We start from the raw sequence: 111315 nt of genomic DNA on the forward strand, positions 1-111315 counted from the left end.
ACCTTCGCGCCCGGAACCGGCCAGCCCGCGCAGCGTCGATCCCGCCGTCGCCAACATCCTGCGCGAGGAAGCCGCGCACGAGGCCGAACTGCGCGCGCGCGAAGCGGACAAGCTGGAAGTTCAGCAGGATCTCGGGCTGGAGGCCCATGCCGGGAAGAAGCCGGGCGCGGATGCGCCTCCGGCGGCAAAAACCGTGCCGGAGGAGTCCCGCCGCGCGGCGCTGCCCGACATCGAAGAGATCAACTCGACCCTGCGCGGCGACGCGGCTTCCGACAAGGGCGAACAGGCCGAACAACAGGGGCGGAAGTCGAGCGGTTTCCTGCGCGGCTTTGCGCTGGTCGTCATTCTGGGCGTCGTCCTGATGATGGTCTACAGCAACGCGCAGCAGATCGGCGAAGCGGTGCCGCAGGCGGACCCGGTGCTGGACTCCTACGTGTCGATGGTCGATCAGGCGCGGCTGTGGCTGGAAGCGCAGGCGGATGCGGTCATGAACCCGGCCGAGTGAGCGGACGCCCGCGATCCCTGCCGGTCAGAACCGTTCCAGCAGACGCTTGAGGTAATCCAGTTCGATCTTGGGCCGGTCGGAATCGCCGGTGCGGCGGCGGATCTCGTCCAGCAATTCGCGCGCGCGGCGATAGACGTCCTCGCCCTGCAGCAGCCCTTCGTCGGTCGAGATCGAGCCGACGGCCCCCTGGTTCCGACCCAGCGGATCGAGGTTGCGGGCCTGCATGTCGCCATCCTGCGCCCCCTGGCCCGGCTGTGACTGGTTTTCCTGCGCCATCGCCTCGCCCAGCGAGCGCATGCCTTCGCGCAGCGCCTCCATCGCTTCGGACTGTTGGTCGATGGCCTCGGCCAGATCGTCGCCGCGCAGCGCCTCTTCGGCGCCTTCCATCGCGCGCCCGGCCCGGCCCAGCGCGTCGCGGGCGGCGTCGCCCTCGGGCGTGCCGGCACCCGGCAGGGACTGTTCCTGACGGCGCAGTTCCTCGCGCAGAGCCTGTTGACGGTCGGCCAGCGAGCCTTCGCCCTGCTCGCCCGCGCCGGACTGGTCCGAACCCTGCCCGCGGCCGCCCTGGCCGTCGTGGCTTTCTCCGCGTCCCATGCCGCCCGAGCGGCCTTCGTTGCCTTCGCGGTCGCCGGATTGCGCGCCCGGGTTGAACTGTTCCTGCAGATCGCGGAACGCCTGATCGCTGAGGCCTTGCTGGTTGCGCAGCGTCTCGGCCAGGTCCTCCATAGCGCGGCGTCCCTCGGATTGGCCGCCCTGCCCCTGGCCCTGCGTCACGCGCATGTTTTCCATCATCTGCTGGAATTCCTGCAGCGCCTGCTGCGCCTCGGCCATGCGGCCCTGTTCCATCAGTTCCTGGATGCGGTCCATCATGCGCTGCAGGTCGTCCTGCGTCATGCGCATGGACTGGCTGTTCGGATCCTGCGGGCCTTGCTCGCCTTCCATCCCGTCCTGTTGCGCCTGCCGCTGCAACTGCCGCAGGTAGTCGTCGGTCGCTTCGCGCAACTCCTGCATCAGCTCGGCGATCTCCTGGTCCGAAGCGCCGTTCTTCATCGCCTCGCTCAGGCGTTCCTGCGCCCGGCGCAGCCGCTCGAGCGCGTCGCTGAGCGTGCCCTCTTCCAGCAGGATCGCCAGATCCCACAGCGCCTCGGCGATCTCGGCCTGCTGCTCGGGGCGAAGGCCGAACTGGGCATAGGTCTCGAGCCGGCGGAGGATGACGCGCAGGCGCAGATAGGCGGTCTCGGAGCGGAAGATGTCCTCGGGCCGGTGCGAGATCGCCCGCAGCAGTTGCGCCACGCGCGGCGCGTTGGCCCTGGCCCAGAGCAGATCCCGGCGCTGTTCGATGACGGCGGCGGCCAGCGGGTCGAAGAACCGCCGCGCGGGCAGCTTCGTCGCGTAGGGTTCGGAAAACGCGTTCTGGTCGCGGGCGTCGAGCGCCGACAGGGTGATCGTCACCGGAAGGTGCGCCCAGGGGTGTTGCGAAAAATCCTCGATCAGATCCTCGGCAAAGTCGCTCCGGTCGCCGGCAATGGGCATCGGCAGTTCGACGGTGATCCCGTCGCGGGGATCCGGGTCGGCCAACAGCCCGTGGCGGCGGTCGAGACCCGCCAGATCAAGTTCGATGCGCGCCTCGCCCGAGACCACGCCGTAATCGTCGCTGGCCGTGAACGGCAGGGTCATCTGGCCGCCGGCCTCGGCCTCGGCGATGCCGGCGATTTCGACCGATGGCGGGTTGTCCGGGACGATCTCGAGCCCCCACATGCGCCCGCCCGGGCCGTCGATCCGCAGGACGCCGGACTGCACGGCGGTGAAACTCTGTTCGGGTTCCGTCGCTACCTGCGTGCCGCTGGCAGAGGTGGTTTCGCTCAGCGACAGCTGGCCGACCTCGCCGTAGAAGCGCAGCGTGACGTCGCTGCCTTCGGGAATCTGCACGGACTCGTTCGACAGATCCGCCAGGTAAAGCGTCGGCCGCCCCGTGTAGCGCGGCGGTTCGATCCAGCCTTCCCAGGTCGGACCCTGCCCGGCCATGGCGCTGCCGGGCGCGAGTTCGGCCACCGAGGCGACGCGCCACAGCGACCCGAACAAAAGCGCCACCACCAGCGCCAGCAGGGCGGAATAGCGCAGCGCGAAGGGATCGCGGGCCGCCAGCCGCAGATCGGGCCTGACCGGAACCGCCCTGGCGGCCTTGTCCGCCATGCGCGCCTGATGCGCCCGCCACAGAATGACCGAAGCGCCGTCCATCGCGCCGATCGCCTGGTCGTCGAGCAGCGCCTGAATTGGCCGTTCCGGCATGGTTTCGTCGAGCCGCGCCAGCGCATCCGCCCGCGTCGGCCAATGGAACCGCCGCGCGCCGTGGACCAGCGCCACAAGCGCCCCCAGCCCGGCAAGCGCGCCCACGGCCCAGACCAGTTCCACTTCGACCAGATCCTGCAGACCCAGCATCAGCGCAGCCAGAACCGCCATGACGATCGAGGCCAGGGGCCAGAACGCCCGCAGCACCTGCTCGGCCAGCATCCCTGCGCGGGTGAGCCACAGCGACAGCCTGGGAATCGGTAGCGGTTTCTTGGCGGTCAAAACGGGCCTCCAGACGGGCCCGCGCGAAATCCGCGTCAAAGCCACTCGGGTATGGTATCGCGGTTTATGATTTCGTCAAATGTCGGTCTTGCGCGAATAACCGCGAATTGATCGCCGCGAACCAGCACTTCGGGGATCAGGGGGCGGGTGTTGTATTCGCTCGCCATGACGGCGCCATAGGCCCCGGCGCTGCGGAAGGCGATCAGGTCGTCCGCGGCAAGGGGCGGCATGTGGCGCTGCTTGGCGAAGGTGTCGCCGGTTTCGCAGACCGGTCCGACGATGTCGTAGGGCTGCATCTCGGTGCCCGGCGCGGGTTCCAGGACCGGCACGATGTCGTGATGCGCCTCGTACATCGCGGGCCGGATCAGGTCGTTCATCGCCCCGTCGAGGATCAGGAAATCGCGCCCCTCGCCCGATTTCACGTAGATCACCCGGGACACCATGAGCCCGGCATTGCCGGCGATCAGGCGCCCCGGCTCGATCTCGATTTCGCAGCCCAGATGGCCGAGCGTGTCCTTGATCAGCTGCCCGTATTCCAGCGGCAGCGGCGGCGCCTCGTTCGAGCGGGTATAGGGGATGCCAAGGCCACCGCCCAGATCGAGGCGGCGGATGTCGTGCCCCTCGGACCGCAGCCGTTCGGTCAGCTCCGCGACCTTGCGGTAGGCCTGTTCAAAGGGCTCCAGCACGGTCAACTGCGAGCCGATGTGAACGTCGATCCCCACCACTTCGAGCCCCGGCAGGCTGGCCGCGCGGGCATAGACCTGAGAGGCGCGGGCGATCGGGATGCCGAACTTGTTCTCGGATTTCCCCGTCGCGATCTTGGCGTGGGTGCGGGCGTCCACGTCCGGGTTCACCCGGACGGTGATCGGAGCGGTCACGCCAAGCTCGGTCGCGACGGCGCTGATCACCTCCATCTCGGGTTCGGATTCCACGTTGAACTGGCGGACGCCGCCCATCAGCGCCATGCGGATCTCGTCGGCGGTCTTGCCGACGCCGGAAAACACGATCCGGTCGCCGGGAACGCCCGCCGCCCTGGCCCGCAGGTATTCGCCGCCCGAGACCACGTCCATGCCCGCGCCCGCCTGCGCCAGCGTCTTGAGGATCGCCTGGTTGCTGGCCGCCTTCATCGCGTAGCAGATCAGGTGGTCGGTCCCGTCCAGCGCCTCGTCGAACAGCCGGTAGTGCCGCAGCAGCGTCGCGGTCGAGTAGACGTAGAACGGGGTGCCCACCGCCGCGGCGATCTCGGCGATGGGAACGTCCTCGGCGTAGAGCGCGCCGTCGCGGTAGAGAAAGTGATCCATGGCCTCGCGCTTAGACCGAAAGAACGCTTCGGATCAATGGCGTTTGGAGCGCAGGAACAGGTAAAGTGGCAGCCCGCAGCTGACCCCGATGCAGAATGTGGCGGGAATGGCGACCAGGTGCGCCCAGGTCCGGCGACGGACGACTTCGGCCAGGACCCAGACGGTGAGCGTCACCGCCGAAATGGTGAGGTCCCAGACCAGCCCGGAACTGGCGGCGTTGGCGTGCCAGGCGTCGACCATGCCGGGCAGATCCAGGCCGTTCTCGGCGAACCAGCGCAGGAACCAGCTCATCGGGTGGATGGCTCCCCAGGCGGCGAGCAGGAGGTAGGCGATACGCAGCGGGGTCATGGCATTCTCCTTGTCCGCCGGTCAGTTAGGCCGGCGGGAACGGAGTGCAACGGTTTCGATGGGTTTTGTTGCGCCGCCGGCGACCCCGGCCGCACGAGTTTCAGCCCGGGATCCCGTGTCCGGACGTCGCGGCGCCCGCGTTCCTCGTCGGTTGCTCGGGTTCGCCATCTGCGCCGCATCCGGCCAGCGCGAGGCCGGCCAGAACCAGAAGGGATGCGCGGATCGTATTCATGCGATGTTGGCCTTCCATCTTTCGATCTGGGCGCGCACCTGCGCGGGTGCGGTGCCGCCGTAGGACTGGCGCGAGTTTACCGAGTTTTCGACGCCAAGAACATTGTAGACATCCGCGGTGATCGCCGCGTGGGCGGATTGCATCTCGGGCAGGGTCAGGTCGGGCAGGTCGCAGCCCTTTTTCTCGGCCAGCGCCACCAGCGCGCCGGTGACGTGATGCGCCTCGCGGAACGGCAGGCCGAGCACCCGCACCAGCCAGTCGGCCAGGTCGGTCGCGGTGGAGAAGCCGGATCCGGCGGCGGCGGCGAGGCTTTGGCGGTTGGCGGTCATGTCCCTGACCATGCCTTCCATCGCGGCCAGCGCCAGCATCCAGTTGTCGGCAGCGTCGAAGACCTGTTCCTTGTCCTCCTGCATGTCCTTGGAATAGGCCAGCGGCAGTCCCTTCATCACCATCATCAGCGCGGTGTTGGCGCCGAAGATGCGGCCCACCTTGGCGCGGATCAGTTCGGCGGCGTCGGGGTTCTTCTTCTGCGGCATGATCGACGAGCCGGTCGAGAACCGGTCGCTGAGCGTGACGAAGCGGAACTGGGCCGAGGACCAGATCACCAGCTCTTCGGCGAAGCGCGACAGGTGCATGGCGCAGATCGAGGCGACCGACAGGAATTCCAGCGCGAAATCGCGGTCGCTGACCGCGTCCAGCGAGTTGGCGGCGGGACGGTCGAAGCCCAGCGCCTCGGCCGTCATGTGGCGGTCGATCGGGAAAGAGGTTCCGGCCAGCGCCGCCGCGCCGAGGGGCGATTCGTTCATCCGGGCGCGGGCGTCGCGGACGCGGCCGAGGTCACGGCCGAACATCTCGACATAGGCCATCATGTGATGGCCCCAGGTCACCGGCTGGGCGGTCTGAAGATGGGTGAAACCGGGCATGACCCAATCCGCCCCCGCCTCGGCCTGCGCCAGCAGCGCGCGGATCAGGGCCAGCAGCCCGGATTCGGCGGCGTCGAACTGGTCGCGCACCCAAAGCTTGAAATCGGTCGCCACCTGGTCGTTGCGGCTGCGGCCGGTATGCAGCCGGCCCGCGGGTTCGCCGATGATCTCCTTCAGGCGTGCCTCGACGTTCATGTGGATGTCTTCCAGCGCGGTCGAGAACCGGAAATCGCCCCGCTCGATCTCTGACAAAACGGTGAGCAGCCCTTCCCGAATGGCCGCGGCATCACTATCAGTTATCACGCCTGTCGCGGCCAGCATGGCCGCATGGGCCCGAGAGCCCGCGATGTCCTGGGCCGCCATGCGCTTGTCGAACCCGATCGAGGCGTTTATCGCCTCCATGATCGCGTCAGGACCGGCGGCAAAGCGGCCGCCCCACATCTGGTTCGAGGATTGATCGGTCATGTTGGAAAACCCGGAGTTGCTATGCGCCTTGTTCGTCTGATCCCCCTTTATATGGCCCTCGCCTTGGGTGCAAATGCCGCGATGGCCGCCGATGTCGCGACGCTCGAGGCGCTGCGGGACGGCAGCATGAAGAAGCTGATCCTGCATTCCGAGCCCAAGCCGGTCGAGGCGGTCGAGTTTCAATTGGAGGATGACAAGGGCACGGCGTCGCTTGCGGATTACCGCGGCAAATACGTCCTGCTGAACTTCTGGGCCACGTGGTGCGCACCCTGCCGCAAGGAGATGCCGCAGCTTGCCGAGTTGCAGGACGAATTCGGCGGCGACAAGTTCGAGGTGCTGACGCTGGCCACGGGGCGGAACTCGCCCGCGGGCATCGTGAAGTTCTTCGAGGAGAACGGCATCGACAACCTGCCCCGGCACCAGGACCCGAAACAGGCCGTGGCGCGGGAAATGGGTGTCGTCGGCCTGCCGATCACCGTGATCATCGACCCGGACGGCAACGAAATCGCGCGGCTGATCGGGGATGCCGAATGGAACTCGGACAGCGCCAAGGCGATCATCTCGGCGCTGGTCGGCCCGGCCGGCTGAACCCGCAACGGACGCAGGTCCGGACCTGCGCCGCCGCGCGGATTGGTTGGATATGCCGGCCCGGATCGCGTAACCTGCTGTCCGGCCGTTCCGGCCATCGCGACCTGTACTTGCATCAAAGGGGGGACAGCGGCGGTGGATATTCTTGACGAAAGGCAGTTTCGGGAAACCGTCGTTGGCCGCAAACTGGCCATGGGCGGGACGTGGATCGTCGTTTCGGATGACGGCAAGATATCGGGAACCGGCGAAAACGGCGACGAAATCGCAGGAACCTGGTCCTGGGACGGCGCGTATTTCCGCAGGATCGTGTCCTACGGCCGGGACACGCAGCCTGAAGATCTGCAGAAAGTTGTCGCGAACGGGGACCAGATCACTTTCGTCAGGCAGAAGGGCGACGGCGTGGCGTTCACCTTCACCTTCGCCGATTGAGGCGCACCCGATCGTAGCGGTCTTATAAGCGCATTCTGCTTCGGGTCGCGGACATGGGACCCGACAGGTCGGCGGAAGGGATGCGCCCCCCAATGTTCCGGATTTTTCGATTTCGTGTTAAATTGTTGCCACGCCCGAACAAATTCCGGGCGAATTACCATTATTGTCAATTGAATTTAGGGGGGACTGCCATGAAACCCAAATTGCTTGTTCTGCTGTCACTGACGGCTGCGGTCGCCGGGTCCGCCGCTTTGGCCGAGTTCAAACAGGTCAAGAAGGAATCCCAGTTCCAGCAGCAGATCGTCGATCGCAAGCTGGTCGGCGCCAATGGGGACTGGACCATCATCAAGGCCGACGGCTCGCAGAGCGGCGAATTCAACGGCAACAAATACGTAGGCTCGTGGAAATGGAGCGGCAAGTATTGGTGCAGGAACGGCGTGATCGGCGGCAGGGAGCTTGGCACCAACTGCCAGCTTGTCGAGGTTGACGGGAACTCCGTTCGGTTCATCCGCGACAAGGGCAAGGGCAAGGTGAGCGTCGCCCTTACCATCGAGTAACCACGCGCTTGGCGAACAATGTGCTATGATTGTCCCGACCTGAGTTGTCAGGTCGGGATCAGGATCCTGAGTCGGAAAGGAGCAAGCCATGAAACCTGTGGTTCTGCTGATCGGTCGGCTGCCCAACGTGATCGGCGACGTCGCACGGCAGTTGGACCATCTGCCCATCGAATGGCTGGGCGCGCACAACCAGGCCGAGGTGGAGCGCCAGCTGGAAGCCGAGCCCCGCATCGCCTGTGCGGTCATGGGGGCGGGGCTGGACGACAACGTGCGGGGCGCGCTGGTCCGCGTGATCGCCGCGCGACGTCCGGACATCTGCATTCACCTCAAGGACCGGGAGTCGGGGCCCGAAGGCCTGGTTCCCTTTGTCGAGCGTGTGGTGCAGCACCTGGTGCCGGACGAGGCGAAGACGGGCTGACGCGACGCGACCTTTGACAGCCGGGCGAAGCCTTTGCAGGCTGTCGCGAGGAGGAGCCCATGCCACTCGAAGTCATGCTGGCGCTGGTCATCGGCGGCATCGCCGGGATCGCGCTGTTGTTGCATCTGTCCGGCCGGTCCAACCAGCGCGTGCTCACGCCCGAAATCGCGCGCGAGGAGTGGCGGCGCCATTTCCCGGACGACATGATCGTCGACGTGACGCTTGCGCATGACGGCCACGCGGCGCTGATGCGGACCGAGACCGGGCCGGGCCTGCTGTGGGCCCTTGGCGCCGACACGGTGGCGCGGCACCTGATGGATTTCGACTGGCTCGATCATCCGAAGGGGCTGGAGATCTTTTTCCATGACTTCGGCGCTCCGCGCGTGCTCGTCCGCCTCGACGAGACCGAGCGCCGGCACTGGCGGCACCTGATGGAGCCCGCATGAGCGACCAGATCACCTATCCCGACGTCGTCCAATGGGCGATCCCCTTTTTCATTGCCGCGATCCTGGCCGAATTCGCATGGATCGCGATCAAGGGCCGCGGCGGGCGGTACGAGACCCGCGACGCGGTGACCTCGCTGATCATGGGGGCGGGCAACGTCGCCTCGGGGATCCTGCTGGGCTTCGTCGCCTGGGCGTTCTTCATGTGGCTATGGGCGCTGACGCCGCTGGACCTTGGCACGTCGGTCTGGGTGGTGGCGCTGTGCTTCGTGCTGGACGACCTGCGCTATTACTGGGTGCACCGGTTCGGCCACCGCATCCGCTGGGTCTGGGCCAGCCACGTCAACCACCACAGTTCGCAGCATTACAACCTGACAACGGCGCTGCGCCAGACCTGGACCTATACCTTCACCTTCATGATGGTGGTGCGGGCGCCGCTGATCCTGCTGGGCTTCCATCCGGCGATGGTGCTGTTCTGCGGCGGGCTGAACCTGATCTACCAGTTCTGGATCCACACCGAGGCGATCGGCCGGATGCCGCGCTGGTTCGAGGCGGTGATGAACACGCCCAGCCACCACCGGGTGCATCACGGTCGCAACGCCCGTTACCTGGACTGCAACTATGCCGGGGTTTTCATCGTCTGGGACAAGCTGTTCGGCACCTTCGTCCCTGAGCAGGAGGACGAGCCCGTCGATTACGGGCTGGTGCACAATATCGGCACCTTCAACCCGCTGCGGGTCGCATTCCACGAATGGGTGGCGATCTTCCGCGATGTCCTGCGGCCGGGGCTGACGCTGCGCCAGCGGCTGGGCTACGCCTTCGGCCCTCCCGGCTACAGCCATGACGGCAGCCGCGACACCTCGGGGCAGATCAAGGCCAGGCACCTTGCCCGCCACCCCGAACTGCGCGGGACCGCCGGTTTCGGGCAGCCGGACCGCCCATCCGCACGGCCGGCGGAAGAGCAGACCCTGTGACGCCTTCGTGACCCGGCCGCCCGGGTCCCGCCTTGAAAATCCGCGCTTTCGGCACATATGGGACGGATACCTTTTGCAGCGTCCGCGCCGGAGCCCGACATGAGCCGCATCACGACCGTCAGCCTAGCAACCGGCCTTCTGGGCCTGGTCATGTCCATGACGGTCGCCCTGGTCGCGGCGTTTCCGACCGCATTGATCGCCGTCGGCTACGCGATGATGTTCCTGGGGGCCATCGGCTCGGTCGTCGGATCGGTGCTGGCCCGCAGCCTCGCCGGATAGGCGCGCGCGGTCTTTCGCCCGTTTCCTCAAGTTCGACGTTTAACCCGCGGTTTACCCGCGCCCGCCACAGTGTCGCCAAGAGGCATTCGCAGGCGACTCGGGGCGCGACATGAACAGACGGACAAGAAAGCTGGCCGACGCGCCGGAAGGGTCGGACAGCCCCCTGACCGCGGCGGTATCCTCGCGCGACCGCTCGGCCGTGCAGATGGCGACCGAGGCGGTCAGGCACAGGCAGTGCCTGCTGGCCTATCAACCGGTCTTGCAGGCGCGCGCTCCGCATGACGTAGCGTTCTACGAAGGCTTCATCCGCGTTCTCGACGAAACTGGACGGGTGATCCCGGCCCGCGATTTCATGCCACGGGTCGAGGAGACCGAGATCGGAAGAGAGCTTGATTGCATCGCCCTCGACATCGGATTGCGGGCCCTGACCCGCGCCCCCGGCATTCGCCTGTCGATCAACATGTCCGCCCGTTCGATCGGTTATCCGCGCTGGCTGCAGGTGCTCGAGCGGTATCTGAAGCAGGATCCGAAGCTGGGCGAGCGGCTGATCCTGGAAATCACCGAACGGTCCGCCATGCTGGTTCCGGAACTCGTCATCGAGTTCATGGACCGCCTGCAGCCGCGCGGGATCGCCTTTGCGCTGGACGATTACGGCTCCAGCAGTTTCAGCTTTCGCCATTTCCGGGATTTCCTGTTCGATGCCGCCAAGATCGATGGCCAGTTCGTGCAGGGCGTCAGCGGCGATCCCGACAACCAGTCCCTGATCCGCGCCCTGGTGGCGGTGGCGCGCGAGTTCGACATCCTGGTCACCGCCGAATCGGTGGAGGACCCGCAGGATGCGGAGTTTCTTGCCGCCAGCGGAGTCGACTGCCTGCAGGGCTATCTGTTCGGCGCGCCGTCGATCCATGCCCCGTGGATCCAAAATAAACAGGAGTCCGCCAGTGCTTAGCCGGACATCCATGAGCGGAAAACGCCGCCAATCCCCCTGATGAGACAAGCTGTCCGTTGCTGCAAGTGCAGCATTAGTTTATGGCAGTGGGTATAGGAGCGGGGGATGGCGAGACGCTCTGCAGGTCGGGAAGAAACTCCTCGATCTGCGCCGTCGATTTCCCGAAGGACTATGACGGTAAAGGAATGACCATATGACCAACGTAGTAATCGCATCCGCCGCGCGGACCGGTGTCGGAAGTTTCGGCGGCTCTTTTGCGAACACCCCCGCGCATGACCTGGGCGCCGCCGTTCTCGAGGCTGTCGTGGAACGCGCCGGCGTCGAAAAGGGCGAAGTCAGCGAAACCATCATGGGCCAGGTCCTGACCGCGGCCCAGGGGCAGAACCCCGCCCGCCAGGCGCATATCAACGCCGGTCTGCCGCAGGAAAGCGCCGCCTGGGGCATCAACCAGGTCTGCGGCTCGGGGCTGCGCGCCGTGGCGCTGGGCGCCCAGCACATCCAGCTGGGCGACGCCGCGATCGTCTGCGCCGGCGGCCAGGAGAACATGACCCTTTCGCCCCATGCCGCCGCCCTGCGCGCCGGTCACAAGATGGGCGACATGAAATATATCGACACCATGATCCGCGACGGCCTGTGGGACGCCTTCAACGGCTACCACATGGGCCAGACCGCCGAGAACGTGGCCGAGAAGTGGCAGATCAGCCGCGACATGCAGGATGAATTCGCGGTCGCGTCGCAGAACAAGGCCGAAGCCGCGCAAAAGGCCGGCAAGTTCAAGGACGAGATCGTCCCCTTCACCATCAAGACCCGCAAGGGCGACATCGTGATGGACAGCGACGAATACATCCGACACGGCGCGACCATGGAAGCCATGGCGAAACTGCGCCCCGCCTTCACCAAGGACGGCTCGGTGACCGCCGCCAACGCCTCGGGCCTCAACGACGGCGCCGCGGCGACCCTGCTGATGTCGGCCGAGAACGCCGAGAAGCGCGGGATCGAGCCGCTGGCCCGCATCGCCTCTTACGCGACCGCCGGGCTTGACCCGTCGATCATGGGCGTCGGCCCGATCTACGCGTCGCGCAAGGCGCTGGAAAAGGCCGGCTGGTCGGTCGATGACCTGGATCTGATCGAAGCCAACGAAGCCTTCGCGGCGCAGGCCTGCGCGGTGAACAAGGACATGGGCTGGGATCCGTCGATCGTGAACGTCAACGGCGGCGCCATCGCCATCGGTCACCCGATCGGCGCTTCGGGCTGCCGCGTCCTGAACACGCTTCTGTTCGAAATGAAGCGCCGCGACGCCAAGAAGGGCCTCGCGACGCTCTGCATCGGCGGCGGCATGGGCGTCGCCCTGTGCGTGGAACGCGACTGACCTGATGCCGGCCGTTCGGCGCCAGTTCACGGTGGCCCTTGCAATCTGTGTTGCAGGGGCCGCGCAGGCGCAAAACCGGCAGCCGATCTCTACCAGCCTGACCGAATGCAGCGTGATCTTCACCGAACTGGCCGATCTGGGCGCACGTCGTGGAAAGGACGAGGACACGGTCAACGCGGCCCTGGTCAGCGCCTCGCTGTTCCTTGTCGAAGCCCGCGAACAAGCCGGGCGCGAGGGCACATCGGAACCCTACGGCCACATCCAGTCCGAACAGGACCGACTGGCCGAGAAATGGGAAGGGCGCTTCAGCAGCCTCATCCTGCTGAACGAGAACAAGGACTGGATCGACTACTGCCGTGCGTTGGGGAAGAACCGTGGTCTTGCTCTGCCCTGACGACATTGCCTTCTCAGCCCGCCGCGCTGCGGCGATTTTCCTGCGCAACAATATTGCGCAATCACTCGCAAAACAGTAACAGCATTACTAAGCCCATTCAAAATCGGAGGATTCCTTAATGGCACGTACAGCACTCGTCACCGGCGGTTCCCGCGGCATCGGCGCAGCAATTTCCAAGGCGCTCAAGGCCGAAGGGTACAATGTCGCCGCCACCTATGCTGGCAACGACGAAGCTGCGGCGAAATTCACCGAAGAGACCGGTATCAAGACCTATAAATGGAACGTCGCCGACTACGACGAATCGAAGGCGGGGATCGAAAAGGTCGAAGCCGAGGTCGGCCCGATCGACGTCGTCGTCGCCAACGCGGGCATCACCCGCGACGCGCCGTTCCACAAGATGACGCCCGAGATGTGGCACCAGGTGATCGACACCAACCTGACCGGCGTGTTCAACACCGTGCATCCGGTCTGGCCCGGCATGCGCGAGCGCAAGTTCGGCCGGGTGATCGTCATCAGCTCGATCAACGGTCAGAAGGGTCAGTTCGCGCAGGTGAACTATGCCGCGACCAAGGCGGGCGATCTGGGCATCGTCAAGTCGCTGGCGCAGGAAGGCGCGCGCGCGGGCATCACTGCCAACGCCATCTGCCCCGGCTACATCGCCACCGAAATGGTGATGGCGGTTCCGGAGAAGGTGCGCGAGGCCATCATCGGCCAGATTCCGGCCGGGCGCCTGGGCGAACCGGAAGAGATCGCGCGCTGCGTCGTGTTCCTGGCGTCGGACGACTCGCAGTTCATCAACGGCTCGACGATTTCGGCCAACGGCGCGCAGTTCTTCGCCTGATCGGGCAGCCGCCTGAAAAACATCGGGCCGGCCCCTCGGGACCGGCCCTTCTTGAATCCCGTAAGAACGCGCGCGCTGCGTTCAGCGGGAACCGAACAGCCAGCTCAGAGCCAGCTTGATCGCTCTGCCCCGTTCCTCATGGGCGCGCCGAAAGGCGCGGCGGGCTGCGGGATTGGTCGTCATCTCGATCATTCCAGTCATCCTTTTCACATCAGGTGGGCTTGACTTGCTTCCAACATGGCATTTGATTCAACACGAGACAAACGAGAGTTTTCCAAGGTTCAGTTCAGAATTTCTTACCCAAAATGAGTGACCGCCTGCCCCCTCTGACCGCCCTGCGCGCCTTTGACGCCGCCGCCCGCCACATGTCCTTCGCCCGGGCCGCCGAAGAATTGAACGTCACGCCCGCGGCGCTGTCCTTTCAGATCAAGTCGCTGGAAGAACATCTGGGCCAGCCCCTGTTCCGCCGCCTCAACCGGGCCGTCGAACTGACCGAGGCGGGGCGGACGCTGGCGCCGGGCGCGTCCGAAGGGTTCGCCACCCTGCAATCCGCCTGGGCCGCGACGCGCCGGCTGCAAGACACGACGACCCTTACGGTGACCGCGGGCCCGGCGCTGACCGCGAAATGGCTTGCGCCGCGCCTTTACGATTTCGCCCGGGCCCATCCCGAGATCGACCTGAGATTCTCGGCCACGCTGCGCATGATGGACCTGGAGCGTGACGACGTGGATGTAGCCATACGCTTCGGTTATGGGCCGGATGACGGCCTGTATTCGGTGCCCGTCCGCAAGGAATGGATGACGCCGGTCATGACTCCGGACCTCGCCAGGGAGTTTCCGACGCCGGAAAGCTTGAAGGACGCGCCGCTCGTCCATGACGATTCCCTTGGCTTCCTGCGCCCGGCCTGTGACTGGCCCGCGTGGTTCCGGGCGGTGGGGATCGACTTTGTCCCGACCCACGGGGCGCATTTCTCGCATGCGGATCATGCGGTGGACGCCGCCGTTGCAGGCGTGGGCGTCACGCTGGGCCGGCGGCCGATGATCATCAAGGACCTGCTGGAGGGCCGGCTGGTCGCGCCTTTCAAGATCGCCATCGAAACCAGCGCCCGGTTCCGCTTTCTCTGCCTGCCGGGCGCCGAGACGCGGCCGCAGATCGCCGCCTTCCGCGACTGGTTCCTTGCCGAGATCGAAAAAACCGCGCATATCTCGGACGAGTTCACCATCATCCCCGTCGAGGATATTCCCCCCGCATGACCCGAACCCGCGCCACCGCCGTCGGCTTTGTCGCCGTTCTGCTTTGGGCCTTGCTGGCCTTGTTCACGGTCGGCTCCGCGCCGACACCGCCGCTGTTGCTCAATGCGATCTGCTTCAGCATCGGCGGCGCGCTAGGGCTGATCTGGACCGCCCGCTCCGGCGGGTTGGGGCAGTTGCGGCACGTGCGCTGGACGGTCTACCTGTTCGGCACGCTGGGGCTGTTCGGCTATCACGCGCTCTATTTCTCGGCGCTGCGCATGGCCCCGGCCGCCGAGGCTGGGCTGATCGCGTATCTTTGGCCGCTGCTGATCGTCCTGTTCTCGGGCCTGCTGCCCGGCGAAGCCCTGCGCGCCGGGCACCTGTTCGGGGCGTGCCTGGGCTTCGCCGGTGCCGCGCTGATCATCACCGGCGGCGGCAGCGCCGGCTTTCAGGCGCAGTACCTTCCCGGCTATGCGCTGGCGCTGCTCTGCGCCCTGACCTGGTCAAGCTATTCGGTTCTTTCGCGCAGGCTGGGCAACACCCCCACCAGTTCCGTCGCCGTTTTCTGCGTCGCGACGGCCGTCGCGTCATGGGGGCTGCATTTCGCGGTGGAAGAGACCGTCTGGCCCGCTGGCGCCATCGGCTGGCTTTCAACCATTGCGCTGGGCCTGGGGCCGGTGGGCCTGGCGTTCTACGTTTGGGATGTGGGGGTCAAGCGGGGCGACATTCAGATCCTCGGCACAAGCTCCTACGCGGCGCCGTTGCTGTCTACCCTGGTGCTTGTGCTGGCCGGGATCGCCGCTCCGTCCTGGACGCTGGCGATTGCGGCCCTGCTGATCACCGGCGGTGCCGCGATCGCGGCACGCGCCAGCTTCAAGCCTTAGTTGGAAAGCCGTTCGATCTCTTCCTTCAGCCGCAGTTTCTGCTTTTTCAGCTGAGCTATGTGGAGATCGTCGATGCCTGGCGAGCGCTGGGCTTCTTCTACTTCGAGACTGAGGTTTGCGTGCTTCTTCTTCAGTTCGGTCAGATGTGCGCTCACGCTCATGGCGATCCTCCTTCTCTTGGAACGTTACACCCGGATTTGAGCATATCGCCCTGCGCCTGTCACGCCGCATCGCGCAGATTCCGACACAAATTCTTCATTTTCGGCTGATCGCTGCCGATCCGGTTCCGGGCCAGGGCAGAGCCTCCGCATCGCGGTGAACGGCGGCAATCTCGGGTCGGTAGTGGTCCTCGTCCCGCAGATGCCGGTCGCCCGTGTGCAGAATCAGGGGAAAATGAAGGCGAAAACCGGCGCGTCCGCCCTTGCGGGCCCGCAGGATCAGCAGGTCCGGCGCGCGGCCGGTGCGCGCCGCCAGAGGCAGAACCTCGACCGAGCCGAGCCGCCCTGAACAGGCCGCCAGCATGTCCGGCAGGCGTTCGATGCGCTGGATCATGTGCAGGTACCCCTTCGGCGCAAGGCGCCGGGCCGCAACCTCGATCCAGACAGGCAGGGGCGTCCGTTCGCCCAGCGCGATGCTGCGCCCCGTGTCGGTGGCCGGGCTGTGCGCGCCGGCGCGGTAATAGGGCGGATTGGCGATGACGTGATCGAACTGGCGCTGCTTCATGCCGGACGGCAGCGCCGATATGTCGCCCTCGATCACCTCGAGGTCCTGGCCGTTTCCGGCGGCGTTGCGGCGGGCCAGATCGGCATAGGCGGGCTGCAATTCGATCCCGGTGAGGGCCAGCCCCGGCACGCGCGCGGCCAGGCACAGGATCGCCGCCCCCGCGCCGCATCCCAGTTCCAGCACGGACTGACCCGAAGCGGCAGGCACCGAAGCGGCCAGGAACACCGGGTCAACGCCCGCGCGATAGCCGTTCCGGGGCTGCCACAGCCGGATGCGTCCGCCCAGAAAGTCGTTGCGGGTCAGGTCGCTGTCGGCGAACCCGCTCATCGGCCCAGCGGAATCTCGTTGTCGCGCATCACACGCATGGCGCGATCGAAATCATCCGCGCGCACCATCAGCCGGCGGGGAAAGATCCCGATGCCGCCTTCGAGGATGCTCATATTTACGTCCATCTCAAAGCAGTCTATATCCTCGCCTTCAAGAAGAGCGGATGCAAAGGCCATGACGGTCGGATCGGTGCTGCGCAGAAGTTCTTTCATGGGGATGGATCTAAGGGCAAGGCGGGGCGCAAGTCGAGCCTTGTAGCAGGAGTGTGATGAACATCAACGCGATTTCGAAACCGCATGAACGCCTTGCTGCAATCCTCAGCGGTGAAATGGAAGCCGTGAACGAGGTGATCCGCGTGCGCATGGCTTCGAAACATGCGCCCCGCATTCCCGAGGTGACCGCGCATCTGGTCGAGGCGGGCGGCAAGCGTTTGCGCCCGATGCTGACGCTGGCGGCGGCGCGGCTGTTCGGCTATTCCGGCGACCATCACATCCGCCTGGCCGCGACGGTCGAATTCATCCACACCGCCACCCTGCTGCATGACGATGTGGTGGACGAAAGCGGACAAAGGCGCGGGCGCCCCACCGCCAACCTGCTGTGGGACAACAAATCGAGCGTGCTGGTGGGCGACTACCTGTTTTCGCGCAGCTTCCAGCTGATGGTCGAGACCGGCTCACTGCGGGTTCTCGACATTCTTGCCAACGCCTCGGCCACGATTGCCGAGGGCGAAGTGCTGCAGATGACCGCGGCGACCGACTTGCGCACGGATGAAGCGGTCTATCTGCAGGTCGTGCGCGGCAAGACCGCGGCCCTGTTTTCCGCGGCGACCGAAGTTGGCGGCGTGATCGCCGGCGCCTCGGACGAGCAGGTCAGGGCGTTGTTCGACTATGGCGATGCGCTGGGGATCGCCTTTCAGATCGCGGACGATCTTCTGGACTATCAGGGCGACAGCAAGGCCACCGGCAAGAACGTGGGCGACGATTTCCGCGAGCGCAAGCTGACCCTGCCGGTGATCAAAGCGGTGGCGCAGGCGACGGCCGATGAGCGCACTTTCTGGGAGCGCACCATCGAGAAAGGCCGCCAGCAGGACGGCGACCTGGATCACGCGCTGGCGCTGATGCAGAAATACGGCACGCTGGATGCGACCCGCGCCGACGCCAATCGCTGGGCGGCCAAGGCCAAGGGCGCGCTGGACGTGCTGCCGGATCACGAGATCCGAACGCTGCTGCGCGATCTGGCCGATTATGTGGTGTCGCGGCTCAATTGAGCTGCGTCGCGCGGCACCACCAGTCCGGATACGCCGCGGCGATTTCGTAAGCGGCCAAATGTGCGGCCTTCATCGACGGATACAGCGCGAAACAGGTTGACCCCGAACCTGACATGCGTGCCAGCAGGGCGCGCGTGGTCCGTCCCAATTCACCGAGGACATGCTCGATCTCGCGCGAAACGCCGATCGCGGAGGGCTCCAGATCGTTGCGCTGGTCACGCAGCCACTCGGCGCAATCCGCGGGCGTTTCGAGTTCGGGAATTTCGCCGGGCATCGGGGGGTTTTCGCGCGATGCCAGCGCCTTGAAGACCGGGCCGGTTGGCACCGGCACGCGGGGATTGACCAGCAGCGCGGGCAAGGACGGCAACGCGACCGGTGCGATCTTTTCTCCGATCCCCCGCATCCTGGCCGCCCGCGCCTGCAGGCACACAGGGACGTCGGCCCCCAGGGACAGGGGAAGCGTCGCGGGGATGGCGATGCCCTGCGCGGACAGCGCCCGCAGCGTCGCGGCGGCGTCCGAAGAGCCGCCACCGATACCGGCGCCATGTGGCAGAACCTTGTTCAGTCGGATTTGACCTGTCCAGCCGAGCGCCTTCGCCGCCTTCCAGACCAGGTTGCGACTGTCCGCCGGAACGCCCTCGGCGTGTTCTCCGGTGACGGCCAGCGACAATTCCGGCCCGGGAGCGAATTCCAGGCGGTCCCCGACATCGGCAAAGACGACCAGGGAATCGAGCAGGTGATAGCCGTCCTCGCGCTGGCCGGTCACATGCAGGGTGAGGTTGATCTTGGCGGGGGCGAAGCCCTCAACCATCGTTGGCGACCTTCAGGGGGTCCGCCCCTTCGTCCGCCAGAACCGCGTCGAGCCCGATCTCGAGCTTGCGGCGGATCCGCTCGGGATCGGCTTCGCCGTCCGTGTCTTCGGGGTCGATGAAGGAAAGCGCCCGCTTCCACTGGAACTCGGCCTCGCGGGCGCGGCCCACGGCCCAGTAGACGTCGCCCAGGTGATCGTTGACCACCGGATCGACCGGCATCAGTTCGACGGCGCGCTCCATGTGCCCGACGGCTTCGTCATAGCGGCCCAGCCGGAACAGGACCCAGCCGAGACTGTCAACGATATAACCGCTGTCGGGCTGCGCCTTGACCGCGCGCTGGATCATGTCCAGCGCCTCGTCCAGCTTTTCCCGCCTTTCGACCAGCGAATAGCCGAGATAGTTCAGCACCTGCGGCTGGTCCGGGTTCAGCTTCAGCGCGGCGCGGAAATCCGCCTCGGCCTTGTCCCATTGCTTCAGCCGTTCGTGGCAGATGCCGCGCGCGTAATGCAGGAACCACTGACCTCCGGACCCTTCCTCGGTATGTTCCAGCGCAAGGTCATAGGCGCGCACGGCTTCGGCATATTTTTCCTGCTGCCGCAGAAGGTCGCCCAGCGAACTGTGCACGACGGGCAGGGTGGGATGGTCCTGCGCCAGCTTTTCCAGCACCTCGATCGCGGCGTCGGGCTTGGCCGCGCGGCGCAGCGCCTCGGCGCGCCCCAGTTCGGCGGCGTGGTAATCCGGGCTGGTCGCCGGCACCATCCTGTAGGTCGCGACCGACAGTTCGTACTGGCCAAGCTCGTCCAGCAACTCCGCGCTGAGCAGCAGGGAATCGATGTGGTCGGGGCGCAGGAAGCTTGCCGTGCGCGCGTAGATCAGGACATAGTCGTTCGCGGCCTCTTCGTTCAGCGCCGCGCCGACCGTGAAGAATACTTCGGCCATTCCGTCGGCGGCCGACCGGACATGGGTGAAGGGCAGCTTCTCACCGGATTCGAGCCTGTCGGCCACGCTTTTCACAGCCGGGTCCGAGCGCGTGCCGAACACCTGCGTCAGCGTTTCCAGCGCCTGCCCGTTGCGGTCGAGTTGCGACAGCACTTCGGCCCGGGCTAGCACCGCCCGGCGCGAGATCCGCGCGACCCGGCCGTCATCAGCGGCGAAGATCGCCTCGGCGCCCTCATAATCGCCGACCGACGCCAGCGCCATCGCCTTGTGATAGCGAGCAAAGTCCCGCAGGCCGTTTTCCTTGGCCACCTTGTCGAACTGGTCCAGCGCCTTCGAGACCGCGCCGCTGCCCATATGCGCCCAGGCGATGATCAGCCCGTCCACCAGCGGGCCGATACCCTGCGTTTCCGGATCGCGCGCCAGCAGTTCCTCGAACTTGCCTTCGGAAATCAGATTCGCCGCGATCACCATATGGGCGACCTGGCTGCGCAGGCCCTTGGCCTCCATCTCCTGCGCGACGGGATAGGCCCGCTGCAGCTCGCCCAGCGACAATTGCGCCAGCACCACGTTCTCCAGCAGCGTCGCGTTGCCCGGGTCCTGCGCCAGAGCCTTGGAAAAGTAGTGCGCAGCCGAGGCATAGTCGCTTTCGGACGCGGCCCGCCGCGCGGCGAGATAGGCGCCGGAACCGGATTCCGCCGCAAGCGGCGCCGGCAGCGCGAGAACGGCTGCTATGGCGGCAATCGCCGCGTGACGAACCAAGGGAAACACCGAAATCCTGCCTTCTTCATTCTTACCCGGAGGACAAGCTAGGCCGTCGGTGACCAAGAGGCAATGGCAGAGCGGTAACAGCTCTGCCATTGCCCGGTTTTCTGCTCACATGTTCGGGTAGTTCGGCCCGTCTCCGCCTTGCGGCGTGGTCCAGGTGATGTTCTGGCTGGGGTCCTTGATGTCGCAGGTCTTGCAGTGGACGCAGTTCTGGAAGTTGATGACGAACCGCTGCTCGCCCTCGTCCTCGACGATCTCGTAGACGCCCGCCGGGCAGTACCGCTGCGCCGGTTCCGCGAATTTCGGCAGGTTGACCTTGACCGGGATGTCGGGATCGGTCAGCCGCAGATGGCAAGGCTGGCTTTCCTCGTGGTTGGTCATCGCGAAGGACACGTTGGTCAGGCGGTCGAAAGACAGGGTTCCGTCCGGTTTCGGATAGTCGATCGGCTGGTGCTTGCCGGCCTCTTCGGTCGACAGGGCATCGTTCTTGCCGTGTCCGAGGGTGCCGAACAGCGAGAAGCCCATCGTGTTGGTCCACATGTCGAGCCCGCCGAGCATCAGGGACGGGATCATGCCCCACTTGGACCACATCGGCTTGACGTTGCGCACCTTCTTGAGGTCCTTGCCGATCGGGCCTTCGCGCACCTCGGTCTCGTAGGCGGTCAGTTCGTCGCCCGACCGCTCGGCCTTGATGGCATCGTAGGCGGCTTCGGCCGCCGCCTTGCCGGACAGCATCGCGTTGTGGTTGCCCTTGATGCGCGGCACGTTGACCATGCCTGCCGAGCAACCCAGCAGCGCCACGCCCGGCGCCACCAGCTTGGGCAGCGACTGCCAGCCGCCTTCGGTGATCGCCCGCGCGCCGTAGGCCACGCGCTTGCCGCCCTTGAGCAGATCGGCGACCATCGGGTGATGCTTGAACCGCTGGAATTCCATGTAGGGGTAGAGATACGGGTTCTTGTAGTTCAGGTGCACCACGAAACCGACGTAAACCTGATTGTTCTCAAGGTGATAGATGAAAGAGCCGCCGCCGGCGTTGCCGCCCAGGGGCCAGCCCATCGTGTGGGTGACGGTGCCCTGCTTGTGCTTGGCCGGGTCGATCTCCCAGATTTCCTTCATGCCGATGCCGTATTTCTGCGGCTCCTTGCCGTCGGACAGGTCGTATTTGGCGATGATCTCTTTCGCCAGCGAGCCGCGCACGCCTTCCGAGATGAAGACGTACTTGCCGTGCAGTTCCATGCCCGGCTCGTAGCCCGGGCCCGGCGTGCCGTCGGGGTTCTTGCCGAACTCGCCGGCCACCACGCCCTTGACCTCGCCGTTTTCGCCGTAGACCAGTTCGGAACAGGCCATGCCCGGGAATATCTCGACGCCCAAGCCCTCGGCCTGCTCGGCCATCCAGCGGCAGACATTGCCCATCGACACGATGTAGTTGCCGTGGTTGTTCATCAGCGGCGGCATCGGGAAGTTGGGGATGCGGATCTTGCCCGCCTCGCCCAGCATGTAGAAGTTGTCCTCGGTCACCGGGGTGTTCAGCGGCGCGCCCTTTTCCTTCCAGTCGGGGATCAGCGCGTCGAGGCCGCAGGGATCCAGAACCGCGCCCGACAGGATGTGCGCGCCGACCTCGGAGCCTTTTTCCAGAACCACGACGTTCAGATCGGCGTCGAGCTGTTTCAGACGGATGGCCGCCGACAGGCCCGCGGGTCCTGCGCCCACGATCACCACGTCATATTCCATCGCTTCGCGTTCAATTTCGGCCATCGCGGGCTCCCTAGCTAACTTTCCGAATTGGCGCTCTCAACGCATGGTGGGCGCAATTTTGTTTCGAGGCTGATTAACCGGTGTGAAAGTGCCGGGTCAATCAAAACACGGCGTAAAACCGCCGCAATGCGGCATATCAGTCGTCGGGCGCGTCACCCATCAGGTATCGCGGCCCGCTTCCCTTGGATTTGGCGCGGTCGTCGGGGTTGTAAAGCGCGCATTTCGGCAGGCTGAGGCACCCGCAACCGATGCAGCCGTCCAGATTGTCGCGCAGCCGCGTCAGGGTGTCGATTCGCTGGTCCAGATGTGCGCGCAATCCCTTGCTGATCCGCTTCCAGTCCTGCGGCGTCGGCGTCCGGTTGCCGGGCAGACCTGCCAGAACGTCGCGGATTTCCGGCAGCGACAATCCGAATTGCTGGGCGATCATCACGAAGCTCAGCCTGCGGATGTCGGCACGCAGATAGCGACGCTGCCCTCCGGGATTGCGCCAGGGCGAGATCAGGCCCTGCGCCTCGTAGTAGCGGATCGCGGATACCGCCAACCCGGTACGCTTGGCCAGCGCGCCTATGGAAAGCCCCTCGGATATCGCCATCGTCGCCTCGAGATTGATCCTTGACCTAAAGTTAGGTTTAGAAATTAGTGTGAGTCGGGACAAGCCTGAAAGACGGAAGGAGATCCCATGACCGCAACGCTCGAACACACCAACTTCACCGTCCGCGACCCGAAGGCGACCGCAGCCTGGATGCGCGACGTTTTCGGCTGGAAGACCCGCTGGGAAGGGGCGGCAATTGCCGGCGGCTATACCGTGCATGTCGGCAGCACCCATACCTACCTTGCGCTCTACGCGCCGGAAAACCCGAGGCCGGCCGGGGAAAGCAGCTATGACACCGTGGGCGGCCTGAATCACGTGGGCGTGCTGGTCGATGACCTGGACGCGACCGAGGCGAAGGTGCGCGCCGCCGGGTTCAAGCCCCACAACCACGCCGATTACGAGCCCGGGCGCCGGTTCTATTTCGACGACGACAACGGCATCGAATTCGAGGTCGTGGCCTACGACTAGGCCGTAATCCGCAACCGCGGCCTTTCTCGCCCTTGCATTTTGCCCCTCATTTGGTTCAGTTGGTCCTTGAACCAATTTGTCGCCCCGACGCATCGCGCGGCGGGGCGACGCAATTTATGCGTGGACAAAGACACATGGAAAAAATTCCTATGACGCCTTCGGGCTTCGCCGCGCTTGAGGCCGAGTTGAAGAAACTCAAGACCGAAGAGCGGCCCGCCATCATCAGCGCCATTTCCGAAGCGCGCGAGCATGGCGATCTGTCGGAGAATGCCGAATACCACTCGGCCCGTGAAAAGCAGTCCTTCATCGAGGGCCGCATCAAGGAGCTGGAGGGCGTGCTGTCGCTGGCCGACGTGATCGACCCCCGCAAGCTGTCCGGCGCGATCAAGTTCGGCGCGCGGGTGACGCTGGTGGACGAGGACACGGACGAGGAAAAGACCTGGCAGATCGTGGGCGAGCACGAGGCCAATATCGAGGCCGGTCTTCTCAACATCAAATCGCCGATCGCGCGCGCGCTGATCGGCAAGGACGAAGGCGACAGCGTCGAGGTTCGCACGCCCGGCGGCCTGCGGTCCTATGAAATCCTGAGTATCCAGTACTCCTGACGGGGCGTCCTTCATGTCGGGGCAAAAGCCAGATCGCAAGTCGGACCGTCCGACATCTCTGGGCATCTTCGACCGCCCGGAATGGGCGGCGATCACGGGAATAGAAATCGTCGCAATCGTCCTGAGCCTTGTCTGGCTGGTCTTTTCCGTCGTGTTCCTGGTGCTGCCGCAGGACGGCGGGTCAAGCGGGCTCATCGTGACCATGCTGGCGGTGTTCATGCCGGTGGCGATGATCTGGGTGGCCGCCACCGCAATGCGCACCAGCCGCATCATGCGCGAGGAAAGCCGCCGTCTGCAGACCGCGATCGACGCGATCCGCAACGCCTATGTCAAGCAGCAGCGAAGCGGGGGTTCGCAGGAACCCTCGGTCGCGAAGAAGCTGGATCAGATCGTGGAAGCCGCGAAAAAGACGGAATCCGCCCTGGCCACGTTTTCGACCTCGCGTCAGGACATCGCGCGCCCGATGAAGTTCTCGCATGGCAAGAACCAGACCAGCGCAGGCCAGGCCTCGCTGGCGCTGGGCACCCCGGCCGAGGCCCTGTCGCCGCCGCTGACGAACGGCGATTTCATCCGCGCCCTGAATTTCCCCGAAACCGCCGAGGATGCCGAAGGCTTTGCCGCGCTGCGCCGGGCGCTCAAGGACCGCAAGGCGGCGCAGGTCATCCAGGCCGCGCAGGACGTTCTGACGCTGCTGAGCCAGGACGGCATCTACATGGACGATCTGAAGCCCGACATGGCGCGGCCCGAAGTCTGGCGGCAATTCGCGCAGGGCGCGCGGGGCCGGGCCGTGGCCGCACTGGGCGGCGTTCGCGACCGCTCGTCGCTGGCGCTGACCTCGGGGCGGATGAAACAGGATCATATCTTCCGGGACGCGGCGCATCATTTCCTGCGGCGTTTCGATCAGATGATCGTCGAGTTCGAACGCGAAGCCAGCGACGCCGAACTGTCCGCGCTGGGCGAGACGCGCACCGCGCGGGCCTTCATGCTGCTGGGCCGGGTCGCGGGCACCTTCGACTGAGGGCGGGTTCAGCCGGCGGGTTCGACGGGCCAACTCATCCGTGTGGCCGAGGAAAAGCCGAAAACGCGGCGGAACGGGCCGGTGTCCGTCTGCCCGACCGGACTGAACCCCTGCCTTTCATAAAGGGCGCGGGCCCGCGGGTTCGTGTCGATCACGTCCAGTTGCACCTCGCGCATTCCGGTTGCCGTCGCCTCGGCCTTTACCGCATCCAGAAGCGCCGTGCCGACGCCGCGCCCCCGCGCCTCGGCGGCGACGAATATCCCATCCATCTGGAACACGCCCGCCTGAACCTGCCGTTCCAGCACCGACAGGGCCAGCCCGCGCCACAAGCCGCCGACCCAGCCATAGACCCTTGCAAGATCCGCCATGCCGCCGCCGGTCAACCCGCCCTGTGCGGTCTTGAAACCGGCCATTCCCAGCATCCTCCCGGCTTCGTTGCGCGCCACAAGCGCGAAGTCGGGGTCCAGCACCGCGTCCAGGAAGGCAAGCGCACGCTCTTCGGGGCCCATGACCTTGCCCAGCTTGGCCGAGAAGGCCTGCCAGAACAGGAGCGCCGCCTGACTGCGCTCGGCCTCGGTGAACCCGCGCGACACGGAAACACTCAAAGGCCGAAACTCGCATAAGGGATGAAGCGCACCGGGTCGCCGGGACGGATGTGGCGGGCATCGTCGCCGATCTCGACAAGGCCCTCGGCCCAGCTCAGGCCGCTGATCCGACCCGAACCTTCCGAGCGGAACACCTCGACCCTGCCGTCGCGCACGCGTCCGCGCAAGAATTCGCGCCGGCCCGGTTTCTTGCGTTTCTCGAAGGCGGCGGGCAGGTCGAAGCCCTGCGGATCGCTCCACCCTTCCCCGGCCAGCAGGCCCATGGCCGGGCGCGCGAAGACCAGGGTGCAGACCATCGCCGCCACGGGATTTCCCGGCAGGCCGAATACCGGCGTCCCGTTCCAGACGCCCAGCGCCAGAGGACGCCCCGGCTTCAGCGCGATGCGCCACTCCTGCATGGCGCCGGCCTCGCGCAGCAGGGCCGAGACGTGATCCTCGTCCCCCGCCGACGCGCCGCCGCTGGTCAGGATCACGTCCGCCCTGTCCGCGGCCTCGTCCAGCCGCGCCTTAAGCGCGCCGCGGTCGTCGGCGACCCGCCCCATGTCCACGGCTTGGAAACCGAACCGCTCCGCCATCGCCAGGAGCATCGGACGGTTGGCATCGTAGATCTGTCCCGGCCCGGCCTCCTGCCCCGGCTCGACCAGTTCGTCGCCGGTTGACAGGACGGCAACGCGCAGGGGCGAGCGCACCTGCAGTTCGGCCAGCCCCACGGCGGACAGCAGCGCCAGGTCCGCGGGGGTCAGCCTGCGCCCGGCGGGCAGAACCGTATCGCCCGCCACCACGTCCTCGCCCGCCTTGCGGGTGTTCGCCCCGCGTTTCAGGGGGCCGCGAAAGGCGATATGCCCGCCGCTCAGGGTCACGTCCTCTTCCAGGATGACCGTATCGACCCCGTCGGGCAGGGCCGCGCCGGTCAGAACCCGCAGCGCCTGCCCTGCGGGAACCACGCCTTCGTAAGGTATCCCCGCCGCCGCGCGCCCGTCCGCCAGGGGCAGGACATGGGCGCCTTCGGGGAACCCGCCGGCGAATCCGTAGCCATCCACCGCAGTATTGGGCAGCGGCGGGTTTGAACGCCTGGCCGTCGCGTCCTGCGCCAGCACCCTCCCAAGCCCCTGCGACAGAGGCAGGGTTTCGATCCCGGTGACCGGGCGCAAACGCTGGCGCAGCAGCGACAGCGCCTCGTCGACCGGGGTCCAGTACACCCCGGCAGGCAGGGCGAAACAGTCGTTCTTGAGAGGCGGCGGCGCGATGTCCGGCCTGTTCTGGTTCACACCCAATATCCAACCCTCCTGTGTGGCGACGTGCGCCGTCTTGCCACTTCCTCGGACGTCAGAAGGTCCAGAGTCAATACGACCCGTTGCGCCTGCCTGCCGTCACAGGCCAACCTCCGCGAGGATGAAGTCGGCGATGCGCCGGGTGTCGTCCAGGTCGAAGACCGGCCGGTCCAGCTGCAGCGGCGTGTCGCTCGCCACCGCGCGGATGGTGTCGTCTCGCGGCGCGATCAACTCGTTGCCGGGTTCCGCGCGGAACGCTTCGACCTTGGGATGGCGCTCGCGCTTGTAGCCCTCAACCAGCACCAGGTCGACCGGCGTCAGCCGGCCGAGCAATTCCGACAGCGGCGGTTCGGGCGCGCCGCGCAACTCCTGCATCAGCGCGACACGGTGATGCGAGGCCAGCAGCACCTCATGCGCGCCCGCCGCGCGGTGCCGGTAGCTGTCGCGGCCCTTGTGGTCCACGTCGAAGGAATGGTGCGCGTGCTTGACGGTGGAGACCGTGAACCCGCGGCCGCTGATCTCGGCCACGAGCCGCTCCATCAGCCCGGTCTTGCCTGCGTTCTTCCAGCCGGTGACGCCGTAGATCCTCATGCGCCCTCCAGCATCGCCTGGGCCTGGGCCAGATCCTCGGGCGTATTGACGTTGAAGAACGGATCGAACCCTTCGACCGGGAACAGCGCCTCGCGCCCGCCGTGCCGGTCGGTCCACATAACCACCTTGCGCAAACCGTCGTTCAGCGCCGCGCGCAGATCGTCGCGCAGGGCCACCGGCCAGAGACCGAAGGTCGGGTGCCGGTTCACGCGCTTGCCGCCGCCGGATTTCAGCGCCTCGCCCTCGGTCCGGGGCGTGGTCGCCAGAACCAGGGGATGCGCCTGCCCCTCGGCCGCGTGGGTCAGTCGCGCGACCAGATCGCGCGGGAAGAAAGGCGTGTCGGCGGCCACGGTCACGATCGAACTGCCCCCCTGCCCGGCGGCCCAGTCGAGCCCGGCCAGGACACCGGCGAGCGGTCCGGCGAAGTCCTGGATGGAATCGGCGATCACCGGCAGGCCCAGGTCGTCGAACCGGGCCGGGTCACCGTTGGCATTGAGCGCGATTGCCCCTGCCTGCGGTCGCAGCCGGTCGATCACGCGGGCCAGCAAGGTCTGCCCGCCAAGCGTCAGCAACCCCTTGTCGCCGCCGCCCATGCGGGTGGCCTGCCCGCCTGCCAAGATAACTCCCAATGGACGTGTCATTCCGTACCTTCATGTTCGGACCAGCGTCGGGTCCAAGTCCCTGGACAACCTATAACCGATTTCACTGCAACTGGAATGCCGTCGGGTAGAGGTGATGCAGAAGAACCAGCCACAGGATCAGCGTGCCGAACGACAGGATGGATGTCGCGGAGATCGTGTGGGCCGCAAGCTGCGGTTCCTGATCGTAGTGCTGCGCAAGCAGGAAGACGTTCTTGGCGGTCGGAACCGCCGCCGAGACGGTCGCGGCGATGGTCCACAACGGGTCCAGCCCGACAAGATGCGCGGCCAGCAGGACGAGGCCGGGCGCCACCACCAGTTTGGCGATGGACAAGCCAAGGATCAGCGGCCCGGTCTTCAGGATCGTCCGTATGCTGGTCGTGAATCCGATGGCGAACAGCGCGACGGCGGCCAACGCCTGGCTGAGAAGTTCCAGATAACCCGAAACCGCCTGTGGAAAGCCCAGCCCCGTGAACGAATAGAGCAGGCCCAGAAGGGTCGAGAGGATGATCGGGGTCTTGAGGACGTTCAGGACGATCCTGCCGATGGGCGTCTTCTTCTTGCTCGACTTCCCGGCCAGGCCTTCCAGGCTCACCGTGAAGGCCAGCAGCACGATCGCGACGACAAGGTTTGCCAGCACCGCGGGCAGCGCGCCGCTTGGCCCGAAGATCGTGTGCAGGACCGGCAGGGCCACGAGCGCCGTGTTGGAAGCGATCGCGGCGAAGGCGGCGATCGTGGCCGCCGCGGGCTGCATCCCCAAAATGTGGCGGCAGCCCAGCAACAGCGCCACGAGCAGCACCGCCATCGTACCGCCATAGGCAAGGTAGAAGCCGACATTCAGAAGGTTCTCGAACTTTTCCTGACCGATGAGATAGAACATCACCGCGGGGAGCAGGACGTAGACGGCAAACTTGACCAACGCCTCGGACGTGGATTCACCCAGCACATTCGCCCAGGAAAAGACATAGCCCGTTGCGATAACGGCAAAAACCGGCGCGATAAGGTTGATCAGTTCCAAATGACACCTCTTGTTTGCCTGGTTTGCGAGCTGCCCGCGCACCACTGTTCCGGCGGGCCACGCATCCTTTGCCCGATGTCACAGCAAGCCTATCCGAAACAAAAGTTCTTCTGAACACTTGGTTTTCTCGTGGGCCACGCAGAACTTTGGCGCCTGATCCACCCCGCGTCAGTCCGAGCCGCTTTTGCGCCGGTGCTTCTTGTCCTCGACCGGCACCGACGCAGGGTCCGCGTCGCGCACCAGCCGGTCTGCGCCGGACAGGCACACGAACCTGTGCCCGCGCATCCGGCCGATCAGCGTCAGCCCGACCTCGCGCGCGATCTCGACGCCCCAGGCGGTGAAACCCGAGCGCGAAGCCAGAACGGGTATGCCCATCATCGCCGTCTTGATCACCATTTCCGAGGTCAGCCGCCCAGTGGTGTAGAGAATCTTGTCCCCGGCCGTTTCGCCCTCGGACAGCATCCAGCCAGCGATCTTGTCCACCGCGTTGTGCCGGCCGACGTCCTCCATGTAGACCAGCGGGCGGTTCTCGCGGCAGAGCACGGTTCCGTGGATCGCCCCGGCCTCGAGATAGAGCGACGGGGTGCGGTTGATCCTGGCCGCCAGGTCATAGAGCCAGGAGGTGCGCACCTGAACCTGCGGCAGGCGCACATTCTCGAGCCCCTCCATCATGTCGCCAAAGACCGTGCCCACCGCGCAGCCGCTGGTGCGGGTCTTTTTCTTCAGCTTGTCCTCGTAGGACGTCTTGCGCGCCGTCCGCACCACGACGATTTCCAGATCCTCGTCATAGTCCACGCGCACGATCCTGTCGTCGTCGCGCAGCATCCCCTGATTGCGCAGAAACCCCAGCGCCAGGTATTCGGGGTAGTCCCCGATCGTCATCGCGGTCACGATCTCTTGCGCGTTCAGGAAGATGGTCAGCGGGCGCTCTTCGACCACCGAAATCCGGCTCGGCTCGCCGTTCTGGTCCACCCCTTCGACCGCGCGGGTCAGGCGCGCGGAGCCGGGATCGGGGGCGATGATGTAATCCGAAAGATCGTTCTCGGTGGCCAATTGCAACCCTTTCCCAAGCCCGTTAGTGGTGGCGCCGTCACCATAGGATCTAGCCATGGCATTCACCACATCCAATTCATACTTCTGGAAGGGTTTTCGCGATGGCGCCCCGTTCGTTTTCGTGGCGATTCCCTTCGGCCTGCTGTTTGGCGTCTTCGCCACCGAAACCGGATTGAACATCGTCCAGACCATGGCCTTTACCGCGACCGTCTTCGCGGGCGCCGCGCAGTTCGCCGCGCTGCAATTGCTGCAGGACGAGGCGCCGACCCTGATCGTGCTGGCCTCGGCGCTGGCCGTGAACCTGAGAATGGCGATGTACTCGGCCTCGCTGACGCCCTTTCTCGGCAGCGCGCCTCTGTGGCAGCGCGCCATTGCCGCCTATCTGACCGTCGATCAGTCCTATGCCTGCTCGATCGTCCGCTTCGAGACCGAACCGCAGATGACCGTGCCGCAGCGGATGGCGTATTTCTTCGGCTCGGTGACGCCGATCACGCCGCTGTGGATCCTGTGCACCTATCTGGGTGCGGTCCTGGGCGCGCGGATACCTGAAAGCTGGGCTTTGGATTTCGCCCTGCCGATCACCTTTCTGGCGATGATCGGGCCGATGATGCGGACGCCCGCGCATGTGGTGGCGGCGCTGGTCGCCGTTGCGGTTTCGCTCGTGACGGTGGTGATACCGTTCAACCTCGGACTGCTGATCGCGGGCTGCGCCGGCATGATCGCCGGAGCGCAGGCCGAGGTCGTTCTGGAACGCAGAAAGGCAAAGGCATGAACTCGGTCGATCCGGTCACAATGTGGATCATCATCGTCGGGCTGGCGATCGGCAGCTATCTGCTGCGCTTCGTCTTCATCGGTTTCGTCGGCGACCGCCCGATGCCCCCCTGGCTGTTGCGCCACCTGCGCTATACGGCGGTTGCCATCCTGCCCGCGCTGATCGCGCCCCTGGTCGCCTGGCCCACGGCCACGGGCGGCGAGCCCGACGTGCCGCGGATGAGCGCCGCCACCGTCGCGGTGACGGTGGGTCTGCTGACCAAGAACGTGATCGCCGGGATATTCTCGGGCGCGGCGACGCTCTATGGTCTGCTTTACCTATTGGGTTGAGGTCCGCTCCAGCATGTTGAGCTTGGCGTTGTTCTCGGCCAGTCCCTTTTGCAGATCGGCGTCGTCGTTTTCGTAGTAGCGCTCTGTCACGACGCCCAGAATCTGGTCGAACTGTTCCGACAGCTTCAGCGGCTGGTAAACCACCTTGATCTGCTCGAACCCCGGCACCTGCTGCAAGAGCCGCGCGGTACGGTTTGCGCAGAGCGATCCGGGAACCGGCCCCATCTGCTTGGCCAGACGATAGGCGACCTCGGCCTGTTCGGGCGTCACCTGGACTTCCTGAATGACGGCGTGGTGGGTCGACCGGGCGTGAGAGCCGCGATAGGCCTGTTCCACCGCCGGCGTGATGCCGTAGAGGACATCGTTCCGGACCGGCACGATATCCGCCTCGAACGATCCCGCCGGATCGAAGATCACGCGTTCGCGGGCATTGATCATCAGCGACGTATGAGCACCGGCGCCGGTCCGGTTGTTCACCATCGTATAAAGCGTCAGGGTCGCCGGGCCCGGCTCGCGATAGGAGCGGGCCGCGATTTCCGCAGGATCAGCCTGCGGGCTGCGGGAGTTGGTGGCGCAACCCGCGACGCTCAGAACCGCCAGGCACGCAATCAGGAAACGGAACACGGACGCCCTCGACCGGATCAGGAGGCGAAAACCGCCAGGAACAGCAGGACTACAAGGATGACCGCCACGGTCCAGACGACGAATTTGACAAAGCCGTTGAAGGTTTCGGTCTGGACCTTGATATCCATTTCGCCGTGTTTGTATTCAGCCATGTTTAACATTCCTATTCGCGTGTTTTCCGCTGAATAATGGATTCTCGCACCCCTGTCACCACGTCATTCGCGCGCAGGCGCGAGTGCGTCGAATGGGGTACAGCCGGGATAGCCGAAGCCCCAGCGCCAGGGCAGCCCGGTGCAGGGGCCGCCGCCAAAGCGGACGGCCAGGTACATTGCGCCCGCGATCGTCGCGTAGGCCTTGCGCACCTGATCGGGCGTCGTGTCGTAGCGTTTGGCGAACTCGTCCGCGCGCTGGTCGCCGTTGCGGATCACGCAGGCCTGCAACTCTTCGTCGGCGGCCAGGCGCGCCTCGTAGCTGGCCTCGGCCTCGGTCGCGCCGCCCGCATCGTGATAGGCGCGGTCGTGAATGACGCAGCAGGCTTCCCAGGGCGGAGAGTTCTCGTGCGCCTCGGCAAAACCGGGGAAGGTGTCGGCCACCAACTCCCAGCTCGACGACAGCCCGCCAGAGCATCCGTCCGTCTCGAAAGGGGAAAGATCGGCGGTGTCCATGACGGTCACCAGCGCCCTGTGGCCCGGCATTTCGACGCGCTTGACCAGGTCCTGCGCGGCTGCCGGTGCCGCGGCGCAGATCGCGAGGACGGCGAGGTCAAGGGCTTTCATCGCGCATTTCACCGGTATCGATCTCCATTCCGAATTCTGAGGCCAGCCACAGCAGCAGCCGTTCCGCGGGGCCAAGCTCGGCGCGGATCTCCAGCACCCGCCGGGCCAGGGCGGGCTCGTCCGTGATCAGGCCGTCCACCCCCATCGAGGCCATCGACGACATCTGCAGCGGGTCGTTCACCGTCCAGACATAAAAATCCTTGCCCGCGTCATGCACTGCCCGGATCAGGCCCGGAGAGGCCATGCCGGCGCTGACCGCGATGAAATCGCTGTCCAGCCCCGCCAGATCCCCGACCGCGGTGGCGGCCAGAACGCCGGTGCGCCAATCCGGGCGCAGGGCGCGCATCTTTTGCACCGCCGGATATTTCAGCGACATGATGGCCACCTGGTCCTGCATCCCGAGGTCTTCGACGATTTCCGCGACACGGTTTTCCAGATCGACGTCGTGGCCGTAATACTTGAGCTCGATGATCACCTTGGCGTGGCCGCGCGCTGCCGCCAGAACGTCGCGCAGGGTCGGCGCGCGTTCATCGGCATATTCAGGGTCGAACCAGCTGCCGATGTCGATCCCGTCCAGATCCGCCATCGTCGCGTCCCAGACCTTGAGATCCACCCCGGCGAGCTTCATGAAGTCGCTGTCATGGGCGACGACCACCTCGCCATCCGCCGTTTCCTGAACATCGATCTCGACCCAGTCGGCCCCATCGTCGATGGCCTTGAGAACCGAGGCCATCGTGTTCTCGGGCCGCGAGGCGGCGGCTCCGCGGTGGCCGATCACCTCGACCTCATCCTGCGTCTGTACCCGTTCGAGCATGTTCGCACTCAGCCAGGTTCCGGCCAGAACGGCCAGCCCCGACAGCGCCGCCAGCCCGATCAGGCGGGAACGCAGGTTTCCGGTCTCGGAGACCGGCACCGGTTGCACATCTCCCTCGAAGAAGCCGTCCAGCAGCACGGCCAGCGCGCCCAGCGCGGTTGCCGCCAGCACGAGGCCCGCCAGCGTCCACAGAATCACGACCACAAGGCTGATGGTCAGCGCAAGCCGCAGGTTGGCATCCGCCCTGAGGGGAACCATCTGCAGAACCAGCCCCGCGACGAGGCCGATCGCGGTTGCGATGGCGACGCGCACGACCAGCCAAAGAACGATCTGTATCTTGAGACGTCCGCGGCGCCCCTCCATCAATTTGGCGCTTTCACCGAAGGCCGCGCCGGGCGCCGTGCGTTCGAACAGTACCAGATGCAGCGACAGCGCCCAGGACGACAGGCGGCGGATCAGAACCCACGCCATGACCAGCAACACGATGCCGATCAGGATCGCCGCCACCCAGAACGCGGGCGGATGGAACGTGAGGTAATAGTTGATGTCGTATTCGGTGAGGGTCCACCAGGCGATCAGCGCCGCCACGGCGGCGAAGGGAAGAACCAGAAGCAGGACGCGCAGCACGAAGCGCAAGGCGAAACCCAGAAGCCCGGGCAGACGGGCCAGAACCAGCGCCAAGGCGGCGCGGCCCGCGCGCCAGAGATCGGTTTCGCCCATGCGCAGGCAGGCCGCCATGACGGCAAAGCCAAGCACCTCGGCCACCAGCAGCAGGCTGAGCAGCACCAGCGCCGCAAGGAACCCGACCGGCGACAGGATGAACATGGCGATGTCCTGATCGGTCAGTGCCGACTGGTCCGAAAGCGAGACGGCCAGGTTGACGGCAATCGCAAGGCCGGGCGCGATCACGGCCAGGGCCAAAAGGCGCAACACCAGGTAGAGGGGCACGAATACCCACCTGCGGGCCCAGGACCCGGCATAGGCGCTTGTAACGATTGGAAATTGTGTCACGCGTCGAACTCCTGAACCATGCGGTCATTCAACGGCGCGAAGGCTTGAAAAGCAAGCGGCAGAGTTCAGTCCCGCTCCAGATCCGCGGCCAGGCGGAAGCCGATGCGGTTGGCGGGCTCGTCCTCGGCGGGTTTGGGCAGCGCGCGCAGCATGACGTTCAGCTGGCTGACATGCTGGACCAGCTGGTTCCGGGCGCCGTTCGAATCCCTGCCGTAGAAGGTGACGATGTCGGGGTCGAAATAACCCAGCCCTTCGATGCGCAGCACGCCGGCATCCCCGCCGGCGAAGCCCATCGCAACCTCGTGGCTGCTGTCGAGCTGTTCCTCGAAGTTCTGGATATAGAGGATCAGCCGCTCATAGGCCCATTGCGCCGGGCTTTTGGCCGCGGTGGGCGTCTGCATGGATTTCGGCAATTCCTGGGGCCCCGAGATGCAGTCGGGATCGGCATGAACTTCGTGGCACCTGGGCAGCACCGCCGCCTCGACGGCTTCGGCGGAAGTTTCGATCTTGTCGCCCATGGCTCACCCGTTGCGCTGATACATCCACGCCCCGTCCGCGCGCCGCGTCCGGGTCACGGCTCCAATGTGGTAGAGATGGTTTACATGTGCAACCGCCTCGACCAGCGCCAGCCCGTATTCGCCCTCGCCTATGTTGCGCTTGAATAGGGGCAGAAAGCATTCGGAGGCGGGTTTGGGCGTGTCGAGATGGTCCAGCAGACGCTCGAGCGCGCCGTGATGGTTGTCGATCAGTTGCCGCATGCGGACCGGCAGGCCGGTGAAAGGCAGCTTGTGTCCGCCCAGCGCCAGATGCTCAGCCCGCGCCAGCGGCTTGAGCCGCTCGCAGGTTTCCAGCCATTCGGCAAGCGGATCAGCCAGCGGTTCGGTCGCGTAGACGCCGATGTTGGGGCTGATCGAGCTGAGGATCTGGTCGCCGGTGATCACCAGGTTGTCATCCCGGCTCCAGAAGGTCGCGTGCTCCGGCGCGTGGCCGTTGCCCATGTGGACATCCCAGTCGCGCCCGCCCATGCGGAACACGTCGCCCTGGCGGATCCGGGTGAACCCCAGCGGCATGGGATAGACCATGTCGGCAAAGTTGAAGGGCCGTTCCGACATGCGTTTTTCGAGGATCTCGGGCGCCATGCCGGCGCTGCGGTAGTAGTCGAGCGTTTCGACCGGCCAGGTCTCCTGCACGTCGAGCGTCAGCATCCGCGCGAACAGCCATGCGGTGCGGGTCGTCACCAGTTCCGCGCCGTGCTCGGACTGGAACCAGCCGGCATTGCCGATGTGGTCTGGATGGTGATGCGTCGCAACCACCCGCCGCACCGGCTTGCCGCGCAGCGGTCCACTCAGCAGGCCATCCCAGATCGCGCGGGTCTTCTTCGACGAGAACCCGGTGTCGATCACCGTCCAGGCGTCGCCGTCATCCAGCGCGTAGACATTGACGTGATCCAGCTTCATCGGCAGCGGCAGGCGCATCCACAGGACGCCCGGGGCCACCTCGATGGCCTCTCCTGGAGCAGGTGGCTCTTCCCACGGGTACCGCATGGCGAGAGGCCGCGCGCCGTCCATCACGCCGCCAGTTCGTCGGCGCTGAGCGCGAACAGGTCCCCGGACCCGTTCTGCGCCTGCGCCAGCAGCCCGGAATGTTCCGGCAGCAGCGCATTGATGTAGAACCGGGCCAGCCTGGCGCGCGGACCTTGCGGATCGGCCAGCGCGGCGGCCAGGTGATAGTGGCCGCCCAGCACCCGCGCGAAGGCGCGCAGATAGGGCAGAGCACCCGCAAACCGTTCGTTCATGTCCTCCTGCGCGGTCAGCCATTCGGTTGCCTCGCGCAGCGACTCGGTCGCTTCCCAGACCGGGCCCGCCAGTTCGGGCAGCGACGCCCGGGCGCTCTCGGCCTGCGCCTCGATCTCGTCCAGCAGGCGCGCGGCAGCTTCGCCACCGTCCATCATCTTGCGCCCGACAAGGTCCATGGCCTGAATGCCGTTGGTGCCCTCGTAGATCGCGGTCACGCGCACGTCGCGGTAATATTGCGCCGCGCCGGTTTCCTCGATGAACCCCATGCCGCCATGCACCTGCACACCGGTATCCGACACCCGGATGCCGGTCTCGGTGCCAAAGACCTTGGCGATGGGCGTCAGCAGGGCGGCCCGCGCCGTCCAGTCCGCATCGCCCGTGGCCTGCGCCATGTCGATGGCGACCGCGTTGGCCAGTAGGATCGCGCGGGACGCAAAGACATCCGCCTTCATCTCCATCAGCATCCGGCGCACATCGGCGTGGTCGATGATGGTGCCCGACGGGGTCCGGCCCTGCTTGCGTTCGAGCGCATAGGCCAGCGCGTGCTGATAGGCGCCTTCGGCCACACCGACGCCCTGCCCGCCCACACCGAGGCGCGCGTTGTTCATCATCGTGAACATGGCCGCCATGCCGCCATGCTCGGCTCCGACCAGCCAGCCTTTTGCCCCGTCATACTGCATCACGCAGGTGGGCGAGCCGTGCAGGCCCATCTTGTGCTCGAGCGACACCACCCTCAGATCGTTGGCCGTGCCCGGATTGCCGTTCTCGTCGGGGATGTATTTCGGCACCAGGAAAAGCGAGATGCCCTTGGTTCCCGGCACCCCGTCCGGCAGCCGCGCCAGGACCAGGTGGCAGATGTTCTCGCAGAAGTCGTTGTCGCCCCAGGAGATGAAGATCTTCTGCCCCGAGACCGCATAGGTGCCGTCACCGTTGGGCTCGGCCTTGGAACTCAGCGCGCCCACGTCCGACCCGGCCTGCGGTTCGGTCAGGTTCATGGTGCCCGCCCATTCACCCGAGATGAGCTTGGGCAGGTACAGGTCCCTGAGCGCATCGCTTGCGTGATGTTCCAGCGCCTCGATCTGGCCCTGGCTCATCAGCGGCGCAAGTTGCAGCGACAGGCAGGCCGCGCTCATCATCTCGTTGACGACGGTGGTCACCGTCATCGGCAGCCCCATGCCGCCGTATTCGGGATTGCCGCTCATGCCGATCCAGCCGCCTTCGGCGATCGCCTTCCAGCCGTCGGCATATCCCGGCGACGTGCGCAGCACGCCGTTCTCCAGCCGCGCGGGCTCAAGGTCGCCGGGGCGCTGCAGCGGGGCCATGACCTGTTCGCACATCTTGCCGGCTTCGGTCAGGATGGCGCTGACCACGTCCGGGCTGGCTTCGGCGAAACGGTCCGAGGCGGCAACCTGATCGAAACCGACGACGTTCTTGAACAGGAACTCGTAATCTGAGATTGGGGCGCGATACGGCATGGTCTCCCTCTGGGGCTGTCTCACCGGCCACAATTGCGGGCTTGGAATCCGCCGCCCGCGCCGGTATTCATCGGGGCTTGGACGATTACCTATCGATCCCGGTCTTTCAAGCAACCAAAACGCCGCGTCACCGCTCATGAGCCCGCTGACAACTGAATACCTGGCCGCCGACCGCGCGGGACTGGCCCGCGCCGCCGAATTGCTGCGGCAAGGCCAGCTGGTCGCCTTTCCGACCGAGACGGTCTATGGGCTGGGCGCGGATGCCCGCAACGGCGAGGCGGTGGCGGCGATCTATGCAGCCAAGGGGCGGCCCAGCTTCAACCCGCTGATCGCGCATGTGGCGTCCGCCGAGGCGGCCCGGCGCCATGTCGAATGGACCGCGCAGGCCGAACGCCTCGCGGCCGCGTTCTGGCCCGGCCCCCTGACGCTGGTCCTGCCGCTGAGAGAGGGGCACGGGATTTCGTCGCTGGTGACCGCGGGGCTCGACACGCTGGCGGTGCGGGTTCCGGCCCTGCCGACGGCGCAGAAGCTGCTGACCGCCTTCGACGGTCCGGTGGCGGCCCCGTCGGCCAACCCCTCGGGCCGGATCAGCCCGACGACCGCGGACCATGTGCGCAATGGCCTGGACGGGCTGATCGCGGCTATCCTCGATGATGGCCCGTGCGGCGTCGGCGTGGAATCCACCATCGTCGGCCTGGCCGGGGAACCTTTGCTGCTGCGGCCGGGCGGAGTTGCGCTGGATGAGATCGAGGCGGTTCTCGGCACCACGCTGCGGCACCACGAGGACGGCGATCCGTTGACCGCCCCGGGACAGCTTCTGTCGCACTATGCCCCGGACGCGCCGGTCCGTCTGAACGCCGAAACGCGCGAAGGCGACGAGATTCTGCTGGGATTCGGGCGGGTCGAGTGCGATCTGAATCTGTCGGCCGAAGGGAACCTGGCCGAGGCCGCCGCCAATCTGTTCGCGGCGCTGCACGCGCTGAACGAGACGGGCCGCCCCATCGCGGTCAGCCCGATTCCCGAACGCGGTCTGGGCGCGGCGATCAACGACCGCCTGCGCCGCGCCGCGGCGCCGCGCGCCACCTGATCAGGCGTGTCCCGCGCTGGCCGATAGGGTCAGCGGATCGACCCCCAGCGTCGCCAATGCGGATTCCCACTTGTCTTCGTCCGCGATGCCAAAGACCAGTTCCGGGGTTGCCTCGGCCGTCAGCCAGCCGTTCATGGAGATCTCGTCCTCGAGCTGGCCCGGCCCCCAGCCGGAATACCCCAGCATCAGAAGCGCCTGTTCCGGTCCGCGACCGGCCGCGATGTCCTCTAGGATGTCCAGCGTTGCGGTCATGCTGAAACCCGCCTTGACCGGCATCGAATGCAGGTTCGCCTCGTAATCCGAGCTGTGCAGCACGAACCCGCGCGAGGTCTCGACGGGACCGCCGAAATGCACCAGGCGTTCGCCGACGACCGGCACCTCGCAAGGGATGTTGAGTTGCGTCAGCAGGACCTTGACCCGCAGGTCCGCGGGCTTGTTCACGATCAGACCCATCGCCCCGTCATCCCCGTGGCTGCACAGGTAGATCACGGAGTGATCAAACCGTGGATCCCCCATGCCAGGCATTGCGATCAGAAGTTTTCCGGTCAGATCCATTTTCAACCAACTTTATCCGGTTCTCTTTCGAGAATGGCCCCGCAGGCCGGGGGTTTGCAAGGGACGACCGGAGAATTCCCGCAGATTTCACCGTCTTGAACGGAACGTGACTTGGCATTTCAGGAAATAAGGCGCATCTATTCATTATGTTGAACGCGTTGAAGAAGGCTTCGGCCGCGCTGATTGCATGCGCGGCCCTTGGCGGGCCGGCCTCGGCAGGCGGCATTGAAAACGTCGTGCGGCTGGACATCCTTGACGGCGGGCTGACCAGCAGGGGGACGTATCTGGGCGCCATCAGGCTGACGCTGGCCGATGGTTGGAAAACCTACTGGCGGGCACCGGGCGAAGCCGGGATCCCGCCGCAGTTCAACTGGACGGGCTCGCGGAATGTGGGCGAGATTTCCATTACCTGGCCCTCGCCGCACGTCTTCGATCAAAATGGCCTGCGCTCCATCGGGTATCAGGGCCAGATGATTCTGCCGGTCGAAATCACCCCTGCGAATCCGGGCGCTCCGGTGCGGTTGAAGGGCGAAATGGATTTCGGCGTCTGCAAGGATGTGTGCGTTCCCGGCAATCTCGACTTCGATCACCTGCTCGATTCGGGTGCGGGGAAAAACCCGGCCATCGCGGCGGCCATGGCGCAGCGCCCGTATTCGGCCCGCGAAGCCGGCGTCGTCTCGGCAAGCTGCATGCTGAAGCCGACGCGCGACGGATTGCAGGTCGAGGCGCATATCACCATGCCTTCCGCAGGTGGAGAGGAAGTGGCGGTGATCGAGCCGGGCGGGCCGAACCTGTGGGCGTCCGAAACCCTTACCCACCGTCAGGGCAACACGTTGATCGCCAGATCGGAACTGATCAACGAGTCCGGATCCGCCTTTGCGGTGGACCGTTCCGAGATCCGGATCACCGTGCTGGGGTCGAAACACGCGGTCGACATCCGGGGCTGCGCCGCGGGTTGACCCGTGTCCCGCCTTCCCCGGATCGGTGCGCTGGGTGTGGTCATCCATGAAGGTCAGGTTCTGTTGGCCAGGCGCGGCAAGCAGCCCGATGCCGGTCTGTGGGGATTTCCCGGCGGACATGTGGAATGGGGCGAGACGGTTCTCGAGGCCGCGGCCCGCGAGTTGCGGGAAGAGACCGGGATCGAGGCCGATCCACGGACCTACATCGACAATCTGGATCTGCTGCGCCGTGACGGAGCGGGCGCGGTGATCAGCCACTACCTTCTGGTCGCCGTCGGGTGTTCCTATGTCAGCGGTGTACCAAAAGCAGGCGACGACGCACTGGATGCGCGCTGGTTTCCGCTCGACCTGATCCGCCAGGGCGGATTGCCGATGAGCGAACGGGTGCCTGCGGTGCTGGACAGCGCCCTGCGGCTGGCCTGAGACCCTACGCCCTGCCCCGCCCGGAATAGCGGGTGTAGAGCAGCGCCGATACGGCCATGCCAAGCGCAAGGATCGCCAGCGCGCCCACCACGAACAGCCCGAGACCGACCTGCATCGGGTTTGCATCCTCTGGCACGGAAGCGAGCCGAGACAGCGGTTCCGGCAACGCGCCATTGACCAGCGGCCAGACCATGGTCGCCCCCAGCCAGGCCAGCATGAGAACGCCGGTTGCGACCACCGAGCCCCGCATCAGCCAATCCGCCCCGCGCAGCGCACGCCGCAACGCCGTCAGTGGCCGCGACACGTCGCGCTGAACCGCCAGCAGCGCCGGCACCAGCAACAGCACCAGCAGCATCCCGAAGCCCAGCCCGTAGACCAGCGTAATCACGGTGGGCTTCAGGAACTGCGCCTGCTGCGAACTTTCGTAGAGCAGCGGCACCAGACCCAGCACGGTGGTCAGTGTCGTCAGCATCACCGGCCGCAGCCGGTCGGCCGCGCCCTCGACGATGGAGGGGATCAGTCCCCGGTCGCGATGGTAGTCGTCGATCGTGGTCACCAGAACGATGGAATCGTTGATGATGATACCGGTCATCCCCAGCAGGCCGACCACCGAGAACATGCTCAGCGGCACATCCCAGATGTAGTGGCCCCAGATCGCTCCGACGAGGCCGAACGGGATGATCGCCATCACCACCAGCGGCCGTGTCCAACTGGCGAAGATCCAGGCCAGCACGAGGTAGATGCCGGTCAGGCACAGGATCAGGCCCGTCCGGGCTTCGGCCAGAAACTCGTCCTCCTGCTCGCTCAGGCCGGCCATGCGCCATTCCACCTGATGCTCGCTGGCGATCCTGGGCAGGATTTCCTTCTCTATCGCCCGGGCGATTTCGGCGGCGCGGGCGGGATCGTCGTTGGCGATGTCCCCGTATACGGACACGACCCGCAATCCGTTTTCCCGGCTTACCGACAGGAAACCGGACTTTTTCTCGACCGAAACGATATCGGCCAAAGGCACGTAGACCCCTTGAGGCGTCCGCATCAAGGTCCGTTCGAGAAAGTCCGCCGTCAGTTCGTTTTCCGGCAGTTCGACCCTGATCTCGGCGCTGCGTGGCCCATCAGGGAAGGTTGCCGCCTCAATCCCGTTCAGGCGATGACGCAGCGCCTGGCCCAGCGTTTCTACGGTGAACCCAAGCGCCTGTCCCTGCGGCGTCAGGTCAAGAATGAACTCTTCCTTGTCGTAGACGAGGGAGTCGCCCAGAGCGGACACCTCGGGGTATTTCGAAACGGCCGCCTGCAGGTCGTTGGCCGCCGCCTTCATCACGTCCACGTCCGCGCTGAAGAACCAGACGTCCAGCGCATCGCCGCCGGGACCGGACCGCCAGCCGCGGAAACTGAGGGTTTCCACCAGCGGATGCTGGTTCACCGAGTCCTGCAGGTCTTCGACGAAGGCAAAGCTGGAGTAGGGGCGCAGGTCGGCGTCGATCAGCTCGATCGAGATCCCGCCCAGCAGGTCGGCATCCTTGTCATCGGAACCAAGCAGCCCGGCGCCCGCGTGCCCGCCAACCTCGGCCAGGACGTAGTCGATCGGGTTGCGGCCGTAGCGGTCTTCGTAGATCCGGCCCAATTCTTCGGTCGCGCGCTGCAGTTCGCGCATCATTGCCATCGAGTCGGCCCGGGTGGCGCCCTCGGCCATGATGAAATTGCCGGTGACCGAACCTCGCTCGGGCGCGTTGAAGAACCGCCAGTTCACGTCGCCCCGGATGAAAAGCGAAAGCTGACCGGCGAGGAGCACGACCGCCCCTGCCAGCACCACGTAACGCGCCCAGATGACCCAACCCATCAGCGGCCGGAAGGCATGATCGCGCACCCAACGGAAACCGCGGTTCACCAGGCGGTTGGGCATGTCATACCAGTGTTCCTTGGCGGAATGCGCGATGGCGTGGGACAGATGGTTGGGCAGGATCAGGAAGCATTCGACCAGCGACGCCATCAGCACGGCGATCACGGTCAACGGAATGTCGCGGATCAGCTCGCCAAACCGGCCGCCGATCGCGGTGAGGCCAAAGAAGGCGATCACCGTCGTGATGGTTGCCGCGAAGACCGGCATCGCCATGCGCATCGCCGCCCGTTCCGAGGCGACGGCCGGGCGCTCTCCCAATCGTCGGGCTCGGAAATCGGCATGTTCGCCCACCACGATGGCGTCGTCCACGACGATGCCCAAAGTGATGATCAGGCCGAAGAGCGAGACCATGTTGAGCGACAGCCCCGCCACGTACATCACCGCGATGGCCGCGAACATCGACGCCGGGATCCCGGCGGCAACCCAGAAGGCGATCCGGGCGTTGAGGAAAAGAAACAGCAGGCAGACGACCAGGGCCAGCCCCAACAGGCCGTTGTCCACGAGGATGTCGAGCCGGTCGGTGATGGCCTGCGCCCGGGTGCGCATCATCTCGACCGTCACCTTGTCCGGCAGGCTGGCCTGCATCTCGGCGACGACCTCTTCGACGGTCCGCTGAATTTCGATGGAATCGCCCTGGTTGGACCGGTCCACCCGGATCGACATTGCCGGGTTGTCCCCGACGAAATAGCTGCGTACGCGCGTGACGCCCTCGACCCTGATCCGCGCCACGTCACCGATGGTCAGGGTCGAACCATCCGAATGGGTTCGCAGAACGATGCCTTGGATTTCGTCGGGGGTCCGTTTCTCGGCGCCGGTCCGGATGCGCGCGTTGGCCCCCGTCACGTCGCCCGCAGGGTTCGCGTTGACCTCGGCCGCGATCGCCGCTGCTATTTCGGCCATGCTGATATCGTTGGCGATCAGCTGCGCGCTGGGAACCTCGACCATGATGCGGGGCGCGGCGATGCCCCGGATCATCGTGCGCGTCACACCGGCCCTGAACAGGCGCGTGACCAGTTCGTCCACGAAAAGCGCCAACTGATCCGGGGCTACCGGACCGGTCACGATCACGTCCGTCACACGGTCGCGCCACGCGCCGCGCCTGATGCTCGGCTCCTCGGCCTCTTCCGGCAGGCTGGTCACCGAATCCACGGCGGCGCGCACGTCATCCGTGGCGCGCGCCATGTCCCAGTTCGGTTCGAATTCCAGCCGGATTCGGGCCTGCCCTTCGCGCGAAATGGCTTCGGTGCTCTCGACACCGTCCACGCCCAGCAAGACCGGATCCAGAATGTGCACGATGGCGCTGTCCACGTCTTCCGGGCCCGCGCCTTCCCATTCGACGGTGACGTCTATCCGCTCGAGGATCACGTCGGGAAAGAACTGCGCCCGCATGTTGGGGATCGCCGCTGCGCCCAGAACCAGGAAGATCACCAGCAGCAGGTTGGCGGCGGTCCGGTGGCGCGTGAAGTAGCTGAGCAACCCGCTCGCGGCGCCGGGGATCTCGCGGATCATCGCCCTCAGCCTCCGGTGCGGCTTTCAAGGCGCCGGACCAGATGCGCCGGCACCCGGGATTCGGCAAGCTGGCCAAGAACCCGCGCCTTGGCCTCGTCCGAAAGGCGGTCGCTGGCCTCGACGGCGTCGATCAGCATGGCGCGGCGTTCTTCGGTCAGTTCGACCATCTCGGAGCTCAGGTCCGCCTGCGCCTCGGTCCGCAGGGGACGCACGCGCACGCCCGAGCCGAGCAGCGGCGTCCGCCCGATCACCACCTCGCGCCCTTCCAGCCCGTCGCCGCGCAGCAGGACGTCGTCGCCCTGACGCCGGACCAGTTGCACGGGAAGGACCTCCAGCCGTTCGTCCTGACCCAGAACCAGGACCGTGCCCGAGGAATCCAGCACCGAAGAAGGCAGCCGCACCACGTTGTCGAGCGGCTGTTCCCGGACCGTAACGGTGACGAAATCGCCGGGCTTGAACCCCGGCGCATCGTCGAGACTGGCAAAGATCAGGCGTCCGGACTGCCCTTCGCCGGCGGATCCGCTGTCGCGGCTGATCATGCCCTCGGCGCTAAGATCGGTTCCCGTGACCTCGAGCGAAACGGTGACCGGGGCGGGGATCAGGCGTCCGTTCTCATCCAGCAACCGGACATATTGCGCGGTCGAGACGCGGAACGCCACTTCCAGCGCCCGCGGGTCCACCAGTTCGGCCAGTTTCTCGTTGGCCGCGACCAGCCGCCCCTCGACAAGGGTCACACCGCTGAGCGTTCCGTCGAACCGCGCGTGGATGGTCATGTCCTCCAGGTCGCGCTCGGCCTCTTCCAGCGCAAGCCGGGCGCGCGCCAGATGCGTGTTGGTCCGGTCGACGCGCGCTTCGGCCTGGGCCACCGAAATCCGCCGCGCCAGCACCGCCTGCCGCGCCGAGGCCGCCGCCAGTTCCGCGGTTTCGACGTTCGTGGCGGACCCTACGCCGCGCTCTTCCAGATCCTGCTGCCGTTTCAGCGCGCGCTCGCGCAACTCGGCCTGATCCTCGGCGGCCTTCAATTCGTCCTGCGCCAGAAGCAGCGACCGTTCGGCGTCGCGCTCTTCGACCTGGGCATCCAGAAGATCGGACTTGGCGCGGTCAAGCGCGGCTTGCGCGTCCGCGGGGTCAAGTTGGACCAGCGTTTCACCGGCCGTGACCCTGCCGCCTTCTTCGAAATCATCCGAAAGTGCCACGACCCGACCGCCGACCGGCGCCCTAAGCTCCAGCCTGCGGCGGCTTTGCACCTCGCCGAAAGCGTCCAGATAGGGCGTGACCGTCTCGGATTCGGCCATGCGGACATTGACCGCGAACACCCTCTCGCGGCCCTGCGCAGGCCGGTTTTCTTTGGCCATGTAGTCCTGAACCGCCCCGGTGATCGACTGCGCGGCATAGATCAGCAGCGCCAGCGTCAAAGACGCCAGGAAAACACCCACAAGGCTCTGCCGCAAAAATCGCATCGGTCACTTCACTCCGGTCGCATCATGCTACCATCAGCAGAAAGTAGCCGGACAACAAAAAATGCCAAGCCACAAGGTGGTTACACGCAATGATACGCAGTACCAGTCTACTTCCGTCGCTGGTGTTCGTCCAATCTTGGCATTATCTCGACGAAGTTGCAGGGAAGGTGGCGGTAATCGAGCTGTTTTTGCAGAATCCCGTCCCAGGCGTCCTTGCAGGCCCCGGGGCTGCCCGGCAGCGCGAAGAGATAGGTTCCGCCGGCGACGCCGCCGGTGGCGCGCGACTGAACAGCTGAGGTGCCGATCTTTTCCATGGAAATGATGGTGAACACGGTTCCGAAGGCCTCGATTTCCTTCTCATAGACGTCCCGATGCGCCTCGACCGTGACATCGCGACCGGTCAGACCGGTGCCGCCGGTCGAAATCACCACGTCGATCCCGGGATCTGCCACCCATGCGCGCAGCTGCGCGGCGATCTCCGCGCGTTCGTCGCGCAGGATCTTGCGGTCGGCGACCAGGTGGCCCGCGCGCTCGATCCGATCCACCAGGGTCTGGCCCGAGCGGTCCTCGTCCAGCGACCGCGTGTCCGACACCGTCAGAACCGCGATACGAACCGGAATGAAGTCCTTGCTTTCGTCGATGCGCGACATGGAGTGTGTGGCCCTTTCCAAATGAGTAAGACGAACGCCGGGAGGCGTGGCCGTGCCGATCAGGCGCGGATATCAAACCAGTTCACGGTCGGACCGAGATTGGCCACCTGCGTCTGGCCAATGGTGCCGCGAAAGCCCCAGCTGTCGTGGATGTGGCCGCAGAGCGCCAGCCTGGGCTGGATCCGTTCGATCGCGTTGCGCACGGCGACCGATCCTACCGACACCCCTTGCGAGGTCACGTCCCCGGTGCCCTTAGGCGGCGAATGGGCGATCAGGATATCGGCCCGGCTGCAGCGGGACAGCATCTCGGCGGCTTCGGATTCGGTCATGTCGCAGGACCAGTCTCCGAACGGCGTCACCGGCACCCCGTAGCCCAGACCAAAGAGGCGCACGCCGTCCACTGTCATCCCGCTGCCGTGCAGGACATGCACACCCTCGGGCACCGCCGCCGAAAGTTCCTCGGTGCTTTCCGCGTTGCCGGGCACCAGGACCAGCGGCGCGGAAATCCCGGACAGCATCGCCATCGCCTCGGGAAGGCCCTCGCGCATGTTGCAGTAGTCTCCGGCGCCGATCACGAGATCGGCCTCCTTGCTGGCCTCGACCAGATCGGCGGCGCGGGCGCGCGCCATGTGAAGATCGGAAAAGGCCAGCAGTTTCATTGTGTTTCTCCCAATCGGGCCCTGAGTTCCAGCAGATCCGCCCAGGCCTGACGTTTCATCTGCGGCTGACGCAGCAGATAGGCCGGGTGGAACATCGGGATGACCGGCAGGTTCATCGACTGGTCCCATTGCCCGTGCAGGCGGGTTATCCCGCGTTTGCCCAGCACCGCCTGACAGCTGATATTGCCCATGAGCACCAGCACCTCGGGCTTGGCCAGGTCCACATGGCGTTCGAGAAACGGCTTCATCATGCCGATTTCTTCGGGCCTCGGATCGCGGTTCTGCGGTGGCCGCCACGGCAGGACATTGGTGATGTAGACGTTTTCGCTTCGGCGGAGGTCAATGGCTTCCAGCATCCGGTCCAGCAACTGGCCCGCCCGCCCGACAAAAGGACGTCCTTCGCGGTCCTCGTCGCGCCCGGGGGCTTCGCCGATGATCATGACCCGCGCGCCCGGCGTGCCGTCGGCAAAGACCAGTTGACGCGCGCCGAGCTTGAGTTCGCAATGCTGGAACGACTCCATCGCGGCGCGCAGCTCGGGCAGCGAACCGGCGGCCCGCGCCGCCTTGCGCGCCACTTCGACCGGATCGACGTCCTTGGGCTTGGCCGGGGCGGTCTGCGCACCTTGGGGCTGTTGCGCCTTGGGCGCGGTGTCGGGCAATGCGTACCGGTCCACCGGGGCATCCCCGATGGCATCCGTCGCGCCCAGTTCGATCTGCCATTCCAGCAGGGCCCGGGCGGTGTAGTGGTCCAATGCCGATTCCATGTCCCCAATCTAACTGCCCTGTCGGCAAGGAAAAGAGAAATGCCCTTGCCTGCGCCTTCGCCGCAACCGACGATGGCAAGGCCCATGCTGTTCAAGGTTCGATTCTTCCTGATTTTCGCCCTGCTCGTCTTGACGGGCGGGTCGCCCGCGGCCGCGAATTTCCACAACCAGTGCGCGCCGGGGCTGATTCAGTGCGGCCAGACGAGTTGCTGTTCGCCCGCAGAGCGATGCAGTTTCGACGGGTTCTGCATCCCGCTGGGCGGCACCTATTGCGGCGGCGGGCGCACTTGCGGGCCGTTCGAGCAATGCGTCGCGGGCGGCACCCGCTGCGCGCCAGCGGGCCCCGCCAAATGCACCTCGGGCCTCACCTGCCCGCCCGGCACGACCTGCACGGCGACCGGCGAATGCGTACCACAGGACGACCCGGGTCCCATCACGATATCCCCGACCGAGTGCCTTGACGGCAGCATCTGCCCGTCCGGATCGACCTGCCTGCCGGACGGGGGCTGCACGCGGCCCGGATGGTTCCCGTGCCCCGACACCGACTCGCAATGCCGCCCCGGCTTCAAGTGCTCGCAGCATCAGGGCTGCGTGCCGATCAAGGCGGTGGATTGCGGCTATGGGCGGTGGTGCAAGCCCGGCGAGATTTGCCTCGAGGAAGGGACCTGCGGTAAGGCGCCCGAACCGGAAAGCGCAGGGGACCGCTAGATCATGTTGCCCCGCTGCCGCGACCTTCCTATAAGCGGCGCGACCGTCAGACCGGAGCCCGGCCCATGAGTTTTGCCCATCGACACCTTCTCGGCATCGAGCACCTGTCCCAAGGCGACATCACCGCCATTCTCGATCTGGCCGAGAAATACGTCGAACTGAACCGGCAGTCGGCGAAACATGCCGATGTGCTGGCGGGGCTGACGCAGATCAACATGTTCTTCGAAAGCTCGACCCGCACACAGGCGAGCTTTGAGCTTGCGGGCAAGCGGCTGGGCGCGGATGTGATGAACATGGCGATGCAGGCCAGCTCGATCAAAAAGGGCGAAACGCTGATCGACACGGCGATGACGCTGAACGCGATGCATCCCGACCTGCTGGTGGTGCGCCACCCCCATTCGGGCGCGGTGGACCTGCTGGCGCAGAAGGTGAACTGCGCCGTGCTGAATGCCGGCGACGGGCGGCACGAGCATCCGACGCAGGCTTTGCTGGACGCCCTGACCATCCGCCGCGCCAAGGGGCGGCTGCACCGGCTCAACGTGGCGATCTGCGGCGACATCGCCCATTCCCGGGTGGCGCGGTCGAACCTGATCCTTCTGGGCAAGATGGAGAACCGCATCCGCCTGATCGGGCCGCCGACGCTGGTGCCGGCGCATTTCGCCGAGTTCGGCGCCGAGGTCTTCGACGACATGCGCAAGGGGCTCAAGGACGTCGACGTGGTGATGATGCTGCGGCTCCAGAAAGAGAGGATGGATGGCGGCTTCATCCCGTCGGAACGGGAATATTACCACCGCTACGGGCTTGATGCCGAGAAACTGGCGCTGGCCAAGCCCGACGCTATCGTGATGCATCCCGGCCCGATGAATCGCGGCGTCGAGATCGATGGCACATTGGCTGACGACATCAACCGTTCGGTCATCCAGGAACAGGTCGAGATGGGCGTCGCCGTGCGGATGGCGGCGATGGAGCTGCTGGCCCGGAACCTGCGCGGGGCGGCATGAGCGATCTGACCGTCGCCCCAAACGAACATGGCGTTCTGCGCCTTTTCACGCTGGACATGCGCCCGGAAGAGGCGAAGTTCCTGCAGGAACCCGGCGCGGCAGAGCAGGTGCTTGGGGTGACGGGTCTGGATGACGAGCAGATCGAAGTCTTTCCCGTCTCCGATCTGGAGGATGTCGGGCTGTACGGATACCTGACCGAGGGTTGCGGCATCCCGGAAGACCAGTTGGACCGGGCCGCGCTGGCAACCATCGAAGGCTGGGTCATGATCCTGCGCAGCAAGGCCTTTCGGGGCCGCGGAATGGACCTGAACCCGGATCCCAGAGTGGCCCTTGCGGGGCTGTTTACCGAAGAAGCCACCAGCTGGACCGGCCGCCCCATCGAAACCGAAAGCGCCAGGCCCTTTTCCGGCCCACCCGTCGGCGATGTGCAGGGCGGCGACCGGGCGCGGCGCGTCGGGTCGATACTGGTGGTCCTGATGCTGGCATTGATCGTGGGAGGTGTCCTGTGGCTGATCCTGTGACCCGCTTCACCCCGGACAGGCAGGCCTATGTCCGCACCAACGCCTGGCTTGCCGCATTCGCAATGGCCGGTGCCATGGCGGTTCTCTGGCTGATCGGAAGCCCTTACGTCTGGACCGGCGCGGTTGCCGGCCTCGCCGCCATCGCCGTGCGCAGCTGGTATCTGGCATCCGAGGAACTGGCCGCGGTGTGGGAGATGGACCGCGCCGCCCTGACCGGCCCCGGCCCGCGCCGCGTGCCGCTGGACCAGATCGCGGCCGTCAAAACCATGGGCAGCTTCGTGCAGATCGTCACCAAGGGCGGCGACAAGCATCTCATCAAGTATCAGGCCGAGCCCGCCGCAACCAAGACCGCCATCGAAAGGGCGCTGCCATGAGCAAGATCCTCTTCACCAACGCCCGCCTGATTGATCCCGAAGCCGGAACCGACTCCGCCGGCTGGCTGCAGGTGGTGGACGGGCGCATCGCGGCCAGCGGAAGTGGCGCGCCGGAGCGCACCGAGGCGGAAGTTGTCGACTGCGGCGGCAAGTGTTTGGGCCCGGGCATCGTCGATATCGGCGTCAAGGTTTGCGAACCGGGCGAACGGCACAAGGAAAGCTACAAATCGGCGGGTCTGGCCGCCGCCGCCGGCGGCGTCACGACCATCGTCACCCGCCCCGATACCAGCCCGGTCATCGACACGCCGGAAACGCTGGAATTCGTCACCCGCCGCGCGCAGGCAGACACCCCCGTCAACGTCCTGCCGATGGCGGCGCTGACCAAGGGGCGCGAAGGGCGCGAGATGACCGAGATCGGGTTCCTGCTGGATGCCGGGGCGGTCGCCTTTACCGATTGCGACCACGTGGTCGCCAACACCAAGGTCTTCTCCCGAGCTCTGACCTATGCCCGCTCGTGCGGCGCGCTGGTCATCGGCCACCCGCAGGAGCCGGGGCTGAGCAGCGGCGCAGCCGCGACCAGCGGCAAGTTCGCCACGCTGCGCGGTCTGCCGACGGTCTCGCCCATGGCCGAACGGATGGGGCTGGACCGCGATATCGCCCTGCTGGAGATGACCGGCGCGCGATACCACGCGGACCAGATCACCACCGCCCGCGCCCTGCCCGCGCTGGAACGAGCCAAGCGCAACGGGCTGGACATCACCGCCGGAACCTCGATCCATCACCTGACCCTGAACGAGCTGGACGTGGCCGACTATCGGACCTTCTTCAAGGTCAAGCCGCCCCTGCGGTCCGAAGATGACCGGCTGGCCGTGGTCGACGCGGTGCGGACCGGGCAGATCGACATCATCAGCTCCATGCACACGCCGCAGGACGAGGAAAGCAAGCGCCTGCCCTTCGAAGAGGCGGCCTCGGGCGCGGTGGCGCTCGAGACGCTGCTGCCGGCGTCGCTGCGCCTCTATCACGCGGAACAGCTGGACTTGCCCACGCTGTTCCGCGCCATGGCGCTGAACCCGGCGAACCGGCTGGGGCTGGACTGCGGCCGCCTGTCCATTGGCGCGCCCGCGGATCTGGTGCTGTTCGATCCGGATGTGCCCTTCGTGCTGGACCGGTTCACGCTGAAATCGAAATCGCAGAATACTCCGTTTGACGGCCAGCGGATGCAAGGTAGGGTCTTGGCGACCTATGTCGCCGGACGGAACGTTTTTCGGAGAAGCTGATGCCGCCCATTGAATCCTCGACCGCCCAACTGCTGCTTTGGGCCCTGATCGGTTATGGCCTGGGCTCGGTTCCCTACGGCATGATCGTCGCCAAGGTGATGGGCCTGGGCAACCTGCGCCAGATCGGCTCGGGCAATATCGGCGCGACCAACGTTCTGCGCACCGGCAACAAGGGGGCCGCTGCGCTGACGCTGTTGCTCGACGGGGCCAAAGGCGCCGTGGCGGTGCTGTTGGCCCGCGCCTTCGCGGGCGAGGATGCCGTGCAAGTCGCGGCGCTGGCGGCTTTCGTGGGCCACTGTTTCCCGGTCTGGCTGGGGTTCAAGGGCGGCAAGGGCGTGGCGACGTTTCTGGGGCTGTGGCTGGCGCTGGCCTGGCCCGTGGGCCTCGCCTGCTGCCTGACCTGGCTTGTGGCGGCGGCGATATCGCGCATGTCCTCGGTGGGCGCGCTGATGGCGGCCGCGTCCTCGACGATCTGGGCGGTCCTGCTGGGATTTGGCACGACCTTCATCCTGGGTGCCATCCTGACGCTGCTGGTCTATTGGCGGCACAGCGCCAACATTGCCAGGATCAAGGCCGGGACAGAGCCGCGGATTGGCCGGTCCTGACCGCCCTGCCGGGGTCGCCGGGCACCAGAGCGGCGTAGGCCGGTTCGCCTGATACCGCACAGGCCGCATTCATCGGCGCACATACACGATAGGTTGTTTTGAACGTTACCGCGGCGGGTCCCACCTGCTGTGGCGTGACGGTCCTTTTCGGCCGCACGGAACGGACAAACTCCCCGCCCTGCCGCGGTCGCGGACATCCGGCGGCAAACACGAAAGGTATCCCATGAACAAGTTCAAGTCACTTTTGGGCGGCGTCGCGCTGTCCGTCGCAATTGCAACCTCCAGCCTGGCGGCGGGCGTCGAACTGAACGCATCCTCGACCGGCCTTGCGCTGCAGGGCTATGATCCGGTGGCCTATTTCACCGAAGGCGAGGCCACAAAGGGCAACTGGAAGATCACGGCCACACACAACGACGCGACCTACCGCTTCGCCTCCGAGGAGAACAAGGCGGCATTCGAGGCGAATCCGGATGCCTACCTGCCCGCCTATGGCGGCTACTGCGCCTTCGGCGCGGCCATGGGCTTCAAGTTCGACGGCGATCCGAACTACTGGCGGATCGTCGACGACCGCCTGTACCTGAACCTGTCGGAAGACATCCAGGAGCGTTGGGAGGGCGACATCCCGGGCTTCATCGAAAAAGCCAGCGCCAACTGGAATGAGATCGCCGACAAGGACCCGGCGGAACTGCAGCAGCAGTAAGGCGCACGGATTGACCCGCGGCGTACGGCGGCGGTGCGGACCGCCGCCGTATGTGAATTGAGAATCCTTCGTCAAAGTTGTATGCTGCCATTCAATTGCAAGACCGAGTTCCATCGGCATTGCTTCTGCCGATGTTGCGGCAGCGGCAGGGACGAGGTGACATTCTACCAGTTGTTTGTTGGTGATCCGGTATCTGGACGGACCCGTCGTTGTTTGATGCGGTTTTCAAGGCGTTCCGTATGGTGCGCCCATATTTGAATGAAAGGATAAGAGATGACACGAAATCTGGCGATATTCTCTGCCCTTTCTGTGCTGGCGGCCGGGCATGCCATGGCGCAGTCGACCACTGAAAGTACCGAAAGCTATGTGGCGCAATATCAGTCAACTTTGGTTCCGTCGAATTACGAGTGGACCGGTTTCTTTGTCGGCGGGCAGTTGGGGTATGTCGGTGTCGACACCAGCCTGTCCGGCATCGACGGCGACGACTGGATCGGCGGTCTGAACCTTGGTTACGACTACGATTTCGGCACCTGGGTGCTTGGCGGCGGCTTCGACTATGACTGGACCGACGTATCCCTGGGCAGCGGGGTATCGGTCGACGATGTCTGGCGTCTGCGCGTCCGGGCCGGTTACAAGATTCAGGACGGGCTGCTCTATGGTGTGGGCGGCTATGCCGAGGCCAGCACCAACACCCTGGGCAGCGACGACGGGTGGTTCATCGGCGGCGGCTACGAGCATGTGGTCTACGACGACTTCACCGTTTCCGGCGAAATCCTGTATCACGAATTCAACAACTTCAACGGAACCGGCGTCGACGTGGACGCCACGACCGTGCAGGTCCGGGCCGCTTTCCGGTTCTGAAAACGCGCTTCGGCAGAAGCTGCAGAGGCCCCGCCGCATCGAAACGGCGGGGTCCTTTCGTTACAGCGGGCGTTCACTCAATAGCTGTACTCGGCATAGATCCGGCTCAGGTCTCCGCCCCAATCGCCGTGGTAGTGTTCCAGCAGTTCGTCCGCCGGCACTTTTCCCGATTCCAGGCTGTCCTTCAGCGCGTTCAGGAAATGCGTCTCGTCCGGCACCAGCCCTCCGGCGCCGGGACGGGCGCGCGCCTTGAGTCCGGCGTCGGCGATGGCGACTGCTTCGCGCGCCAGTTCGTGCATGCTGATGCCCCCGACCCGCGCCTGCAGGCCGCTTTCGCTCGCGGCGACGCGCAGCGCCTCGCGGGTTTCGGCATCCCAGCCCTTGACCAGATCCCAGGCCGCGTCCAGCGCCCCCTGATCGTAGGTCAGGCCGACCCAGAAAGCCGGCAGCGCGCAAAGCCTGCGCCACGGGCCGCCGTCGGCGCCGCGCATTTCGATGAATTTCTTGACCCGGGCTTCGGGAAAGATCGTGGTCAGGTGATCGGCCCAGTCGCTCAGCGTCGGCGTCTCGCCCGGCAGGGCCGGCAGTTCGCCCTTGAGGAAGTCGCGGAAGCTCTGCCCCAGCGCATCGATGTATTTCCCGTCGCGATAGACGAAATACATCGGCACATCGAGCGCGTATTCGACCCAGGCCTCGAAGCCGAAACCCTCCTCGAACACGAAAGGCAGCGAGCCCGTGCGGTCGGCGTCCAGATCACGCCAGACGCGCGACCGCCAGGATTTGTGGCCGTTGGGCCTGCCCTCGAGGAAGGGCGAATTGGCGAACAGGGCCGTCGCCACCGGCTGCAGTGCCAGCGCCACGCGCATCTTCTGCACCATGTCCGCCTCGGAGGTGAAATCCAGGTTCACCTGCACGGTGCAGGTCCGGTACATCATGGTCTTGCCCATGGTCCCGACCCTGTCCATGTATTCGGTCATCAGCTTGTAGCGGCCCTTGGGCATCATGGGCATCTGTTCGTGAGTCCAGATCGGCGCGGCGCCGAGACCGATGAAGCCGACGCCGATCTTGTCGGCGATGTCCTTGACGTCCTTGAGATGCGCGTTCACCTCGTCGCAGGTCTCGTGGATCGTCTCCAGCGGCGCGCCCGACAGCTCCAGTTGCCCTCCGGGTTCGAGCGACACGTTGGCACCGTCCTTCTCCAGCCCGATCAGCTTGCCACCCTCTTCCAGCGGCGCCCAGCCGTGCAGGTCGCGCAGCCCTTCGAGCACGGCCAGAATCGACCGCTCACCCTCATAGGGCAGCGGCTTGAGCGTGTCCTTGCAATAGCCGAATTTCTCGTGCTCGGTGCCGATGCGCCAGTCCTGCTTGGGTTTGCAGCCCGATGCCAGGTATTCGGCCAGTTGTTCGTGGCGTTCGATCGGTCCGCCGCCGGACTGAGGAATGGACATGACCGTGCTCCGATCCTGGTTTGTCGATACTTGGAGGCAAACACGTGGCCGGAAACGGCCCAAGTGTCAATGCAGCCGCGCCTCGGGAGGGCGCGACGGGCGGCGTTCCCAGATCACGACCGGGTGAGCGGCACCGCCGTTCAGTTCGGACAGCATCTGCTCGGTCCTGAGCCCGGGAAGCGTGGCAAAGACATCGAACAGCGCCTCGGCGCCCTCGGCGTTCACGGGGATGTGCAGGGTGGGCTGGCCCGGCTGTTCTAGGATCCAATGGGCGGGGCGTGCCGTCGGGTCCAGGGCCAGCCGCTCCATCTCGCGTGCGGCCACCATGCCGCCGGTGAGCGGCCCCATGTAGGCGATCTGCCCTTCGTCCACCGTGACCACCCCCGGGCCGCCAGCGCCCGTGCGGAACCGGGCCCGCTGCACCCCGACGACGGCCAGCGCCGCGGCGACGACGACAAGCACCCAGCCGATCCAGCCGAGAAGCCCGCCCGGTCCGCCGATCCAACTGACGCCCAACAGCGCGACCACGACGGCCGCCAGCACCTCGCGCCAGCGCCACAAGGCGGCCTTGGCTTCGGGACGAACAAAGCTCATTGGTCCGGCCTTTCCTGGATGCCCTGATAGGGGGCGTCGACGGCTTCGAATGTCATGTCTGAGAAATCGTGCAGCAGGGCGCGATCTTCAAGCCCCCCGCCGCGTCCAGGGCGCGCCTGCCAAAGCGCCCCTTTTTCCGCCCATTGCAGGACATCGCCGCGAAGATCTGCCCATTCCCAACCCGGCATGTCGATGACCTGCGCCCCGTCTGCAGCGCAAAGGGCGTAGCGGGTCGAGATCAGCGCGCGATCGCTTTCCCCCACCGAAAAGCGCATCTGCAGCGTCCACCCGTCGGTCACGGGCCGCTGCAGTTCGATGTCATACCCTTCGCCGGCGACGTGCGACCAGCCCCGCCGCCGCATCATCGTGGCGAACAATCCGCCCATGTGGAACCCGTCCGTGGAATGCGGGAAGGCATCCGTTGCCGCAGAGCGCAGACCATCCGGCAGGTTTGCCGGGGGTTCCGCCCCGTTCAGCCACAATGCCCCCCTGTCGGTGAAGGCGCCTCCGCCATGCCAACTGCTTGGTTGCGGCCAATAGGCGATGGCCCGCAGCCACGGCGCCCGCGATACGACAGTCCAGCACCTTCCCGCGCGGCAGGCGAAATAGACCAGATGTTTGCCGTCCGGAGACAGATCCGTCCGGTATTCGTGGATGCGGCCGTGCAGCCACTGGCCCAGTTCGATCTTGTTGCTGGCACGGTCCCACAGGATGCTGGCCACCTGGGTGCTGGGCCCTCGCCGCAGAACCACTGCGGTCGCGCAATCGGTGGCGGTGACGACATGCAGGCGGGGCGGTGGTGTCACGCCCAGTCTCCCAATGCCTGCTGCCAAAGGGTCATCGCCGCAACAGCCGCGGTGTCGGCGCGCAGGATGCGCGGCCCGAGGCTGACCACGTGCGCGAAGGGCAGCGCCGAGAGGCGGGCGCGTTCCCGGTCGGAAAACCCGCCCTCGGGGCCGATGAGGATGGCCCAGGGCAGGCCCCTGCCGCCATCCGCGAGACGCAGGGCCGACCCGGCCTCGGCTTCGTCGCAGAACATCAACTGCCGGTCCTGGGGCCAATCCGCAAGCATCCGGTCCAGCTTGTGCAGATCGCCAACCTCGGGCACGAAGGTTCCGCCGCACTGTTCCGCGGCCTCGATGGCATGGGCCTGCAGACGGTCCTGCCGGATGCGTTCGGAATTGGTGAACTCGGTCTGCACTGGAATGATCCGCGCGGCGCCCATCTCGGCCGCCTTTTCGACGATGAAGTCGGTGCGCGATTTCTTGATCGGTGCAAAAAGCAGCCAGAGATCCGGGGGCATCCGCAGCGGCCTGGTCTGACTGGAACAGGTCAGAACACCGCCCTTCTTGCCCGCCTCGGACACCTCGGCCAGCCATTCCCCGTCACGCCCGTTGAACAGCGCCACCGGCGCGCCCGGGCCAAGCCGCATCACCCCGAACAGGTAATGCGCCTGTTCGCGCGTCAAAGGAACCGATTGCTCCTCCCCCAGAGGGTGCTCTACATAAAGCCTGATTTTCGCACTCATGAGAGCCTACATATGCAAGGCAACGCCCCAACACCAGATGGTCAGGTCGCAGACGCGGTCACCGGCAACTGGGTCGACACCCGCGCCCCGGCCTTTGCCCGGCCCTACCTGCGTCTTTCGCGTGCGGACCGGCCCATCGGCACCTGGCTGTTGCTGATTCCCTGCTGGTGGGGCCTGACGCTGGCCATGCTCGACGGAGGCGACCCGCGGTGGGAGGATCTGTGGATCGCGGCGGGATGCGCCCTTGGCGCGTTCCTGATGCGCGGCGCCGGGTGCACGTGGAACGACATCACCGACCGCGACATCGACGGCCGGGTCGAGCGGACCCGGTCGCGCCCGATCCCGTCCGGTCAGGTCACGGTCAGACAGGCGGCGTTGTGGATGATCCTGCAATCCCTGCTGGCGCTGGCGATTCTGCTGACCTTCAACCGGGCGGCCATCGCAATGGGCGTGCTGTCACTGCTGCCGGTGGCCGTCTATCCCTTTGCCAAGCGGTTCACCTGGTGGCCGCAGGTGTTCCTGGGCCTTGCATTCAACTGGGGCGCGCTGCTGGCCTGGACCGCGCATAGCGGCTCGCTGGGGTGGCCGGCACTGTTCCTCTATGGGGCCGGCATCGCCTGGACGCTGTTTTACGACACCATCTATGCCCATCAGGACACCGAGGACGACGCGCTGATCGGGGTGAAGTCCACGGCTCGCCTGTTCGGCACCGACACCGCGCGCTGGCTGAAGTATTTCCTGGTTGCCACCGTCAGCCTGATGGGCGTCGCGGTGCTCGAGGCGGCCCTGCCCGACGCATCGATCCTTGCCCTGGTTCTGGTCATCGCGGGTCCCTGGGCGATGGGCTGGCACATGGCCTGGCAGCTTCGCGGGCTGGACATCGAGAACAACGCCAAACTCCTGCAGCTGTTCCGCGCCAACCGCGACACCGGCCTTATTCCGCTGATCTTCTTCTGCGCCGCCCTGCTGGCCTGATTGCACCTCGGGCCGGGGGTCTGTAAGACTGCCGGCCAAACGCCGAGGAGAGACACGCCAGCTTATGCGCCTACCCTATTCCATCGCGGTCGCCCTGACCTTTGTCGTGGCCGCCGGACTGTGCCTGATCGGCGCAAGTTTCGCGGTCAAGACCGTCGAGGACAGCTCGGAACGGGCCGTGCGGCAGGCCTTGACTCTGGCGGGACACGAATGGGCCGAGGTCCAGTCGGACGGGCTGCAGGTCATTCTGACGGGCATGGCGCCGGACGAGGCGACCCGTTTCAACGCGCTGACGGTCGCGGGCACCGAGGTCGACACGTCGCGCGTCATCGACGAGATGGAAGTCGCCCCGACCGCGGACCTGGCGCCGCCCCGGTTCTCCGCCGAGATCCTCCGCAACGACAGCGGCATCTCCATCATCGGCCTGATCCCGGCCAGCGTAGACCGCGACGCGTTGATCGCGTCGCTGCAGAGCCTGGACCGCCAGGCACATGTCGCCGACCTGATGGAAAGCGCCGACTACCCGGAGCCCCAGGGGTGGGACGATGCCATCGCCTATGCCGTGCTGGCCCTGTCGAAACTGCCGAGAGCCAAGGTTTCGGCCAGCGCCGGCCTGGTCAAGATCACCGCAATCGCTGACAGTCCGGCGGAAAAGACGCGGCTGGAGCAGGAACTGACCCGCGCCGCGCCGCCCAGCCTGCGGCTGGGGCTGACGATCTCGGCGCCGCGCCCGGTCATCACCCCGTTCACGCTGCGGTTCCTGATCGACGAAACCGGCAGCCGCTTTGACGCCTGCTCGGCCCAGGACGAAGCCGCCCGCGACCGCATCGTCGCCGCCGCGCAGCGCGCAGGGCTGGAAGGCAAGGCCAAATGCACCATCGGGTTGGGCGTACCTTCGCCAAGATGGGCCCGCGCCGCGGAGCTGAGCATCGGCGCGCTGCAGCAACTGGGTCAGGGTTCGGTCACCATTTCGGATGCCGACATCACCCTGATCGCCCGGCAAGGCACCGATCAGCCGCTTTTCGACCGCGTGGTTGGCGAGTTGGAGAACAGCCTTCCCGATGTCTTCGCGTTGCACGCGGTGCTGCCCGAGCCCGAGGTCGCGGCGACCGCCGGTCCGCCGGAATTCACGGCGACCCGAAGCCCAGAGGGGCTTGTACAATTGCGCGGCCGTGTGGGCGACGAAACCCTGCGGGACATGACCGACAGCTTCGCCCGCGCGGCCTTCGGCTCGGACGCCGTCCATACGGCGACGCGTATCGCGCCGGACCTTCCGGCGGATTGGCCCGTGCGCGTGCTCGCCGGGCTTGAGGCGCTGTCGCATCTGCACAACGGCGCGGTCACCGTGACACCGGAGACGGTGGTTCTGAACGGCGTCACCCACGATGAAGACGCCCGGGCCGAGATCGCGCGGCTCTTGTCGGACAAGTTGGGCGAAGCGCAGGATTTCACCCTGTCCATCACCTACGAGCCGCCGCCGGAGCCGGAGGACACCCAACCCGATCCGGAAGTCTGCGAGGCGCAGATCGTCGAGGTGCAGAAAGGCAGCAAGATCGCCTTTGAACCGGGTTCCGCCACGGTCGCGTCGGACTCGCTGGATACGCTCAACCAGATCGCCGACATTCTGCGCGAATGCGGCCCGATCCGCCTGGAAATCCAGGGGCACACGGACAGCCAGGGGCGCGAGGAGATGAACCAGCAACTCAGCCAGGCGCGGGCGCAGTCGATCCTGAACGAGCTGCGGGCGCGACGGGTCCCGACATCGAGCTTTGCCGCGGTTGGATACGGTGAAAGCCAGCCGATCGCCGACAACGACACGGAAGAGGGCCGCGAAGAGAACCGCCGCATCGAATTCCGCCTGCTGAGGCCGGACAACTCCGGCAGAGAGGAAACCGGGTTGGAGGCGCTGGAAAACGTCGACGCGACGGCCTCGGAGGATGACGCGGCGCAACAGGAAGACAATGCGCCGAAGCCGGGCGCAGAGGATCAGTGACATGAACAGAACCGAATTCATCATCGCAACCGCCGTCATCCTGTTTGTCGCCTTCTGCATGGGCTGGTTCGCGAACTGGCTGGCGCATCGACTGTCGCGGGTGCGCCAAAGCGACGTGGCGGACCTGGACCGGATGAGCCAGGAATTGCACGAGGCCGAGGAAAGCCGCGATCAGGCGATCACCTACCTGCAGCAGCGCGAAGCGGAACTGACCAACCAGCTGACCCAGTCCGAGGCCGAACTGGCCGCCGCCATGGACGGGCTGCGCGCCGCGCGCGAAGAGGCGGAAGAGTTGCGGGCCAAGGCCCACCGGGCGGAATAGCCGGTACCAGGGAAACTGACCCGAAACGAATCCATTTTTGCGGAGCTTTCCGGCGGCGCATCCTGTCGCAGGGCGTCGTGTCGGCGCACAATGGCCGGTTTCGTCCCGGCATCCCGGCACAACTTTGACAGCTGTAATGAAAACAACATACTGCGCGGTTACGGTCTGCATTCGCAGTCCGTGAAACACCATCCGAGATTAATGGAGAGTGCAATGATTTTCAGACATGCCTTGATTACAGCGACCCTTGCCACCGCGTTCGCCGCCTCAGCCGCCCTGGCATCGGACGACGTACTGCCTTCGGCGGACGACGCTTTCACCAAATGGGGAGAGGAATCCGGCTGGACCATCTATGTCGACGGCACCCGAGGCTCCTGCCTGATCGAACGCATGGACGACAATGCCAACGTCGTTCAGATGGGCCTGACCCCCAATGCCGAGTTCGGGTATCTGGGCGTATTCACCAAGGCCGACATCGGGCTGAAGGGCGAAAAGGAAGAAATCGTGCTCTCGCTTGACGGCAATCTCTATTCCGCCGAAGCGCACAAGAAAAGCAAGCATCTGGCCGAAGGCTATACCGGCGGCTACATCTTGGCGAACAACCCCAATTTCGTGAATGACGTCATGAAGAAGCACGAAATGATCGTCTTCCCGGAAAAGGAATTCGCCTTCATCGTCAACCTGGAAGGCACCAACAACGCGATCGAAGCGGCGCGCAAGTGCAACACGGAACAGGGCAGCTGATCCGCCATTGAGGAAACGCCGGCATCCCTGACCGGGTGCCGGCCATCGTCACCACCGCTTCAGAGCGTCCTCGTCCTCGTCCCTTGACGCGACCCACTCCGCCCCGTCCGCGGTGCGTTCCTTTTTCCAGAACGGCGCCCGGGATTTCAGGTAGTCCATGAGGTATTCCGCGGCCTCGAAGGCGTCCTTCCGATGGCGAGCGGCCGTCGCGACCATCATGATCCTGTCGCCCGGCGCCAGGCGCCCGTAGCGGTGAATCACCAGCACGTCGCCCAGGGACCAACGCGCCTTGGCCTCATTTGCGATTTTCGCAAGCGCCTTCTCGGTCATGCCGGGATAGTGTTCGATCTCCATCACGTCCAGATCGCCCTGCGCCAGATCGCGCACGACCCCGGTGAATGTGACGATCGCGCCGCTGCCGGTGTCGCCGGCGGCAAAGGCATTCGCTTCGGCGCCCAGGTCGAACGGCTCCTGCTGCACCGCGATCCGCATGGGCTCAGCCCCCGGTCATCGGCGGGAAAAAGGCAACCTCCCGCACGCCGGTCAGGGACGCGTCGAAATCCGAAAGCTCCTGGTCCAGAGCCACCCGCAGCGCCGACAGGTCGGCAAAGGCGGCCTCGTAGCGCGGCTCTCGGGCGCGCAGTTCCGCGACCAGATCCGAGACGGTGGCGGCGCTCGTCTCGACTTGCTCCTTCGGAAGGCCGATCCGCTCGCGGACCCAGGCAAAATAGAGCACATCCATCCCTACGACTCCTTCAGGTGGGGCATGGCTTTACGTAGGTAGTCGAAGCCGGTGATCAATGTCAGCCCCGCCGCGATCCACAAGAGCCACAGCCCCAAACGGCCGGACCAGACCACGCTCCAGGATGACGAGCCGATGTAGTGCTCGAATATCCCCTGCGAAAAAAGCACCGCGATGGCGATCATCTGGGTGGTGGTCTTCCACTTGGCAAGTTTCGTGACCTTCAGCGTCCCGGCCGTGTCGCCCAGGTATTCGCGCAGGCCCGAGACGAAAACCTCGCGGAACAGGATCATCGTGGCAGGCAGCACCAGCCACGGGGTCCAATGCTCGGTCGAGTAGCCGACGATGATCATCAGCGCGATCACGACCATGGCCTTGTCGGCGATCGGATCCATCATCGCGCCCATCTTGGTTTCCTGCTTCCACGTTCGTGCCAGATAGCCGTCGAACCAGTCCGTCACCGCGGCCGAAATGAACAGCAGCAGGGCGAACCAGTCGGCATAGGGGCGGTGAAAGTAGAGAAACATCACCGCCAGCCCGGGGGCCGCCAGAAGTCGCAGCAAGGTCAGGATATTGGGCAGGTTCCACTTCATGACACGGACCCTACATCGGCGGCAGGAGACAGGGAAGATGGCCCGGCCAATTTCTGCCTTGCCGTCAGAGCCTTCGCTGGCCGGGCCTTGCCTGGGAAGGGCGTGAGGCGAGCCACGTCACCCCTTCTCGTGGAAGAAATCATAGACCTTCTGCGCAAGCCCGGCCGATATCCCGTCGACCGCCTTCAGATCCGACAGATTGGCGCGACTCACGGCCTTGGCGCTGCCGAAATGAGCCAGAAGCGCGCGTTTGCGCGCCGCCCCGACCCCGGGAATGTCGTCGAGCGGCGTCGCGCTCACGGCCTTGGCCCGCTTGGCGCGATGTGTGCCGATGGCGAAGCGGTGCGCCTCGTCTCGCAGACGCTGAATGAAATAGAGCACCGGATCGTTCCGCTTCAGCGCGAAGGGGCGCTGGCCGACGCGGTGGAACTCTTCCTTGCCGTGGTCGCGGTCTATGCCCTTTGCGACGCCGACCATCGGGATGTCCTCGACCCCGTGCTCGACCATGATCTCGTGCACCGCGCTGACCTGACCCGCGCCGCCGTCGATCAGCAGAAGTTCCGGCCAGAGACCCTTGTCGCGATCCGGGTCTTCCTTGAGCAGGCGGGCGAAGCGACGGCTCAGAACCTCTTTCATCATCCCGAAATCGTCGCCGGAGGTCAGGTCTTCGCCCCGGATGTTGTACTTGCGATAAGCGTTCTTGATGAAGCCTTCGGGACCGGCCACGATCATGCCGCCGACCGCGTTGGCACCCTGGATGTGCGAGTTGTCATAGACCTCGATCCGCTGCGGCGGCCCGTCCAGATCGAAGGCTTCGGCCACGCCGCGCAGCAGCCTGGCCTGGGTCGCGCTTTCCGACATGCGTCGCGCCAGCGATTCGCGCGCGTTGCGCAGCGCGCCCGAGACAAGCTCGGCCTTTTCCCCCCGCTGCGGCACCAAAAGCTCGACCCGGCGGCCGGCCTTTTCAGACAGCGCCTCGCCCATCAGGTCGGCATTTTCGATGGCATCCGAGAGGATCAGTTGGCGCGGCGGTTCCTTGTTGTCGTAGAACTGGCCCAGGAACGCTTCCATCGCTTCGGCCTCTGACACGTCCGGCCCCACGCGCGGGTAGAAGTCGCGGTTGCCCCAGTTCTGGTTGGCCCGGATGAAAAAGACCTGAACGCAGGCATGTCCACTTTCCATGTGCAACGCGATCACGTCCGCTTCGGTGACGCTACGGGGATTGATACCCTGGGAGGTCTGCACCTGGGTCAGCGCCCGGATCCGGTCGCGCAGGCCGGCGGCGCGTTCGAACTCCATCGCCTCCGAGGCCGCCTGCATCTGCTGCGCCAATTCCTCCTGCACCCTGGTCGAACGTCCCGAAAGGAAGCGTTCGGCATCCTTGACGCTTTCGGCATAGTCCGCCTCGGATATCAGCCCGACGCAAGGCCCGGAACAGCGTCTGATCTGGTAAAGCAGGCAAGGCCGGGTGCGGCTGTCGAACATGGAGTCCGAACAGTTGCGCAACAGGAACGCCTTTTGCAGCTGGTTCAGCGTCCGGTTCACTGCGCCCGCGCTGGCGAAGGGACCGAAATTGGTGCCCTTTTCTTTCTTGGCGCCGCGATGCTTCTTGATCTGCGGAAAGGGATGATCCTTGGCGACAAGGATATTGGGAAAGCTCTTGTCGTCGCGCAGCAGCACATTGTACTTCGGCTTGAGCTGCTTGATCAGGTTCTGTTCCAGCAGCAGCGCCTCGGTCTCGGTGCGCGTCGTCAGGAACATCATCGACGCGGTCGCCGCGATCATCCGTTCGATCCGCCCGGAATGGCCCGGGCGGGCATAGCTGGACACCCGCGCCCTGAGGTTCCGCGCCTTGCCCACGTAAAGCACCCGGCTGTCGGCGTCGAGCATCCGGTAGACTCCGGGCGAGCTGTCCAGTGTCTTCAGGTAACGCTGGATGCAGGCATAGCCTGTTTCGGATGGAACCGATGTGGAGCTGTCGTCGTGCTTCATCGCATTCAAATATGATTCCCTGCCGTTGGCTGCAATCTTGGGACGCCGAAATCAAGAGGAAACAAATCCACGGTTTCTGTGGATAACTGTGACGATAACTTTTCGACCGCCCGGATTTTCCCTTGTTTCATGGCCCGTTCTCCGACTTGCACAAAAAATGGGCGCTCCAATAACCTTATGCTTTTTAAGGAAACTTTTTCGAAAACCTGACAAACCCATGAAAAATAAGACAATTTTGTAACGCTTCCGTAACAGGAATGAGAGCGGTGCAAAACTTGCAGCGAATTCTCTCATTCAAGCCCCAGAACATCCGGGGTACGCCACCCAAGATGCTGGCCGCCGTCGACGCACAGCAACTGCCCGGTGACGGCAGGAGCGTCGAGAAAATAGCCCAGCGCCGCAGTCACATCCGATGGGTTTGCGCCCCGTTCGAGGATCGTGCTTGACCGCTGCGCCGCGAAATGCGCCTCGCTCTGGCGGTATCCCTGCAAGGTGGGGCCGGGCCCGATCGCGTTGACGCGGATCGTGGGGGAAAGGGCCTGTGCGGCAGTCCGGGTCAGCGCCCACAGCCCCATCTTGGCGATCGTGTAGGACATGAACTCGGGCGTGAGCTTGCGCACGCGCATATCCACCATGTTGATGATCAGGCCGGTGGCGACAGGCTCTCCGTTCTCATCCATGGCCGGCTGCAACCCCTGTCCCGCCATGGCCTGCGTCAGAACGAAGGGCGCGCGCAGGTTGCTTTCCATGTGCCTGTCCCAGCTTTCCCGCGTCGCCGTCTGAATGTTGTCGTGCTCGAAGATGGACGCGTTGTTCACCAGGCACGTGATGGGCCCGCCCAGCGCCTCTGCCGCGCGCGGCAGAAGGTCTTGCGCCTGGGCCTCGTCCAGAAGGTCTGCGTGCAGGGCCACTCCCTTGCGGCCCCAGGCGTGAATGCAGTCGACGGTTTCTGCTGCCGCGCTTTCCGACCGCGCGTAGTGCACCGCCACATCGAACCCGTGGTCGGCAAGATAGAGGGCCATCGCGCGGCCCAAACGGATTCCGGCGCCGGTCACGAGAGCTCGGGTCATTCAGTCCTCCTCGGGCTGAGGCGTCAGGTCAGTACGGCAATCACATAGATGACGTAGAGAGTGGTCAAGGCAACCCCCCACAGGCGGTTGATATCCTGCCGGAAAAACACGAACGGGATCAGCAGCAGCGACGCGCCGAGCATGACCCACAGATCGAATTCGAGGAATTCCGGATCCACGTCGATATTCCCGAAGAACGTCGCGATGCCGATGATGGCCAGCAGGTTGAACATGTTCGATCCGATGACATTGCCCAGCGCCACGTCGGCCTGACGCCGCAGCGCGGCCATGACAGTGGTGGCAAGTTCCGGCAGCGAGGTTCCCAGCGCGACCAGAGTCAGGCCGATCACCGTTTCGCTGACACCGTAGGTCCGCGCGATGATCGCGGCGTTCTCGACCAGCAGGTTCGCCCCCATCGGCAGGCCGATCAAACCCAACGCCAGATAGACCGAGACCCGCCAATAGGGCATGTCCGGGTCGGCCTCTTCGAGCACCTCCAACGCCTCGAGATCCTCATCCGCATCGACCGAGCAGTTGTTGGCTTTGCGATGAGCGTGCGCCTGGCGGAACGCGTTCAGAAGCACCAGCGTCAAAGCCGTCAGCAGGATCAATCCGCTGACCAGCGTGAATGTGCCGCAAAAGGCGAGACCGATGAACAGCACCGAAGCGATCAGCATAAACACGTAGTTTCGGCGCGTGTTGCATTCGCTGGTGTGCAAGGTCGCCAGCATCGCCGGAACACCCAGAACCAGCAGAATGTTCGCCGTGTTGGATCCCACGACATTGCCCAGCGCGATGCCCGGCGCGTTTTCCTGTACCGCCTTGATCGAGATCAGCAGTTCCGGCGCCGAGGTGCCGAAGGCCACGATGGTCAGGCTGACGATCAGAGCGGGCACGCCGATGCGCAGGCTTAGATTGACCGCCCCGCGGACCAGCGCGTCACCCGCCAGCAGCAGGATCACGAGCCCCAGCCCCGAAAGCAGCCATGCCGTCATTTACGGCCTCCCTTTTCGCAGGGGCACGGACCCTTGCCGATCCTGAAGCGGCCGCAGCGTGGGCACTTCGCCGACGACAGGCGGCGCTGGCCAGGGAAGCGCAGCTTGCCGAACATCGCCAGGACGGCAATGGCGATCAGGAAAAGGGTGACGGCCTTGACGATCACGTCAGAGCCCGAAACGCGCGTAGGCCGCCCGCTCCTCGATGCCGGCGATTGCGTCCTGCGCCAGTTCCGATCCGAGCCGCGTCCAGAATGGCCGGCGCACACCGTAGCGGCGGAACTTGACCTTTTCGCCGAACCGCTCCTGCATCTTGGGCTTCAGATGCCCGATCCCGTCGATCAGCCCCAGTTCCTGCGCGCGCCTGCCGAGCCAGATTTCCCCGGTGAACAGATCGCTTGCCTCGCTCAGCTTGCCGTTCCGGCGCTGCCTGACGTGGGCAATGAAATTCTCGTGGATGTCGTCCAAAATGACCTTGAGCCTCTCGACATCTTCCTCTTTCTCGGGCGCGAAGGGATCCAGCATGGACTTGGACTTGCCCGCCGTATGCACGCGCCGCTCGAGCCCCTGACGCGCCAGAAAGACATGCGCCCCGAAACCGGCGGAAATCACGCCGATCGATCCGAGAACCGAACTTTCGTCCGACCAGATCTCGTCCGCGGCGAGCGCCAGCCAGTAGCCGCCCGACGCGGCAACATCCTCGACAAACGCGTAGACGGGCACGTCGAATTCTTCTGCCAGCCGCCGGACGCGCGCCGCGATGAGCGAGCTTTGCACCGGCGAACCGCCTGGGGAATTGATCTCGAGGGCGACCGCGGCGGGCTTGCCCTTGCGGAACGCCTTTTCCAGTACCGGCGCCAAAGTGGTGTCATTCAGTGACGCGCGACCCATCATGCCGATGGTGCCGGACAAGCGGACAACGGCCACGACTGGTGACTTTTTCAGGAACGGCAGGCGAAGTGTCATGGGTGCCGATGTAGAGTGCCCCCTTCCGGTAAACAAGACGCCCGAAGTGACAGAAACGCGATGTATACAAAATTCACACGCCCGACGGCAAAAATGCAACGCCCGTCGGCACACCCCTAGCTGCGGATGCGCCAGCCGGTCTTGAAGATCCACCAGATGACGCCCAGGCAAATGCCGGTGAATGCCGCGATCGCCAGCAGGCTCCACCCGATCGGGACGTCGGCCAGACCATAGAAAGACCAGCGGAACCCGGAAATCAGGTAGACCACCGGGTTAAACAGGGTGATCGTCTGCCAGAGGGGCGGCAGCATCGACACGGAATAGAACGTGCCGCCGAGAAAGATCAGCGGCGTCACAACGAGCTGCGGAATAAGCGACATCTGTTCAAAGTTGCTGGCCCAGATCCCAACGATGAAACCCAGCAGCGAAAAGCTGAGGCAGGACAGGATCAGAAAGGCCGCCATGGCGAATGGATGCTCGATGCGGATGTCGACGAAGAAGGTCGCCGTGCCAAGTATGACCAGCCCCACGAACAGCGCCTTGGTCGCGGCCGCGCCGACATAGCCGGTCACGATCTCGAGGAAATTCACCGGCGCCGACAGCAGTTCATAGATGGTGCCCAGGAATTTCGGGAAATAGATGCCGAAGGATGCGCTCGAGATCGACAGCATCACCACCGACAGCATGATCAGGCCGGGCACGATGAAGGCGCCGTAGGAGACGCCCTCGATTTCCTGGATCCGGCTGCCGATGGCGGTTCCGAAGACGATGAAATAAAGCGAGGTGGACAGCACCGGCGACAGGAAGCTTTGCGCGAGCGTACGAAAGAACCGGGCCATCTCGAAACGGTAGATGGCGGCGATTGCGGCCCAGTTCATGCGGCGTCTCCCGATACAAGGGTGACGAAGATCTCTTCGAGACTCGACTGGCGCGTCTGGACATCGCGCAGCACCAGCCCCGCCTGTGCCACGTCGTTGAGCAGCTTGGTGATCCCGGTGCGTTCGGCGTTCGTGTCGTAGGTGTAGACCAGCGTCAGGCCGTTCCCGTTCAGGGTCAGGCCGTGCTGCGCCAGGCTGGCGGGGATTTCGGATATGGGTTCGGTCAGCGTGACCTCGATCTGCTTCTGGCCCATCTGGGCCATCAGCTTGTCCTTGTCCTGCACCAGCAGCAACTCGCCCCTGTTGATGACGCCCACCCGGTCTGCGATGGCCTCGGCCTCTTCGATGTAATGGGTGGTCAGGATGATGGTCACGCCGCTTTGCTTCAACTCGGCCACTATGTCCCACATGTCCTTACGCAGTTCGACATCGACCCCGGCCGTGGGTTCGTCGAGGAACAGGATCTTGGGCTCATGCGCCAGCGCCTTGGCGATCAGCACCCGGCGTTTCATGCCTCCGGAAAGCTCCTTGATCGCATTCTTGCGCTTGTCCCACAAGGACAGCTTGCGCAGGATCTGCTCGATCCTTGCGTTGTCCGGACGATACCCGAACAGGCCGCGCGAAAACCGGACGGTGTTCAAGACCTTTTCGAAAGGCTCGAGCACGATCTCCTGCGGCACCAGCCCGATCATCGAGCGCGCTGCACGATACTCGGTCTGCGTATCGTGGCCGCCGACGGTCACCGAGCCCGAGGTCGGCGTGGTGATGCCGCAGACCGTTGAAATCAGCGTCGTCTTTCCCGCGCCGTTCGGGCCGAGCAGCGCGAGAATCTCGCCCTCCCGGATGTCGAGCGAGACGCCCTTGAGCGCCTCGAATCCGTCCGCGTAGGATTTGCGCAGGTCTTTGATGGACAGAATGGCCGTCATGCAGGTTCCCCGTTCTGGCGGGGACCCTATAACGCGACGCCGCTCCGGAACAGGCCATTTGCGCACATGACCTTGCGCAATTGCGCGATATTCAGCTGCGCCCGGTCAACCGGCCCAGCCATCCCTTTTTCTTCTCGGCCGGTTCGCCGACGGCTTCGGGCTCTTCCTCGGCTTCCGGTTCGGCCGGGCCTTCCAGGTGTTCCTGCAGGCTGGCGAAGAACTGGTCCGCCATCTTCTTGGCGAAGCCGTCGATCAGGCGGCTGCCCAACTGCGCCAGCTTGCCGCCCACCTTTGCATCGACATCGTAGGCCAGCACCGTGCCGCCATTTTCGCCGGCGCTCAGCGTGACGACCGCCCCGCCCTTGGCGAAACCGGCAGCGCCCCCCTTGCCTTCGCCCGAAATCGTCAAACGCTCGTTCTCGACCATGTCGGACATGTTGACGGTACCCTTGAAGGTCGCCTTTACCGGCCCGACCTTCTGCACCACCGTTGCCTCGTAGCCTTCGCTCGGGTTGCCGGTCACCTCCTGCGCCCCGGAGACGCAGGCCTTGAGCACTTCGGGGTCCAGAAGCGCCGCGTAAACGGCGGCCGGTTCGGCCTTGATCTCTCGCGTGTCGCTCATGTGCATGGGCGCGTCTCCTTCCCCTTTTGTGCAACGCTCCTGAAAAGACCTAGCGCCTGAGCCCAAGCTTTGGCAACCGGAACCAAAGCACTAGAAGGCATGGACATCCCCGGACCTTGTGATAGCGGTTGTAGACGGCATCGGGTGACGATCCGCCCGCACGCCCACGGAGCACCACATGACAGACGCCCTGCAGAACCGGTCCGCCGCCGGGATCGCATTCATCGTGGCCGGCATGGTCGCGATTTCGATCAACGACATGCTGATCAAGCAGTTGTCGGGCGACTATCCCTTGCATCAGATGGTGTTCATGCGGTCCTCCATCGGCATCGTCCTGTCGCTGTTTCTGGTGCAGGTCGAGGGTGGAGTGTCGTTGCTGCGAACGCGCCATCCGGTGCTGCACACGGTCCGCTGTCTGTTGGTGGTGATCTCGAACATGACCTTTTTCGTCGCGCTGGCAGCCGCGCCCCTGGCGGATGTCACGGCCCTGTTCTTTGCCGCACCCCTGTTCATCACCGTCCTCTCGATTCCCATCCTCGGAGAAAAGGTGGGGCCGATGCGGATCGGCGCGGTCGTCGTGGGTTTCGCCGGCGTGATCATCATGCAAAGCCCGTGGGAAGGGGGCACGTCCATCGCGGCCGACCGCATCGTCCTGATGTTGCCGGTCCTGTCGGCGCTGACCTATGCGCTGAACCAGCTCATGACCCGAAAACTGGGCGCGACAACCAAGGCATCGGCGCTGGCGGTCTACATCCAGGGCATGTTCATCCTCGTCTCGATCGGGTTCTACCTTGTGGCCGGGGACGGGCGATTTGCGGAAGGCACCGATAACCCGAGCCTCAATTTCCTGCTGCGCGCCTGGACCTGGCCCGCCGAAGGAGATTGGCCTTATTTCATCTGGCTGGGGCTGAATTCGGGCATCGTCGGCTATTGCCTGGCCCAAGCCTACCGGGTCGCAGACGCCGCCACGGTGGCGCCGTTCGAATATGTGGGTCTGCCCTTGGCCGTGTTCTGGGGCTGGCTGGTCTGGGGCGAACTGCCCGCTCCCGTGGTCTGGCTTGGCATATCGATGATCATGGGCGCGGGCCTGTTCGTCTTCCTGCGCGAACAGCAGAAGGCGCGCAAGATCGCCCGAACCGAGGTCAAGGGCAGATACTAGACTTGGGCAAACCGGCTACCGGTTGCGCTTCGGCAATTCCTCGTTGGCGGTCCAGTCCCAGGTGCCCTCGTCGCGCTCGGACACGGCCTGTTTCCACCCGACCTCCTCGGCCCGGGTTTTGAAATTGATCCCTTCTGGCGAATGTCGGGTGATGCCGTCAAAGATCGTGGCCAGCCGCTGCGTCTGCATCAGGCCCGTCTGCTCGATCGCCTGGTTGATGACCAGCTTCTGCATTGCAAGCTGGTTGATCGGCACCGTCGCCATGCGCGCGGCCAGTTCCTCGACCGCGCCGTCCAGCTGATCCGCGGGCGCGGCTTTCAGGACCAGCCCCATCTCGGCCGCCTCGCGCCCAGTGATCTTGTCGCCGGTGAACAGCATCCGCTTGGCCCGTTCGGGCCCCAGCCGATAGACCCACATCGCCGTGGTCGGACACCCCCAGACCCGCGCCGGCATGTAGCCGATCTGCGCATCCTCAGCCATGATGGTAAGGTCCGCACACAGCGCGATGTCGGACCCGCCGGCGACCGCAAAGCCGTGGACCTTGCAGATCACCGGCTTCATCGCGCGCCACAGCGACATGAAGGCCTGCGTGTTGCGCCACATGAAACCGTAATCCTTGATCGGATCCCACGGCATCGGCTGGGTGACCTCTCCGGCCCCGTTGCCTTCGGCGTAGAAGGTCAGATCGTAGCCGGCGCAGAAAGCCGGGCCGTTTCCCGACAGAATCATGACGTGCACGCCCGGATCGGCGTCCGCCCGCGCGACCGCTTTGGCCAGTTCGACGGGCATCTCGTCGTTGATCGCGTTCATCACTTGGGGCCGGTCCAGCGTGATCCGCGCGATCCGGCCGTCTATCTCGTAGGCAACTACAGGCATCTCACCCTCCCTCTTGGCCAACAGCAAAGCACGGGTTCGCGATCCGGCATAGCACCCGGAGGCGGGACGTCACGTCGCGCACCGGTCCTCTTGCAATCCCGCGCGCCAACCTGAACCTTGCCGCCAGAGGGAGGACCCGACATGCTGAACGGCATCCGCATCATCGAGATCGAGGGGCTTGGCCCGGGGCCCTTCGCCGCCATGCTGCTGGCGGATCTGGGCGCCGACGTGATCACCGTTCACCGCAAAGGCGGCGCGGTGACGCCGGGGATGCCGGAACGCTCCCTGTTAGACCGCGGCAAGCGTTCGATCGCCCTCGACCTCAAGGACGGTGGCGATCTGGACACGGTGAAGCGGCTGATCGCGACGGCGGACGGGCTGATCGAAGGGTTCCGTCCCGGCGTGATGGAGAAACTGGGCCTCGGTCCGGATGCCTGTCACGCGCTGAACCCGAAACTGGTCTATGGCCGCATGACCGGCTGGGGTCAGACCGGGCCGCTGGCCCATGCGGCGGGGCACGACCTGAACTACATCTCGCTCTCCGGCGCGCTCTGGTATGGTTCCGCGCCAAGCGACGCCCCGCAGACCCCCGCAACGCTGGTCGGGGACATCGGCGGCGGGGCGATGTACCTAGTCGCCGGCATCCTCGCGGGTCTCATCAGCGCAAGCGCGACCGGACGAGGCACGGTGGTCGACGCCGCCATCTACGACGGCTCGGCGCACATGATGAACCTGCTGATGAGCCTGCGCCAGACCGGCAACCTGTCCGAGGCGCGCGGCCACAGCCTGCTCGACGGCCCCCATTGGAGCCGCACCTATGCCTGCGCCGACTCCGGCCACATCACGGTTCAGTGCCTCGAGCCCAAGTTCTACGCGGTCTTCCTCGACCGGCTGGGACTTTCGGACGATCCGGCGTTCCAGCGGCAATACGACCCGAAACTCTGGCCGGACCTGACGCGGCGGCTCGCAAAAATCTTTTCCGAACATCCGCGCGACCACTGGACCGCGCTGTTTCTGGGCACTGATGCCTGCGTCGCTCCGGTCCTCAGCCCCGAGGAAGCCCGGGCGCACGAGATGAATGCCGCCCGCCGGACATGGCGCGAGATCGACGGCACGCTGCAGGCCGCCGCCGCACCGCGGTTTTCGAACGCCGAATGGCAGCCAAAACCCAGCCCCGCGCGCGGGGAACATACCGAGGAAATTCTTGCCGAACTCCGTGACGGGAAGCAGGGCTGATCCGTCCCTTCATCTGGCCGGAAATACCCCGGCGGTGAGTTGGCCGAAGGCCAAGTGGGGGGCTGGCCCCTTCGGCTTGACCTACCGCCCGCGCACCGTGTCGATCATCAACTGCACGTTCTCGGGGTCCGCTTCCGGCGTGATCCCGTGCCCGAGGTTGAAGATGTGCGGCCCCTTCGAGAAGGCCCGGACGATCCGCCGGGTTTCATCGACCAGCGCCTGCCCGCCTGTCACCATGTGAGAGGAGGCGAGGTTGCCCTGCACGCAGCCATCGACCTGCACATGCTCGGCCGCCCATTCGGGCGAGACCGAGTTGTCCAGCGCGACGCAATCCACTCCGGTCGCCTTGGCGAAACCGACATAGCCGTCACCCGCTTCGCGCGGGAAGCCGATAACCGGTATGCCAGGATGGCGCTGCTTCAGCCCCTGAGTGATCTCGCGGCAGGGCTCGACGGCGTATTTCACGAAGGCATCGCCTTTCAGCGACCCGGCCCAGCTGTCGAAAATCTTGACGACCTCGGCCCCGGCCTCGATCTGGGCCGACAGGTACTCGATGGTTGCGGCGGTGATCCGGCCGAGCAGCGCCTCGAACAGCGCGACGTTTTCCTGCCGCAGCGCGTGGGCCGGACCCTGATCGGGCGTTCCGCGCCCGGCGATCATATAGGTGGCGACGGTCCAGGGCGCGCCGGCAAAACCGATCAGCGTGGTTTCGGCCGGCAATTCGCGCGACAGGATGCGGACGGTTTCGTAGACCGGGGACAGCGTGTCGTGAATGTCCGAGACCGGTTTCAGCGCCTCGAACTCGGCCTGTCGCGTGATGGTCGACAAACGCGGCCCCTCGCCGGTCACGAACCACAGATCCGCGCCCAGCGCCTGCGGCACCAGCAGGATGTCGGCGAACAGGATGGCCGCATCGAATCCGTAGCGGCGGATCGGCTGCAGCGTCACCTCGGCCGCCAGATCGGGTGTGTAGCAGAGCGACAGGAAATCCCCCGCCTGTTCACGGGTGGCGCGGTATTCGGGCAGATACCGCCCTGCCTGCCGCATCATCCAGATCGGCGGAACCTCCTGCACCTCGCCCGCAAGTGCCCGCAGCAATTTTTTCGTTCCGGCCATGCTCGCCCCCAAAAACTCCTGTTTCGGCCACCGCTCGGCCTTCGGCGGCAATTTGTCAAGCTTTGCCCCCATTGTCAGGGCAATGTGACGCGACTAAAGCTTGGGCCATGACCGCACCGCTTCCCTCCCCCGCATCGCCGCTCAGGATCGGCACCCGTGGTTCGCCGCTGGCGCTGGCACAAGCCCACGAGACCCGCGACCGCCTGAGCGCCGCCTTCGACCTGCCCATCGAGGCTTTCGAAATCGTCGTGATCAAGACCACCGGAGACAATCGCGCCCTGATCGACGCGGACCGCCCTCTGAAGGAGTTGGGCGGCAAGGGCCTGTTCACCAAGGAGATCGAGGAAGACCTTCTGTCGGGCCGCATAGACATCGCGGTGCATTCGATGAAGGACATGCCGGTTCTGCAGCCCGATGGCCTGTTGCTGGACACCTACCTGCCACGCGAGGATGTCCGGGACGCTTTCGTTTCGCCCACGAAATCCTCTCTGGCAGATCTGAAGCAGGGCGCGGTGGTCGGCACCTCGTCGCTGCGCCGGCGCGCGCAGTTGCTCAACCGCCGGCCCGACCTGAAGGTTGTCGAATTCCGGGGCAACGTGCAAACCAGGCTGAAGAAGCTGGGCGAAGGTGTTGCCGAATGCACGTTCCTTGCCTTGGCGGGCCTCAACCGCCTGGCCATGGGCGATGTGCCTGCGACGCCGATTCCCACCGACGACATGCTGCCCGCGGTGGCGCAGGGCGCCATCGGCATCGAGCGCCGATCGGACGACAGCCGCGCCGCCGAGATGCTGTCCGCGATCCATCACGCCGAAACCGGGCAGCGACTGGCGGCAGAGCGCGCCTTTCTGACGGCCTTGGACGGATCCTGTGAAACCCCCATCGCAGGGCTGGCCGAACTGGACGGCTCGATCCTCCGGCTGCGCGGCGAAGTGCTGCGCCCGGACGGGTCCGAGGTCATCGCCGACGACGTGACGGGACCGATCGAGGACGGCGCCGAGATGGGCCGCGCCATGGCGGCCAGGTTGCTGGCCCAAGCCGGCGAGAATTTCTTCGAATGGCGCTGACTTGTGCGGTTTTTCCGCCCAAGTGTGAACTGGTTCACAGATTCCGCTGAAAGTTTGCTATGATGGTGGGACCATCCCTGTGGTGGAGCGAGGATCGGCCCACGTGTGTCAGATCGACCGGCGCGACAAACTGCGGTCGCTGATGCTCGAGGGGGCGGGCTGATCCTCGCAACCCAGGGTGGTTCACACCAAATCGCCAGAACCAATCACCGGCGCGAATATGCATGTCGCGAGCAGCCGCCCGGAGCGCCGGCGAAATCGCGCGGAATCACGCCCCGGCGGATCGGGAAAACTGGAAATGCCTGAAAGCAATCTGCTCTGCCTCGGATCCGGGCCGGAAATCCGCGCTTCTTTCGGGCAGAATGGAATAAAACCGGACCAACCCCGGCTCGATCGCACGCGCCAGTTCGGCGCATAGCCCTGCCATCGCCTCGATATCCGGCGGAGGCTTGCCGTCGCGTAGCATTGAAATCAGCCTGTCGTGGGATTCCGAAAGTTCCGCGAATCCCGCGGACCGCGCGATATCCTCGTCACCCACGACAAGATAAATCGACTCGGCCCGGCTCTTGCCCTTCAGCGGCACGACACCCGCCTCCAGCATCGCCAGCGTGTCCTTCCCGGCGTCGAACACGGCCTCGGATACCAGAATGTCGTATTCCACATGGCGGCAAATCTGTTCGATGCGCGCAGCCACGTTCACCACGTCGCCGACCACGGTGTAGTTGAAGCGTTTGCTCGAGCCGATATTGCCGACGCAGGCACGACCCGAGGCGCAGCCCGTGGCCAGAACGATCGGCGCACGCCCCCGCATCTTGGGCGCGTCGTTGAAGCCGGCCACGGCGGCGCGCATCCGCAGGGCCGCCCGGGCTGCCCGCAGCGCGTGGTCCTGCAACGGCATCGGGGCGTTCCAGAACGCCATGACGGCATCGCCAATGAACTTGTCGATCGTCCCCTTCTCGGCAAGGATCTGGTCCCCGACGCTCGAGAACAGTTCGTTCAGCAGCTTCACCAGATCGGTGGCCGACATCGTTTCGGTGAGCGGGGTGAACCCGCGGATGTCAGAGAACATCACGGTGATGTCCTGCGTCTCGCCGCCCAGTTCCAGGGCGTGACCGCTGGTCTCCATCTCGTCCAGAATCTCGGGCGCGACGTAATGCGCGAAGGTGCGGCGGATCGCGCGTTTCTCCCGTTCGGTCGAGACGAACAGATACCCGGCCAGCACCCCGAAATTCACCATTCCCCCGACCAGCGGGAAGGTCACGTCGAACAGTACGGAGTTGTACTGAAACGCCGCCCAACTGATGCCGACGACCGAGGCCGCCGCGACCCCGCCGGCAACGAAGGACGGGACCGCGCCGGCTCCCGACATGACGCCTGTCACGATCAGCCCCAGCAGCACGAAACAGATCAGTTCGAGCGCCGCCGTGACGTCGGACCGCTGCAGGACCTCTCCGATCACGATCTGCTCGATGATCTGGGCGTGGATCGATACCCCCGGAACGGATTCGCCCAAGGATGTTTCGCGAATGTCGAGAAGCCCGGCGGCAGAGGTTCCCACAAGGACGATCCTGCCTTCGATCTGGTCCCGAAGCGCCGGATCGAATTCCTCGGCAAGCACATCCGCCGCCGAGAGGTAGAGCCGCGGGTCGTCCGGGCGATATCTGACCCAAATCTCGCCATGCTCGGTCGTGGGGATCTGGAATCCGCCAATCCCCAGCGACAGCATGATCCCGGCTTCGTCCAGCGCACCCTCGGCGAAGATGTTGGGTTCACCCATGGCGACTCTGAGCGCCTCGATGCTGAGGCTGGGCAATATGCCTTCGGGACTTGCCCATAACAGCGGCACCGTCCGCACAACCCCCAACCCGCCCAGCGGCGACACGTTCACCCCGCCGATCCCTGCGGCCATTACCCCGAGCGGCGGCGCCAGCGGAGTCCAGTTCGGCACTTTCACCAATCCGGAACCCGGGTTTTCACCGATCTCGATGATACCGGCGCGCGGCGTTACCTCGTCCTGGTCGCCACCCAGGCGGGCCGCCACGCCCAGGACCACCGGCCATCCGGCGATCGTCGTTCCGAACCGGACGTCATTGTCCAGATTGCCGAGGTCGCTGTCGTCTCGCAATACCGCGGCAAACAGCGGATCGTTTGCAAGACGCGACGGCGAATAGCGGTCCGGTTCGGCGAACAGCATGTCGAAGGCGATTGCCGCGGCGCCATATTCTCCCAGCCGGTCGACCATCCGCGCGAGGATCGTGCGCGGCCAGGGCCATTGGCCATATTCGGACAACGAGACTTCGTCGATGTCGACCACGCGAACCGGCAGGTCCGGATCGAAGGGGCGCGGCGACAGACGCTGCAGGTAGTCGAAATAGATGAGCCGAGTCGCCTGAACCGGATAGGGATCCAGCACGCGCACGAAACACCCGATCAGGACAAGGATCAGCCCCGCAGCGAAGAATACCCACTTGCGGTGCCATTTTCTGGATGACGGGAACATATCACCCACTTCCGGAACCGGACAGCGTCACCCGCCCGCGCCGCCGGATCCGCCCGAACCGGATCCGCCAGAACCGCCGCTGGCACCGCTGGCGCCGCCCCTGCTGCCGCCACCTGCACCGCTGGAGCCGCCGCTTTGTCCACTGCTGGTCGTACCACCGCCGCCAGAACTGCCGCCCTGGCTGCCGCCGCCACCGCCCAGCACGCCACCGCCGGTACTGCCCTGGTCACCGCCGGCGCCGGACGGTCCGCCGCCGCCGCTGCCCAGACCAGTGCCGCCCTGGCCGCCGCTTGCGCCAGGGCCACCGCCGTCACCGCCGGAGGTTCCCACACTCGGTGCCGGTGCCGGTGCCGGTGCGGGCGGGGCCGGCGCGGGCGCCGGCGGCGCAGGAGCTGGTGCCGGCGCCACCGTGGGGGCCGGAGGCGGCGTTACTTCGGGAATTGGTTGCTTGATCTGTTCTTCAAACTGCGTCGGCGGTTCCATCAGGCTGGCGCACCCGCCCACATCGGCCCGGAAGGGCTCGGAAAGAACCGTCTGTGACATGATGAATGGGAAACCGGCGCGCAAGGCTCTGGCTGCTTGCGTGTTGTCCACCGGCCTGCCGATCTGACCGCGCGGCGAGGTCGCGACCAACGCGCATTGCCCCCGTACCAGCGAGCAGGCGCCTCGCTGGCCGCACATCCGGACGGTACCTTCGAGGATGACCAACGAGCTTTGCCGCTGACCCAGGACCCAGAAATCGAAGATCGTTCCGCGCACGCCCATCGTCGCGGTCGGCGTCTCGATCGAATAGGCGGATTTCTTGCTTTTCCCCGATATGAAGCGAAAGCTCCCGCCCAAGGCCTTGACCGCGAAGTTCTTCGCGGCCTGGTTGCCGCGCATCATGGTGACATCCAGAACCATGCGCGCGTTCGGGCCCACGGCGATCTTGGTCTCGTCAGAAAAGATGATCTGCACCACCCCGCTGCCATCCGTGGTGATCGCGTCGCCGGAGTTCACCGCCATCCCCTGACGTATGACCTGCGTCGCACCACCCGAGGTAAGCCGCGCACCCTGCTTGACGCCGACAACCTTGCCGATTTCGGCCCGGGCTTCGCCCGAAAGTTGGACGCACAGCACCAGAAACAGCAGCAACCACAACACCTTGAACCAAGACACACCAATTCTCCCACCTGGGGTTCCAAATGGCTCACCGAGGTTTCCCCCAACCCGATGACCCCGGAAACGTCCCGGTCCAGCGGTGCCTGTACTACGCGCTTATTGATCAGCAATTGCTGCAAATATTCCTATATTTCAGTCTCTTTTGCAAGCAAACCGGGGCTGAGGGCATCCAGTCGTGCAGCCGACAAAACCGTCGGGCCGACCGTGCCAACAGGAGCATTCCCGAATCCGCCACGCAGGCATCTGCCTCGGCGCGCAACTCGTGACCGCATGTCCGATTGCCGACTGGCCGGCGCAATTGGCGGAAGGTCCGGCCTTTCCGCCGGTTTTCAACGGCTTGTCACATTGGCCCAAAAAAGACCCCGCCCCACCAAAATCGCCCTTGTACTTCCGTCGCTTGCACGGCTATACCCGGCGGCGGAGACGTGGCCGAGTGGTCGAAGGCGCTCCCCTGCTAAGGGAGTAGACGGGAAACCGTCTCGAGGGTTCGAATCCCTTCGTCTCCGCCACCTGACCTAACAAACTAGTTTTCTGCCCACAGGCCCCACCGGAATTTCTCTTTGTTTTAGATGGTTATAGCGGTTGGGCTCTCACCTCGGTCGGCTGAAAAGGGCCGGATACCATTCTCTCAGGCCCAAATTCTCTGAACCTGATGACTGCACCAATTAAGTGCCAAGCTTGTATTTCTCTAAGGTTCCATATCTTTTCGGATTGCCGAGCCGGACACTCCGACCTCAGTGGCACTCGCCGGATGGAGCAGAAATCGAACCTTCGCTGGCGCTCGAACTTCCACTGCAGCCGGTATGTCGCTCCCGCAAAACCGTCCCCATTGCAGTTGTTCGCTGCGGCCCGCCTCAATGACCGGGTTGCAGACCAATATAGACCTTCGCTACCCTTGCAGCCCAAATCGTCCCTAACGGCAGCGATGCGCAGAAAGCGGACTTTGCAAAGATTCGAGACCAGCCCTTTCCTGCCATTCGACCTTGATCAATGTCGCTGCACCGCGACCCGTCGAACCTGCCGTTCGCTGCAAGCGCAAAAACGAAGGCCCGTCGAACGCGTGGTCTGCGGGACACAACTCCCTTTCGCGGCGAGTGCAGCCTAGGCATCAATCTGCGTCCACTTTTGTGCAGAAAGAGGGCTTTGCGAAGTTTGGTGAGCTTGTCCCAAAGTGACTACTTTGCTGTAGGTTATCCGATTGCTTACATTGCCGCCTGATCTTGTGCTTGTATCAACAAGCAATCTATCCAAGTGTTACTAGCATTGCGACGAAGGAAACTTCCTTGACTCCTTGCTGACTAAGAACCACAAGTGTGTATTGGTGAAATTTACTCGTCGTCGCGATGCTGCCGGCTTCGATGATCCAATGGCCCTCAGAATAACTGTAGCATGTGCCCCAGCAAAGGAACGGGTTTCGCTGGGGTGTTCGGAACGAACTCGTTGCTCGCAAATGTTCGCTATTGTCACCGAAAATTTCCAGACGATGCGCGACACATGAAAGAAGGCGATACATGAACAATACATGGCTCATAACATGCGTGCCGGATGCCCGATAGATCCGGCTCCAGACACGGTTTTATCCTGTCTGCAATCAAGTGTACGCACGATGTTTCGTGGTTGATCCTGACAAACTTCGTGTTGCTTTTGGGAACGCAACTTTCAGCTCAGGTAGCGCCTGCAAACTCCCAAATGGCCGGAAACGCTGACGGATATGTTTGTGACAAAGGTTACGAACACAGGGGCGGATCGTGCCAGAAAGAAAATGTACCTGAAAACGCATATTCGACAGGCAGTTCCTATGGTCGAAGCTGGGAGTGCAACCATGGATTCCAACGTACTGGGGATGTCTGTGAGGAAATAAGAATTCCTGGAAACGCCTACCTCGATTCGACAGGGGATCGGTGGCACTGCAATCGATTGTTCCAGCGTATTGGAGAAGAATGTGAAGAATTGATCGCGCCTGAAAACGGGTTCGTCGAAACCCGATTTGGCGTACAGGAAACACATTGCAACTGGGGATTTCGCAAAGAAGGCCGTGATTGTGTTGCAATAGAAGTCCCCCGAAACGGTCGCCTTACCGACAAGAACAGCACAGACGGCTGGGTGTGCCTCAGAGGATTCAGGTCAGTAGAGAGCCGTTGCGAGCCTGTTGCTATTCCTGATCACGCATATCTTGCGTCTGACACACATTCTGGATGGAAATGCGAGCGTGGTTTCCGCGTAAGTCAAAACAAGTGCAAAGCGATCATCGTCCCATCAAAAGCTCATTTGAACCGAAGAGGTGATGGATGGGATTGCAATCAACCCTTCAAACGTCAGAACGATACATGTGTCGAATACGTGCCGCGACAATAGGCTAGCAGAATTCGCCATCGCCCTGACATAGCCAGAAAGATCAAACCGTGAACCTCAAGTCGATTGATGAAAATCCGGGCAAAGGGCTCAAAGCCGAAAGGGCTCGTCGCCTAACTTACGGAATCAAATTGTTTATTGTGTCAGTTATTTTCGTAGCAGCGATAATTGGTGTGGTGTTTCTCTGATGCGCAAAAAAGCCCCTCAAGTAAGCCTTCAGGCCTCAAAGACATCAGTTCGTGGTATGGAAGAAAGAGCATTTCAGGACCGCAGTGTTCGAAAATCGCGGAATGCTGACGTATCCGGAGTTATTGAAGAAGAGTTCGGAAAGTACCTGATAAAAGCTGGCATTCTGAGCGGTAACAGCGTGGCACGGGCGTTCCCCAAGCCACCGGCTAAAACACAAGGCTTGATTGCCGAGTCAGTTGGCGAAACACCGGCAATCGCTATCGAAGCGTTAAAAGAAACTCTCGAAGAACGCGACAGGAAGCGCAGCGGCCAACGCCGTATGGAAGGAAATTCCGGAACCTTTGTTCCCGGCGAAAGAGAATACATAGAAGCTTTGCAGCAAGTCAGGTTTACACCGGCGCAGGTTGCTATGCTCAGAGCATTTTCAATCGCAGGGAAGGAAGGTCTGACCATTGGTCAACTATCTCAGGCAGCCGGTTACAAGTCGCGCGAGGCATCCATCAAGGTCTTCAAAAAAGTAGGGCTAATGATCGCGGAATATCTGGAACTCGATCTTCCCGAAACCGGATCAGCACAGAACGATGGCGCTGCTCAGATCCTGGCCTTCTCTCATATCGAAAGTGACGATGAACCGGCGACTTGGATCATGCATCAGGAACTGCGCGGCGCTGTTCGTTTGGTACTTTGATGTATGTACCAGCGCTGCTTTCGAAAGGAAACCGAACCGAATGCACGAAAGGCTGCAAAGGTAGCTTATGCTGGAGAAAAAACCATACCCGCTCGAATTGATCTATGTGCCTATAAAACGTGCAAAAACACTTGATCAGCAAAAAGTTCTGACGCTGGCTGAAGATATTTTGAAAAACGGCCAGACGACTCCGATCCAAATACGTGCCGACAATAAGAGGTTCGTGCTGATCGAAGGCCTCCACAGATTGGAGGCCATACGCGCCCTGGGCGGCGATACCATCGAAGCCTATCTGGTACGCCCCAGGTTACACTGACAAATCCTTGGAATTGGCAATCGACAAAGCTTCAGAGAATGTTAACAGGCGTCTACCATTTTCGTCCCAGAGATGCAGCCGTGCACAGTGAAGGCTCTCATAGAGGGTGATACGTTGGCATCCCGCTAATTCAGTGTGATCACGCAAAACTTGGTCAAGTCGATAAAATGGTATCCGGCTGGCAAGGTGGTGGACATGGTGCACCCCAATATTGGCGGAGAACCAGCGCAGGATGCCGGGTAAAGCATAGTGAGAACTGCCAAAAAATGCCGCGTGTTGCAGCTTCCACCCCGCTTCCCGTTCCCAGGTCGTGTGTTCAAACTGATGTTGAATGTAGAATAGCCAAAAACCAATCGACGCGGCGACAATCATGGTCGGAAGGAATACATACAACAGCACATCCAAGCCTCCGGACCAAAAAACTATAGCTAAAAGTCCCGCAATCGCGGCGTTTGTTCCCATCGCACTTACCCAATACAGCCAGCCTGACCACATGAAGCCAATAGGTAAGCGATTTTGAAGAAAGAACGTATAGATGGGCACTACACAGAACAGGAAGATGGGATTCCGGATCAGCCGGTAAGCGGCACGCCCGGCCCACTTCCGATTCAGGTATTCTTCAACAGTCAATGTAGGGATGTCGCCCATTCCCCGCCGATCAAGGTTGCCAGTTGAAGAGTGGTGGATCGCGTGGCTTTGCCGCCAGACATCATATGGTGTGAGGGCAAGAACTCCCAGAACTCGACCCGTCCAATTGCAAACGGTGCGGTTTCTAAAGAAAGAACCGTGACCACAATCATGCATGATTATGAAGATACGAACCAGAAATGCGGCATTCAGGATGGCCAGCAGGATAGCGGCCCAGACACTGATGGGCAATGCAAGCCAAGCTGCGGCCCATAGTGCCAAAAAGGGGATAACAGTGATCGCCAGTTCAAAAACACTGCGCTTCGTATCGGGCACTCGGTATTGCGCGAGCGCCCGGGTCCATTCCTGCGGTTGCAACTTGATTGTTCTCCAACGGCTCTTTGGGAGCCCATTGAGAAAACGGGCACCCGCAAGGGTGCCCGTATGAGGTCAGGCGAGTGCCAGATTGGCGGCGCTTTCGCGTCCGTCACGACCAGCCTCCACGTCGAATGTGACCTTCTGGCCATCTTTCAGTTCGTTAATGCCGGAACGCTCAAGTGCCGAGATGTGCACGAACACGTCGCGCTTGCCATCTTCAGGCTCGATAAATCCAAAACCTTTGGTCGAGTTGAACCACTTTACTGTGCCATTTGCCATTATTGAAGTCTCCTAAATTTCTGCCGCCCGCTTCATTGCGGCGACTCGGCGCGGTCGGTCTGAATCGAAAGACTGAACGCCGAATTTGGGAGACAGCAGGTCGAAAAAGAAAAACGTTTGCCTGACGTATATGGACTTCGAGCACGTACGATACAAGCCTTGAAGCCATGAAGAGCAACAGAGATTTTGAGTCTGTCTAATACAGAACAGGACAATGAGAGGCGGAGAAGTTGCTATGCGATCCAAAATCGGAGGTCAACTTCACCGACCAAACCAGCCGAGAGCGGTTGCCGCTCTCAGATTTCTCAGGATTTGCGGGTTGGGCTCGGTGCCGCCCTGCGGCGATGCAGAGCAAACCTCAAACTTGGTCCGCTCTGAATGTCGGTTTCCATCTTTATTGGGTGATCAGATTGGCACCGCGACGAAGGTCCGTAATCCGCCCGACGTGCTGAAACGTCTTGCCCACTTTGGGCTGCGACCTGCCGACTGCACCCGCAGCATCCCAGCGGAAGCGCAACGGTCGATAAGGGCTCTGATTGGTCGATCAACGTGATCTTAAAGAACGTCAGCCTAGCGGACAGCGCGGCCGCTGATCTTTCAACAATGAATGACTGCTCCCGCGAAGTTGCTCCAATACCGACACTGGAATTGCCGGTTCTGATCTAGACAGACGAAGTGGTCGCTCGGATAATTATCCTGAACGAGGGACGGAACATGCTATGAGTGGTCGCCAGCTCATATCTAACGGCAACCCAATGGAAGAAATCGTCGGCTTTAGTAGAGCCGTTCGTGTGGGGCCATTCATAGCTGTCGGAGGAACCGCTCCTGTCGACGCAAGTGGCAAGACTGTTGGCGTCGGTGACGTCTACGCACAAACGAAACAGTGTTTTGAAATCATTAAGGCCGCATTGGAAGATGCTGGTTCAGGCCTGAACGACATCGTGCGCACTCGCGTCATTCTGACAGACATCGACAATTGGAAAGAGGCCATTGAGGCGCGAAAACACTATTGCAAAGACTCGCGGCCAGTGGACACGATCATGGCTATCAACCGTTTCGTAAATCCTGAGTGGCTGGTCGAAATCGAGGTTGATGCCGTGATTTCGTCAAACAAGGAAGGCATTGCAGGATGATAAAGTCCACTGCGACCATCAGACTGGTCGTCGGGCATGCCTAGCGTCAACGTTCATCTGAACAATATCGCCGGAACCGAGGCGGCGATAGGTTGGGCTGGAAGCCATACAATCGTTGCAGATCGTCCTGCGGGAAAAGCCGGAGGATTAGGATTGGGTTTCAACGGGGCAGAAATGCTGGCATTGGCGATTGGCGGATGCTTTTGCAACGACCTCCGCTACGTTGCTCATTCCCATGCGGTCGAGATCGCCGAAATTGATGTTCAGGTCACGCTCTTTCTCGAAGGCGATCCGATTATCGCCACTTCTGCCGAGATGGTTGTCACATGCTTCACGAAGGATGGAATTGATGCCGTCAACATCATCGAAGAAGCCAAGTTGAGTTGCATGGTCAGCAACTCAATTGCCAAAGGTGTGCCTGTATCAATACTGTTGTCTGACCTTCGGCCCCGTGACAAACCTCTTCCTCGGTAGTTCGTAAGGCGAGAGAAACTCCGAATCCGACATTCGCGCACAGCGCAGCAATTGCGAGGTATGGGCTCAAAGGGTGAGTTCGCCGCGGTCCTAGCGAACCGCCGGACTAGGATGATCCGCCCTTCGCTGCGCTGGACATGAACTGACACAGCGCGCAACGCCACTGCCATTTGCGGCCTCTGCTCCAGTGTCCGCATTGACATACAGGCGAGATCAAATCTGACGTTCGGTCTTTTTTATCGGAATCGGCCAGTTGATGCGTTAGTGAGCAGGCTGATTATGCATCTACATCCAATGCCGTCATGAGACTGAAGACTTGGCTCCGCATCCAGGCGGCCATAGGGGCGTTATCGGATCGCTTGTGCCAGATGCCAATGATCAATGCCGGATCAATCTTCATCGGCGGCTCGAACACGCAAAGCCCGAATGTCTCGGCCACTTTCGACGCAAGTTGCGCAGGCACAAGCGCAATTAGGTCGCTTTCGCCAACCGCTCGGCAGACCCCGCTAAAGACAGGGACGGTCATCGCAACTTGTCGGCTTTTCCCGACCCGGTGAAGGGCTGCATCACCCATAGCAGCGAGGTTTCCTTCGGGGGAGAACAGGACGTGATGAAGCGCACAGAAGATCTCCATCGGCATCTGCATCCCATCCTTCAGTCCGGCGATACCGGGATTGTTCGCGCGCGCGATCACGTGGAACGGGGAATGGAAGAGCGGCGCCCGGTTGACCCACTCTGGCAGCGCCAAGTCCGGGATCAGCGCGATGTCAGCTTTACGCCGTTCAAGGCTTGCCACGTAATCGTTGGGAACAAGGTCGACGAGTTGCGCCGTGAGGTGGGGCGCTGACTTATGCAGGAGATCACCCAAGGGCGGCATCAAGAGCTCGGCGAAGAAGTCGCTTGCCGCAATTCTGAAAGTGCCTTTGGCGGTTTTTGGGTCAAAGACAGCCGGTGGGGTAAGCAAAGCCTCCAAGTGCTCCAGTTCTTCTCGCAATCCGGCTTTGAGTCCGGCGGCATAATCAGTCGCGACCAACCGGTTCCCCTGCCTGACAAAAAGTTGATCGTCCAATGCATGGCGCAGACGAGAGAGCGCTCCGGAGACAGCAGATTGCGACATGGCCAGCCGGTTGGCCGCCTTGACGGTTGATCCCTCGCTAAAGAGGGCATCCAGCACGCGCAGAAGGTTCAGGTCGAGCGTTGCGAAATTCACTTGGCCGATACCCATTATCATACAATGCAGTTTGCCTGATAGGTTGGCCCTGATGTAGGTTTATGTCAACGAAAGCGCTTTCGTTTCAATCCATCGCCAAGGGAGAGAAACGATGAAAGACCTGAACCAAATTGACGAAGCCATCGAATGGCTCGGCGTTCAGTACAAGACAATCTTGACCCCTGAACAGACGGGCGGAGCGATGTCCATTGTGGACAGTTTGTCCCCGGTAGGGAGCGGCCCCCCGCGACATGTGCATATGAACGAGGACGAGACCTTTGTGATCCTCACTGGGACCTGCAAGTTCTGGCTGAACGGCGATGAGTTTACGGCAGGTGTGGGCAAGAGCGTCTTCATCCCACGGGGTAAGGAGCATACTTTCAAGGTAGTCGGTGATGAGCCGTGCCGCCACCTTGTGATCCTCACCCCCGGCGGCTTTGAGGGGTTTTTTGCGGACATGGCGGCTGGTCAGTACCGTGTTCCAGAAGACATGCCCAACATCGAAGAATCCGCCAAGCGGCACAACATGACCTTCACCGGCCCACCTCTGGACTGACGAAATGACAAAGAAGCACGCCGTCTACCACATTCCCGTCTGTCCCTTTTCACAGCGCTTGGAAATCCTATTGACCCTCCGGGGGAAGACGGATGCAGTCGAGTTTAAGGTTGTGGACATCACCAAACCGCGCGATCCCGAACTTTTGGCAAAGACTCGCGGAACGACTGCCTTGCCGGTGCTGGAGACCACTGACGGTCGCATTCTGAAAGAGAGCCTTGTGATCCTGCGCTTTCTTGACGAAGCCCTCGAAGGCCCCCCACTGCGCCGAAGCGATCCGGTCGAACACGCCATTGAATCGATGCTGATCGCCCGCGAGGGTCCTTTCACGATGGCAGGGTATCTTTTCGTCATGAACCAGGACCATGCGCGTCGGGATGAGCATCTGGACAAGCTCTTGGCGCTTTACAGGGACATCAATGGTTTTCTTGTCGAACAAAACCCACGGGATCCATACCTGTTTGAAGACTTCGGTCTAGCGGAGGCTGTCTTCACACCGATGTTCAAACGATTCTGGTTCCTTGAATACTACGAAGATTTCGAACTGCCCGTGGGCAAAGACTATGACCGCGTTCGCGCGTGGCGCGAGGCATGCATGGCCCATTCTGCCACAAAGCAGGTCGCCAAAGAGGAAATCATCAAGCTCTACTACGATTACGCGCTTGGTCAAGGAAATGGCGTTTTGCCTGAAGGACGTTCTGTCTCCAGCTTCGTTTTCGAACCCGGCTGGCAATCTAGACCAATGCCCCCCCGGGACAAGTATTCGGGAACGGCCACTGATAGCGAGCTCGGCCTCGTAGCCTGAGCCGCCGTATCGAAGGTGTCTTACAAACCGGACGTTCGTGTAGATTGCAGCATCAGATATAGTGGGCGCGATCCGGCCGTTTTCTGCGCGGTGGACGAAGGTCGGGTTTGGAGATCCGGAGTGTCCGCTCGCAAGAGAAGTATTGGCGGCTAAGCGTAGAAGCGGACATCGCAATTGCACAAACTAACGGTCTCTCACCAGTGAACAGCTTGGTCCAAAATAGATCACCGATTTCCACATCTCTTCCGTCACTTTGCAGTTGTCGGTTCCTCTTCCTTGGTCATCTGTTCGGCCAATTTTTCCTGACGCGAGTCTTTTCGGAACGATCGGCTTTTCAGGGTCAAAAAACAAACTCCAAACTGCGTTCATCTCGTTGATACCTCCATCAGGCTATGTGCCCTTGAAGACTGCGCGACATTTTTCGTTGGGTGTGAGTGGCGGAACAGCTAAAAAGGGGCCAAATTCACCACTTTGGGAATTCTGCCGATGCCATTTTCGGTTCAGATCGTTGCCACCCCAGAAACCAGCGCCTCCAGCGTGTTTGGCCTATATGACACTTTGGTGGCCGCAGGGCGAGATTGGGAACATCTGGTGAGCGGCGAGGAGCCTGTGCCGGTGTTTGACGTCAGCCTCGTTGGCCCGGACATTGAGGGGTTTCGTTGCGGAAGTGGTGTGTGGATGGCGCCAGACCAGGCCTTTAAGAACGCAGCCGACGCTGACATTGTTGTCGTACCTGGACTGACACTTTCACCGCACGACCGACTCGACCCCAAACAACATCCTTGTTTGGGGTGGCTTGCCAAGCGCGACTTGGCCAAGACGCGTATCGTGTCAGCCTGTACAGGAGCGGTCTATTTGGCGGAAATAGGTATTTTGGATGGGGTTGAAGCGACCACACATTGGGCTTGGGAAGGCCTTTTTCGAAGGTTTTACCCAAACGTGCGGCTTCGCATCGACCGCGGACTTTGCTTTGCGGATGCGTCCCGCGGGCCCGTTACGTCGGGTGGGACAACCGGGTGGCAGGAACTCGCTACGTTCCTGATCGCGCATTACGGCGGCACGCAAAGGGCAGTACGGGCAGCAAAAGTCTGGCTTATGGCTAACCGCGGAGAACTTCAGTCACCATTCAGTTCAATGATTACTACGGCGCCTCATGCTGACGCCATTATCTCACGGGCTCAGTTATGGATTTCCGACAATTACGCCATCGATAACCCAGTCGCAGAAATGGCTAAACGTTCCGGTTTGCCGCCAACTACGTTTGCACGACGCTTTCGCAAAGCAACGAGTAAGTCGCCGCAGGATTACGTTTTGGCGCTGCGAATTGAAGAGGCACGGCAGTTGCTTGAAACTACCGACGGCTCCGTCGCGGAGGTTGGAGAAGCAGTCGGCTATACCGATACGCCGTCGTTTAGGAGGTTGTTCAAGCGAAAGACTGGACTGACCCCTGCAGAACATCGCAAAATGTTCGGCCAGTCTCGGTTTTCTAGCTACTCCTGATGGACGGTGTTCAAGATTGGCAATCCTATTGACCGCTTAGGGCTCAATCCGGTCATCAATCTCCAATGCGACCGCCACCTGACAGCCATTTTCGGCCAAGCGGGACAGAGCAACCGTTCATCGGATCGCTTGCAGGCTCTTGGCTGCCCCTGGCACCACGCACCACGAGGGCCTGTTCCAACCCTAAATCAAAAACATCAACCAACCAGCGTCCCACGAAGAAGGGCGGGAAATCCCTGTCCTCTGGCGGAGATTTGACGACGCGCGCGATACTGGAAGCCGTAGCCTCGGCCATGTGAATTGCGCCGCAGCCGTCCCGCCCAATTCACCCGCCGCTAGGGCGTAAGTCGAGTGAGGTAGGCGATAATGGCGACCCGCGCTGCGCGATCATGCTGGCCACCACGGGTCATGTCGGTCCCGGGAACGATGTTGAACGGATCGGCAAGGAAAACGTTGAGCTCATCGGGTGTCCAGTGTCCTTTCTGCGCCCGCATCTCCTTGGAGTACGGGAAACCTTCGACTGATGCCTTGGCCCGGCCGACGACGCCGACCAGGTTCGGGCCGGGATGCTGCCCCGTGTTGATCTCACCCGGCGTCAGACCATGGCATCCGCCGCACTCGTAGGCCAGCAAGCGTCCTTCCTCGGGATCGACCGCTTCGAGTTCTCCCGGCTTCAGAGAATCTACAGGCACCGGACCGGCTCCCATTTCCCGCAGGAACGCGACCATTTCGGTTCGGTCCTTCGACCCGGCATACTGAATCGCGGGCCACCCAAAGCGAACCGCGACTGCATTCACGTCGGCGCCATGTTCAAGTAACATTCGGGCGGTCTCGATTGCGCCGCGCTCGGCGGCCTGATGGAGCGGCCTCATCAAGTCTTCACCGCCGGGCAGGTTCGGATCAGCACCGGCAGCAAGCAGGGCGGCGACGATCTCTGTGTGGTTGTTTCGGGCCGCAATCCCGAGCGCCGTGCCGAAATCTGTAGCGGAGTCCGGTTTGGCTCCCAAAGACAACAGGTAGCGCACGACCTCAGCCCGCCCACGCTGGGAGGCGAAGTACAGTGGCCGGACCAACGTTTCCGGATCGGGCTGGGAGCCTTCAGGCAGGGCCGATTTCAAGGCTGGCATGTCGCCCGAGGTAGCCAGGGAAACCAAATCCTGCGCCGCAGCTACGCCGGGTAGGAAAACGACCAAGCAAAACAAGCGAAGTTGTGAGAAGAAGCGCAATTGCAACTTTGCGTCCTCCCTTCAGAGATTCTGATGAGCGGAGTGTATCACGGCGAGCAGTGTGCACCAAAAATGGTCAGTTCGTCGCCTGACCGTGTCTGTTTTGGGCTCGCTTCAGCCGATTTTCCCGAAGTGCTCCGGCTGGGTTTCCCACTCCGCTGGGAACGGCTGCAGCACCTGCGCCAGTGTCGTTTCCGGCCCCTGCTTCCCGTCCAAGATCGCCTCGATGAGGTCTGGCGCGAGTAGTGTCAGGCGCAGGACGCGAGTCATATACGACGGCGCGATTTCCTCGCGCCCGGCCAATTCGGCGATGGTTGAGAACTCGCCTGAATCCAGCATCCGCTTCCAGCGGAAAGCGCGTGCCAGCGCCTTGACCAGCGTGTTGTCGGTCCGCCGCGGTTGCGCGGCGCCCTCAGGTAACTGAATCTCCTTTCGCCCGCCGCGTTTCACTACACGAAACGGGACGTGGAGCGTCACCGTCTCGGGGATCGGTGCCCCGCGGGTCATGCTGCGACCTCGACACCACCGGCCAGCATCTCGCGGGCCAAACCGCCGAGCCCGTCGACGCGAAGTCGGACGTTCAAGTTCTCCGTGCCGATGTCGACGCGTTCGACCAGCAGAGCTACGATCCGCGCCTGTTCAGCCGGAAAGAGCTCGTCCCAGAGCGGCTCGAACTGCTGCAGGGCAGCTCGCGCGTCGGCCTCGGTGATATCGTCAGCGTGGGTGCGCGCCGCCTTCCATGTCCCCGCCACGATCTCGGGCTGGCGGAACACTGCGCGAAGCTGGTCAATGACGGCGGCTTCGATTTCACCAGCCGGGACACGCCCCACGGGACACGAACCGGCGCCATGCTTCAACACCGTCTGGCTGACATAGTAGCGGTAGAGTTTTCCGCCCTTGCGCGTGTGGGTTGGCGAGAAGGCCGCGCCGTCGGGACCGAACAGCAGCCCCTTCAGCAGCGCTGGCGTCTTTGCGCGGGTGCGGGCAGCGCGTTTGCGGGGGCTCTCTTTCAAGATGGTGTGGACACGGTCCCAAGTCCCGCGGTCGATGATGGCGTCGTGTTCGCCGGGGTAGCTGTCGCCTTTGTGGACCGCCTCGCCGATGTAGGCGCGGTTGTTCAGCATCCGGTACAGGTATTTCTTGTCGATCCGGTTGCCGCGCGGTGTCTGGATGCCGCGTTTCGCGACCTCGCGGGCCAGTTCGGTGCCCGAGCCGATCTCGAGGAACCGGGCAAAGATCAATCGGACATGCTCGGCGCGTTCCTCGTCGATGACCAGCTTGCGGTTCTCGACGCGATAACCATAGGGCGGGACGCCGCCCATCCACATACCCTTCTTCCGGCTCGCGGCAAACTTGTCGCGGATGCGCTCGGCCGTCACCTCGCGCTCGAACTGGGCGAAGCTGAGCAGGATGTTCAGCGTCAGCCGTCCCATGGACGTAGTCGTGTTGAAGGACTGGGTCACCGAGACGAAGGTCACGGTATTCCGGTCGAACACCTCGACCAGCTTGGCGAAGTCAGCGAGTGAACGGCTGAGGCGGTCGATCTTGTAGACCACGACCACGTCGACGAGCCCGTCCTCGATGTCGTCGGTGAGCCGCTGCAAGCCGGGGCGATCCAGCGTGCCGCCGGAAATGCCGCCGTCGTCATACTGATCGCGGACCAGCACCCAACCCTCTGAGCGCTGACTGGCGATATAGGCCTCGCAAGCCTCACGCTGCGCGTGCAGCGAGTTGAACTCCTGGTCGAGCCCTTCCTCGGAGGATTTCCGGGTGTAGATGGCGCAGCGCTGCTTCCGGACGATCGGCTTCGTCATGTCCGCGCCCTCCTGTTTTTCAGGCCGAAGAAGACCCACCCGTTCCACCGCGTACCGGTGATGGCCCGAGCGATGGCCGATAGCGACTTGTACGGCCGGCCCTGCCATTCAAAGCCGTCGGTGGTAACGGTGACGACGTGCTCGGCGCCTTGCCATTCGCGGATTAGCCGTGTGCCCACGATGGGCATCAGGTCAGCGCGGACGCGGCTCCTCTTGCGGTCGCCGCCATCGAATTCCTCACCAAGCCGTTCCAGCCGCTTCACCGTTTCCGGCTTCATCCCGCCATAAGCGAGTTCCTGGATGCGGTAAGCGAGCCGGCTTTCGAGATAGCGACGGTTGAAGGGTGGCGGTTCGGTATCGAACAACTCGCGCCACTGCTTTTTCAGTTCAGGCGTCGGAGTGGTCTTCAGCGCCACAACACGTGCAGGGATCGGATCAGGGTTTTTCATGCAAACCTCCTGTTTTCCGACTTGCAGTACCGCTCCGGTTGCCCGGGATGTGTAGCAGATGTTTTTCTCTCTTTTCCTTGTGTCTCCCGATTGTCGCGGTTGCGCATTCGAAGCCGGATCATCCCAATCGCAAGAACCGCACACAGTTCGCGACGACGCTCCTCCGGTGTCAAAGCCGAAGCCGGTACTGGATTGGATCCGCGTGTCATGTCGAAGCCCACCAATAACCAGGTGTTGCGAGCTTTTTTTCTTCAGCTCGCGCAGTGCACCGACCCTTCCTGCAGTTGCAGATGTGCGGAGGTGGAAACCTGCCTTGGGCAAGTGGAAACCTCGGCGAAAAATGTGGAAACCCAAAATTTTCCATTGCAACTGGAGGACTTAAGCGCCTCCGCCCCCCGCATGATGAAACTGCCCGGAAGGACCCGACGCAGGGGGCATAGGGTGTGGACTGGTGGCCAAGAACATGCTCGCACGGCAAGTTGTTCATCACTCGTCCTCCCAGTTCGGCTTTATCAGGCAGCTTTTCGAAGCATGTTTCAGAATGCCATCGATGTTGCGCTTGAGCTCTTTCTGTGCCTCGGAAGGATTGCCCTTGGTAGTGACGCAATCTTGTGATGGAGTAGAAGTCATCTCGTCCTGGCTCTTCTTCTTCGCCGCCTGGTTCTTGGCCAATACGTCTGCCCGACGCTGCATCGGTTCAAGGAAGTAAGCCCAGCTCTTCAGCGTTGGGACTTTCTGGCGGCTCGTTGATTTCTCCCGCAAGACTGGCAAGATGACTGCCTCAAGCGAAAAACCCATTGCGGTCAGGTCCAGAAAGCCCGAAAGATCCCGGCCAAGATGCTCCCTGTTCTCGTCGGTACACCAGGGACCCAGAGCCTGCCGACAAAGATTCATGGTCTTCTCTATCTCGACCAGCGGATCTTTCTCAGCTGTATAGTAAGGATCTTTTTCAATGTTATTTGTTCTCTCGGTAACTTCTGCCGAGCCCTTAGGCGAATTTTTCTTCTGCCAGGACCGAACCAGGCGGTCGTATTTGTCCTCGTTTACCGAGCGCCCGAGTTTGGGATGCCCCGAGACAGGCATTAAGGTACGCTCAGGCCAACCGGTCAAAACATAGGCGTTGCTGGTCTTGCCTTTTTCTTTGCTGAGGCGACCGACAATACGGATCAGCCCTTTTTCTTTCAAACTCGCGAGATGGGTTCGGGCGGTCCGTTCGCTGCACTGCGCATGAAATGCTATGCTTCTGTGGCTGTGCCAAACAACGCCGAACTCGTCGCAGAACTGTGCCAACACCCAAAGAATGGACCGGGCATTGGCGCCAATACCGGGAACCGTCGATGCCCAGCGCGACGCCTTCAGGTTATATGGTCGTCGTAGGTGCGTGGTTATTTCTAAGTCCTGGTCGATTGCATTGTACGACACTTGGCTATGAGGTGTTCTGCTCGGATTTTTCATCTGAATCTTCTCCCGCGCCTTGAATGGCCATGCGGAAAGAACTGCCAGAGGTGACTGGATGGAAAAACGAGCAGATATTCACCACGAATTAATATTCAGCCATCATGCTCGTCATGCGGGCCGGGCCTGAAAAGTCCCTTTTGTATGTAGGCCCTTAGCGTCGAGGCGGCGGGAGGTTCGACGTCCGGGTGATTATTTTTTGCCCACGTTTGAAGCAGTTTAACCTGACTTCTCTGACTTAAGCCGCGGAATCTCTTTGAGTCGCTCCGCCAATATTCAGCCATTATTTCTTTTGCGAGAGCATGCCTGCGTCTCCCCGGTCCCTTTTGAAGTGCTTCGGCCTTGTTACTGGTGGCGTGCGCCAGCAGAATTTTCTGCTTTTTGAAGCGATCACCCGTTACCGTACCGGTTCGAAGTTGCAGCTTGAGCCCGCGCTCCCACATTTTTGGATTGATCTTGTGGTAATCTGATCCAAGATCAGCAGGGACAGTGTAAGCAACGAGGTCGCCGGACTTCAGTTGATCGCAGATCGCAGAAGTCAATTTTTCCAGAGCTTCCCTTACTGATGCTTCCAGCTGCTTCCGTCGTTCTCGAGGGGACTGTGCGAGACCGTATCCTACTTCGTCACTTCGACGTTGGGACTGACCTCCAAAATACCCAGCGTAACCGTTATCAAACCATGAACCGCGGCGCGGACCCGGATTTCTCTTCTTGAAATCCACCAACTCTTTCTCGGCAGTTTTGAATTTTCTCCACAGCCGTTTCTGGGCCCTTGCTGCCATTTCGAGCGGAGGCCTTGAGCCGGAAGGTGGGAGCGGAACTTCGTTATGCATGGTCATACCGACGGACGGCAGGAAGGTATGGGTTCCCGATTTTCGCCAACAAAACACGCGTGCTCATCATATCTCCGGAGGTAACAACAAAGGTTTCTCTTCTTCATCGTCCGGTCGCTCCAAACGCGCGCCCGTTTGTTCCTAAGTGCGAACTTTCCACGGCTCCAGAACGCAGACAAGAACATTTCTGAAAACAGCGAGTGACCTCCCCCCGTGAAATCCCTCACCATGATGTAGAGTCCGCCCAACCTTGAAGGAGCAAACGAACGCGAAAGAGCCGCTTCACCGAGGCGTGGATTATCGGGATGGTTAAGGAACACAGGCAGACATGCCGACGGCAGAGGTGTGCCGCCGGCACGTGCTGAACCCGTCCGCGTTTTACAAGCTGAAGTCCAAGTATAGCGGTATGGAGGTGTCCGAAGCCGACACGGCAACAAGCAGTTGCTCATACACATGCGCTCAGACCAGTAAAATCTTAGTCCAACACCGTCTCGCTTCCAGCTTCAAGGCACCTTGGATTACCTGGCTGCCTGATCGCCTGTCCCAACCTCTCCCCTGAGGGCACACAGTTACTCCGTGATGGCCCCAAAGTGCTGCGGATAGTCACGTTGGGCTTCCTCGCCCCGACGCAGAATATCGATCAGTGCGCCGAAATCGTGATCCGCCTGCGTTCCCTTCCAGCGATTGGCGAACCAGCAGGTCAGCTGGATATTGTCCGGCGAGTAGTGGCCTGCACTGTCCTTCCTGTCGATGGACGCCACCAGTTCCGTGACAGGGCGCCTTTTCTGCGGCAGCAGCATCGGTAGACCTGTCAGCGCACATCGTCCGTCCTGCTCCTCCCACGCGCGGCACAGGAAGTCATAAAACGCTTCCGTGGATGAGAACCCGAAGAGCTCCTTGTTCTTCACCACCCGCTCGAGTAACTGCCCGTTGGCATTGCCGACGCGGTTAATCACGCCTTGAGCGAGACCGATCATGGCCGTTTTGAGATCACCCGGCCGCTGCAAGCCCTGCTGCCGCATCTGCGCGATCTTCTGCGGCAGGCGCACCAACAGCCAGAGATAGGAATGCGCGTCGATCAGGCGGACATCCTTGACCCCGACCCATTTGGTCAGCCCTGCTTGGACACAGTGCACCGCCGCGATGAACTCCTGGTAGTTCGACCACGAGCATCGCCCGGTGGTCCGAACGTCAAATCCGAGTTGCTCGAATGCCTTGTCGAAAGTGGTGGTGCCGATCGGCAAGAACCGGCTGTCATCGAGGACGTAGTACAGGTACGCAATCAGGCTGTAACGACGACCGATTAGATCAACGAGCTCGTCGAGGATGTCGGCGGGCTCTCGCCGCTCCCGGAAGAGGTCGAATACGTGACGCTCGAAGCGCTGGCGTGCGGGGCCATTCCCGAGTTCGTCGCGGAGCCGGCCCGTTTCGCTCGGCTGATTGTGTCGAGGTTCCCACGGAACGAGATTGTTCCTGACGTCCTGACTTTCCTTGATCTCGATCGCGCGGATTACAGCCGCAAGGATCCTTCCGCTGCCGATGTCGTTGGTGGTCCATTTGTCTGCCCCAAGGCGTTCGAGCGCGATGCTCCGGATGATGGGCTTGTAGCTCTCCCATGTCGCTGGAACGCCTGTAGTGAAGGATACGAACTGGCTGCCATTGTAGGCTCGCAAGTCATCGTTGAACTTGTCGAAGATCCTGATGAACCGGCTCTTATCCAGCGATTCCATATTCAGCCATTTTCCCGGCTAAGCGATTGGTCGGCGAATAACCTCGAGGCATGCCCGCCCGTCGTCGTCGAGAATAGTCGTGAGTTCCAGGCACGGGCGGCCTATTCGCGCAAATCGGATTGTAACCGGACTTCCCCTTTCCTCGGACAGACCTATCCTACGGGCACCGTGAAGGGAATGCCAAGAGCGGTGTAGATGTTGAGAACGGCGACGCCGACCTGGATTTCCGCGACCTGCCGGTCGAACTCTCTTGCCATCTGTGATTGGCCGAGGAGTTTAATGCAGTTCATCTTGCTCTCGACGCGGCTTCGGCGGTGGTATCCGCTCCACCATCGCCAGATAGCGCGGCCCAGGTTTCGCGAGGCGTTGACCGCTTCGTTCCGGGCGATGTCGCCGGCGCTCGTGGCCTTCCACGGCTTCGCGTTCTTGCGTGGGCGTAAAACGGCATTTGCATTGCGGGCGGCAACCTTGCAACGGGAAAGACATCCATAGATGTAGAACAATTTTCTTTTGGTTGGCCGGGAATTGGTACCTCAATCAGGACTTGGATTTGGTGTCGGTGGACCATCGTCGAGAAGGCATTTGTCGTAGCCAGAAACGTTGCAGTGCGTGCAAGAACTAGACGGAATGAAGACGCAACAACTCGTCAGGCCGCAGGGCCCACCCTCTGAGCAGCACAGCACTGGATCAGGCCTCCTGTCGAGCACAAGCGTGTCGAAAATGACAAGCGCACGTGGGGAGGCGGCAATGACTTCGATCCCGTCAAAGAAGTCGTTGGGGATGGCAGTGTAGGAATCCGATACGGTATCCATAGGAAGGACACGGAGGCCGTCGCCATCACGGCCTCGAATTCCTTCGTTTTCTGACCGGTAATCTGCCAGCGGAACGGAAACGCGGGCGACGTTGTTTCCGGTTGCCCCGACCAACCCCAGAAAGAAAACTGAATCGGCATCGTTGGGTATAGTCCACTCAACCAATCCGGCACGAACTGGGTGTGTCTCATCCGCGATTTGCAGCTTGAAACCGTCGAAATCTTCCTCGCCTTCCTCTGCGATGCGAATGCGGCTAGTCAAGGTGTCTCCAGGCAGGATTTCCGCCGGCAGGAAAACGCTAACCGTCCCGAGGCCGCCGATATGATAATTCACGCGGCTCAATGTGTTAGACGTGACTGTTTCGGTTTTCACCGTCTGCGCGTGGAGTGACGGAACCAGACCGACAAATGCAACTAGAAGGAACAATGGCAGTAGATACTGCATGATTTGGCCTCCAAACTTTTCATAGAAATTCGCCTTCTAAGTGTACCATAGTCGACCCGCCTGCGGTGAAATGCGCCGCATTTTTTTCGAGCGAGCGATCAACAGGCAGAGACGCCAATAGCGAAGCAATGCGCAATTGCATTGGTCACGTATGCGTCCCAACCATTGTGATTTCGGTTTGGACTAAAAGGGGGTGAAGACCCAAGATGCGCCAATGTAGTATCCGTCAACCGGGATAGAGTATTGGAAAAGCTGTTTGTTTGCGCCAATACAAAGACCTCAGGCGGACGTTAGTCTTGAGATGCGGACGGTCAGATTGAAGGGTAACTGCCGACGTCATCGCCGGCTTCCCGTATCAACGCCGTTAGGTCAGGGACGATGATGTCGCGCTTGCCTTCAATTTCGATAAGCCGATCGCGTTTCAACGCCGAAATCTGGCGACACACGGTTTCAAGCGTCAAGCCGAGATAGTCGGCCACAGATTCGCGTGTTAGCGGAAGGTGGAAATTCAAGCGATCATTAGGCCCAATCTGGTGCAGCGCTTTTTTCCGTTGGGCAAGGGCAACGAGCAAACTTGCTATCTTCTCCCGTGCGGACTTTCGGCCCAAAATCAACATCCACTCGCGGGCCGCATCGAGCTCATCAAGACTCATCTCCAAAAGACGCCGCCCAATATGTGGCATTTCCTCCATCATCTTCTCGAATGCATTGCGCCGAAAGCAGCAAAGCACCAGATCGGTGTTCGCGGTTACCTCATAGGGGGAAATCGATCGGCCAGGGCGCCCCAGAAAGTCAGCTGGCAGCAGCAGTCCAACCATCAGCGTGCGGCCGTCGATCAGCGTTTCTCTCAAAGTAGCTGTGCCGGTCACCACTGACGCCACAAAATTCATCTTGTCGCCGGCCCAGACTACCGTTTGCCCAGCATTGTATGTGCGGTAGTATTTCAATGATTCCAGCTTTGCGAATTCGTCCGGTTCGCAACGGGAACAAAAGGCCCGGTGGCGGATTGGGCAGTTCTTGCATTTTTTCCAGTCGTTCGTGAAACTGCCCATTCTGAACCCTCTACGGCTTGACGATATCCTAGGTGGTGTTCGCTTCACAGAAGAGAGCTTGACGAAAGCGTTTCCTCACTGAAATTTCCTGCCGCCTGCTGTCCCAAGGCCCCAAAAAACGCGTCCAGTTTCCAAGTATTGACACACAAAGTCGCTCGGCGCCATTGAGGCTTTTTACCGTGGCCGTGTCCTCCGGCGGAATTTTCCGAAACACCGATCACTTTGCGACGGAAATCCTGGCTCCATTTGCCCCGGTAAGAAAATGTTACCAACCACCGCGACTTGACGTTCTGTTCGCCGCGGCGTGAATTATGTCGGCTAGCTCATTTGAAGCTATGAATCGCGAACAAGAATTTGGAGCACCGCTGAAAATGACGGAAAACAAGGGTCGCCTGACCGCGGAAGAAGCCAAGGGCCTTAGGACCGCGAAGGAACTTGAAACGCACCTTGCCTGGTTGGACACCTTCACGCCGGCGGCACTGGGGGTTTTGGCCATCGCATCCGGCATCTATACTTATCTCGGTGTTTCTTCACTTCTCGAAGACAATGGTGCCGTCTCGTTTTTTGCTGCTGTCGCATATTCGATCGCAGTTTCCGTCGGCATTTTCGTTTTCTGGAGTTACATGCTCCGGCTCCTCCCCTCGATGAGAACCGCCAGCGGCTTTATCGGGCTAACAGTTTCGACGATTGTCGGCTCCGTCGCCATCATCGCAATGTCCAGCTGGCTCAACGCAGCGGCTCTCGCCGGGTCCGCGGCGGTGGAGCAACACCTTGAGAACACAGTGCGCGACTACCAGGCAGCGCTGGAACAAGCGCACGACATTGCCCTTAGCGGACAGGCATTGGGACGTGAGGTGGAGCGTGCGCGCCAAAGCTTTGAGGAACTTGCCGAGCTAGAACAGTCTGGCGACCTCTCAGGCACCGCCGGTCGTGGTGCCGTCTTCCGTGTTCTCACCCAAAAGGCCGAGGAGCTGCGCAACCTGGAAGATCAGATCGCCGCCCAGCAGCCCTTGATCGAGGAGGCGTTTCAGCAAGGCAACGAAAATCTGGCCAGAATGCGGGAACTCACCGTCGCGCCCGGCCCGGTGGACCAGCGCTCGGTTCAGTTTTCCGAGGAAAGTGTAAAGCTGGCCGGCGTCATCTCGCGCCTGAACCAATACAGCGTCGCTCCACTCGTGGCCCGTGCAGCCGAGGATTTACCCTCCTCAGTCGTCCTCCCCGAACTCGATGGACGCAGTTCCGACGTCCGCGACGCTCAGTCGTCCACCATTAACTCGGTGCTCAATGCGCTCGACCAGCGGAGCAGAACGCTCAGAAACGCGGCCGACGAGGTCTTGGGGCTGGAGCCACCCATCGAGACCGCCTACAATCCTATCTCCAGCGCGGATGCAGTCATCAAATACGCGCAAAATTTCGTTCCATCCTGGGCCGGTGCGATCGCCATCGACTTGCTGCCCGCTGTTCTCGTTTTTGTTCTGGCAATTACCCAAGCCGCAATCCGCAGCGGCAAGGACGGTATGAGCATTGAGGACACGTTGACACTCTCTGATTTGAGAGCCGCCATGAATGCGATGAAGGATGTGGAGGCAACGATGGGTGTGGCTGATGCCGCGATCCTGAAGCGCACAACGATCGAAAAAGACCCGTCATGAAGGGATTCCTGGCCAAGATCGATCCACGATCGGGTCTGCGATACGTACTGCTGCTCCAGCTGGCGATCGCAGGCATTCTCGTCGTGTCCGATGTGGCCAGCCTTTATCCGAGTCCGTTCCAGAAGCAGGTTGATCTGCCTTCCGGCCCCATTTCACCGGGCGATCAGCGTCGCGAATACCGGACCGACCGCCCGAACCCAAAGCTGCTGCGCATGGACGAGCCGCCGGATCTCCCTATGCCAGAAAATTTCCCCGGGCGGCTCGAATTCACCGAACAGGTGGTCGAGCGAATAGGTCGAGTACTGCTGGTCAGCGGTCAGATCGAAGTCGGCGACGCGCAGCGTTTCGTGTCATTCTTGTCCGACATGCAGGAGAAACCCGACCTGGTAGCACTTCACAGTCCGGGAGGAGTTGTTTCGGAGGCTTTGTCGCTAGGAAGGAAGATCCGGGAAGCAGAGCTTTCCTCTGGAGTTCTGGCGGGTGCTGTATGCATGTCCTCGTGTCCCTACGTTTTGGCGGGCGGTGAAGAGCGCATAGTCTCACTGCGAGGCATCGTCGGCATGCACCAGCATTACTACGAGCAGCTGCGCTACATTCCTGTCCTCTTCGCTGTGGAGGACATCCAAAAAGGGCAAGGCGAGACGATGCAGCACCTGATTGACATGGATGTCGATCTGTCTTTGATGCTGTTTTCGCTGAACACCCCGCCTCAGCAGATCTATGCCCTGATCGAGGAAGAACTCATCGAAACACGCATCGCTACCGCCATAATTGACTAACCCGGCAGAGGAATTCTGGAGTAGATAATCTTGTTCAAGAAGCTGACTACGGCTATTTCCTTGATGGCCACCACTGCAACAGCTGGAAGCGTCCAGGTTCGTGATGCGGACACGATTGTCGTGAATGGAACCCCGGTACGATTACAGGGTGTCGATGCGCCCGAACTTGGGACTTCTGCTGGACGCGATGCGCGTCGGTGGATGGTGAACTTTCTGCGAGACAAAGCTGTTGAGTGCAAACTCACAGGTGAGAGAACCTACGATCGTTATGTTGGCGTTTGTTACGTCGATGGTCAGGACATCGGTGCTGCTGTTATCACCGCAGGCTACGCTCTGGACTGCGCGCGATACAGTGGCGGACGATATCGGCAATATGAAACACCAGCAGCGCGGTCACGATTGCGGCGCGCTCCATACTGTTGAGCGGCCGTCCAATCTAGTAGCACACCAACTCCTCTGGAACAGGTTCTTGTGATTGAGGATCACCCAAAGTATGGAATGACGTCCATGCGAGGCAACGCTCATCTCTTTTCGTTTGGATGCATGACACGGGTGCTTCCTCGGTACAATTTGAAAACCTGACCTAAGAAAACCAGGACGAAAAAACTGGCCTTCGGCCAATGCGCCTTGGCGCGCGTCAGCTATGTGGGGAGCACGCGCGCCAAGGCGCCCGCAAGGTCAAAAAAGTCTGGGTAGTATTGCTCCGGGAAACTGCCCCTTTTTGCTCTGGGACTGGCACATTCGCTTCACAATGGGAATTCGGCCGTCGGCTTTGATGATCTCAAGGATGCGGTTTCTGACGAGCTTGCCTGTAGTCATCACTTACGCCACCACGCCTTTGAAAATCTGCTCGTTGTGCCAGTGAATGTACTGAGGTAAAGGCGCCATAGTCTCCCTGCGCGGCGAGGCGATGGGCTTTCCATGGAACTCATCGTGGAGCTTTCTCCCCCAGTCGCCGACGAAACGCTCCGACACATGGACATTCATGTTTTGGTCAACAGTGATTGCGCCTAAGTCGAAGAGCTTGTGATGGATGACGCATAAGGCGAGGCCGTTGTTGACCTCGTCTGGACCTCCGGCCGATTGCATTTGTATGTGAGCCGCTTCCAAGGCGACGGCCGCACCGTTCATCTTTATGTCGTATCTGCAGATCGCGCACTGCTCGAAATAGGCGGTTAGGACGATGTCGCGAAAACGCGGATCGCGCTTCTTGCGAAAGACCACTTCAAGCTCATCCTGTCCGAGATAAAGGCCAACAGCTTCCAAAATGTCGGGATGAAGGCTCGGCGGAAAATTTCGCTCGAGAAGATTGATCGCGACGAGATCGATGAGTTTGGGATTATCTCGCAAGGCGCGTAGCACGTCATCGGAAAAGCCGGCTTTGATCTTTCGGTCACGCGCTTCGGTGAGGCTCAGATCGCCGGAAGCGTTCCTCTCGTGCTCTTCGATCCACCAATTCCGCTCTTGTCGTTGGCGAGACGGGCGTAGGGGTAAGCGACGGTCGTCTTTGCGTCGAACGGACCGTAGGTCTGGATGAGTGGGTCGACTGTGACCTCGGCATCGGTAAAGGCGATCCGCTCGATCCTTTCTTTCTTCAGCTGCGCGAGCGCGTAGAGAAGGAGCAGGGGCTTGTGCGGCGCCAGCTTTCCGCCCTTGGCGAATATGCGGATTGAATCAAATCGCTGGAGAAGATCACCTTGCATTTTTTGTTTTTACCCGCTCGATCAGTCGTTCGTTCGAGATTTTCAGATATCTGCCATTTGGTTTAGTTGTCCATAATAACCATGCCTTCCGGATCGCCTTTAGTCGGGTTTTGCTGCTACCTGAAATATCACAGCGATCCGATCCAAGATCTGTGTATTTGCGTAGCGCGAAGCATGCTCCGCCGCACCGACCAACTCTTCCATACGCGCGCGCACCTCTGAGAGCGTCTTCGATGGCTGCTGCGCAAAGAAACCATAAATGGCATCGATACCCAGATAATCCGGGATCTCCATTTCCTTTTCGCTGCGTTGGCTGACGTCCTTCTTGGCTTCAATCCAATAGGGGTCGAGTTCCTGGGCCCAGGCCTCCGCCAGCTTTTCCAAAGATGGGAGCGTCAGATTTCCGAACCTATTGTAGCCTTGGTTCTTCGAAGGGCCGGACGCGAGAAACCTATCCAAAGACTCCAAGAGTGATACTGTTCGCTCGGGACGGATATCCCAGTGTGCCAGACCTTCCAATGTCGGCTGAAGGCCCTCGATCACAGAGCTCAAGTCTGCTTCTTTCGGCCTGTCCCGGTGCTTGTCGGCCTCAACGGTCTCGATGTAAGCCTCACGCAGCAACCTTGTCACTTCCGGCTGATCCCGGATGATTTCTTGGCGATCATCGATCTCGCGGACAGCCAACAGTCGGGGCGGCAAATAGGACGCCTCGATCAGCGACGGTGACCTTCCACCAAGCGCAATGATGGTCATCGGAGACTTGCCAGCGAGAAGACACAGCTCAGAGCCCCAAAGACTTTGAGGCTTGATGCGCTCCATGGATTGGAGAAGGTTGATTGGCAGATTGCGCCGCATGTCTTCAACCAGATCATAAAGATTGTTCCTGCGAAGCGGCCGCGGTTTCTTGTGTTGCTCCAGGATCAGATCTGTCAGGTCGCCGGCAGAGAATTCCAGGTACTTGTCTGCGAGATCTGATGCACCGACCCCCGAAAGCAGAGCGATGGACTCGATGCGATCACGGCCTTTCTTGTCGGATGACAACACAAGCCCGGGAAGATCGAACGTGGTGTAGGTGATCTTGGAATGTGGGCTGTCGATACGGTCGATCCGCCCCAAGCCCTGAAGCATGCTCTTGATGTCCGAAGTAACGCCGACGATGCCTAGGGCGCGTGCGCGTTGGAGGTTGATGCCCTCCGCCATTTGAAAGGTCATGAACATGGCTCGGCGGTGGTCGTCGGACGCCTTCTTGCCGTCGAGAGCCAGGTATTCTTGGGCTTCTGCACCATTTCGAGCGACGGTGATGCCGGTACCAGGTCCCAGTTTGTGATTGGCAGCCACAAGGATCACATCGGGTTTTGGGCCCTTCCGGGAAGACAGAAGGCGTGCATAGACCTCCAGAACGCCAATCCGCTCAGACAGGAAGATCACTTGCCGATGCTGATTGAGCATCTCTGCCATATGTTCGGCGCGCTGCTCATCGATCGCATCAAGTTCCGGGCTCTGCAGCAATTCACCGATGCGGTCGCAAATCGGCGTCGTCGTTCGTTTGTCTAGAGGAAGCTCGCCGCTCTTCGGTGTGATAGTGATTGTTGCGGTCTTCCCACCGCGGCTTTCACGTTCTGAGCGCCTAAGGCTCTCGCCAATCGACGTGCGGCCGCGCGCATCTGCATCTGCGGCCCGCCTGCGTTCCCAATCTTCCCGCGCGAAGGTGATTGACGACCTCAAGATCGCCAGAAAGTTCCGAATGTGGATCCGCGCCTTGTCATGAAAGCGGACTTCCGTATGGCCTGCTCGTTTTGGGTCGGCAGATACGAGAGTTGTGCCTGTAGAGATGCTCTCAGCTAGTCTTCTGATTTCGTCCAGGATGGCCGATTGCTCAGGCGTGAGTTCGGCGTCGATCCTGATGCTTTCGATCTCAGGATACGAATAGATCCCAGGTCCGCGTTTCTTGGACTCTCCGACGCAATGGCGCTGACGCCTAACCACGTAGGGCGCCAGTGCGTCCGCCATGTCGGCCTGGATTTCGCGCGGATCGAGCCGCTTTCCGGCTAGGCGTTCTTCGGCTTCCTCGATTGGTTGCGCGAGGTCTGCCTCAGACTGGAACATGTCCTCCATGCCAGACCGCTGACGATCCTCGAAATTTTGCCGAAGAGCGCGGAGTGTGTTCAACTCTAGTGCTCTCTCGCGTCCCCGCTTGAGGTTGTCGTTGATCCTCGCTGTGATTTCGGGGGGCACATAGATCGAGGCGCGTCGTTCATGAAAGGCGAGCAATCCATCCAGGCCCTGGTTCCCCATCAGGGTCGCTGACAGGCACGACGTCCAGATCGCAGGGCTTTGTTCGAAGACGAGGGAACGTCTCGACGGGGCGAGATAGCGGGAGTTCAATCGATGACTCTCGTCCACGATCATGGAGGCAGAAGACCGTACGCCTCGGTTTATCTCCTCAAGCTCTTCGGCCTCTTCGCCTTTGCTGCGTGAAAGATGGCTGTGCTTGATGAGATTGAGGTTTGCTGGCTTGCTCTTATCCCAATTGCGAAAGACGCTTGCCGGAATGATGCCAAGCGCGCCATTGCGCGTTTGATCCGGACGTTCATTTCCATGCCGAAGAACGACGCTCGAGTGCATTGTCGGCAAGACCGTGGCCAAGTGCTTGCCGATGTCGGTCTTACCTGCGCCTGTCGGTGCTTCTACAAATGCAAACCCGTGTTCGTAGGCTGTCCCTGCGGCCTCGTAGACGAGATCGGTTTGGAACGGCAGCGGCGGACGCCCTGCGGCGCCGTCGCCACCGACGCGCCAGGGCAAGAACGATGTCATTTCGTGAACCGTTCGGGCGAGGGCTTCTTCGGCGCTCACGGGCCTTAGAAGTGCTCTCAGGATCTCAAGAGCCTGTTCGGTCCAGTCGGTGCCGAGCGTCCAGAAGTCTTCAGCGGCCCGTCGTCGCGTTGCGGCAAGATCGGGAAACGCTTGCAGATCATCGACATACTCAAGGTTGCGTCTAAGGCCGCCAACCGAAAAGTTGGCGCTGCCGGCGAGCGCGCCTGCGTCACTGATGAAGAGCTTCGCGTGAAGCATCGCGTGGGTACGACCAAACCGCTCTCGAGCCAAATCACTATCTAAGATACGAAGCGAGATCGCTCCCGATGCGATCGCATCGTACGCCAGGACAGCCCGTAATTCGTCGAGGGAGCGCAGCGATAGCCCGCGCGTTTCAAGGAAATAGTCCCGAGCCTCTTCCGAGAGTCCGCGTCCGCTTCCGTCGAGGCGGCCTTGATTGTCGGTATTCGTTCCAAATATGATCCTGATCGTCTCTGGGGGCTCGGATACAATGCTGGGCCGAACGCGAAGTATGATCGACATCGCGGACAGAAAGTCCTGGTATCCGGTCACGACCAGAGCCTGCGATCCATTCAGAGTGCGCTCAACGAGCTTTTGGACGGATTGCTCACCGTTGGTCGCCCAGACCAGTTCATGGTCGGTGGCGCTTTCGGCCGCGGGCGTTGGCTCAACATCGACGCCCACAGCCTCTTGCTCGCGTTCCTTGGAACCACGAAACAAAAACCGTGATATGAAGCTGTCTGCTCGCTCGCGCGCCATTCCGGTCACCTCAAGAGCAGTCTAGCCGTTCAAATGATTCCTCCAACCCATTGAATTCGGAACAATTCGTTTGAGGCTGGAAAAACTGTTGAGCCGGAACGTCTTTCCTTCGGGTCAGTCGCTCCGGCTCCCATGCGAGGTAATTCTCGCGAATCTGGCCGACTGGATAATCTCGGCTTGGTGGGCCCCGCGCGGGATCGCCGCCATCCCCACCGCCGCACTCGATCCGCCCCACCGTGCGGCGTCTCCTGCGGTCCCCGCGCTTCTAAGGGTCCGGGTCCCCAGATGCGGCTCGGCCGAAATTGACCGAACCACTTGGATCAGGAGGCCAAGGCTCGCGCCAATCGCCCATGACAGTGGGACCTTGCGCGGGAAACGAGCCATTGGCGGTGGGCGACGCTTGTTGCGTCAACCGTCAAACCCATTTCGCTGCCCAATCTTCTTTGCAGGGTTTCCGGCCATGATCGACCCGGCCGGGACGCTTTTAACGACCACGGCCCGCGCGCCGAGGATCGCGCCGTCGCCGATCACGACGTCGGGGCCCACAAAGGCGTCGGCGGCAACCCATACGTCGGCCCCAATCGTCACCGGAGACTTGATTAGCGGAAACGTGGGGTCACGCCAGTCATGGGTTCCGCCGCACACATGCACCCCCTGCGAAACGGTCGTGCGTGGCCCGATGGTGACCTCGCCGAGCGCATATAGAATGACGCCGTTGCCGAAGGTGCAATGGTCGCCGATGTTGAGAGTCCAAGGGATGATGATCTGGACATTGGGGAAAATCCGCACGCCGGCCCCGATTTTCGCTCCGAACAGGCGCAGTATCATGTTGCGCCAGCCCCAAAGCAGCCGGGGGCTGAAGCGGAAAAACGGATGGGCGAGGCCCCAAAGGACACGAACGAACAGCGCCTGGCACGACCATTTCCGGTCCTTGCGGTTGGCTTCGACGTCAAATGATCCGTTCACGGCCCGCGCTCCTGTTGTGCGAGGTGAATGTCGCTCGTCCTTGGAGCGTGCCCACCCGCCCATTCATAGATGGCGAGCGCGCGCTGGGAGATCGCGCTCCAGGAAAAGTCACGCAGCATCCAGTCGCGCCCGTTTCGCCCCATTTGCTTTCGCTCGTCGTCAGTCAGGTTCATCATGTAGGACATCGCGGCGGCAAAATCCGCCGGCTCCAGATCCACCCACAATCCGCAATGTTCGGTCTCGAGCCCCTGCCATGGCGCGTTACGACTGGAGACGACCGGCACTTCCATGATCAGGCTTTCGGCCACTGTCAGGGCAAAATTCTCGTTGCGGCTTGGCAGAACGAAAAGGTCGCTCGAGGCGATGGCGATGTCCTTGTCGGCCCCGAAAACCGGCGCCTCGACGCTGCATCGGGCGAGGTGATGGCTTTTCAGCCGGTTTTTCAACCTGGCGGCATAGCCGTTTTCGTCCGGGCCGATGATGCGCAGAGACCAGTCGGGGAAGGCTGGTTCCAGTTTGGCCCAGATGTCGATCAGGATATCGAGGCCCTTCTTGTGGTGTAGTCGGCCAAGGGTAAGAACCGTCTTTCCCGGAGTGCGGGCCGGGAGATCGGGGATCGCTGCGGCATTGACCCCGTTGGGAAAGATCGCGATCGGGCCCCGATAACCCAAAGCCCGGATCTCGGCCAACTCGGTCTCGGTGGTGGCATGCAGCGCTCGGGCACCGTCGAAGCAGCGGTCCTGGAACAGAAGGCGGGAGATGCGTTTCTTCGCCGGGCTGTAGCTCAGCGCGACTTTTGAGAGCATGCCATGGACAGAGACGAGGTAGGGGTTGCCGGTGGCGCGATGCCAGTCGAGTACGGCCTTCGAGGGATATGTCCAGAGCCCGTGCAGATGCACGATGTCTGGGCCCCAGGCCTTTAGCGCGCGGGTGAGTGCCGGCGAGAAGCCGATGGAATTCGGTCCGATCACGGGTGAGGCCGAGACGTTGAGCGCGGCCCAATCGGCGCCTTCGCCCGCAATGAAGTCGGGGTCGGTCAGGCCGAAGACCTTCACCTCCAAGCCTTGCACCATTTGCGCGCGGGCGAGGTCTTCGACCACGTTGCGAACCCCCGCGCCGCGTCGCGACAGGATGGATGTGACATGAGCAATCTTCACGATGTGCCGCAATCTCGGTTGATATCGCCGATGGCCTCGACAAAGCGTTGCGCCATCCGGGCCGTGTTGAAGTCGTTGGCGACCGTTTCCAGCGCTGCGTCAGACATCTGGTCGAGTCGTTCGGTCTCGTCGATGCTGTCGGCAATTGCCTTCCAGAGGCTGCCCACGTCTTTGGGCGCGAAGGTGACGCCGGTTTTTCCCGCTTTGAATGCGGCGATCTCGGGCATGTGCCCCGAGCGGTCTTCATGGAGTATGGCGGGCAAACCGTATGCCATGCCATGGACCAGGCTGAGCCCCACATCGCCCGGGTATAGGAACATCCTGCAGCGATTGGCGACGTCGGCGATCTCGGCCTCGTCCGTCGTGGCCGGATGCCACACTACCTCGCCGTTCACGCCGAGCTCGCGGGCCAGCCGGAGCAAGGTATCCTTGCCGGCCCCGTCCCCTACGACATGGAGCGTGACACCGGCCTCGCCGCCCCGCGCCAGCGCCCGCAGGGCGAGGTCCAGCCCTGCCTTGTCGGTCAGGCGCCCGACGAACAAGAGGGTCCGGTCGCGGTCGGCGGCGTGGTAGGGCAGGCGGTGGAGCGCGATCGGGGCGAGGTTCAGCCCGTTGTTGAGCGCGGCCACGACGCGGCGATCCTTGCGCCCCGAAGCGGTGGCACGATAGCTGGCGACTTCGTCGTCGGTATAGAACAAAAGGCCGTGGGCGCCGCGCATTAACAGGCTGCGCAGGGCATGACGCCACGGGCGGGTGGTCGGGCTCAGGTAATGGCCCCACCAGACGACGCGCGCGCCAAGGAGCCGGGCGCGCAGGATGGTGCCAAGGTTGCCCAACCCGCGCGGCGCGCCGGAGACAACGACCGTGTCACCGCGGCGTATCGGAACGGACAGGATACCGCGCTGCCATTCGACGCCGGTGCGGAACCGCAAGGTTTTGCCGAGGAGCCGCTCCCAGCCGGGCGCGTCGGGGCGCGCAGTGAGCACGCCCATGTCGGTCGGCGAGGCATAGACCGCGAACCGGGCACCAAAATGCTCGGCGAGCCGATTGAATAAATCGAGACGGTAGTGTGGAACAGCGGGTTGGATGATCGTCACCCGCGCGCTTTCGTCTCGGCTCTCATCAGCCATCGGCGAGCCGCTCCTCCGTCACGAGGTCGGACACGTCGGTCGCGTAGATCTGGCGGGTACCTTCGTGGATGGAGTCGAACGCGACGTAGCCGCCCTGCACGAACCAGCGCGGATGCAGGTCGCAATGCAGCCCGCTGCGGGTGAAGGCGTAGAGCTCGGCGGGGAAGGCCACGCCGAACTTCGCCTCGATATGCCGCTTGGTCTGGGTCACGATCTCCGAGCTCGGTTTGTCGTTGATTTTCCGGTATTGCCCGAGGTCGATGCGCTGGCGCGTGGGCGGGTGATACAGCATGAGATCGCGGATGCCCCGCGCGTCGGGATAAGTGTCTGTCACCAGCCAGTCCGGGAAGGCAGGGTTCACCATCGGGTGACCATCGGCGGTGAGAATTCCGGCCGCGAAGGGTTCCGGCGGTTGCGTGCCACCGTCGTGCACCTCGAGGTAGCTCATCCCGACTGCCCCGTTACGACGCAACAAGCGGCGCAGGACGGCCTTCGCACAGGGCAGCATTGCGCGGATCACGGGGGCATTCATGAGGGGTGAGCGGCGCAGCGCGGCGATAGATTGATTGCGGCGGCCCCAGATCATCAGCCGGGTGTCGTCGAGCCAGTCGAAATGGCTCATGTAGCCGCGCGCGAGGATACGCAGCCTGGTTCCGTCGGCGCCCACCGCGCAAAGGACGGTCTCCTCGCCCCCGTCTGCGAGCCGGAACCGGTGAAGAAACGCGATTCGGTCGTTGGAGGGGTTTAGCCTGAGGT

At 62.9% G+C, this 111315-nt stretch carries 115 protein-coding genes, 1 tRNA gene and 3 pseudogenes (2 of these 119 running past the window's edge); 50 read left to right on the forward strand and 69 right to left on the reverse strand.

The genetic code is table 11. The features are described 5' to 3' along the window. Window positions 1–505: the 3' portion of a zinc-ribbon domain-containing protein gene (locus tag FGK63_RS03980; protein WP_138840288.1), read on the forward strand. The gene continues 320 nt to the left of window position 1, outside the view; 505 of the gene's 825 nt are visible here — the last part of the coding sequence; its start codon lies off the left edge, out of view; the stop codon is at window positions 503–505. Between the two features lie 24 nt (window positions 506–529). On the opposite strand, the gene FGK63_RS03985 is transcribed toward FGK63_RS03980, so the two are convergent. From FGK63_RS03985 to argH, 5 genes are all read right to left on the reverse strand, one after another. Continuing rightward, window positions 530–3076 carry a TIGR02302 family protein gene (locus FGK63_RS03985; RefSeq protein WP_246043934.1) on the reverse strand — a complete coding sequence of 849 codons (2547 nt, stop codon included), beginning with the start codon at window positions 3074–3076 and terminating at the stop codon, window positions 530–532. A 35-nt stretch (window positions 3077–3111) separates the two neighbouring features. Then, window positions 3112–4377, reverse strand: coding sequence for a diaminopimelate decarboxylase (gene lysA / locus FGK63_RS03990; RefSeq protein ID WP_138840289.1), 1266 nt, complete (start codon window positions 4375–4377; stop codon window positions 3112–3114). A gap of 33 nt (window positions 4378–4410) precedes the next feature. Next, window positions 4411–4725 carry a DUF2834 domain-containing protein gene (locus tag FGK63_RS03995; protein WP_138840290.1) on the reverse strand — a complete coding sequence of 105 codons (315 nt, stop codon included), beginning with the start codon at window positions 4723–4725 and terminating at the stop codon, window positions 4411–4413. A 100-nt stretch (window positions 4726–4825) separates the two neighbouring features. Further along, on the reverse strand, window positions 4826–4957 hold the full coding sequence (locus FGK63_RS04000; protein WP_138840291.1) for an argininosuccinate lyase: 132 nt from the start codon (window positions 4955–4957) through the stop codon (window positions 4826–4828). Next, the gene (argH, locus tag FGK63_RS04005) at window positions 4954–6345 is read right to left on the reverse strand and encodes an argininosuccinate lyase (RefSeq protein WP_138840292.1); all 1392 of its coding nucleotides are present in this window, start codon (window positions 6343–6345) and stop codon (window positions 4954–4956) included. Before argH ends, FGK63_RS04000 begins: the two co-directional genes overlap by 4 nt. Before the next feature lie 21 nt (window positions 6346–6366). Between argH and FGK63_RS04010 the strand changes: the two genes are divergently transcribed. The 13 genes from FGK63_RS04010 (at window position 6367) to yddG (ending at window position 15702) form a co-directional block, all read left to right on the forward strand. Then, window positions 6367–6933, forward strand: coding sequence for a TlpA disulfide reductase family protein (locus FGK63_RS04010; RefSeq protein ID WP_138840293.1), 567 nt, complete (start codon window positions 6367–6369; stop codon window positions 6931–6933). Between the two features lie 135 nt (window positions 6934–7068). After that, window positions 7069–7362 (forward strand): hypothetical protein, encoded by a 294-nt coding sequence (locus FGK63_RS04015; protein WP_138840294.1) that lies wholly within the window; start codon window positions 7069–7071, stop codon window positions 7360–7362. A gap of 191 nt (window positions 7363–7553) precedes the next feature. Then, window positions 7554–7919: a dihydrodipicolinate reductase gene (locus FGK63_RS04020; protein ID WP_138840295.1), complete on the forward strand. Its 366-nt coding sequence runs from the start codon at window positions 7554–7556 to the stop codon at window positions 7917–7919. 88 nt (window positions 7920–8007) lie between these two features. After that, window positions 8008–8337, forward strand: a complete 330-nt coding sequence (locus tag FGK63_RS04025; RefSeq protein WP_138840296.1) for a hypothetical protein — start codon at window positions 8008–8010, stop codon at window positions 8335–8337. A 59-nt stretch (window positions 8338–8396) separates the two neighbouring features. Continuing rightward, a complete protein-coding gene (locus FGK63_RS04030) occupies window positions 8397–8783 on the forward strand; it encodes a hypothetical protein (RefSeq protein ID WP_138840297.1) in 387 nt (128 codons plus the stop codon). Further along, window positions 8780–9754, forward strand: coding sequence for a sterol desaturase family protein (locus FGK63_RS04035; protein ID WP_138840298.1), 975 nt, complete (start codon window positions 8780–8782; stop codon window positions 9752–9754). The genes FGK63_RS04030 and FGK63_RS04035 overlap by 4 nt, the downstream gene beginning before the upstream one ends. 99 nt (window positions 9755–9853) lie before the next feature. After that, on the forward strand, window positions 9854–10033 hold the full coding sequence (locus FGK63_RS04040; RefSeq protein ID WP_138840299.1) for a hypothetical protein: 180 nt from the start codon (window positions 9854–9856) through the stop codon (window positions 10031–10033). A 109-nt stretch (window positions 10034–10142) separates the two neighbouring features. Further along, complete coding sequence (locus tag FGK63_RS04045) at window positions 10143–10982, forward strand: EAL domain-containing protein (protein ID WP_138840300.1); 840 nt, start codon at window positions 10143–10145, stop codon at window positions 10980–10982. A gap of 193 nt (window positions 10983–11175) precedes the next feature. Continuing rightward, complete coding sequence (locus FGK63_RS04050; RefSeq protein ID WP_138840301.1) at window positions 11176–12351, forward strand: acetyl-CoA C-acetyltransferase; 1176 nt, start codon at window positions 11176–11178, stop codon at window positions 12349–12351. A 4-nt stretch (window positions 12352–12355) separates the two neighbouring features. Further along, window positions 12356–12745 (forward strand): hypothetical protein, encoded by a 390-nt coding sequence (locus tag FGK63_RS04055; RefSeq protein ID WP_138840302.1) that lies wholly within the window; start codon window positions 12356–12358, stop codon window positions 12743–12745. Window positions 12746–12863: 118 nt separating this feature from the next. After that, a complete protein-coding gene (phbB, locus tag FGK63_RS04060; protein WP_138840303.1) occupies window positions 12864–13586 on the forward strand; it encodes an acetoacetyl-CoA reductase in 723 nt (240 codons plus the stop codon). A gap of 305 nt (window positions 13587–13891) precedes the next feature. Then, window positions 13892–14839, forward strand: coding sequence for a transcriptional regulator GcvA (locus FGK63_RS04065; RefSeq protein WP_138840304.1), 948 nt, complete (start codon window positions 13892–13894; stop codon window positions 14837–14839). Continuing rightward, window positions 14836–15702, forward strand: coding sequence for an aromatic amino acid exporter YddG (gene yddG, locus FGK63_RS04070; RefSeq protein WP_138840305.1), 867 nt, complete (start codon window positions 14836–14838; stop codon window positions 15700–15702). The genes FGK63_RS04065 and yddG overlap by 4 nt, the downstream gene beginning before the upstream one ends. On the opposite strand, the gene FGK63_RS04075 is transcribed toward yddG, so the two are convergent. The 3 genes from FGK63_RS04075 to FGK63_RS04085 form a co-directional block, all read right to left on the reverse strand. After that, the gene (locus FGK63_RS04075) at window positions 15699–15863 is read right to left on the reverse strand and encodes a YdcH family protein (protein ID WP_138840306.1); all 165 of its coding nucleotides are present in this window, start codon (window positions 15861–15863) and stop codon (window positions 15699–15701) included. The two genes, yddG and FGK63_RS04075, sit on opposite strands and share 4 nt — an antisense overlap. 94 nt (window positions 15864–15957) lie before the next feature. Next, on the reverse strand, window positions 15958–16752 hold the full coding sequence (locus tag FGK63_RS04080) for a tRNA1(Val) (adenine(37)-N6)-methyltransferase (RefSeq protein WP_138840307.1): 795 nt from the start codon (window positions 16750–16752) through the stop codon (window positions 15958–15960). Continuing rightward, a complete protein-coding gene (locus tag FGK63_RS04085) occupies window positions 16749–16964 on the reverse strand; it encodes a putative signal transducing protein (RefSeq protein WP_138840308.1) in 216 nt (71 codons plus the stop codon). Before FGK63_RS04085 ends, FGK63_RS04080 begins: the two co-directional genes overlap by 4 nt. A 56-nt stretch (window positions 16965–17020) precedes the next feature. On the opposite strand from FGK63_RS04085, the gene FGK63_RS04090 reads away from it, so the two are divergent. After that, window positions 17021–18019, forward strand: a complete 999-nt coding sequence (locus FGK63_RS04090) for a polyprenyl synthetase family protein (protein ID WP_138840309.1) — start codon at window positions 17021–17023, stop codon at window positions 18017–18019. Here FGK63_RS04090 and FGK63_RS04095 read toward each other — a convergent pair. The 4 genes from FGK63_RS04095 to soxR form a co-directional block, all read right to left on the reverse strand. Then, the gene (locus tag FGK63_RS04095; RefSeq protein ID WP_138840310.1) at window positions 18012–18830 is read right to left on the reverse strand and encodes a 4-(cytidine 5'-diphospho)-2-C-methyl-D-erythritol kinase; all 819 of its coding nucleotides are present in this window, start codon (window positions 18828–18830) and stop codon (window positions 18012–18014) included. The genes FGK63_RS04090 and FGK63_RS04095 overlap by 8 nt on opposite strands. Then, complete coding sequence (locus tag FGK63_RS04100) at window positions 18823–20538, reverse strand: tetratricopeptide repeat protein (protein WP_246043935.1); 1716 nt, start codon at window positions 20536–20538, stop codon at window positions 18823–18825. The genes FGK63_RS04095 and FGK63_RS04100 overlap by 8 nt, the downstream gene beginning before the upstream one ends. Window positions 20539–20643: 105 nt before the next feature. Next, window positions 20644–22290 (reverse strand): electron transfer flavoprotein-ubiquinone oxidoreductase, encoded by a 1647-nt coding sequence (locus tag FGK63_RS04105; RefSeq protein WP_138840312.1) that lies wholly within the window; start codon window positions 22288–22290, stop codon window positions 20644–20646. A 136-nt stretch (window positions 22291–22426) separates the two neighbouring features. Beyond that, on the reverse strand, window positions 22427–22882 hold the full coding sequence (soxR, locus tag FGK63_RS04110) for a redox-sensitive transcriptional activator SoxR (protein ID WP_138840313.1): 456 nt from the start codon (window positions 22880–22882) through the stop codon (window positions 22427–22429). A gap of 87 nt (window positions 22883–22969) precedes the next feature. On the opposite strand from soxR, the gene FGK63_RS04115 reads away from it, so the two are divergent. The 3 genes from FGK63_RS04115 (at window position 22970) to FGK63_RS04125 (ending at window position 24973) form a co-directional block, all read left to right on the forward strand. Continuing rightward, window positions 22970–23350 carry a VOC family protein gene (locus FGK63_RS04115; RefSeq protein ID WP_138840314.1) on the forward strand — a complete coding sequence of 127 codons (381 nt, stop codon included), beginning with the start codon at window positions 22970–22972 and terminating at the stop codon, window positions 23348–23350. Window positions 23351–23484: 134 nt separating this feature from the next. Further along, the gene (gene greA, locus FGK63_RS04120; RefSeq protein ID WP_138840315.1) at window positions 23485–23955 is read left to right on the forward strand and encodes a transcription elongation factor GreA; all 471 of its coding nucleotides are present in this window, start codon (window positions 23485–23487) and stop codon (window positions 23953–23955) included. Window positions 23956–23968: 13 nt separating this feature from the next. Beyond that, window positions 23969–24973, forward strand: coding sequence for a hypothetical protein (locus FGK63_RS04125; protein ID WP_138840316.1), 1005 nt, complete (start codon window positions 23969–23971; stop codon window positions 24971–24973). Window positions 24974–24981: 8 nt separating this feature from the next. Here the strand turns inward: FGK63_RS04125 and FGK63_RS04130 are convergent, their stop codons facing one another. The 6 genes from FGK63_RS04130 to FGK63_RS04155 form a co-directional block, all read right to left on the reverse strand. Beyond that, entirely contained in the window at window positions 24982–25566 is a 585-nt protein-coding gene (locus FGK63_RS04130; RefSeq protein WP_246043936.1) for a GNAT family N-acetyltransferase, read from the reverse strand. 8 nt (window positions 25567–25574) lie between these two features. Next, window positions 25575–26846, reverse strand: coding sequence for a molybdenum cofactor synthesis domain-containing protein (locus FGK63_RS04135; RefSeq protein WP_138840317.1), 1272 nt, complete (start codon window positions 26844–26846; stop codon window positions 25575–25577). Between the two features lie 102 nt (window positions 26847–26948). Beyond that, window positions 26949–27440, reverse strand: coding sequence for a molybdopterin-guanine dinucleotide biosynthesis protein B (gene mobB, locus FGK63_RS04140; protein WP_138840318.1), 492 nt, complete (start codon window positions 27438–27440; stop codon window positions 26949–26951). Continuing rightward, window positions 27437–28081, reverse strand: coding sequence for a molybdenum cofactor guanylyltransferase MobA (gene mobA / locus FGK63_RS04145; RefSeq protein ID WP_138840319.1), 645 nt, complete (start codon window positions 28079–28081; stop codon window positions 27437–27439). Before mobA ends, mobB begins: the two co-directional genes overlap by 4 nt. Window positions 28082–28142: 61 nt before the next feature. Further along, window positions 28143–29096: an AEC family transporter gene (locus tag FGK63_RS04150; protein ID WP_171052563.1), complete on the reverse strand. Its 954-nt coding sequence runs from the start codon at window positions 29094–29096 to the stop codon at window positions 28143–28145. 168 nt (window positions 29097–29264) lie between these two features. Beyond that, a complete protein-coding gene (locus FGK63_RS04155; protein WP_138840321.1) occupies window positions 29265–30206 on the reverse strand; it encodes a formate dehydrogenase accessory sulfurtransferase FdhD in 942 nt (313 codons plus the stop codon). Here FGK63_RS04155 and FGK63_RS04160 point away from each other — a divergent pair. Further along, window positions 30205–30921 (forward strand): AzlC family ABC transporter permease, encoded by a 717-nt coding sequence (locus tag FGK63_RS04160; RefSeq protein WP_138840322.1) that lies wholly within the window; start codon window positions 30205–30207, stop codon window positions 30919–30921. The two genes, FGK63_RS04155 and FGK63_RS04160, sit on opposite strands and share 2 nt — an antisense overlap. Further along, on the forward strand, window positions 30918–31250 hold the full coding sequence (locus FGK63_RS04165) for an AzlD domain-containing protein (protein ID WP_138840323.1): 333 nt from the start codon (window positions 30918–30920) through the stop codon (window positions 31248–31250). The genes FGK63_RS04160 and FGK63_RS04165 overlap by 4 nt, the downstream gene beginning before the upstream one ends. On the opposite strand, the gene FGK63_RS04170 is transcribed toward FGK63_RS04165, so the two are convergent. The 7 genes from FGK63_RS04170 to FGK63_RS04200 form a co-directional block, all read right to left on the reverse strand. Continuing rightward, window positions 31239–31874, reverse strand: coding sequence for a hypothetical protein (locus FGK63_RS04170; protein WP_138840324.1), 636 nt, complete (start codon window positions 31872–31874; stop codon window positions 31239–31241). The genes FGK63_RS04165 and FGK63_RS04170 overlap by 12 nt on opposite strands. A 17-nt stretch (window positions 31875–31891) precedes the next feature. Continuing rightward, entirely contained in the window at window positions 31892–32026 is a 135-nt protein-coding gene (locus FGK63_RS04175) for an aa3-type cytochrome c oxidase subunit IV (RefSeq protein WP_138840325.1), read from the reverse strand. Between the two features lie 63 nt (window positions 32027–32089). Continuing rightward, a complete protein-coding gene (locus FGK63_RS04180) occupies window positions 32090–32650 on the reverse strand; it encodes a hypothetical protein (RefSeq protein WP_138840326.1) in 561 nt (186 codons plus the stop codon). Continuing rightward, window positions 32637–34475 (reverse strand): glycerophosphodiester phosphodiesterase, encoded by a 1839-nt coding sequence (locus FGK63_RS04185; RefSeq protein WP_138840327.1) that lies wholly within the window; start codon window positions 34473–34475, stop codon window positions 32637–32639. The genes FGK63_RS04180 and FGK63_RS04185 overlap by 14 nt, the downstream gene beginning before the upstream one ends. Window positions 34476–34540: 65 nt before the next feature. Beyond that, window positions 34541–34993: a DUF6173 family protein gene (locus FGK63_RS04190; protein WP_138840328.1), complete on the reverse strand. Its 453-nt coding sequence runs from the start codon at window positions 34991–34993 to the stop codon at window positions 34541–34543. Between the two features lie 3 nt (window positions 34994–34996). After that, window positions 34997–36043, reverse strand: coding sequence for an MBL fold metallo-hydrolase (locus tag FGK63_RS04195; protein WP_138840329.1), 1047 nt, complete (start codon window positions 36041–36043; stop codon window positions 34997–34999). Next, on the reverse strand, window positions 36043–37746 hold the full coding sequence (locus FGK63_RS04200) for an acyl-CoA dehydrogenase (RefSeq protein WP_138840330.1): 1704 nt from the start codon (window positions 37744–37746) through the stop codon (window positions 36043–36045). The genes FGK63_RS04195 and FGK63_RS04200 overlap by 1 nt, the downstream gene beginning before the upstream one ends. A gap of 136 nt (window positions 37747–37882) precedes the next feature. Between FGK63_RS04200 and FGK63_RS04205 the strand changes: the two genes are divergently transcribed. Beyond that, on the forward strand, window positions 37883–38833 hold the full coding sequence (locus FGK63_RS04205; protein WP_138840331.1) for an L-threonylcarbamoyladenylate synthase: 951 nt from the start codon (window positions 37883–37885) through the stop codon (window positions 38831–38833). On the opposite strand, the gene FGK63_RS04210 is transcribed toward FGK63_RS04205, so the two are convergent. Then, window positions 38834–39388, reverse strand: coding sequence for a YqgE/AlgH family protein (locus FGK63_RS04210; RefSeq protein ID WP_138840332.1), 555 nt, complete (start codon window positions 39386–39388; stop codon window positions 38834–38836). 146 nt (window positions 39389–39534) lie between these two features. Between FGK63_RS04210 and FGK63_RS04215 the strand changes: the two genes are divergently transcribed. Together FGK63_RS04215 and FGK63_RS04220 are read left to right on the forward strand one after the other, a co-directional pair. After that, entirely contained in the window at window positions 39535–40347 is an 813-nt protein-coding gene (locus FGK63_RS04215) for a protein-disulfide reductase DsbD domain-containing protein (protein WP_138840333.1), read from the forward strand. Between the two features lie 3 nt (window positions 40348–40350). Further along, window positions 40351–40770, forward strand: coding sequence for an NUDIX hydrolase (locus tag FGK63_RS04220; protein WP_138840334.1), 420 nt, complete (start codon window positions 40351–40353; stop codon window positions 40768–40770). Window positions 40771–40774: 4 nt separating this feature from the next. Here FGK63_RS04220 and FGK63_RS04225 read toward each other — a convergent pair whose 3' ends face one another. The 5 genes from FGK63_RS04225 to FGK63_RS04245 all read right to left on the reverse strand — a co-directional run bounded on the left by FGK63_RS04225 (window position 40775) and on the right by FGK63_RS04245 (window position 47709). After that, a complete protein-coding gene (locus FGK63_RS04225; protein ID WP_138840335.1) occupies window positions 40775–44176 on the reverse strand; it encodes an efflux RND transporter permease subunit in 3402 nt (1133 codons plus the stop codon). Window positions 44177–44181: 5 nt separating this feature from the next. Further along, window positions 44182–45636 carry an efflux RND transporter periplasmic adaptor subunit gene (locus FGK63_RS04230; RefSeq protein ID WP_138840336.1) on the reverse strand — a complete coding sequence of 485 codons (1455 nt, stop codon included), beginning with the start codon at window positions 45634–45636 and terminating at the stop codon, window positions 44182–44184. A 107-nt stretch (window positions 45637–45743) separates the two neighbouring features. After that, window positions 45744–46286: a molybdenum cofactor biosynthesis protein B gene (gene moaB, locus FGK63_RS04235; RefSeq protein ID WP_138840337.1), complete on the reverse strand. Its 543-nt coding sequence runs from the start codon at window positions 46284–46286 to the stop codon at window positions 45744–45746. A 59-nt stretch (window positions 46287–46345) separates the two neighbouring features. After that, a complete protein-coding gene (locus FGK63_RS04240; protein ID WP_138840338.1) occupies window positions 46346–46945 on the reverse strand; it encodes a metallophosphoesterase family protein in 600 nt (199 codons plus the stop codon). Further along, window positions 46942–47709 (reverse strand): uracil-DNA glycosylase, encoded by a 768-nt coding sequence (locus FGK63_RS04245; protein WP_138840339.1) that lies wholly within the window; start codon window positions 47707–47709, stop codon window positions 46942–46944. The genes FGK63_RS04240 and FGK63_RS04245 overlap by 4 nt, the downstream gene beginning before the upstream one ends. Window positions 47710–47793: 84 nt before the next feature. On the opposite strand from FGK63_RS04245, the gene FGK63_RS04250 reads away from it, so the two are divergent. The 8 genes from FGK63_RS04250 (at window position 47794) to FGK63_RS04285 (ending at window position 53756) form a co-directional block, all read left to right on the forward strand. Beyond that, window positions 47794–48417, forward strand: a complete 624-nt coding sequence (locus FGK63_RS04250) for a scavenger receptor class F, member 2 (protein WP_246043938.1) — start codon at window positions 47794–47796, stop codon at window positions 48415–48417. 65 nt (window positions 48418–48482) lie between these two features. Continuing rightward, window positions 48483–49418 (forward strand): aspartate carbamoyltransferase catalytic subunit, encoded by a 936-nt coding sequence (locus FGK63_RS04255; RefSeq protein WP_138840340.1) that lies wholly within the window; start codon window positions 48483–48485, stop codon window positions 49416–49418. Next, window positions 49415–49939 (forward strand): hypothetical protein, encoded by a 525-nt coding sequence (locus FGK63_RS04260; RefSeq protein ID WP_138840341.1) that lies wholly within the window; start codon window positions 49415–49417, stop codon window positions 49937–49939. The genes FGK63_RS04255 and FGK63_RS04260 overlap by 4 nt, the downstream gene beginning before the upstream one ends. Next, entirely contained in the window at window positions 49924–50313 is a 390-nt protein-coding gene (locus FGK63_RS04265; RefSeq protein WP_138840342.1) for a hypothetical protein, read from the forward strand. The genes FGK63_RS04260 and FGK63_RS04265 overlap by 16 nt, the downstream gene beginning before the upstream one ends. After that, window positions 50310–51590, forward strand: a complete 1281-nt coding sequence (gene pyrC / locus FGK63_RS04270) for a dihydroorotase (protein WP_138840343.1) — start codon at window positions 50310–50312, stop codon at window positions 51588–51590. The genes FGK63_RS04265 and pyrC overlap by 4 nt, the downstream gene beginning before the upstream one ends. Next, on the forward strand, window positions 51590–52195 hold the full coding sequence (plsY, locus tag FGK63_RS04275; RefSeq protein WP_138840344.1) for a glycerol-3-phosphate 1-O-acyltransferase PlsY: 606 nt from the start codon (window positions 51590–51592) through the stop codon (window positions 52193–52195). The genes pyrC and plsY overlap by 1 nt, the downstream gene beginning before the upstream one ends. A gap of 223 nt (window positions 52196–52418) precedes the next feature. After that, on the forward strand, window positions 52419–52895 hold the full coding sequence (locus FGK63_RS04280) for a YHS domain-containing (seleno)protein (RefSeq protein WP_138840345.1): 477 nt from the start codon (window positions 52419–52421) through the stop codon (window positions 52893–52895). A gap of 273 nt (window positions 52896–53168) precedes the next feature. Beyond that, complete coding sequence (locus FGK63_RS04285; RefSeq protein WP_138840346.1) at window positions 53169–53756, forward strand: outer membrane protein; 588 nt, start codon at window positions 53169–53171, stop codon at window positions 53754–53756. Window positions 53757–53833: 77 nt separating this feature from the next. On the opposite strand, the gene FGK63_RS04290 is transcribed toward FGK63_RS04285, so the two are convergent. The 4 genes from FGK63_RS04290 to FGK63_RS04305 form a co-directional block, all read right to left on the reverse strand. Beyond that, the gene (locus tag FGK63_RS04290; protein WP_138840347.1) at window positions 53834–55204 is read right to left on the reverse strand and encodes a glutamate--cysteine ligase; all 1371 of its coding nucleotides are present in this window, start codon (window positions 55202–55204) and stop codon (window positions 53834–53836) included. A gap of 66 nt (window positions 55205–55270) precedes the next feature. Then, entirely contained in the window at window positions 55271–55798 is a 528-nt protein-coding gene (locus FGK63_RS04295) for a hypothetical protein (RefSeq protein ID WP_138840348.1), read from the reverse strand. Beyond that, window positions 55795–56604: a hypothetical protein gene (locus tag FGK63_RS04300; protein WP_138840349.1), complete on the reverse strand. Its 810-nt coding sequence runs from the start codon at window positions 56602–56604 to the stop codon at window positions 55795–55797. Before FGK63_RS04300 ends, FGK63_RS04295 begins: the two co-directional genes overlap by 4 nt. Next, entirely contained in the window at window positions 56601–57326 is a 726-nt protein-coding gene (locus FGK63_RS04305; protein WP_138840350.1) for a 16S rRNA (uracil(1498)-N(3))-methyltransferase, read from the reverse strand. The genes FGK63_RS04300 and FGK63_RS04305 overlap by 4 nt, the downstream gene beginning before the upstream one ends. 12 nt (window positions 57327–57338) lie before the next feature. Here FGK63_RS04305 and ubiA point away from each other — a divergent pair, with 12 nt between their 5' ends. The 4 genes from ubiA to FGK63_RS04325 all read left to right on the forward strand — a co-directional run bounded on the left by ubiA (window position 57339) and on the right by FGK63_RS04325 (window position 61360). Continuing rightward, window positions 57339–58301 (forward strand): 4-hydroxybenzoate octaprenyltransferase, encoded by a 963-nt coding sequence (ubiA, locus tag FGK63_RS04310; RefSeq protein WP_138840351.1) that lies wholly within the window; start codon window positions 57339–57341, stop codon window positions 58299–58301. Window positions 58302–58365: 64 nt separating this feature from the next. Next, window positions 58366–60294 carry an OmpA family protein gene (locus FGK63_RS04315; protein WP_138840352.1) on the forward strand — a complete coding sequence of 643 codons (1929 nt, stop codon included), beginning with the start codon at window positions 58366–58368 and terminating at the stop codon, window positions 60292–60294. 1 nt (window position 60295) lies between these two features. Then, window positions 60296–60616, forward strand: coding sequence for a hypothetical protein (locus FGK63_RS04320; protein WP_138840353.1), 321 nt, complete (start codon window positions 60296–60298; stop codon window positions 60614–60616). Between the two features lie 213 nt (window positions 60617–60829). After that, window positions 60830–61360 carry a hypothetical protein gene (locus tag FGK63_RS04325; RefSeq protein ID WP_138840354.1) on the forward strand — a complete coding sequence of 177 codons (531 nt, stop codon included), beginning with the start codon at window positions 60830–60832 and terminating at the stop codon, window positions 61358–61360. A gap of 48 nt (window positions 61361–61408) precedes the next feature. Here the strand turns inward: FGK63_RS04325 and moaE are convergent, their stop codons facing one another. The 11 genes from moaE to FGK63_RS04375 all read right to left on the reverse strand — a co-directional run bounded on the left by moaE (window position 61409) and on the right by FGK63_RS04375 (window position 70150). Next, window positions 61409–61852 (reverse strand): molybdopterin synthase catalytic subunit MoaE, encoded by a 444-nt coding sequence (gene moaE / locus FGK63_RS04330; RefSeq protein ID WP_138840355.1) that lies wholly within the window; start codon window positions 61850–61852, stop codon window positions 61409–61411. Between the two features lie 4 nt (window positions 61853–61856). Next, on the reverse strand, window positions 61857–62102 hold the full coding sequence (moaD, locus tag FGK63_RS04335; protein WP_138840356.1) for a molybdopterin converting factor subunit 1: 246 nt from the start codon (window positions 62100–62102) through the stop codon (window positions 61857–61859). 2 nt (window positions 62103–62104) lie between these two features. Then, entirely contained in the window at window positions 62105–62695 is a 591-nt protein-coding gene (gene pgsA / locus FGK63_RS04340) for a CDP-diacylglycerol--glycerol-3-phosphate 3-phosphatidyltransferase (protein ID WP_138840357.1), read from the reverse strand. Window positions 62696–62812: 117 nt separating this feature from the next. Beyond that, window positions 62813–64687 carry an excinuclease ABC subunit UvrC gene (gene uvrC / locus FGK63_RS04345; protein ID WP_138840358.1) on the reverse strand — a complete coding sequence of 625 codons (1875 nt, stop codon included), beginning with the start codon at window positions 64685–64687 and terminating at the stop codon, window positions 62813–62815. A gap of 290 nt (window positions 64688–64977) precedes the next feature. After that, complete coding sequence (locus tag FGK63_RS04350) at window positions 64978–65757, reverse strand: SDR family oxidoreductase (protein ID WP_138840359.1); 780 nt, start codon at window positions 65755–65757, stop codon at window positions 64978–64980. A gap of 23 nt (window positions 65758–65780) precedes the next feature. Next, window positions 65781–66752 (reverse strand): calcium/sodium antiporter, encoded by a 972-nt coding sequence (locus FGK63_RS04355; protein ID WP_138840360.1) that lies wholly within the window; start codon window positions 66750–66752, stop codon window positions 65781–65783. Continuing rightward, complete coding sequence (locus FGK63_RS20670; RefSeq protein ID WP_171052564.1) at window positions 66749–66919, reverse strand: hypothetical protein; 171 nt, start codon at window positions 66917–66919, stop codon at window positions 66749–66751. Before FGK63_RS20670 ends, FGK63_RS04355 begins: the two co-directional genes overlap by 4 nt. A 1-nt stretch (window position 66920) precedes the next feature. Next, window positions 66921–67718 carry a S49 family peptidase gene (locus FGK63_RS04360; protein ID WP_138840361.1) on the reverse strand — a complete coding sequence of 266 codons (798 nt, stop codon included), beginning with the start codon at window positions 67716–67718 and terminating at the stop codon, window positions 66921–66923. Between the two features lie 116 nt (window positions 67719–67834). After that, a complete protein-coding gene (locus FGK63_RS04365) occupies window positions 67835–68596 on the reverse strand; it encodes an ABC transporter permease (protein ID WP_138840362.1) in 762 nt (253 codons plus the stop codon). Beyond that, window positions 68593–69522: an ABC transporter ATP-binding protein gene (locus FGK63_RS04370; protein ID WP_138840363.1), complete on the reverse strand. Its 930-nt coding sequence runs from the start codon at window positions 69520–69522 to the stop codon at window positions 68593–68595. The genes FGK63_RS04365 and FGK63_RS04370 overlap by 4 nt, the downstream gene beginning before the upstream one ends. Before the next feature lie 91 nt (window positions 69523–69613). Then, window positions 69614–70150, reverse strand: coding sequence for an SRPBCC family protein (locus FGK63_RS04375; protein ID WP_138840364.1), 537 nt, complete (start codon window positions 70148–70150; stop codon window positions 69614–69616). Between the two features lie 172 nt (window positions 70151–70322). On the opposite strand from FGK63_RS04375, the gene FGK63_RS04380 reads away from it, so the two are divergent. After that, window positions 70323–71303, forward strand: coding sequence for a DMT family transporter (locus tag FGK63_RS04380; protein ID WP_138840365.1), 981 nt, complete (start codon window positions 70323–70325; stop codon window positions 71301–71303). Window positions 71304–71318: 15 nt separating this feature from the next. Here FGK63_RS04380 and FGK63_RS04385 read toward each other — a convergent pair whose 3' ends face one another. Further along, the gene (locus tag FGK63_RS04385) at window positions 71319–72179 is read right to left on the reverse strand and encodes a crotonase/enoyl-CoA hydratase family protein (RefSeq protein ID WP_138840366.1); all 861 of its coding nucleotides are present in this window, start codon (window positions 72177–72179) and stop codon (window positions 71319–71321) included. 141 nt (window positions 72180–72320) lie between these two features. Here FGK63_RS04385 and FGK63_RS04390 point away from each other — a divergent pair, with 141 nt between their 5' ends. Continuing rightward, entirely contained in the window at window positions 72321–73415 is a 1095-nt protein-coding gene (locus FGK63_RS04390; RefSeq protein ID WP_138840367.1) for a CaiB/BaiF CoA transferase family protein, read from the forward strand. An 81-nt stretch (window positions 73416–73496) separates the two neighbouring features. Here FGK63_RS04390 and hemE read toward each other — a convergent pair whose 3' ends face one another. After that, a complete protein-coding gene (hemE, locus tag FGK63_RS04395) occupies window positions 73497–74531 on the reverse strand; it encodes a uroporphyrinogen decarboxylase (RefSeq protein WP_138840368.1) in 1035 nt (344 codons plus the stop codon). A 107-nt stretch (window positions 74532–74638) separates the two neighbouring features. Between hemE and hemC the strand changes: the two genes are divergently transcribed. Further along, window positions 74639–75595, forward strand: coding sequence for a hydroxymethylbilane synthase (gene hemC, locus FGK63_RS04400; RefSeq protein ID WP_138840369.1), 957 nt, complete (start codon window positions 74639–74641; stop codon window positions 75593–75595). Window positions 75596–75863: 268 nt separating this feature from the next. On the opposite strand, the gene FGK63_RS04405 is transcribed toward hemC, so the two are convergent. After that, window positions 75864–78095, reverse strand: coding sequence for a CHASE2 domain-containing protein (locus FGK63_RS04405; protein ID WP_138840370.1), 2232 nt, complete (start codon window positions 78093–78095; stop codon window positions 75864–75866). Between the two features lie 27 nt (window positions 78096–78122). Continuing rightward, a complete protein-coding gene (locus FGK63_RS04410) occupies window positions 78123–79253 on the reverse strand; it encodes a FecR family protein (RefSeq protein ID WP_246043939.1) in 1131 nt (376 codons plus the stop codon). Window positions 79254–79675: 422 nt separating this feature from the next. Between FGK63_RS04410 and FGK63_RS04415 the strand changes: the two genes are divergently transcribed. The 3 genes from FGK63_RS04415 (at window position 79676) to FGK63_RS04425 (ending at window position 82801) form a co-directional block, all read left to right on the forward strand. Next, a tRNA-Ser gene (locus FGK63_RS04415) sits at window positions 79676–79765 on the forward strand. Window positions 79766–81795: 2030 nt separating this feature from the next. Then, a complete protein-coding gene (locus FGK63_RS04420; RefSeq protein WP_138840371.1) occupies window positions 81796–82485 on the forward strand; it encodes a hypothetical protein in 690 nt (229 codons plus the stop codon). Window positions 82486–82552: 67 nt separating this feature from the next. Then, window positions 82553–82801 carry a ParB N-terminal domain-containing protein gene (locus FGK63_RS04425; protein WP_138840372.1) on the forward strand — a complete coding sequence of 83 codons (249 nt, stop codon included), beginning with the start codon at window positions 82553–82555 and terminating at the stop codon, window positions 82799–82801. On the opposite strand, the gene FGK63_RS04430 is transcribed toward FGK63_RS04425, so the two are convergent. After that, window positions 82793–83764 (reverse strand): fatty acid desaturase, encoded by a 972-nt coding sequence (locus FGK63_RS04430; RefSeq protein ID WP_246043941.1) that lies wholly within the window; start codon window positions 83762–83764, stop codon window positions 82793–82795. The two genes, FGK63_RS04425 and FGK63_RS04430, sit on opposite strands and share 9 nt — an antisense overlap. A gap of 114 nt (window positions 83765–83878) precedes the next feature. Next, window positions 83879–84085, reverse strand: coding sequence for a cold-shock protein (locus tag FGK63_RS04435; protein WP_138840374.1), 207 nt, complete (start codon window positions 84083–84085; stop codon window positions 83879–83881). A 755-nt stretch (window positions 84086–84840) separates the two neighbouring features. On the opposite strand from FGK63_RS04435, the gene FGK63_RS04440 reads away from it, so the two are divergent. Together FGK63_RS04440 and FGK63_RS04445 are read left to right on the forward strand one after the other, a co-directional pair. Then, on the forward strand, window positions 84841–85218 hold the full coding sequence (locus FGK63_RS04440) for a RidA family protein (protein ID WP_138840459.1): 378 nt from the start codon (window positions 84841–84843) through the stop codon (window positions 85216–85218). Between the two features lie 36 nt (window positions 85219–85254). Beyond that, window positions 85255–85692 (forward strand): OsmC family protein, encoded by a 438-nt coding sequence (locus tag FGK63_RS04445; protein ID WP_138840375.1) that lies wholly within the window; start codon window positions 85255–85257, stop codon window positions 85690–85692. 277 nt (window positions 85693–85969) lie between these two features. Here FGK63_RS04445 and FGK63_RS04450 read toward each other — a convergent pair whose 3' ends face one another. Beyond that, the gene (locus tag FGK63_RS04450) at window positions 85970–86917 is read right to left on the reverse strand and encodes a LysR family transcriptional regulator (protein ID WP_246043943.1); all 948 of its coding nucleotides are present in this window, start codon (window positions 86915–86917) and stop codon (window positions 85970–85972) included. 97 nt (window positions 86918–87014) lie between these two features. Between FGK63_RS04450 and FGK63_RS04455 the strand changes: the two genes are divergently transcribed. The 3 genes from FGK63_RS04455 (at window position 87015) to FGK63_RS04465 (ending at window position 89763) form a co-directional block, all read left to right on the forward strand. Then, window positions 87015–87458, forward strand: a complete 444-nt coding sequence (locus FGK63_RS04455; protein WP_138840376.1) for a cupin domain-containing protein — start codon at window positions 87015–87017, stop codon at window positions 87456–87458. 4 nt (window positions 87459–87462) lie between these two features. Then, complete coding sequence (locus FGK63_RS04460; protein ID WP_138840377.1) at window positions 87463–88263, forward strand: glutathione S-transferase family protein; 801 nt, start codon at window positions 87463–87465, stop codon at window positions 88261–88263. Window positions 88264–88749: 486 nt separating this feature from the next. Continuing rightward, window positions 88750–89763, forward strand: coding sequence for a GlxA family transcriptional regulator (locus FGK63_RS04465; RefSeq protein ID WP_138840378.1), 1014 nt, complete (start codon window positions 88750–88752; stop codon window positions 89761–89763). Window positions 89764–90098: 335 nt separating this feature from the next. Here FGK63_RS04465 and FGK63_RS04470 read toward each other — a convergent pair whose 3' ends face one another. The 6 genes from FGK63_RS04470 to FGK63_RS04495 all read right to left on the reverse strand — a co-directional run bounded on the left by FGK63_RS04470 (window position 90099) and on the right by FGK63_RS04495 (window position 95489). Further along, window positions 90099–90995, reverse strand: a complete 897-nt coding sequence (locus FGK63_RS04470; protein WP_138840379.1) for an ankyrin repeat domain-containing protein — start codon at window positions 90993–90995, stop codon at window positions 90099–90101. 108 nt (window positions 90996–91103) lie between these two features. Further along, the gene (locus FGK63_RS04475) at window positions 91104–91496 is read right to left on the reverse strand and encodes a hypothetical protein (RefSeq protein ID WP_138840380.1); all 393 of its coding nucleotides are present in this window, start codon (window positions 91494–91496) and stop codon (window positions 91104–91106) included. Further along, window positions 91493–92803: a recombinase family protein gene (locus FGK63_RS04480; RefSeq protein WP_138840381.1), complete on the reverse strand. Its 1311-nt coding sequence runs from the start codon at window positions 92801–92803 to the stop codon at window positions 91493–91495. The genes FGK63_RS04475 and FGK63_RS04480 overlap by 4 nt, the downstream gene beginning before the upstream one ends. Then, window positions 92800–93252, reverse strand: coding sequence for a DUF2924 domain-containing protein (locus FGK63_RS04485; protein ID WP_138840382.1), 453 nt, complete (start codon window positions 93250–93252; stop codon window positions 92800–92802). The genes FGK63_RS04480 and FGK63_RS04485 overlap by 4 nt, the downstream gene beginning before the upstream one ends. Before the next feature lie 486 nt (window positions 93253–93738). Beyond that, a complete protein-coding gene (locus FGK63_RS04490; protein WP_138840383.1) occupies window positions 93739–94707 on the reverse strand; it encodes a helix-turn-helix domain-containing protein in 969 nt (322 codons plus the stop codon). Between the two features lie 95 nt (window positions 94708–94802). Further along, the gene (locus FGK63_RS04495; protein WP_218961106.1) at window positions 94803–95489 is read right to left on the reverse strand and encodes a hypothetical protein; all 687 of its coding nucleotides are present in this window, start codon (window positions 95487–95489) and stop codon (window positions 94803–94805) included. A 356-nt stretch (window positions 95490–95845) separates the two neighbouring features. On the opposite strand from FGK63_RS04495, the pseudogene FGK63_RS04500 reads away from it, so the two are divergent. Further along, a pseudogene (locus tag FGK63_RS04500) lies at window positions 95846–95964 on the forward strand (transposase); the annotation flags it as partial. 145 nt (window positions 95965–96109) lie between these two features. On the opposite strand, the gene FGK63_RS04505 reads toward FGK63_RS04500, so the two are convergent. The 4 genes and pseudogenes from FGK63_RS04505 to fnrL all read right to left on the reverse strand — a co-directional run bounded on the left by FGK63_RS04505 (window position 96110) and on the right by fnrL (window position 99578). Next, window positions 96110–97270, reverse strand: coding sequence for a hypothetical protein (locus FGK63_RS04505; RefSeq protein ID WP_138840385.1), 1161 nt, complete (start codon window positions 97268–97270; stop codon window positions 96110–96112). Window positions 97271–97422: 152 nt separating this feature from the next. Then, window positions 97423–97737, reverse strand: a pseudogene (locus tag FGK63_RS04510) (IS5/IS1182 family transposase); the annotation flags it as partial. A gap of 66 nt (window positions 97738–97803) precedes the next feature. Continuing rightward, window positions 97804–98526, reverse strand: coding sequence for a hypothetical protein (locus FGK63_RS04515; RefSeq protein ID WP_138840386.1), 723 nt, complete (start codon window positions 98524–98526; stop codon window positions 97804–97806). A 311-nt stretch (window positions 98527–98837) separates the two neighbouring features. Beyond that, window positions 98838–99578 (reverse strand): transcriptional regulator FnrL, encoded by a 741-nt coding sequence (gene fnrL, locus FGK63_RS04520; protein ID WP_138840387.1) that lies wholly within the window; start codon window positions 99576–99578, stop codon window positions 98838–98840. Between the two features lie 371 nt (window positions 99579–99949). Here fnrL and FGK63_RS04525 point away from each other — a divergent pair, with 371 nt between their 5' ends. The 3 genes from FGK63_RS04525 (at window position 99950) to FGK63_RS04535 (ending at window position 102432) form a co-directional block, all read left to right on the forward strand. Further along, a complete protein-coding gene (locus tag FGK63_RS04525) occupies window positions 99950–101230 on the forward strand; it encodes a hypothetical protein (RefSeq protein ID WP_138840461.1) in 1281 nt (426 codons plus the stop codon). Further along, window positions 101227–102009 (forward strand): COG3904 family protein, encoded by a 783-nt coding sequence (locus FGK63_RS04530; RefSeq protein ID WP_138840388.1) that lies wholly within the window; start codon window positions 101227–101229, stop codon window positions 102007–102009. The genes FGK63_RS04525 and FGK63_RS04530 overlap by 4 nt, the downstream gene beginning before the upstream one ends. Window positions 102010–102072: 63 nt before the next feature. Continuing rightward, window positions 102073–102432 (forward strand): thermonuclease family protein, encoded by a 360-nt coding sequence (locus FGK63_RS04535; protein ID WP_138840462.1) that lies wholly within the window; start codon window positions 102073–102075, stop codon window positions 102430–102432. A gap of 399 nt (window positions 102433–102831) precedes the next feature. Here FGK63_RS04535 and FGK63_RS21150 read toward each other — a convergent pair. The 6 genes and pseudogenes from FGK63_RS21150 to FGK63_RS04570 form a co-directional block, all read right to left on the reverse strand. After that, window positions 102832–103712 (reverse strand): annotated as a pseudogene (locus tag FGK63_RS21150) (phosphorothioated DNA-binding restriction endonuclease). Between the two features lie 99 nt (window positions 103713–103811). Then, window positions 103812–107306, reverse strand: a complete 3495-nt coding sequence (locus tag FGK63_RS04550) for a phospholipase D family protein (protein WP_138840391.1) — start codon at window positions 107304–107306, stop codon at window positions 103812–103814. 408 nt (window positions 107307–107714) lie between these two features. After that, window positions 107715–108272, reverse strand: coding sequence for an LbetaH domain-containing protein (locus FGK63_RS04555; protein ID WP_246043945.1), 558 nt, complete (start codon window positions 108270–108272; stop codon window positions 107715–107717). Next, window positions 108269–109429: a glycosyltransferase gene (locus FGK63_RS04560; RefSeq protein ID WP_138840393.1), complete on the reverse strand. Its 1161-nt coding sequence runs from the start codon at window positions 109427–109429 to the stop codon at window positions 108269–108271. Before FGK63_RS04560 ends, FGK63_RS04555 begins: the two co-directional genes overlap by 4 nt. Next, window positions 109426–110559 carry a glycosyltransferase gene (locus tag FGK63_RS04565; RefSeq protein WP_138840394.1) on the reverse strand — a complete coding sequence of 378 codons (1134 nt, stop codon included), beginning with the start codon at window positions 110557–110559 and terminating at the stop codon, window positions 109426–109428. The genes FGK63_RS04560 and FGK63_RS04565 overlap by 4 nt, the downstream gene beginning before the upstream one ends. Further along, window positions 110552–111315: the 3' portion of a hypothetical protein gene (locus FGK63_RS04570; protein WP_138840395.1), read on the reverse strand. The gene runs 625 nt beyond the window's last position; the window shows 764 of its 1389 coding nt (coding positions 626–1389); the start codon falls outside the window, past its right edge — the gene reads right to left on this strand; it ends in the stop codon at window positions 110552–110554. The genes FGK63_RS04565 and FGK63_RS04570 overlap by 8 nt, the downstream gene beginning before the upstream one ends.

Source organism: Ruegeria sediminis (assembly GCF_005938215.1).
Taxonomy (GTDB): domain Bacteria; phylum Pseudomonadota; class Alphaproteobacteria; order Rhodobacterales; family Rhodobacteraceae; genus Ruegeria; species Ruegeria sediminis.

What these genes read in the sequence shown, in the direction of transcription:
- FGK63_RS03995 (WP_138840290.1), bottom strand. Translation starts at nt 4,725, where the DNA reads ATGACCCCGCTGCGTATCGCCTACCTCCTGCTCGCCGCCTGGGGAGCC.
- FGK63_RS04250 (WP_246043938.1), top strand. Translation starts at nt 47,794, where the DNA reads ATGCTGTTCAAGGTTCGATTCTTCCTGATTTTCGCCCTGCTCGTCTTG.
- FGK63_RS04550 (WP_138840391.1), bottom strand. Translation starts at nt 107,306, where the DNA reads ATGGCGCGCGAGCGAGCAGACAGCTTCATATCACGGTTTTTGTTTCGT.
- FGK63_RS04260 (WP_138840341.1), top strand. Translation starts at nt 49,415, where the DNA reads ATGAGCGATCTGACCGTCGCCCCAAACGAACATGGCGTTCTGCGCCTT.
- FGK63_RS04205 (WP_138840331.1), top strand. Translation starts at nt 37,883, where the DNA reads ATGAGCCCGCTGACAACTGAATACCTGGCCGCCGACCGCGCGGGACTG.
- FGK63_RS04240 (WP_138840338.1), bottom strand. Translation starts at nt 46,945, where the DNA reads ATGAAACTGCTGGCCTTTTCCGATCTTCACATGGCGCGCGCCCGCGCC.
- FGK63_RS04030 (WP_138840297.1), top strand. Translation starts at nt 8,397, where the DNA reads ATGCCACTCGAAGTCATGCTGGCGCTGGTCATCGGCGGCATCGCCGGG.
- FGK63_RS04525 (WP_138840461.1), top strand. Translation starts at nt 99,950, where the DNA reads ATGACGGAAAACAAGGGTCGCCTGACCGCGGAAGAAGCCAAGGGCCTT.
- FGK63_RS04535 (WP_138840462.1), top strand. Translation starts at nt 102,073, where the DNA reads ATGGCCACCACTGCAACAGCTGGAAGCGTCCAGGTTCGTGATGCGGAC.
- FGK63_RS04380 (WP_138840365.1), top strand. Translation starts at nt 70,323, where the DNA reads ATGACAGACGCCCTGCAGAACCGGTCCGCCGCCGGGATCGCATTCATC.
- FGK63_RS04505 (WP_138840385.1), bottom strand. Translation starts at nt 97,270, where the DNA reads ATGGAATCGCTGGATAAGAGCCGGTTCATCAGGATCTTCGACAAGTTC.
- FGK63_RS04045 (WP_138840300.1), top strand. Translation starts at nt 10,143, where the DNA reads ATGAACAGACGGACAAGAAAGCTGGCCGACGCGCCGGAAGGGTCGGAC.
- FGK63_RS04115 (WP_138840314.1), top strand. Translation starts at nt 22,970, where the DNA reads ATGACCGCAACGCTCGAACACACCAACTTCACCGTCCGCGACCCGAAG.
- FGK63_RS04460 (WP_138840377.1), top strand. Translation starts at nt 87,463, where the DNA reads ATGACAAAGAAGCACGCCGTCTACCACATTCCCGTCTGTCCCTTTTCA.
- FGK63_RS04290 (WP_138840347.1), bottom strand. Translation starts at nt 55,204, where the DNA reads ATGTCCATTCCTCAGTCCGGCGGCGGACCGATCGAACGCCACGAACAA.
- FGK63_RS04190 (WP_138840328.1), bottom strand. Translation starts at nt 34,993, where the DNA reads ATGGGCGACAAGATCGAAACTTCCGCCGAAGCCGTCGAGGCGGCGGTG.
- hemC (WP_138840369.1), top strand. Translation starts at nt 74,639, where the DNA reads ATGACCGCACCGCTTCCCTCCCCCGCATCGCCGCTCAGGATCGGCACC.
- FGK63_RS04085 (WP_138840308.1), bottom strand. Translation starts at nt 16,964, where the DNA reads ATGAAAGAACTTCTGCGCAGCACCGATCCGACCGTCATGGCCTTTGCA.
- FGK63_RS04455 (WP_138840376.1), top strand. Translation starts at nt 87,015, where the DNA reads ATGAAAGACCTGAACCAAATTGACGAAGCCATCGAATGGCTCGGCGTT.
- FGK63_RS04225 (WP_138840335.1), bottom strand. Translation starts at nt 44,176, where the DNA reads ATGATCCGCGAGATCCCCGGCGCCGCGAGCGGGTTGCTCAGCTACTTC.
- phbB (WP_138840303.1), top strand. Translation starts at nt 12,864, where the DNA reads ATGGCACGTACAGCACTCGTCACCGGCGGTTCCCGCGGCATCGGCGCA.
- yddG (WP_138840305.1), top strand. Translation starts at nt 14,836, where the DNA reads ATGACCCGAACCCGCGCCACCGCCGTCGGCTTTGTCGCCGTTCTGCTT.
- FGK63_RS04010 (WP_138840293.1), top strand. Translation starts at nt 6,367, where the DNA reads ATGCGCCTTGTTCGTCTGATCCCCCTTTATATGGCCCTCGCCTTGGGT.
- fnrL (WP_138840387.1), bottom strand. Translation starts at nt 99,578, where the DNA reads ATGGGCAGTTTCACGAACGACTGGAAAAAATGCAAGAACTGCCCAATC.
- FGK63_RS04305 (WP_138840350.1), bottom strand. Translation starts at nt 57,326, where the DNA reads ATGAGTGCGAAAATCAGGCTTTATGTAGAGCACCCTCTGGGGGAGGAG.
- FGK63_RS04020 (WP_138840295.1), top strand. Translation starts at nt 7,554, where the DNA reads ATGAAACCCAAATTGCTTGTTCTGCTGTCACTGACGGCTGCGGTCGCC.
- FGK63_RS04095 (WP_138840310.1), bottom strand. Translation starts at nt 18,830, where the DNA reads ATGGTTGAGGGCTTCGCCCCCGCCAAGATCAACCTCACCCTGCATGTG.
- FGK63_RS04435 (WP_138840374.1), bottom strand. Translation starts at nt 84,085, where the DNA reads ATGGCAAATGGCACAGTAAAGTGGTTCAACTCGACCAAAGGTTTTGGA.
- FGK63_RS04365 (WP_138840362.1), bottom strand. Translation starts at nt 68,596, where the DNA reads ATGAACTGGGCCGCAATCGCCGCCATCTACCGTTTCGAGATGGCCCGG.
- FGK63_RS04480 (WP_138840381.1), bottom strand. Translation starts at nt 92,803, where the DNA reads ATGACGAAGCCGATCGTCCGGAAGCAGCGCTGCGCCATCTACACCCGG.
- FGK63_RS04035 (WP_138840298.1), top strand. Translation starts at nt 8,780, where the DNA reads ATGAGCGACCAGATCACCTATCCCGACGTCGTCCAATGGGCGATCCCC.
- hemE (WP_138840368.1), bottom strand. Translation starts at nt 74,531, where the DNA reads ATGGCCGGAACGAAAAAATTGCTGCGGGCACTTGCGGGCGAGGTGCAG.
- FGK63_RS04200 (WP_138840330.1), bottom strand. Translation starts at nt 37,746, where the DNA reads ATGCCGTATCGCGCCCCAATCTCAGATTACGAGTTCCTGTTCAAGAAC.
- FGK63_RS04280 (WP_138840345.1), top strand. Translation starts at nt 52,419, where the DNA reads ATGAACAAGTTCAAGTCACTTTTGGGCGGCGTCGCGCTGTCCGTCGCA.
- FGK63_RS04405 (WP_138840370.1), bottom strand. Translation starts at nt 78,095, where the DNA reads ATGTTCCCGTCATCCAGAAAATGGCACCGCAAGTGGGTATTCTTCGCT.
- FGK63_RS04125 (WP_138840316.1), top strand. Translation starts at nt 23,969, where the DNA reads ATGTCGGGGCAAAAGCCAGATCGCAAGTCGGACCGTCCGACATCTCTG.
- argH (WP_138840292.1), bottom strand. Translation starts at nt 6,345, where the DNA reads ATGACCGATCAATCCTCGAACCAGATGTGGGGCGGCCGCTTTGCCGCC.
- FGK63_RS04160 (WP_138840322.1), top strand. Translation starts at nt 30,205, where the DNA reads ATGGCATTCACCACATCCAATTCATACTTCTGGAAGGGTTTTCGCGAT.
- FGK63_RS04295 (WP_138840348.1), bottom strand. Translation starts at nt 55,798, where the DNA reads ATGAGCTTTGTTCGTCCCGAAGCCAAGGCCGCCTTGTGGCGCTGGCGC.
- ubiA (WP_138840351.1), top strand. Translation starts at nt 57,339, where the DNA reads ATGCAAGGCAACGCCCCAACACCAGATGGTCAGGTCGCAGACGCGGTC.
- FGK63_RS04230 (WP_138840336.1), bottom strand. Translation starts at nt 45,636, where the DNA reads ATGCGATTTTTGCGGCAGAGCCTTGTGGGTGTTTTCCTGGCGTCTTTG.
- FGK63_RS04485 (WP_138840382.1), bottom strand. Translation starts at nt 93,252, where the DNA reads ATGAAAAACCCTGATCCGATCCCTGCACGTGTTGTGGCGCTGAAGACC.
- FGK63_RS04065 (WP_138840304.1), top strand. Translation starts at nt 13,892, where the DNA reads ATGAGTGACCGCCTGCCCCCTCTGACCGCCCTGCGCGCCTTTGACGCC.
- FGK63_RS04425 (WP_138840372.1), top strand. Translation starts at nt 82,553, where the DNA reads ATGCTGGAGAAAAAACCATACCCGCTCGAATTGATCTATGTGCCTATA.
- pyrC (WP_138840343.1), top strand. Translation starts at nt 50,310, where the DNA reads ATGAGCAAGATCCTCTTCACCAACGCCCGCCTGATTGATCCCGAAGCC.
- mobA (WP_138840319.1), bottom strand. Translation starts at nt 28,081, where the DNA reads ATGACACGTCCATTGGGAGTTATCTTGGCAGGCGGGCAGGCCACCCGC.
- FGK63_RS04285 (WP_138840346.1), top strand. Translation starts at nt 53,169, where the DNA reads ATGACACGAAATCTGGCGATATTCTCTGCCCTTTCTGTGCTGGCGGCC.
- FGK63_RS04475 (WP_138840380.1), bottom strand. Translation starts at nt 91,496, where the DNA reads ATGACCCGCGGGGCACCGATCCCCGAGACGGTGACGCTCCACGTCCCG.
- FGK63_RS04090 (WP_138840309.1), top strand. Translation starts at nt 17,021, where the DNA reads ATGAACATCAACGCGATTTCGAAACCGCATGAACGCCTTGCTGCAATC.
- FGK63_RS04105 (WP_138840312.1), bottom strand. Translation starts at nt 22,290, where the DNA reads ATGGCCGAAATTGAACGCGAAGCGATGGAATATGACGTGGTGATCGTG.
- FGK63_RS04465 (WP_138840378.1), top strand. Translation starts at nt 88,750, where the DNA reads ATGCCATTTTCGGTTCAGATCGTTGCCACCCCAGAAACCAGCGCCTCC.
- FGK63_RS04420 (WP_138840371.1), top strand. Translation starts at nt 81,796, where the DNA reads ATGCGCAAAAAAGCCCCTCAAGTAAGCCTTCAGGCCTCAAAGACATCA.
- FGK63_RS04370 (WP_138840363.1), bottom strand. Translation starts at nt 69,522, where the DNA reads ATGACGGCCATTCTGTCCATCAAAGACCTGCGCAAATCCTACGCGGAC.
- FGK63_RS04245 (WP_138840339.1), bottom strand. Translation starts at nt 47,709, where the DNA reads ATGGAATCGGCATTGGACCACTACACCGCCCGGGCCCTGCTGGAATGG.
- FGK63_RS04000 (WP_138840291.1), bottom strand. Translation starts at nt 4,957, where the DNA reads ATGAATACGATCCGCGCATCCCTTCTGGTTCTGGCCGGCCTCGCGCTG.
- FGK63_RS04530 (WP_138840388.1), top strand. Translation starts at nt 101,227, where the DNA reads ATGAAGGGATTCCTGGCCAAGATCGATCCACGATCGGGTCTGCGATAC.
- greA (WP_138840315.1), top strand. Translation starts at nt 23,485, where the DNA reads ATGGAAAAAATTCCTATGACGCCTTCGGGCTTCGCCGCGCTTGAGGCC.
- FGK63_RS04325 (WP_138840354.1), top strand. Translation starts at nt 60,830, where the DNA reads ATGATTTTCAGACATGCCTTGATTACAGCGACCCTTGCCACCGCGTTC.
- FGK63_RS04355 (WP_138840360.1), bottom strand. Translation starts at nt 66,752, where the DNA reads ATGACGGCATGGCTGCTTTCGGGGCTGGGGCTCGTGATCCTGCTGCTG.
- FGK63_RS04155 (WP_138840321.1), bottom strand. Translation starts at nt 30,206, where the DNA reads ATGGCTAGATCCTATGGTGACGGCGCCACCACTAACGGGCTTGGGAAA.
- FGK63_RS04495 (WP_218961106.1), bottom strand. Translation starts at nt 95,489, where the DNA reads ATGGCAGCAAGGGCCCAGAAACGGCTGTGGAGAAAATTCAAAACTGCC.
- FGK63_RS04255 (WP_138840340.1), top strand. Translation starts at nt 48,483, where the DNA reads ATGAGTTTTGCCCATCGACACCTTCTCGGCATCGAGCACCTGTCCCAA.
- soxR (WP_138840313.1), bottom strand. Translation starts at nt 22,882, where the DNA reads ATGGCGATATCCGAGGGGCTTTCCATAGGCGCGCTGGCCAAGCGTACC.
- FGK63_RS04375 (WP_138840364.1), bottom strand. Translation starts at nt 70,150, where the DNA reads ATGCACATGAGCGACACGCGAGAGATCAAGGCCGAACCGGCCGCCGTT.
- FGK63_RS04315 (WP_138840352.1), top strand. Translation starts at nt 58,366, where the DNA reads ATGCGCCTACCCTATTCCATCGCGGTCGCCCTGACCTTTGTCGTGGCC.
- FGK63_RS04440 (WP_138840459.1), top strand. Translation starts at nt 84,841, where the DNA reads ATGGAAGAAATCGTCGGCTTTAGTAGAGCCGTTCGTGTGGGGCCATTC.
- plsY (WP_138840344.1), top strand. Translation starts at nt 51,590, where the DNA reads ATGCCGCCCATTGAATCCTCGACCGCCCAACTGCTGCTTTGGGCCCTG.
- FGK63_RS04360 (WP_138840361.1), bottom strand. Translation starts at nt 67,718, where the DNA reads ATGACACTTCGCCTGCCGTTCCTGAAAAAGTCACCAGTCGTGGCCGTT.
- moaD (WP_138840356.1), bottom strand. Translation starts at nt 62,102, where the DNA reads ATGGATGTGCTCTATTTTGCCTGGGTCCGCGAGCGGATCGGCCTTCCG.
- mobB (WP_138840318.1), bottom strand. Translation starts at nt 27,440, where the DNA reads ATGAGGATCTACGGCGTCACCGGCTGGAAGAACGCAGGCAAGACCGGG.
- FGK63_RS04055 (WP_138840302.1), top strand. Translation starts at nt 12,356, where the DNA reads ATGCCGGCCGTTCGGCGCCAGTTCACGGTGGCCCTTGCAATCTGTGTT.
- FGK63_RS04515 (WP_138840386.1), bottom strand. Translation starts at nt 98,526, where the DNA reads ATGCAGTATCTACTGCCATTGTTCCTTCTAGTTGCATTTGTCGGTCTG.
- lysA (WP_138840289.1), bottom strand. Translation starts at nt 4,377, where the DNA reads ATGGATCACTTTCTCTACCGCGACGGCGCGCTCTACGCCGAGGACGTT.
- FGK63_RS04180 (WP_138840326.1), bottom strand. Translation starts at nt 32,650, where the DNA reads ATGAAAGCCCTTGACCTCGCCGTCCTCGCGATCTGCGCCGCGGCACCG.
- FGK63_RS04385 (WP_138840366.1), bottom strand. Translation starts at nt 72,179, where the DNA reads ATGCCTGTAGTTGCCTACGAGATAGACGGCCGGATCGCGCGGATCACG.
- FGK63_RS04490 (WP_138840383.1), bottom strand. Translation starts at nt 94,707, where the DNA reads ATGAAAAATCCGAGCAGAACACCTCATAGCCAAGTGTCGTACAATGCA.
- FGK63_RS04175 (WP_138840325.1), bottom strand. Translation starts at nt 32,026, where the DNA reads ATGGCTGAATACAAACACGGCGAAATGGATATCAAGGTCCAGACCGAA.
- FGK63_RS04445 (WP_138840375.1), top strand. Translation starts at nt 85,255, where the DNA reads ATGCCTAGCGTCAACGTTCATCTGAACAATATCGCCGGAACCGAGGCG.
- FGK63_RS04390 (WP_138840367.1), top strand. Translation starts at nt 72,321, where the DNA reads ATGCTGAACGGCATCCGCATCATCGAGATCGAGGGGCTTGGCCCGGGG.
- FGK63_RS04050 (WP_138840301.1), top strand. Translation starts at nt 11,176, where the DNA reads ATGACCAACGTAGTAATCGCATCCGCCGCGCGGACCGGTGTCGGAAGT.
- FGK63_RS04450 (WP_246043943.1), bottom strand. Translation starts at nt 86,917, where the DNA reads ATGGGTATCGGCCAAGTGAATTTCGCAACGCTCGACCTGAACCTTCTG.
- FGK63_RS04040 (WP_138840299.1), top strand. Translation starts at nt 9,854, where the DNA reads ATGAGCCGCATCACGACCGTCAGCCTAGCAACCGGCCTTCTGGGCCTG.
- FGK63_RS04215 (WP_138840333.1), top strand. Translation starts at nt 39,535, where the DNA reads ATGTTGAACGCGTTGAAGAAGGCTTCGGCCGCGCTGATTGCATGCGCG.
- FGK63_RS04025 (WP_138840296.1), top strand. Translation starts at nt 8,008, where the DNA reads ATGAAACCTGTGGTTCTGCTGATCGGTCGGCTGCCCAACGTGATCGGC.
- FGK63_RS04075 (WP_138840306.1), bottom strand. Translation starts at nt 15,863, where the DNA reads ATGAGCGTGAGCGCACATCTGACCGAACTGAAGAAGAAGCACGCAAAC.
- FGK63_RS04195 (WP_138840329.1), bottom strand. Translation starts at nt 36,043, where the DNA reads ATGGACGGCGCGCGGCCTCTCGCCATGCGGTACCCGTGGGAAGAGCCA.
- FGK63_RS04165 (WP_138840323.1), top strand. Translation starts at nt 30,918, where the DNA reads ATGAACTCGGTCGATCCGGTCACAATGTGGATCATCATCGTCGGGCTG.
- moaB (WP_138840337.1), bottom strand. Translation starts at nt 46,286, where the DNA reads ATGTCGCGCATCGACGAAAGCAAGGACTTCATTCCGGTTCGTATCGCG.
- moaE (WP_138840355.1), bottom strand. Translation starts at nt 61,852, where the DNA reads ATGCGGATCGCGGTGCAGCAGGAGCCGTTCGACCTGGGCGCCGAAGCG.
- FGK63_RS04210 (WP_138840332.1), bottom strand. Translation starts at nt 39,388, where the DNA reads ATGGATCTGACCGGAAAACTTCTGATCGCAATGCCTGGCATGGGGGAT.
- FGK63_RS04565 (WP_138840394.1), bottom strand. Translation starts at nt 110,559, where the DNA reads ATGGCTGATGAGAGCCGAGACGAAAGCGCGCGGGTGACGATCATCCAA.
- pgsA (WP_138840357.1), bottom strand. Translation starts at nt 62,695, where the DNA reads ATGAAGTGGAACCTGCCCAATATCCTGACCTTGCTGCGACTTCTGGCG.
- FGK63_RS04350 (WP_138840359.1), bottom strand. Translation starts at nt 65,757, where the DNA reads ATGACCCGAGCTCTCGTGACCGGCGCCGGAATCCGTTTGGGCCGCGCG.
- uvrC (WP_138840358.1), bottom strand. Translation starts at nt 64,687, where the DNA reads ATGAAGCACGACGACAGCTCCACATCGGTTCCATCCGAAACAGGCTAT.
- FGK63_RS04080 (WP_138840307.1), bottom strand. Translation starts at nt 16,752, where the DNA reads ATGAGCGGGTTCGCCGACAGCGACCTGACCCGCAACGACTTTCTGGGC.
- FGK63_RS04320 (WP_138840353.1), top strand. Translation starts at nt 60,296, where the DNA reads ATGAACAGAACCGAATTCATCATCGCAACCGCCGTCATCCTGTTTGTC.